This window comes from Sulfitobacter sp. TCYB15, assembly GCF_040435955.1.
GTDB classification, from domain to species: Bacteria; Pseudomonadota; Alphaproteobacteria; order Rhodobacterales; family Rhodobacteraceae; genus Sulfitobacter; species Sulfitobacter pontiacus.
Genome location: NZ_CP159193.1, coordinates 852,735 through 965,841, shown reverse-complemented (window position 1 = coordinate 965,841; position 113,107 = coordinate 852,735). Strand labels below are relative to the sequence as shown.

At 61.4% G+C, this 113,107-nt stretch carries 117 protein-coding genes and 2 tRNA genes (2 of these 119 only partly in view); 57 read left to right on the top strand and 62 right to left on the bottom strand.

Annotated elements, in window-relative coordinates; translation table 11 throughout:
- On the top strand, positions 1 to 37 hold the 3' end of the coding sequence (locus tag ABM428_RS04650; protein ID WP_132997096.1) for a DUF2190 family protein. Its footprint begins 290 nt before the window's first position; 37 of the gene's 327 nt are visible here — the last part of the coding sequence; its start codon lies beyond the left edge, outside the window; it ends in the stop codon at positions 35 to 37.
- 256 nt (positions 38 to 293) lie between these two features.
- A complete protein-coding gene (locus tag ABM428_RS04645) occupies positions 294 to 1,436 on the top strand; it encodes a tyrosine-type recombinase/integrase (RefSeq protein ID WP_132997098.1) in 1,143 nt (380 codons plus the stop codon).
- Here the strand turns inward: ABM428_RS04645 and ABM428_RS04640 are convergent.
- The 6 genes from ABM428_RS04640 to ABM428_RS04615 form a co-directional block, all read right to left on the bottom strand.
- Positions 1,437 to 1,511: transfer RNA gene (locus tag ABM428_RS04640), tRNA-Phe, on the bottom strand.
- Between the two features lie 102 nt (positions 1,512 to 1,613).
- Positions 1,614 to 1,805 carry a DNA gyrase inhibitor YacG gene (locus tag ABM428_RS04635; protein WP_037943388.1) on the bottom strand — a complete coding sequence of 64 codons (192 nt, stop codon included), beginning with the start codon at positions 1,803 to 1,805 and terminating at the stop codon, positions 1,614 to 1,616.
- Positions 1,802 to 2,824: a ribonuclease E/G gene (locus tag ABM428_RS04630; protein ID WP_132997099.1), complete on the bottom strand. Its 1,023-nt coding sequence runs from the start codon at positions 2,822 to 2,824 to the stop codon at positions 1,802 to 1,804. The genes ABM428_RS04635 and ABM428_RS04630 overlap by 4 nt, the downstream gene beginning before the upstream one ends.
- A complete protein-coding gene (locus ABM428_RS04625; protein WP_132997100.1) occupies positions 2,821 to 3,399 on the bottom strand; it encodes a nucleoside triphosphate pyrophosphatase in 579 nt (192 codons plus the stop codon). Before ABM428_RS04625 ends, ABM428_RS04630 begins: the two co-directional genes overlap by 4 nt.
- 54 nt (positions 3,400 to 3,453) lie before the next feature.
- Positions 3,454 to 3,672, bottom strand: coding sequence for a translation initiation factor IF-1 (gene infA / locus ABM428_RS04620; protein ID WP_005851736.1), 219 nt, complete (start codon positions 3,670 to 3,672; stop codon positions 3,454 to 3,456).
- An 81-nt stretch (positions 3,673 to 3,753) separates the two neighbouring features.
- Entirely contained in the window at positions 3,754 to 4,635 is an 882-nt protein-coding gene (locus ABM428_RS04615) for a carbon-nitrogen hydrolase family protein (RefSeq protein WP_009826158.1), read from the bottom strand.
- 180 nt (positions 4,636 to 4,815) lie between these two features.
- Between ABM428_RS04615 and ABM428_RS04610 the strand changes: the two genes are divergently transcribed.
- Positions 4,816 to 5,781 carry a LysR family transcriptional regulator gene (locus ABM428_RS04610; RefSeq protein WP_064216900.1) on the top strand — a complete coding sequence of 322 codons (966 nt, stop codon included), beginning with the start codon at positions 4,816 to 4,818 and terminating at the stop codon, positions 5,779 to 5,781.
- Positions 5,782 to 5,839: 58 nt separating this feature from the next.
- Positions 5,840 to 6,553 carry an NAD-dependent deacylase gene (locus tag ABM428_RS04605; protein WP_132997101.1) on the top strand — a complete coding sequence of 238 codons (714 nt, stop codon included), beginning with the start codon at positions 5,840 to 5,842 and terminating at the stop codon, positions 6,551 to 6,553.
- A 39-nt stretch (positions 6,554 to 6,592) separates the two neighbouring features.
- Here ABM428_RS04605 and ABM428_RS04600 read toward each other — a convergent pair whose 3' ends face one another.
- From ABM428_RS04600 to rpmB, 3 genes are all read right to left on the bottom strand, one after another.
- Positions 6,593 to 7,102, bottom strand: a complete 510-nt coding sequence (locus ABM428_RS04600; protein ID WP_353628205.1) for a copper chaperone PCu(A)C — start codon at positions 7,100 to 7,102, stop codon at positions 6,593 to 6,595.
- Between the two features lie 46 nt (positions 7,103 to 7,148).
- The gene (locus ABM428_RS04595) at positions 7,149 to 7,493 is read right to left on the bottom strand and encodes a hypothetical protein (RefSeq protein ID WP_132997102.1); all 345 of its coding nucleotides are present in this window, start codon (positions 7,491 to 7,493) and stop codon (positions 7,149 to 7,151) included.
- A gap of 99 nt (positions 7,494 to 7,592) precedes the next feature.
- Positions 7,593 to 7,892: a 50S ribosomal protein L28 gene (gene rpmB, locus ABM428_RS04590; RefSeq protein WP_005851725.1), complete on the bottom strand. Its 300-nt coding sequence runs from the start codon at positions 7,890 to 7,892 to the stop codon at positions 7,593 to 7,595.
- Positions 7,893 to 8,080: 188 nt separating this feature from the next.
- Here rpmB and ABM428_RS04585 point away from each other — a divergent pair, with 188 nt between their 5' ends.
- Positions 8,081 to 8,776, top strand: a complete 696-nt coding sequence (locus ABM428_RS04585; protein ID WP_074635803.1) for a phosphatidylcholine/phosphatidylserine synthase — start codon at positions 8,081 to 8,083, stop codon at positions 8,774 to 8,776.
- Between the two features lie 42 nt (positions 8,777 to 8,818).
- On the opposite strand, the gene ABM428_RS04580 is transcribed toward ABM428_RS04585, so the two are convergent.
- From ABM428_RS04580 to ABM428_RS04560, 5 genes are all read right to left on the bottom strand, one after another.
- Positions 8,819 to 9,277 (bottom strand): methylated-DNA--[protein]-cysteine S-methyltransferase, encoded by a 459-nt coding sequence (locus ABM428_RS04580; protein WP_074635804.1) that lies wholly within the window; start codon positions 9,275 to 9,277, stop codon positions 8,819 to 8,821.
- 33 nt (positions 9,278 to 9,310) lie between these two features.
- The gene (gene ileS / locus ABM428_RS04575) at positions 9,311 to 12,226 is read right to left on the bottom strand and encodes an isoleucine--tRNA ligase (RefSeq protein ID WP_132997104.1); all 2,916 of its coding nucleotides are present in this window, start codon (positions 12,224 to 12,226) and stop codon (positions 9,311 to 9,313) included.
- A gap of 196 nt (positions 12,227 to 12,422) precedes the next feature.
- Positions 12,423 to 13,424, bottom strand: coding sequence for a TIGR01620 family protein (locus tag ABM428_RS04570; protein ID WP_353628204.1), 1,002 nt, complete (start codon positions 13,422 to 13,424; stop codon positions 12,423 to 12,425).
- The gene (locus tag ABM428_RS04565) at positions 13,424 to 13,879 is read right to left on the bottom strand and encodes a GNAT family N-acetyltransferase (RefSeq protein WP_005851714.1); all 456 of its coding nucleotides are present in this window, start codon (positions 13,877 to 13,879) and stop codon (positions 13,424 to 13,426) included. Before ABM428_RS04565 ends, ABM428_RS04570 begins: the two co-directional genes overlap by 1 nt.
- Entirely contained in the window at positions 13,876 to 15,288 is a 1,413-nt protein-coding gene (locus tag ABM428_RS04560) for a YcjX family protein (protein WP_165934320.1), read from the bottom strand. The genes ABM428_RS04565 and ABM428_RS04560 overlap by 4 nt, the downstream gene beginning before the upstream one ends.
- Positions 15,289 to 15,380: 92 nt before the next feature.
- Here ABM428_RS04560 and truA point away from each other — a divergent pair, with 92 nt between their 5' ends.
- On the top strand, positions 15,381 to 16,169 hold the full coding sequence (gene truA, locus ABM428_RS04555; protein WP_132997106.1) for a tRNA pseudouridine(38-40) synthase TruA: 789 nt from the start codon (positions 15,381 to 15,383) through the stop codon (positions 16,167 to 16,169).
- Positions 16,170 to 16,178: 9 nt separating this feature from the next.
- On the opposite strand, the gene gndA is transcribed toward truA, so the two are convergent.
- Entirely contained in the window at positions 16,179 to 17,606 is a 1,428-nt protein-coding gene (gene gndA / locus ABM428_RS04550; RefSeq protein ID WP_353628203.1) for an NADP-dependent phosphogluconate dehydrogenase, read from the bottom strand.
- Between the two features lie 153 nt (positions 17,607 to 17,759).
- On the opposite strand from gndA, the gene ABM428_RS04545 reads away from it, so the two are divergent.
- Positions 17,760 to 18,218 (top strand): NUDIX hydrolase, encoded by a 459-nt coding sequence (locus ABM428_RS04545; protein WP_005851707.1) that lies wholly within the window; start codon positions 17,760 to 17,762, stop codon positions 18,216 to 18,218.
- 87 nt (positions 18,219 to 18,305) lie between these two features.
- Positions 18,306 to 19,787: an inorganic phosphate transporter gene (locus ABM428_RS04540; protein WP_132997108.1), complete on the top strand. Its 1,482-nt coding sequence runs from the start codon at positions 18,306 to 18,308 to the stop codon at positions 19,785 to 19,787.
- Positions 19,788 to 19,812: 25 nt separating this feature from the next.
- Here ABM428_RS04540 and ABM428_RS04535 read toward each other — a convergent pair whose 3' ends face one another.
- From ABM428_RS04535 to ABM428_RS04525, 3 genes are all read right to left on the bottom strand, one after another.
- A complete protein-coding gene (locus ABM428_RS04535; RefSeq protein ID WP_132997109.1) occupies positions 19,813 to 20,811 on the bottom strand; it encodes a 2-dehydropantoate 2-reductase in 999 nt (332 codons plus the stop codon).
- On the bottom strand, positions 20,808 to 21,713 hold the full coding sequence (gene argF / locus ABM428_RS04530) for an ornithine carbamoyltransferase (protein WP_009826142.1): 906 nt from the start codon (positions 21,711 to 21,713) through the stop codon (positions 20,808 to 20,810). Before argF ends, ABM428_RS04535 begins: the two co-directional genes overlap by 4 nt.
- 75 nt (positions 21,714 to 21,788) lie before the next feature.
- A complete protein-coding gene (locus ABM428_RS04525; protein ID WP_353628202.1) occupies positions 21,789 to 22,964 on the bottom strand; it encodes an aspartate aminotransferase family protein in 1,176 nt (391 codons plus the stop codon).
- Between the two features lie 432 nt (positions 22,965 to 23,396).
- On the opposite strand from ABM428_RS04525, the gene ABM428_RS04520 reads away from it, so the two are divergent.
- The gene (locus ABM428_RS04520) at positions 23,397 to 23,996 is read left to right on the top strand and encodes a GcrA family cell cycle regulator (RefSeq protein ID WP_353628201.1); all 600 of its coding nucleotides are present in this window, start codon (positions 23,397 to 23,399) and stop codon (positions 23,994 to 23,996) included.
- Between the two features lie 69 nt (positions 23,997 to 24,065).
- Here ABM428_RS04520 and ABM428_RS04515 read toward each other — a convergent pair whose 3' ends face one another.
- The 10 genes from ABM428_RS04515 to coxB form a co-directional block, all read right to left on the bottom strand.
- Positions 24,066 to 24,503: a VOC family protein gene (locus tag ABM428_RS04515; protein WP_278375968.1), complete on the bottom strand. Its 438-nt coding sequence runs from the start codon at positions 24,501 to 24,503 to the stop codon at positions 24,066 to 24,068.
- A 6-nt stretch (positions 24,504 to 24,509) separates the two neighbouring features.
- Entirely contained in the window at positions 24,510 to 25,094 is a 585-nt protein-coding gene (locus ABM428_RS04510) for a GNAT family N-acetyltransferase (protein ID WP_005851700.1), read from the bottom strand.
- Positions 25,094 to 26,356 (bottom strand): pitrilysin family protein, encoded by a 1,263-nt coding sequence (locus ABM428_RS04505; RefSeq protein WP_260004887.1) that lies wholly within the window; start codon positions 26,354 to 26,356, stop codon positions 25,094 to 25,096. Before ABM428_RS04505 ends, ABM428_RS04510 begins: the two co-directional genes overlap by 1 nt.
- Positions 26,353 to 27,741: a threonine synthase gene (gene thrC, locus ABM428_RS04500; RefSeq protein WP_132997113.1), complete on the bottom strand. Its 1,389-nt coding sequence runs from the start codon at positions 27,739 to 27,741 to the stop codon at positions 26,353 to 26,355. Before thrC ends, ABM428_RS04505 begins: the two co-directional genes overlap by 4 nt.
- A gap of 5 nt (positions 27,742 to 27,746) precedes the next feature.
- Positions 27,747 to 28,427, bottom strand: coding sequence for an SURF1 family protein (locus ABM428_RS04495; RefSeq protein WP_132997114.1), 681 nt, complete (start codon positions 28,425 to 28,427; stop codon positions 27,747 to 27,749).
- A gap of 120 nt (positions 28,428 to 28,547) precedes the next feature.
- Positions 28,548 to 29,351 (bottom strand): cytochrome c oxidase subunit 3, encoded by an 804-nt coding sequence (locus ABM428_RS04490; protein ID WP_005851694.1) that lies wholly within the window; start codon positions 29,349 to 29,351, stop codon positions 28,548 to 28,550.
- A 23-nt stretch (positions 29,352 to 29,374) separates the two neighbouring features.
- Positions 29,375 to 29,950 carry a cytochrome c oxidase assembly protein gene (locus tag ABM428_RS04485; RefSeq protein WP_005851692.1) on the bottom strand — a complete coding sequence of 192 codons (576 nt, stop codon included), beginning with the start codon at positions 29,948 to 29,950 and terminating at the stop codon, positions 29,375 to 29,377.
- Complete coding sequence (locus ABM428_RS04480) at positions 29,950 to 30,126, bottom strand: hypothetical protein (RefSeq protein WP_005851690.1); 177 nt, start codon at positions 30,124 to 30,126, stop codon at positions 29,950 to 29,952. The genes ABM428_RS04485 and ABM428_RS04480 overlap by 1 nt, the downstream gene beginning before the upstream one ends.
- A complete protein-coding gene (gene cyoE / locus ABM428_RS04475) occupies positions 30,126 to 31,061 on the bottom strand; it encodes a heme o synthase (RefSeq protein ID WP_005851689.1) in 936 nt (311 codons plus the stop codon). Before cyoE ends, ABM428_RS04480 begins: the two co-directional genes overlap by 1 nt.
- 63 nt (positions 31,062 to 31,124) lie before the next feature.
- Complete coding sequence (gene coxB / locus ABM428_RS04470; RefSeq protein WP_005851687.1) at positions 31,125 to 32,021, bottom strand: cytochrome c oxidase subunit II; 897 nt, start codon at positions 32,019 to 32,021, stop codon at positions 31,125 to 31,127.
- Between the two features lie 179 nt (positions 32,022 to 32,200).
- Here coxB and tldD point away from each other — a divergent pair, with 179 nt between their 5' ends.
- From tldD to ABM428_RS04440, 6 genes are all read left to right on the top strand, one after another.
- A complete protein-coding gene (tldD, locus tag ABM428_RS04465) occupies positions 32,201 to 33,625 on the top strand; it encodes a metalloprotease TldD (RefSeq protein ID WP_288959623.1) in 1,425 nt (474 codons plus the stop codon).
- 155 nt (positions 33,626 to 33,780) lie between these two features.
- Positions 33,781 to 34,920: a DNA-processing protein DprA gene (gene dprA, locus ABM428_RS04460; RefSeq protein WP_353628199.1), complete on the top strand. Its 1,140-nt coding sequence runs from the start codon at positions 33,781 to 33,783 to the stop codon at positions 34,918 to 34,920.
- 245 nt (positions 34,921 to 35,165) lie between these two features.
- A complete protein-coding gene (topA, locus tag ABM428_RS04455) occupies positions 35,166 to 37,832 on the top strand; it encodes a type I DNA topoisomerase (RefSeq protein ID WP_132997116.1) in 2,667 nt (888 codons plus the stop codon).
- Between the two features lie 102 nt (positions 37,833 to 37,934).
- On the top strand, positions 37,935 to 38,507 hold the full coding sequence (locus tag ABM428_RS04450; RefSeq protein ID WP_005851682.1) for a L,D-transpeptidase: 573 nt from the start codon (positions 37,935 to 37,937) through the stop codon (positions 38,505 to 38,507).
- A 203-nt stretch (positions 38,508 to 38,710) separates the two neighbouring features.
- Positions 38,711 to 39,406 carry a CoA transferase subunit A gene (locus ABM428_RS04445; RefSeq protein ID WP_005851680.1) on the top strand — a complete coding sequence of 232 codons (696 nt, stop codon included), beginning with the start codon at positions 38,711 to 38,713 and terminating at the stop codon, positions 39,404 to 39,406.
- Complete coding sequence (locus ABM428_RS04440) at positions 39,406 to 40,032, top strand: 3-oxoacid CoA-transferase subunit B (RefSeq protein ID WP_132997117.1); 627 nt, start codon at positions 39,406 to 39,408, stop codon at positions 40,030 to 40,032. The genes ABM428_RS04445 and ABM428_RS04440 overlap by 1 nt, the downstream gene beginning before the upstream one ends.
- Before the next feature lie 77 nt (positions 40,033 to 40,109).
- Here the strand turns inward: ABM428_RS04440 and ABM428_RS04435 are convergent, their stop codons facing one another.
- The gene (locus ABM428_RS04435; RefSeq protein WP_132997118.1) at positions 40,110 to 40,901 is read right to left on the bottom strand and encodes a lytic transglycosylase domain-containing protein; all 792 of its coding nucleotides are present in this window, start codon (positions 40,899 to 40,901) and stop codon (positions 40,110 to 40,112) included.
- Between the two features lie 375 nt (positions 40,902 to 41,276).
- Here ABM428_RS04435 and ABM428_RS04430 point away from each other — a divergent pair, with 375 nt between their 5' ends.
- The 15 genes from ABM428_RS04430 to ABM428_RS04360 all read left to right on the top strand — a co-directional run bounded on the left by ABM428_RS04430 (position 41,277) and on the right by ABM428_RS04360 (position 57,312).
- Complete coding sequence (locus ABM428_RS04430; RefSeq protein ID WP_037943339.1) at positions 41,277 to 41,468, top strand: Flp family type IVb pilin; 192 nt, start codon at positions 41,277 to 41,279, stop codon at positions 41,466 to 41,468.
- 397 nt (positions 41,469 to 41,865) lie between these two features.
- On the top strand, positions 41,866 to 42,729 hold the full coding sequence (gene cpaB, locus ABM428_RS04425; RefSeq protein ID WP_005851675.1) for a Flp pilus assembly protein CpaB: 864 nt from the start codon (positions 41,866 to 41,868) through the stop codon (positions 42,727 to 42,729).
- Between the two features lie 211 nt (positions 42,730 to 42,940).
- A complete protein-coding gene (locus tag ABM428_RS04420) occupies positions 42,941 to 44,380 on the top strand; it encodes a type II and III secretion system protein family protein (protein ID WP_037943338.1) in 1,440 nt (479 codons plus the stop codon).
- Positions 44,367 to 45,071 (top strand): OmpA family protein, encoded by a 705-nt coding sequence (locus ABM428_RS04415; protein ID WP_132997120.1) that lies wholly within the window; start codon positions 44,367 to 44,369, stop codon positions 45,069 to 45,071. Before ABM428_RS04420 ends, ABM428_RS04415 begins: the two co-directional genes overlap by 14 nt.
- Before the next feature lie 272 nt (positions 45,072 to 45,343).
- Entirely contained in the window at positions 45,344 to 46,582 is a 1,239-nt protein-coding gene (locus tag ABM428_RS04410; RefSeq protein WP_064216185.1) for an AAA family ATPase, read from the top strand.
- A 39-nt stretch (positions 46,583 to 46,621) separates the two neighbouring features.
- Positions 46,622 to 48,067, top strand: coding sequence for a CpaF family protein (locus ABM428_RS04405; RefSeq protein ID WP_037943335.1), 1,446 nt, complete (start codon positions 46,622 to 46,624; stop codon positions 48,065 to 48,067).
- A 12-nt stretch (positions 48,068 to 48,079) separates the two neighbouring features.
- The gene (locus ABM428_RS04400) at positions 48,080 to 49,042 is read left to right on the top strand and encodes a type II secretion system F family protein (protein ID WP_005851670.1); all 963 of its coding nucleotides are present in this window, start codon (positions 48,080 to 48,082) and stop codon (positions 49,040 to 49,042) included.
- A 12-nt stretch (positions 49,043 to 49,054) separates the two neighbouring features.
- Entirely contained in the window at positions 49,055 to 50,011 is a 957-nt protein-coding gene (locus tag ABM428_RS04395; RefSeq protein ID WP_373276849.1) for a type II secretion system F family protein, read from the top strand.
- 56 nt (positions 50,012 to 50,067) lie between these two features.
- Positions 50,068 to 50,622, top strand: coding sequence for a tetratricopeptide repeat protein (locus ABM428_RS04390; protein WP_005851668.1), 555 nt, complete (start codon positions 50,068 to 50,070; stop codon positions 50,620 to 50,622).
- 28 nt (positions 50,623 to 50,650) lie between these two features.
- Entirely contained in the window at positions 50,651 to 51,505 is an 855-nt protein-coding gene (locus tag ABM428_RS04385; protein WP_005851667.1) for a lipopolysaccharide assembly protein LapB, read from the top strand.
- Between the two features lie 3 nt (positions 51,506 to 51,508).
- On the top strand, positions 51,509 to 52,003 hold the full coding sequence (locus ABM428_RS04380; protein WP_037965056.1) for a prepilin peptidase: 495 nt from the start codon (positions 51,509 to 51,511) through the stop codon (positions 52,001 to 52,003).
- A 61-nt stretch (positions 52,004 to 52,064) separates the two neighbouring features.
- Positions 52,065 to 53,372 (top strand): hypothetical protein, encoded by a 1,308-nt coding sequence (locus tag ABM428_RS04375; RefSeq protein WP_005851665.1) that lies wholly within the window; start codon positions 52,065 to 52,067, stop codon positions 53,370 to 53,372.
- Positions 53,373 to 53,474: 102 nt separating this feature from the next.
- Positions 53,475 to 55,919: a ligase-associated DNA damage response DEXH box helicase gene (locus ABM428_RS04370; protein WP_353628198.1), complete on the top strand. Its 2,445-nt coding sequence runs from the start codon at positions 53,475 to 53,477 to the stop codon at positions 55,917 to 55,919.
- 257 nt (positions 55,920 to 56,176) lie between these two features.
- Positions 56,177 to 56,842: a ligase-associated DNA damage response endonuclease PdeM gene (gene pdeM, locus ABM428_RS04365; protein ID WP_132997122.1), complete on the top strand. Its 666-nt coding sequence runs from the start codon at positions 56,177 to 56,179 to the stop codon at positions 56,840 to 56,842.
- Between the two features lie 41 nt (positions 56,843 to 56,883).
- Positions 56,884 to 57,312, top strand: coding sequence for a PaaI family thioesterase (locus ABM428_RS04360; protein ID WP_132997123.1), 429 nt, complete (start codon positions 56,884 to 56,886; stop codon positions 57,310 to 57,312).
- On the opposite strand, the gene folD is transcribed toward ABM428_RS04360, so the two are convergent.
- The 16 genes from folD to ruvC all read right to left on the bottom strand — a co-directional run bounded on the left by folD (position 57,309) and on the right by ruvC (position 72,713).
- Positions 57,309 to 58,211 (bottom strand): bifunctional methylenetetrahydrofolate dehydrogenase/methenyltetrahydrofolate cyclohydrolase FolD, encoded by a 903-nt coding sequence (gene folD, locus ABM428_RS04355; RefSeq protein WP_037943327.1) that lies wholly within the window; start codon positions 58,209 to 58,211, stop codon positions 57,309 to 57,311. The two genes, ABM428_RS04360 and folD, sit on opposite strands and share 4 nt — an antisense overlap.
- A 94-nt stretch (positions 58,212 to 58,305) precedes the next feature.
- Positions 58,306 to 59,982, bottom strand: coding sequence for a formate--tetrahydrofolate ligase (locus ABM428_RS04350; protein WP_288961036.1), 1,677 nt, complete (start codon positions 59,980 to 59,982; stop codon positions 58,306 to 58,308).
- Positions 59,983 to 60,155: 173 nt separating this feature from the next.
- Positions 60,156 to 60,737 (bottom strand): MOSC domain-containing protein, encoded by a 582-nt coding sequence (locus ABM428_RS04345; RefSeq protein ID WP_132997125.1) that lies wholly within the window; start codon positions 60,735 to 60,737, stop codon positions 60,156 to 60,158.
- Between the two features lie 115 nt (positions 60,738 to 60,852).
- Positions 60,853 to 62,769 carry an ATP-dependent zinc metalloprotease FtsH gene (gene ftsH, locus ABM428_RS04340; RefSeq protein WP_005851657.1) on the bottom strand — a complete coding sequence of 639 codons (1,917 nt, stop codon included), beginning with the start codon at positions 62,767 to 62,769 and terminating at the stop codon, positions 60,853 to 60,855.
- A gap of 78 nt (positions 62,770 to 62,847) precedes the next feature.
- Entirely contained in the window at positions 62,848 to 64,107 is a 1,260-nt protein-coding gene (gene tilS / locus ABM428_RS04335) for a tRNA lysidine(34) synthetase TilS (RefSeq protein ID WP_132997210.1), read from the bottom strand.
- Between the two features lie 4 nt (positions 64,108 to 64,111).
- Positions 64,112 to 64,963: a tol-pal system protein YbgF gene (gene ybgF / locus ABM428_RS04330; RefSeq protein ID WP_074635862.1), complete on the bottom strand. Its 852-nt coding sequence runs from the start codon at positions 64,961 to 64,963 to the stop codon at positions 64,112 to 64,114.
- Between the two features lie 28 nt (positions 64,964 to 64,991).
- Positions 64,992 to 65,516, bottom strand: a complete 525-nt coding sequence (pal, locus tag ABM428_RS04325; RefSeq protein WP_005851654.1) for a peptidoglycan-associated lipoprotein Pal — start codon at positions 65,514 to 65,516, stop codon at positions 64,992 to 64,994.
- Between the two features lie 100 nt (positions 65,517 to 65,616).
- Entirely contained in the window at positions 65,617 to 66,939 is a 1,323-nt protein-coding gene (gene tolB, locus ABM428_RS04320; protein WP_005851653.1) for a Tol-Pal system beta propeller repeat protein TolB, read from the bottom strand.
- Complete coding sequence (locus ABM428_RS04315; RefSeq protein ID WP_132997126.1) at positions 66,936 to 68,105, bottom strand: energy transducer TonB; 1,170 nt, start codon at positions 68,103 to 68,105, stop codon at positions 66,936 to 66,938. The genes tolB and ABM428_RS04315 overlap by 4 nt, the downstream gene beginning before the upstream one ends.
- 2 nt (positions 68,106 to 68,107) lie before the next feature.
- The gene (tolR, locus tag ABM428_RS04310; RefSeq protein WP_005851648.1) at positions 68,108 to 68,587 is read right to left on the bottom strand and encodes a protein TolR; all 480 of its coding nucleotides are present in this window, start codon (positions 68,585 to 68,587) and stop codon (positions 68,108 to 68,110) included.
- Between the two features lie 3 nt (positions 68,588 to 68,590).
- Positions 68,591 to 69,286, bottom strand: a complete 696-nt coding sequence (gene tolQ, locus ABM428_RS04305; RefSeq protein WP_005851646.1) for a protein TolQ — start codon at positions 69,284 to 69,286, stop codon at positions 68,591 to 68,593.
- Positions 69,287 to 69,418: 132 nt separating this feature from the next.
- Positions 69,419 to 69,805 (bottom strand): tol-pal system-associated acyl-CoA thioesterase, encoded by a 387-nt coding sequence (gene ybgC, locus ABM428_RS04300; RefSeq protein ID WP_132997127.1) that lies wholly within the window; start codon positions 69,803 to 69,805, stop codon positions 69,419 to 69,421.
- Positions 69,802 to 70,425 (bottom strand): hypothetical protein, encoded by a 624-nt coding sequence (locus tag ABM428_RS04295; RefSeq protein ID WP_132997128.1) that lies wholly within the window; start codon positions 70,423 to 70,425, stop codon positions 69,802 to 69,804. The genes ybgC and ABM428_RS04295 overlap by 4 nt, the downstream gene beginning before the upstream one ends.
- Positions 70,426 to 70,472: 47 nt before the next feature.
- Entirely contained in the window at positions 70,473 to 71,492 is a 1,020-nt protein-coding gene (ruvB, locus tag ABM428_RS04290; protein ID WP_009826108.1) for a Holliday junction branch migration DNA helicase RuvB, read from the bottom strand.
- Positions 71,493 to 71,541: 49 nt separating this feature from the next.
- Complete coding sequence (gene ruvA / locus ABM428_RS04285; RefSeq protein ID WP_037943315.1) at positions 71,542 to 72,210, bottom strand: Holliday junction branch migration protein RuvA; 669 nt, start codon at positions 72,208 to 72,210, stop codon at positions 71,542 to 71,544.
- Positions 72,207 to 72,713 carry a crossover junction endodeoxyribonuclease RuvC gene (ruvC, locus tag ABM428_RS04280; RefSeq protein WP_132997129.1) on the bottom strand — a complete coding sequence of 169 codons (507 nt, stop codon included), beginning with the start codon at positions 72,711 to 72,713 and terminating at the stop codon, positions 72,207 to 72,209. The genes ruvA and ruvC overlap by 4 nt, the downstream gene beginning before the upstream one ends.
- A gap of 330 nt (positions 72,714 to 73,043) precedes the next feature.
- Between ruvC and ABM428_RS04275 the strand changes: the two genes are divergently transcribed.
- On the top strand, positions 73,044 to 73,262 hold the full coding sequence (locus ABM428_RS04275) for a DUF1127 domain-containing protein (protein ID WP_005851636.1): 219 nt from the start codon (positions 73,044 to 73,046) through the stop codon (positions 73,260 to 73,262).
- A 133-nt stretch (positions 73,263 to 73,395) separates the two neighbouring features.
- On the opposite strand, the gene ABM428_RS04270 is transcribed toward ABM428_RS04275, so the two are convergent.
- From ABM428_RS04270 to ABM428_RS04255, 4 genes are all read right to left on the bottom strand, one after another.
- Positions 73,396 to 73,743, bottom strand: coding sequence for a hypothetical protein (locus tag ABM428_RS04270; RefSeq protein WP_037943314.1), 348 nt, complete (start codon positions 73,741 to 73,743; stop codon positions 73,396 to 73,398).
- A 109-nt stretch (positions 73,744 to 73,852) separates the two neighbouring features.
- Positions 73,853 to 74,725 (bottom strand): 50S ribosomal protein L11 methyltransferase, encoded by an 873-nt coding sequence (locus tag ABM428_RS04265; RefSeq protein WP_353628197.1) that lies wholly within the window; start codon positions 74,723 to 74,725, stop codon positions 73,853 to 73,855.
- A 59-nt stretch (positions 74,726 to 74,784) separates the two neighbouring features.
- Positions 74,785 to 76,017, bottom strand: coding sequence for an MFS transporter (locus tag ABM428_RS04260; protein WP_037965038.1), 1,233 nt, complete (start codon positions 76,015 to 76,017; stop codon positions 74,785 to 74,787).
- A 143-nt stretch (positions 76,018 to 76,160) separates the two neighbouring features.
- Positions 76,161 to 78,356 (bottom strand): primosomal protein N', encoded by a 2,196-nt coding sequence (locus ABM428_RS04255; protein WP_353628196.1) that lies wholly within the window; start codon positions 78,354 to 78,356, stop codon positions 76,161 to 76,163.
- Positions 78,357 to 78,474: 118 nt separating this feature from the next.
- On the opposite strand from ABM428_RS04255, the gene fsa reads away from it, so the two are divergent.
- The 3 genes from fsa (at position 78,475) to ABM428_RS04240 (ending at position 81,028) form a co-directional block, all read left to right on the top strand.
- Complete coding sequence (gene fsa / locus ABM428_RS04250) at positions 78,475 to 79,128, top strand: fructose-6-phosphate aldolase (RefSeq protein WP_009826101.1); 654 nt, start codon at positions 78,475 to 78,477, stop codon at positions 79,126 to 79,128.
- Between the two features lie 248 nt (positions 79,129 to 79,376).
- Entirely contained in the window at positions 79,377 to 80,084 is a 708-nt protein-coding gene (locus tag ABM428_RS04245) for a DUF484 family protein (protein WP_005851624.1), read from the top strand.
- Positions 80,081 to 81,028, top strand: a complete 948-nt coding sequence (locus ABM428_RS04240) for a tyrosine recombinase XerC (protein WP_260004869.1) — start codon at positions 80,081 to 80,083, stop codon at positions 81,026 to 81,028. Before ABM428_RS04245 ends, ABM428_RS04240 begins: the two co-directional genes overlap by 4 nt.
- Here the strand turns inward: ABM428_RS04240 and meaB are convergent.
- Positions 81,025 to 81,996: a methylmalonyl Co-A mutase-associated GTPase MeaB gene (gene meaB, locus ABM428_RS04235; protein WP_005851619.1), complete on the bottom strand. Its 972-nt coding sequence runs from the start codon at positions 81,994 to 81,996 to the stop codon at positions 81,025 to 81,027. The two genes, ABM428_RS04240 and meaB, sit on opposite strands and share 4 nt — an antisense overlap.
- A 110-nt stretch (positions 81,997 to 82,106) precedes the next feature.
- Between meaB and hrpB the strand changes: the two genes are divergently transcribed.
- On the top strand, positions 82,107 to 84,521 hold the full coding sequence (gene hrpB / locus ABM428_RS04230; protein WP_132997132.1) for an ATP-dependent helicase HrpB: 2,415 nt from the start codon (positions 82,107 to 82,109) through the stop codon (positions 84,519 to 84,521).
- On the opposite strand, the gene ABM428_RS04225 is transcribed toward hrpB, so the two are convergent.
- The 4 genes from ABM428_RS04225 to ABM428_RS04210 form a co-directional block, all read right to left on the bottom strand.
- Entirely contained in the window at positions 84,495 to 84,884 is a 390-nt protein-coding gene (locus tag ABM428_RS04225) for a DoxX family protein (protein ID WP_132997133.1), read from the bottom strand. The two genes, hrpB and ABM428_RS04225, sit on opposite strands and share 27 nt — an antisense overlap.
- Positions 84,884 to 85,378 (bottom strand): peptide-methionine (R)-S-oxide reductase MsrB, encoded by a 495-nt coding sequence (msrB, locus tag ABM428_RS04220; protein ID WP_005851613.1) that lies wholly within the window; start codon positions 85,376 to 85,378, stop codon positions 84,884 to 84,886. The genes ABM428_RS04225 and msrB overlap by 1 nt, the downstream gene beginning before the upstream one ends.
- A gap of 404 nt (positions 85,379 to 85,782) precedes the next feature.
- Positions 85,783 to 86,478 carry an anti-sigma factor domain-containing protein gene (locus tag ABM428_RS04215; protein ID WP_132997134.1) on the bottom strand — a complete coding sequence of 232 codons (696 nt, stop codon included), beginning with the start codon at positions 86,476 to 86,478 and terminating at the stop codon, positions 85,783 to 85,785.
- Positions 86,475 to 87,017, bottom strand: coding sequence for a sigma-70 family RNA polymerase sigma factor (locus ABM428_RS04210; RefSeq protein WP_005851609.1), 543 nt, complete (start codon positions 87,015 to 87,017; stop codon positions 86,475 to 86,477). Before ABM428_RS04210 ends, ABM428_RS04215 begins: the two co-directional genes overlap by 4 nt.
- Before the next feature lie 304 nt (positions 87,018 to 87,321).
- Between ABM428_RS04210 and ABM428_RS04205 the strand changes: the two genes are divergently transcribed.
- Both ABM428_RS04205 and ABM428_RS04200 read left to right on the top strand, forming a co-directional pair.
- Positions 87,322 to 88,524, top strand: a complete 1,203-nt coding sequence (locus tag ABM428_RS04205; RefSeq protein WP_005851607.1) for an FAD-binding oxidoreductase — start codon at positions 87,322 to 87,324, stop codon at positions 88,522 to 88,524.
- A gap of 102 nt (positions 88,525 to 88,626) precedes the next feature.
- Positions 88,627 to 89,463, top strand: a complete 837-nt coding sequence (locus ABM428_RS04200) for an NAD(P)-dependent oxidoreductase (protein WP_206338398.1) — start codon at positions 88,627 to 88,629, stop codon at positions 89,461 to 89,463.
- 107 nt (positions 89,464 to 89,570) lie between these two features.
- Here the strand turns inward: ABM428_RS04200 and ABM428_RS04195 are convergent, their stop codons facing one another.
- The 4 genes from ABM428_RS04195 to ABM428_RS04180 all read right to left on the bottom strand — a co-directional run bounded on the left by ABM428_RS04195 (position 89,571) and on the right by ABM428_RS04180 (position 92,152).
- A complete protein-coding gene (locus tag ABM428_RS04195; RefSeq protein WP_132997136.1) occupies positions 89,571 to 90,278 on the bottom strand; it encodes an SDR family oxidoreductase in 708 nt (235 codons plus the stop codon).
- Between the two features lie 181 nt (positions 90,279 to 90,459).
- Positions 90,460 to 90,549, bottom strand: a tRNA-Ser gene (locus ABM428_RS04190).
- Between the two features lie 254 nt (positions 90,550 to 90,803).
- Positions 90,804 to 91,901, bottom strand: coding sequence for a redox-regulated ATPase YchF (gene ychF / locus ABM428_RS04185; protein WP_005851601.1), 1,098 nt, complete (start codon positions 91,899 to 91,901; stop codon positions 90,804 to 90,806).
- A gap of 59 nt (positions 91,902 to 91,960) precedes the next feature.
- Positions 91,961 to 92,152, bottom strand: a complete 192-nt coding sequence (locus ABM428_RS04180) for a hypothetical protein (RefSeq protein WP_132997137.1) — start codon at positions 92,150 to 92,152, stop codon at positions 91,961 to 91,963.
- A 177-nt stretch (positions 92,153 to 92,329) separates the two neighbouring features.
- Here ABM428_RS04180 and trpA point away from each other — a divergent pair, with 177 nt between their 5' ends.
- The 8 genes from trpA (at position 92,330) to ABM428_RS04140 (ending at position 99,393) form a co-directional block, all read left to right on the top strand.
- Entirely contained in the window at positions 92,330 to 93,121 is a 792-nt protein-coding gene (trpA, locus tag ABM428_RS04175) for a tryptophan synthase subunit alpha (protein ID WP_005851597.1), read from the top strand.
- Between the two features lie 97 nt (positions 93,122 to 93,218).
- The gene (locus tag ABM428_RS04170) at positions 93,219 to 94,385 is read left to right on the top strand and encodes an alpha-hydroxy acid oxidase (protein WP_132997138.1); all 1,167 of its coding nucleotides are present in this window, start codon (positions 93,219 to 93,221) and stop codon (positions 94,383 to 94,385) included.
- Positions 94,386 to 94,611: 226 nt separating this feature from the next.
- Entirely contained in the window at positions 94,612 to 95,259 is a 648-nt protein-coding gene (locus ABM428_RS04165) for a 50S ribosomal protein L25/general stress protein Ctc (RefSeq protein WP_005851594.1), read from the top strand.
- A 152-nt stretch (positions 95,260 to 95,411) separates the two neighbouring features.
- Entirely contained in the window at positions 95,412 to 96,143 is a 732-nt protein-coding gene (gene pth, locus ABM428_RS04160; RefSeq protein WP_132997139.1) for an aminoacyl-tRNA hydrolase, read from the top strand.
- Complete coding sequence (locus ABM428_RS04155) at positions 96,140 to 97,174, top strand: DUF2332 domain-containing protein (protein WP_132997140.1); 1,035 nt, start codon at positions 96,140 to 96,142, stop codon at positions 97,172 to 97,174. Before pth ends, ABM428_RS04155 begins: the two co-directional genes overlap by 4 nt.
- Before the next feature lie 67 nt (positions 97,175 to 97,241).
- The gene (locus ABM428_RS04150; RefSeq protein WP_132997141.1) at positions 97,242 to 98,414 is read left to right on the top strand and encodes a serine hydrolase; all 1,173 of its coding nucleotides are present in this window, start codon (positions 97,242 to 97,244) and stop codon (positions 98,412 to 98,414) included.
- Positions 98,411 to 98,800: a DUF2237 family protein gene (locus ABM428_RS04145; RefSeq protein ID WP_132997142.1), complete on the top strand. Its 390-nt coding sequence runs from the start codon at positions 98,411 to 98,413 to the stop codon at positions 98,798 to 98,800. The genes ABM428_RS04150 and ABM428_RS04145 overlap by 4 nt, the downstream gene beginning before the upstream one ends.
- Positions 98,800 to 99,393: a DUF4893 domain-containing protein gene (locus tag ABM428_RS04140; RefSeq protein ID WP_005851584.1), complete on the top strand. Its 594-nt coding sequence runs from the start codon at positions 98,800 to 98,802 to the stop codon at positions 99,391 to 99,393. Before ABM428_RS04145 ends, ABM428_RS04140 begins: the two co-directional genes overlap by 1 nt.
- A 75-nt stretch (positions 99,394 to 99,468) precedes the next feature.
- Here ABM428_RS04140 and trpB read toward each other — a convergent pair whose 3' ends face one another.
- Together trpB and ABM428_RS04130 are read right to left on the bottom strand one after the other, a co-directional pair.
- On the bottom strand, positions 99,469 to 100,695 hold the full coding sequence (gene trpB, locus ABM428_RS04135; protein WP_005851582.1) for a tryptophan synthase subunit beta: 1,227 nt from the start codon (positions 100,693 to 100,695) through the stop codon (positions 99,469 to 99,471).
- A 169-nt stretch (positions 100,696 to 100,864) separates the two neighbouring features.
- On the bottom strand, positions 100,865 to 102,808 hold the full coding sequence (locus tag ABM428_RS04130) for an AsmA family protein (protein WP_132997143.1): 1,944 nt from the start codon (positions 102,806 to 102,808) through the stop codon (positions 100,865 to 100,867).
- A gap of 64 nt (positions 102,809 to 102,872) precedes the next feature.
- Here ABM428_RS04130 and rimO point away from each other — a divergent pair, with 64 nt between their 5' ends.
- From rimO to ABM428_RS04115, 3 genes are all read left to right on the top strand, one after another.
- On the top strand, positions 102,873 to 104,243 hold the full coding sequence (rimO, locus tag ABM428_RS04125; RefSeq protein WP_306285490.1) for a 30S ribosomal protein S12 methylthiotransferase RimO: 1,371 nt from the start codon (positions 102,873 to 102,875) through the stop codon (positions 104,241 to 104,243).
- Between the two features lie 218 nt (positions 104,244 to 104,461).
- Positions 104,462 to 104,839, top strand: coding sequence for a hypothetical protein (locus ABM428_RS04120; protein ID WP_278425834.1), 378 nt, complete (start codon positions 104,462 to 104,464; stop codon positions 104,837 to 104,839).
- Between the two features lie 123 nt (positions 104,840 to 104,962).
- On the top strand, positions 104,963 to 105,583 hold the full coding sequence (locus ABM428_RS04115) for a hemolysin III family protein (RefSeq protein WP_005851572.1): 621 nt from the start codon (positions 104,963 to 104,965) through the stop codon (positions 105,581 to 105,583).
- A 7-nt stretch (positions 105,584 to 105,590) separates the two neighbouring features.
- Here the strand turns inward: ABM428_RS04115 and ABM428_RS04110 are convergent, their stop codons facing one another.
- Positions 105,591 to 105,941, bottom strand: a complete 351-nt coding sequence (locus ABM428_RS04110) for a YigZ family protein (RefSeq protein WP_005851570.1) — start codon at positions 105,939 to 105,941, stop codon at positions 105,591 to 105,593.
- A gap of 9 nt (positions 105,942 to 105,950) precedes the next feature.
- Entirely contained in the window at positions 105,951 to 106,658 is a 708-nt protein-coding gene (locus ABM428_RS04105) for a M48 family metallopeptidase (RefSeq protein WP_005851568.1), read from the bottom strand.
- A 124-nt stretch (positions 106,659 to 106,782) separates the two neighbouring features.
- Between ABM428_RS04105 and ABM428_RS04100 the strand changes: the two genes are divergently transcribed.
- The 9 genes from ABM428_RS04100 to ABM428_RS04060 form a co-directional block, all read left to right on the top strand.
- Positions 106,783 to 107,019: a hypothetical protein gene (locus ABM428_RS04100; protein WP_005851566.1), complete on the top strand. Its 237-nt coding sequence runs from the start codon at positions 106,783 to 106,785 to the stop codon at positions 107,017 to 107,019.
- A gap of 14 nt (positions 107,020 to 107,033) precedes the next feature.
- Positions 107,034 to 107,900, top strand: coding sequence for a branched-chain amino acid aminotransferase (locus ABM428_RS04095; protein WP_353628195.1), 867 nt, complete (start codon positions 107,034 to 107,036; stop codon positions 107,898 to 107,900).
- Positions 107,901 to 107,932: 32 nt separating this feature from the next.
- Entirely contained in the window at positions 107,933 to 108,391 is a 459-nt protein-coding gene (locus ABM428_RS04090) for a universal stress protein (protein WP_005851562.1), read from the top strand.
- 98 nt (positions 108,392 to 108,489) lie between these two features.
- The gene (locus ABM428_RS04085; RefSeq protein WP_005851560.1) at positions 108,490 to 109,050 is read left to right on the top strand and encodes a NifU family protein; all 561 of its coding nucleotides are present in this window, start codon (positions 108,490 to 108,492) and stop codon (positions 109,048 to 109,050) included.
- Positions 109,043 to 109,699: a tRNA (adenosine(37)-N6)-threonylcarbamoyltransferase complex dimerization subunit type 1 TsaB gene (gene tsaB / locus ABM428_RS04080; RefSeq protein WP_132997148.1), complete on the top strand. Its 657-nt coding sequence runs from the start codon at positions 109,043 to 109,045 to the stop codon at positions 109,697 to 109,699. The genes ABM428_RS04085 and tsaB overlap by 8 nt, the downstream gene beginning before the upstream one ends.
- 11 nt (positions 109,700 to 109,710) lie before the next feature.
- Complete coding sequence (gene rimI, locus ABM428_RS04075; protein WP_240790806.1) at positions 109,711 to 110,112, top strand: ribosomal protein S18-alanine N-acetyltransferase; 402 nt, start codon at positions 109,711 to 109,713, stop codon at positions 110,110 to 110,112.
- A 160-nt stretch (positions 110,113 to 110,272) separates the two neighbouring features.
- Positions 110,273 to 111,268, top strand: coding sequence for a BMP family protein (locus ABM428_RS04070; protein ID WP_005851554.1), 996 nt, complete (start codon positions 110,273 to 110,275; stop codon positions 111,266 to 111,268).
- 2 nt (positions 111,269 to 111,270) lie between these two features.
- On the top strand, positions 111,271 to 112,899 hold the full coding sequence (locus ABM428_RS04065) for an ABC transporter ATP-binding protein (protein ID WP_037965002.1): 1,629 nt from the start codon (positions 111,271 to 111,273) through the stop codon (positions 112,897 to 112,899).
- Position 112,900: 1 nt separating this feature from the next.
- Positions 112,901 to 113,107: the start of an ABC transporter permease gene (locus tag ABM428_RS04060; RefSeq protein WP_005851551.1), read on the top strand. 924 nt of this gene lie beyond the right edge of the window; 207 of the gene's 1,131 nt are visible here — the first part of the coding sequence; its start codon is at positions 112,901 to 112,903; its stop codon lies beyond the right edge, outside the window.

The following is a 113,107-nucleotide window of genomic DNA, read 5'->3' as shown; positions in this document are numbered from 1 at the left end:
TGGCACTGTTGCAACCCGCTTGAACGGCACGTTCTGATCCGATGACCCAACTCCGTCCGCCTCAACACGAGTTTTGCCCAGCGCCTGTTCGGCGCGGGTTGAGCCGTGCAGAGGCGGCGGAATACATCGGAATCGGGACTACGAAATTTGACGCACTTGTGGGGGACGGACGGATGCCCAAGCCCAAGCGTATAGACGGACGCACGATCTGGGACCGCATTGCCATTGACCGCGCATTTGACGAACTGGACGCCCCTGAGCAAGCTGACGCGAATCCGTGGGACTGACCTGATATGAAAATGCGCCTCAAATACATCGTGGAAGATACAGATAGGCACGGGAATGTCCGACTCTACTACCGCCGCCCCGGCGCGCCCAAAATTCGGTTGCGTGGCCCCAGCGGTTCCCCCGAATTTCTGATCGACTACAAGCGCGCCGCCGCCGGACCTGTCCCAGCCGAGGACCAGACCGAAAAGGTTGGCCGACTGGTCCACGGGTCTATCCGCGCGCTTTGCGTGGAATACTACAAATCCGCCATGTTCCGCGAACTTGACCCACGGACGCAGAAAGTCCGCAGAGGAATCCTTGAGAAATTTTGCCAGAACAAGGGTGACGGCGATAAACCCTACCGCATGTTATTGCCCCGACACATTCGTACCCGGCGCGACGAAATGATGGACAGACCGGAGGCCGCAAACAGCATGGTCAAGGCGCTGCGTCAGGTGTTCAAATATGCCCTGCGGTACGACCTGCACGACACCAACCCGGCAATCGGCGTGGAATACCTGTCTGGCAACGCAGACGGATTCCACTCGTGGACGCTGGACGAAATCGAAAAATTCGAGAACACCCATGAAATCGGCACGCCTGCCCGGCTTGCTTTGGCCCTTGCGCTATACACCGGGCAACGCCGTGCCGATCTGGTGCAATTTGGAAAACAGCACGTCCGCGACGGGTGGCTGTCCTTTACCCAGCACAAGAACCGCAACAGCAAACCCGTTCGGATGGAAATTCCGATCATACCCGAACTGCAACGGATTCTGGACGAAAGCCCCACGGGTGATCTGACGTTTCTAGTAACGGCGTTCAACCGCCCCTTCACGTCAAACGGTTTCGGCAATCGGTTCCGCAAGTGGTGCGATGACGCCGGGCTGAAAAACTGTTCCGTCCACGGGCTGCGCAAGGCCGCCGCCGCGCGTTTGGCCGAATTGGGCTGCACCGAACAAGAGATTATGGCGATCACGGGACACCGCACGTCAAAAGAGGTCACGCGCTACACCCGCGCGGCAAGTCAAAAGACCCGTGCCGAAAGCGCCTTGCGCCGCCTGTCGGATGGTCAAACCGGGAACAAAAGTGTCCCACTTTCCAAGTCCATGTTGGATGGTGGGACAAAACCAACCACCAAGCCATTGAAACGAAACGAAAATGGGAAATAATGGTGCCCAGGGGCGGAATCGAACCACCGACACGAGGATTTTCAATCCACTGCTCTACCCCTGAGCTACCCGGGCACCGGAGACCACCGTAGTGGTCGGGTGTGCGGGTTCTAGGAGTTTGCGGCGGGGGTGTCCAGAGGGTTTTGCCATGTTTGGCAAAGGTTTTTTCGGAAAATTCTAATGCGGCTTGTCGGGCGCGTTCAAAGCGGCCTCGGTGGCTTCAATTGCGGCCTCGATATCCTCGGGGTCGCGGCTGGGGGTCGCGTAGCTGCCGTTCAGCCACTTGGCCAGATCCACGTCAGCGCAGCGCCCGGAACAGAAGGGGCGATACTTGGGAGAGGTTTCACGGTCGCAGATCGGGCAGGTCACTTCAGAACCTCAGCCAAAGGCATACGGGCGCGTTTGCGTTGCAGTTCGTAGTGGCCCAAAGGGGTCCAGCCGACCAGCGTCGTTTCCACGTCATCGGCGCGGAAGGCCTGGCGCAACGCGGTCTCGAACGGGCGGCGATCTTTTTTGGGCATGGGCGCAAGATCAAGCGTGATCTGCCCGCCCAACCCGCGCAGACGCAGAGCACGGGGCAAGGCGCGGGCACAGGCCATATTCGCTTTGATCCCGGCAGCAAGGGACACGTCCGCACCGGTGTTCACATCAACGGCCACCAACGCACGGGTAGGTTCCACAAACATAAAGGCACCGCCGTCAAGCGCGACGCGCGGCTGCGAGAGGCTGTCGACAGTGTCCAACACGCCATGGGTTTCAAAACCACCGGGGTCGGTCACGACGTCGGCGGGCTCGACCCAGTCGCGCCAAGCCAGAATATGCGGACCATCGCCTTCGGACAGAACCTCCATGTCGGTGGATGGGTCGTCCAATACCTTGTCCGCCAGCGCCAGCATCGCGTCGATATCATCGGCGATGTCATCGGCATCCGCGCCAGCGCAAGAGGACCGCAGAATCAGGCCATGTGCGGCCCCGTCGGACGCTTCGTGCGCGATTTCGAGCAGCCGGTCGCGTTCTTCCTCGTCGCGGATACTGCGCGAGATATTGGTGCCGGGTGCGCCTGGCGTCACGATGGCATAGCGGCTTTTGAACAGCAGCTTCTGGGTGACGGGAACAGCCTTGCCGGGTTCAGCATAGCCGGATACCTGCGCGAGAATGGGTTGCCCCGGTGCGAGCCCCTTGATCTGGCGCAGAAACGCAGAGCCGTCGGGCGTTTTCAAGAACATCCCCCCCTGCCCCTTGACCGGACGATCCGCGATGGCGCGGTAGATCGTGCCGGGGCGCGGGCCGTCGCTGTCGATCAGAAGGTCATCCAGCTTGCCGTCCACGATCAGCGCGGCGGCTTCGATGTCGCCAAAATGGTCCAGAACGATCGTACGGCCCTTCATGAGGTCTCTCCTGCGAAAACATATCCTGCAGCACGCAGCAGGTTTGCGGTTTCGGCCAGTGGTAGGCCGACAATGCCGGTGAATGATCCGCTGATCCACGGGATAAGGGCTCCTGCCGGGCCCTGAATACCATAGCCGCCGGCTTTGCCCTGCCAATCACCGGTTGCCAGATAGGCCGTGATCTCGGCGTCTGACAGTCGTTTCATGCGGACGGTGCTGACCACATCGCGCTGCCACAGCTTGTCTCCGCGCTTGACCGCGACGGCCGTGATGACCTTGTGGCGACGCCCCGACATGAGGCGCAGGAAACGGATCGTCTCTGCTTCATCCGCGGGTTTGCCCAGGATTCGCCGCCCCACTGCGACGGTGGTATCGGCACACAGCACGATATCATCGGACCCCGCCTGCACCGCGGCAGCTTTTTCACGGGCCATACGCGCACAATAGGGGCGCGGCAGTTCGGCGGTATGGGGGGTTTCGTCGATATCGGGCGCGCGAATATCGTCAGGCACAACGCCGATTTGCGCCAGCAATTCCTTGCGGCGCGGACTTCCTGATCCGAGGATAAAACTCATATGCGATCCTAGATCGCTGCCCGAAAACCACTAGGTGATTCTCGGAAAAGCGTATTATTTAAAGCGGTAATTGATCCGGCCTTTGCTCAGATCATAGGGGGTCATTTCCACCTGTACCTTATCGCCAGCCAGAACACGGATGCGGTTCTTGCGCATCTTTCCTGCCGTATGTGCGATGATCTCATGGCCGTTTTCAAGCTCGACCCGGAACGTCGCGTTCGGCAGAAGTTCTTTCACGATACCGGGGAATTCGAGCGTGTCTTCCTTGGCCATGGTCTCTCCTTGAACACTTTGCCCTGCAATTTCAGGACGCAGGCTTAAATGGGCGCAATTTTCCCTTTTTTCAAGGGGTATTCACATCAAAGGCACGTTTATGGCCGTTGCGTCACGCCCGAACTGATCCTCCCAGTGGTTTCGGTTCAAAACCACCCCGTCTGCACGCACGCGGCTGATCTGGGCGATGTCGACCTCGGCGAAGGTCCAGCCGGGCACGTTGATCTCGGCGGCGGCAAGGACTCCGGTGGATGGAAAGCCCACATCCGGCGGGCAGAAGATGCCGCCCGCCCCGTAGGATGTGCCAAGCGCCTCTGACCAATCCGCAGGGCCGATGCAGGATGACATGGCCGTAACGCATTGATTTTCCAGTGCCCGCGCCATGGATCCGATGCGGACACGCCAATAGCCTGCCAGCGCCTCGGTCACGCTCGGCACGGCGATGATGTCACAATCGGCAAGTGCACGGCCCAGCAGGGGAAACTCGCTATCATAGCAGATGAGGATGCTGATCTTGCCCAATGTTGTCTCGAAGATACGCAGAGGCTCCCCGCCGACCACGCCCCAGACCTCGCGTTCGAATCGGGTCATGATCTGCTTGTCCTGCACCCCGACTTGACCTGAAGGGGTGATCAGACGTGCGCGGTTCACCGGACGGGCAGCGGCAGGCGTCACCGCGGGCCCCGATGCCGCAACGATATGCACGCCATATTCCGCCGCCAGTTTTTGATGCGCCGCATCCGCATCCGCCAACCGGTCAGAGACTGCAAAGAGCGACGCCTCAAGATTGCCTGCCACGTCAAGGCCAGCGAGCGTCGCAAGCTCCATCGCGCCATATTCGGGGAAAACCAACAGCTCTGCCCCGCTGGCGGCCGCCGTTGCGACCCAGCCTGCAAGCTTGTCTTCATATTGGGCCCAGCTGGTCAGGACATCCAGCGGGTATGCGGCGGTTGCGATTTTCATGAGGCCTCCGGTGCGTGATTTCCCTTATGGTGCGACGCGCGCAGCCAAGCTTCAAGTACCACCACCCCACCCCAGGGCACATTTCACTTCTGTGAAACTATGAGCGTATGATCCCCACCCACCTTGCCAATTTATCGGGCATGCTTCACAAAATTGGAAAGAACCAAGGGGTCTAGCACCATGATCAAAAAGGGTATCACCCTGCGCGGTATAGAGGTATTCGAGGCTTTGGCCAGCCGTGGATCGGTCGCACAGGCCGCCGCACTGACAGGGTTAAGCCAACCCGCCGTGAGCCAGCAGATCAGCAACCTCGAAGCCGCCATGGGCACCGCCCTGATCGACCACAGCACGCGCCCCATGCGCCTGACCGCGGCGGGCGAAAGCTTTCTGCGTCACAGCGGCGCGGCGCTGACCCATATCCGGCTGGCGCAATCCGAGCTGACGGTCATGGATCTTGCCAATCTCAGCGACCTGAGCCTTGGCGTGATTGACGACTTTGACAACGATGTCACCCCGCGTCTGGCGACCCTTCTGGCCGACAGTATGGCAGGCTGTCGCTTTCGCATGGTGACCGACGGCAGCAAGGGGCTGATCCAGTCGGTGCAGGACAAATCGCTTCATATCGCCATTGCGGCCACCAGTGGGGATGCAAAAAGCGGGCTGATCGAGATTCCGCTGGCACGCGATCCCTTTGTTATCGTCACCCCCGCCAGCTTTGACGGCGACAGCGCCGCGCTGATGACGGGGCGATCCGCCCTGCCCTTCGTTAAATACGCGGCAGACCAGTTGATCGCCGACCAGATCAACAACCACCTGACGCGCAGCAATATCACCCTGCCCTCGCAATTCGAGATCGGCAGCCATCTCGCCCTGATGGCGATGGTGGCACGGGGCATCGGCTGGGCCATCACGACGCCCTTCGGCTATTGCCGCGCAGAGCGGTTTCACCAGCAGCTTGCGGTGCACCCGCTCCCCACGCCCGGATTAACGCGACAGATCTCGCTGTTTGCGGGGTCAGACTGGACGGGGCCGGTGCCCCAGAATATTGCCGACACGATGCGGCAACTGCTTCGGTCCCACATGATCGCGCCAACGGTGGCGCAGTTGCCGTGGCTTTCTTCCAGCTTCGAGGCGTTAGAGGGCTGATCGCTTGCGCAAAAGCTGCGCGGCTGGTTCACTTGGCGCGTAAAACAAAGGGGCTGACATGAGCAAGATCGTCATTCTGACCGGCGCGGGCATTTCTGCGGAAAGCGGCATTGATACCTTCCGCGCCGAAGACGGGCTTTGGGCACAGCACCGGGTCGAGGACGTCGCCACCCCCGAAGGCTTTGCCCGCGACCCGCAACTGGTCGTCGATTTCTATAACGGTCGCCGCAAACAGGCGGCAGAGGTATCGCCGAACGCGGCGCATCAAGCGCTGGCCAGACTGCAGGCGAATTATGCCGGACAGGTGGTGATTGTGACGCAGAATGTCGATGATCTGCACGAACAGGGCGGCGCGCGGGTGATCCATATGCACGGCGCGCTGAATTCAGCGCTCTGCGCTGCCTGCGACCACCGTTGGCCCGCACCTATGGTCATGGCCGTCGGTGATCCCTGCCCCGCCTGCAATGCCCCAGCCGCGCGGCCCGACATCGTTTGGTTCGGCGAAATGCCCTATGACATGGACGAGATTTTTGACCATCTGGCCGAGGCCGATATCTTTGCAGCCATCGGCACCTCTGGCAACGTCTACCCCGCCGCCGGTTTCGTGGCAGAGGCGCGGCGCAATGGGGCCCATACGGTAGAGCTGAACCTCGAACGTTCTGCCGTGGGGAACCAGTTCGCCGAACACCGCACCGGTCCGGCGACACGTGTGGTCACAGATTGGGTGGAGCAACTCTTGAGCACCCCACCCCAGCAACGGCCCGCGCTTTAACACAGATCGGGCCGCTACCATTCATGGGGGCGAAAAGGCTCAGTCTTTCGGCATCTCGTGACCGGTGTGATCCATATCACCGTGGTCATGCTTCATCTTGCCATGGTTCGGCTTGCGGTCCTGATCGACCATCACCTCGATCTCGACCGCACCGGCCTTTTCGAGCTCAAGTGTGACGGGCACCATCGCGCCCTGCTCCAGCGGGCCTTTCAGGCCCATGAACATCAGGTGGTCGCCGCCGCGTTTGAAGGCGTGCATGTCATCCGCCGCAATGGCCACGCCGCCTTCGATCTCGCCCATCCGCATGACGCCATTGTCGTCAGAGGTGTGGGTATGCAATTCGACCTTGTCAGCCACGTCAGAGGACGCCCCGATCAAACGGTCATCCGCGCCAGAGTGGTTCATCACCACCATAAACGCCGCACCGGAGGTGGATTTCGCGGTCGAGCTGCGGATGTAGGCGTCATCCACCATGATGCCTTCGGCAGCGAGAGGAGCGGAAAAGAGAAACAATGCGCAGACAGCGCGGGTCAGCAAAGCAGGTGTCATTGGGATATCCTGTCGTCATATTCAAAATGTCTGTGAAGGGTGTGGGTCAGACAGCGACAGGCGGAGCCCTTGGGTCATGGCGCGTTTTACGTCGTGGCACATCGGCTGACAGAACATGCACCGCGGGCGCGACAAAAGTCACGATCCGCATCGGTGCGGCCGCCAGAACCACCGTGCCTGCCATTGCAACGTTAAGCGCCGAATCGGGGCAGATATGCGGGGCCGAGGTCGGCTTGCCCTGCGCATCCACATAAATCGCCACAGGGCCCGCACCGGTGCACAGCACCATCTGCCCCGTCGCCGCAGAGGCCCCACGCGCGACCGCCATGCTTTGACCCGTGAGGGCCAGCATCAACGCCAGAACCAAAGCTGAAAGGGAACGCAGGGTCATGGACCGCACCCTAGACGAAGCGCTTGAAAAAGCACCAGTCCAAAACGACGCAGCCCCGGCCAAGGGCCAGGGCTACAACATCGTAACGATTGGAAAGTCTTACGACAGCGCTTCGGCTGTGGCGCTGGACTTTGCAATTGCTTTCTTAACTTTCAACGCGTTGACGGACAGTTCAGTGTCCTTTGCCTTCGCCATGAACTTGTCCAAGCCACCGCGGTGGTCAACAGTGCGCAAAGCAGCTGCCGAGATGCGGAACTTGAAACCGCGGCCCAGTGCTTCGGACTGCAGGGTGACATCGTTCAGGTTTGGCAAGAACCGACGACGTGTACGGTTCTTGGCGTGGCTTACGTTGTTGCCCGTCATCGGGCCTTTTCCGGTCAATTCGCAAACGCGCGACATGGGTCTATCCTTTTGCTGCGGGGCATTTCCGGCGATCCGGTGCAATACCCATATGGGCCGCGCTACGGCAAACCCTGAAATTGGTTTGCTGGCTTTAGGCGGAATCGCGAGCGGGGTCAACCCAAGCCTGCGCGGCAACACACGCTTTTCCTTTTGCATCCGTCGAAAAGATTTGTCATCTGTCGCATATGAATATTCATTCCCGTGCCCTTCTTGTCCATCTGTTCACTGCGACGGGTGCGATTTTCGCCATGCTGGCCATGCTTGCGGCAGCCGACGAACGCTGGGATATGATGTTTCTCTGGCTGGTTGTCGCCTTCTTTGTCGACGGCATCGACGGGCCGCTGGCGCGTAAATACGACGTAAAGACCAACGCGCCCGAATTCGACGGCGTGCTGCTTGATCTGATCATCGATTATCTCACCTATGTGTTCATTCCGGCCTTCGCGCTATTCCATTCCGGCCTCATGGACGGGTGGAGCGGTTGGGTCATGATCATCATCGTCACCTTCGCCAGCGCCATGTATTTCTGCGACACACGCATGAAAACCAAGGATAACTCCTTCTGGGGCTTCCCCGGATGCTGGAACATGCTGGTACTGGTGCTCTTTGCCCTGTCGCCGCCATGGTGGGTGTCGCTGGTGCTTGTCACGGTCTTGGCCATTACCATGTTCGCCCCGCTGAAATTCGTGCACCCCGTCCGGACAGAGCGTTGGCGCATGGTCACCCTGCCCATGGCATTGGGCTGGACGTTCTTTGCCGGTTGGGCCGCGTGGGTCGATTTTCACCCGCAAAGCTGGGCCCATTGGGGCCTGATCATCACCAGCGTCTATCTGATGTTTGCCGGTGTCGCGCAGCAGTATCTTTACGACCGCGAGGCCTGATAGAGGCGCGCAGGGCCAAAGCAGCGGCACGAAACCTCTAAACTAGATCAGCAACCCTGCCGCCCCTTCGTGGCGTAGCAGGGCGACCTTGGTCTCTACCCCGCCAGCACCCGAGTATCCGGTCAACCCCTTGGCCCCCATCACACGGTGGCACGGCACGATGACAGGTACAGGGTTCTGCCCGCAGGCCTGCCCCACCACTTGCGCCGGGATCGCCAACTTGGTCGCGATGTCACCGTAGGTCACAGTATCGCCAAAGGGGATCGCCGACATCTCGGCGCAGACCGCTTGCAACGTGGCACTTCCGCCAATGCGCAGTGGCAAAGTGAACTGTGTCAGCCGCCCCGCATCATAGGCACGCAGCTGCGCCTCGGCCTCATCCAGCAGCGCGCTTTTGTCTTGGTGTAGGGTATCCTGCCCCCAATGCAGGTGGGTAATCGCGCCCGCATCCTCGGTCACGACCAAGGTGCCAAAGCGCGTGGGAATGCTGCGCCGCTTCACCCGAGTTTCCGGATCAAGCGGCGCGGCGTCATCTTAGGACACAGCCTCGTCACACCGGGCACAAACGCCCGCGTGATCATGGGTGCCGACATCCGGCAGTACTTTCCAGCAGCGTGCGCATTTCTCGCCCGAAGCTTTCTCGAACACCACGGCAACGCCGTCGGTCTCTGGCATACGGAACGCCTCTGCCGGGGCGTCATCGCCGGTGATGGCGATCTGCGAGGTGATGCAAACGTCTTCGAACGCAACGCTTTCAAGCGCCGCCCGCTGAGCGTCATCGGCAACAAACACCATAGGTGCGGCCTCAAGCGAGGCCCCGATGACCTTCTCGACCCGCTGCACTTCCAAAGCCGAGGTCACAACCCGCCGCGCGGCACGCACCTTGCCCCATTTCGCCGCCAGATCGGCATCCAGCCACGCCTTGGGCGTTTCAGGGATATCCGTCAGGTGAACCGAGCTTTCGTCGCCGGGGAACCGTTCAAGCCAGACTTCCTCCATGGTGAACACCAGCACAGGGGCCAGCCATGTCGTCAGACGGTGGAACAGGATATCCAGCACCGTGCGCGCAGCACGGCGGCGCAGCGTGTCGCCGTCGCAATACAGCGCATCCTTACGCACGTCGAAATAGAACGCGGACAGATCAACTGTGGCAAAGGTGAACACCGCCTGGAACACGCCTTGGAAGTCGTAGCGCGCATAGCCTTCGCGCACGATCTGATCCAGCTCTGCCACACGGTGCAGCACCCAGCGTTCAAGCTCTGGCATATCTGCAGGTTCGGTCCGGTCGGCATCGGTAAAGTCCGACAGCGCGCCCAGCATATAGCGCATGGTGTTGCGCAGACGGCGGTAGCTGTCGGCGGTGCCTTTCAGGATTTCCGGCCCGATCCGCTGGTCCGCAGTGTAATCGGTCTGCGCCACCCACAGACGCAGGATATCCGCGCCATATTGCTGCACGACCTTTTCGGGAACGATGGTGTTGCCGATGGATTTGGACATCTTCATGCCCTTCTCATCCAGCGTGAACCCATGCGTCACCACGTTACGATAAGGCGCGCGGCCTGTGGTGCCCACGGATTGCAGCAGCGACGAATGGAACCAACCGCGGTGCTGGTCCGTGCCTTCCATATAGACATCCGCGATACCGTCTTCCGAGCCATCCTCGCGGTCGCGCAGAACGAAGGCGTGGGTTGAACCGGAATCGAACCACACGTCCAGAATGTCGAATACTTGGGTATAGTCGTCGGGGTTCACGATGCCGCCAAGGAACCGCTCTTTCGCGCCATCTTCGTACCAGACATCCGCACCGTCAGCCTCGAACGCCTCAACGATGCGCTGGTTGACCTCTGGGTTACGCAGCAAGAAGTCTTCATCCGTTGGCAGCGCGCCATTCTTGGTAAAGCAGGTCAGCGGCACACCCCAGGCCCGTTGACGTGACAGCACCCAGTCGGGGCGTGCCTCCATCATCGAGTGCAGACGGTTGCGGCCCTTTTTGGGCACCCAGTTGACGTTGTCGATCTCGGTCAGGGCGCGTTCACGGATGGTCTTGCCGAATGTGTCCTGCCCGTCGCCAACGGGCCGGTCGATCGCGGCGAACCACTGCGGCGTGTTGCGGTAGATGACCGGAGCCTTGGAGCGCCAGGAATGCGGGTAGCTGTGCTTGATCTTGCCACGCGCCAGCAGCCCGCCGACCTCGACCAGCTTGTTGATCACGGCCGTGTTGGCGTCGCCTTCCTTGCCGTTGGGTTTGAGGATCTTCTTGCCGCCAAAGAACGGCAGATCGGCGCGGAAAGACCCGTCTTCGACCACGTTATACGTGATCACCTGATCCAGCATCCCCAGACCGCGGTAGAGTTCATATTCCTCAAGACCATGCGACGGCGCACAATGGACAAAGCCCGTGCCTTCGGTGTCGGTCACGAAATCAGCGGCACGGAAGTCGCGCAGATCGTCCCATTCGCCATTGCTGCCTTCGGCCCCCGCCAGCGGGTGCTGCAGCTTGATCTTTGCCAGTTCGTCCTGCGTCACATCCCGCAAACGGCGCACCATCGTGTCGTCCAGACGCGCACGCCCGAACACATCCATCGCCATGCTGTCCGACAGCAGATAGCGATCACCGATAGTGACCCAGGATTCCTCGGGGCGGCCGGTGACTTCGTACAGACCGTAAGAGATATCCTCGCCATAGACGACGGCCTTGTTGGACGGCATGGTCCAGGGCGTCGTGGTCCAGATCACGACGTGCGCGCCGTCAAGGGTGGCGTCATCCGTGCCAACAACCTTGAACTTCACCCAGATCGTAAAGCTTTCCTTGTCGTGGTATTCCACCTCGGCCTCGGCCAGCGCGGTCTTTTCAACCGGCGACCACATCACGGGTTTGGAGCCTTGATAGAGCGTGCCGTTCATCAGGAACTTCATGAATTCTTCGGCGATCACACGTTCCGCGTGGAAATCCATCGTCAGATAGGGGTCTGCCCAGTTGCCGGTGATGCCCAGACGTTTGAATTCGTCACGCTGCACATCGACCCAGCCCGCGGCGAACTTGCGGCATTCGGCGCGGAAATCGTTGATCGGCACATCGTCCTTGTCGCGGCCCTTCTGGCGGTACTGCTCTTCGATCTTCCATTCGATGGGCAGACCGTGGCAATCCCAACCGGGGATATAGCGCGCGTCAAAGCCCATCATCTGGTGCGACCGCACGATCATATCCTTGATCGTCTTGTTGAGCGCGTGGCCGATATGCAGGTTGCCATTCGCATAGGGCGGGCCGTCGTGCAGCGTAAAAGGCTTGCGCCCCTGCTTTTCGCGCAGGCGGTCATAGACGCCGATCTTTTCCCACCGCTCCAGCCATTCGGGTTCGCGTTTGGGCAGGCCCGCGCGCATCGGGAAATCGGTTTTCGGCAGGTTCAGCGTGGATTTATAATCAAGCGTTTCGGGGGTGTCGGCGCACATGGCGGGCGTCCTTTGGCAACGGTATTTCGGAATGGTGAATGTTCGGATGCGGTGCGAAAAACTCAAGCACCTCTGCCCGGCGTCTCGTCAATCAGAGCGCCGGGAAAATAATTCGAATAATGATCGCGGAGTTCCGGGTCATATGCAGCCTTATAGGCCGCAGCAGATCGACCGACAAGCCCCCTCGCCCCGGCATCTAGCTGCCTTTGGAAAACAGCCCCGACAGCGCGCGTTTGATGATGCTGCGCACCTTGGGGCGGCGGGGTTCAGAGAACGGCATGGGGCGGCAAACCTCCATCGCGGCGACGCCAACGCGGGCAGTCAACGCACCGTTCACCAGCCCTTCGCCAAAGCGGCGCGACAGTTTCGCCAGCATCGTTCCGCCAAGGATCGGCTCCAGCATGTCGTCGCCCACTGCCACGGCCCCTGTCGCCACCAGATGCGACAGCACCACCCGCGTCAGACGCCAAGAGCCAAAGAAGCCCGAGCGCCCTCCATAGATCTCGGCCACGCGGCGGATCATGCGCAGGTTGCTGGTCATCGCCGCGACCACATCGGCCAGCGCCAAGGGCACCAGCGCCGTCACCGTCGCGACCTGACGGGCCGCCGCCTCGACCTCGCGGCTGGCGGCGATGTCGAGAGGGCCCAACAGCTCTGCCTCAGTCAGGGCCAGCAAGGTCTGCGCATCCAACTGATCGCCGCGCAGCTCTGCCAGACGGTCGCGGCCCCAACGGGTATCCTCGCGGCCCTGATACAGGCCAACCAGCCGGTCCGTCACAGCCCGAGCCGCAGTCAGATCATTCTGCGCCAGCGCCTCGCCCACATCGTGATGCAAGCCGTCGAGCCGCGCCAGACGGCTAAACGCCGCCAATTCACGCAGACAGAGCAGTACCAGAACCAACAGCACCGCACCAATAAGCACGGTCATCGCCAGCCCCAGCAGCGGATAGCTCGCCAGCAGCCCCGTGATGAAGTTCCACGCGGCAATCGACACCAGCGCGCCGATCAGCGTGGTCAGCAGCCACCAGAACAGGCGTACCAGCTTTGACGGCTTGCGCGCGGCCAGCCGTGCCGCGATCTGCATCGCCTGCCCTTGCGGCGCGGGCGCACCTACGTCGGGCACCGGCGGCGCATCCGATACCGAAGGCCGCGCGGTTGTGTCTTCTTCAAGATCAAATAGCACCGGACCCTTGGCCATCACGCCGCCCCTTTCATCCACTCAAACCGCACATCGGGCAGCCCGAAATCATTGCCTGCCCCGTCGCTGCGCGCCACCTCTATAAAGCCCGCGGCACGGTAGAACCGCGACGCACGCAGGTTCGCCTCGAAACTCCACAGCGCGAGCCGATCGCTTTGTGCCTTGGCCCCGTTCAGCAAACGCTGCGCGATTCCTTTGCCTTGGGCCTTGGGGTGCAGATACAGCCCGTGAATCTCGGCCGCACGCCGTGCCAGAAAGCCCACAACATGCCCCTCGGTCCGCGCCACCTGCACCCAGCCCACGTCGATCATGTCGCCCAGGGTGCCGATCTCTTCTGCGCGGCTGTGGGCCTGAGGCAGCCAATCGTGATCTGCATTAGCGCAGGCCATCACCTCTGACAGGCGACCGGCATCGAGCACCCGCGCGGGTGCGATGGTCACATCATCACCGGTCACAGACGATCCCCGATCAGGAACTCCGCCGCGCGGTCCAGACGGATATGCGGCGGCCCGTCACCGGGGCGCAGGTTCAGCCGAGCAGGCGCAAAACGCATGATCTGATAATCCTGATCCAGCCATTTTTCCGCCCCCGCCCGCGCAGGGCTTAGAAGATGTGCCGGGTCTTTGGGCAGTTCACCGGGATAGAACGCGGCCTCTTTGCCGGTATCCAGCAGGCTGCCGCGCACGACCTCCAGAGTTTCGCCGTTGTGCGTCATCGTGGCTTCGGTCGTGGCACGCAAAGACGCCAATGACATAGCCGATGTCTGAGCCCCCGCAAAGCGCGCGCGGTCGCGGGCATCCCGTGTCAGCGCCTCCATGATCGCGGTGAGGCTGGCGTGCTGACTGTGGTGCAAATGGTCTGCCTTGGTCGCGGCAAAGAGGATTTTCTCGACCCGTTTGCCGCGCAAAAGCTGCGTCAGAAATCCGTTGCGGCCGGGTTTGAAGCTGCCAAGGATATCGCTCATGGCAGCGCGCAGATCCTCGACGGCACGGGGGCCCTGATTGATCGCGCCAAGCGCATCCACCAGCACGACCTGCCGGTCGATCCGCGCAAAGTGATCGCGAAAGAACGGTTTGACCACCTGCCGCTTATACGCCTCGAACCGCCGCGCCATCTCGCGTAGCAGTGACCCGCGCGACCCCTCACCACCCGGCAGGGGCGCAAAGGTCAGCACCGGCGATCCGGCCAGATCACCGGGCAGCAGGAACCGACCCGGTGTGCAGTCGGAATAGCCATTCGCACGTGCCGTTTGCAGATACTCGGCAAAGCTGGCGGCCAGCGCTTGGGCCACGGGTTCGTCCAATGCCGCCTCGGGGTCGGTCCCCTCCACCAGCGCGCGGTAGCCCGCGGCCTCTTGGCGGTTGGCAATCCGCGCCAGCACCTGCGCCGACCACGTGGCATAATCCACATCCATCAGCGCCAGGTCCAGCAGCCATTCGCCGGGGTAATCCACGATATCCAGATGCACCGTGCGCGGCCCCTGAAACCCCGCAAGCAAGCCGTTTGGCCGCACCCGCAAGGACAGGCGCAGTTCCGATATGGCGCGGGTGCTGTCGGGCCAATGCGGCGTGGGCCCCGTCAGCGCGGCAAGGTGGTTTTCATATTCGAACCGCGGCACAGTATCGTCGGGCTGCGGCTGCAAGAACGCCGCCTCGATCCGCCCTTCGGAAGCAGCAAGCAGCCCCGGCATCCGCCCGCGATCCAGCAGGTTCGCCACAAGCGAGGTGATAAAGACGGTCTTGCCGGAGCGCGCCAAACCGGTCACGCCCAGACGGATCACAGGCTCGAAAAACGTCTCGGACACCCCGTCCTGCACATTTTCCACCTGCCGCCAAATGCCATCGGCAATTCTTGAGAGTACCAAAGCCCGTGCCCGCCTTCACCTGTCGTTACGCTCTAACATAGGCACGCGGGTCAGGGATTGCCAGATGGGCACCCTCAGGGTAAACGCCCGCCATGCAACGCTATGCCCTGAAAATCGAATACCACGGTGCCCCTTTTGTCGGCTGGCAACGCCAGATCGACCTTGCGTCGGTCCAAGGCGCGATAGAGGCCGCTTTGGCCAAGATCGAACCGCGCGCCCATAACATCGCCGCCGCAGGGCGCACCGACGCCGGTGTCCACGCGCTGGCGCAGGTCGCCCATTGCGATATGGAACGTGACTGGACCCCGTTCCGCCTGTCCGAGGCGATCAACTATCATCTGAAACCACTGCCCATTGCGATCGTCGATTGCGTCGCGGTGGATGATGATTTTCACGCCCGTTTTTCCGCGCTCGAACGCCGGTATCTGTTTCGTGTGCTGGTACGTCGCCCTCCGGCGACACATCAGGCGGGGCTGGTCTGGCAGGTCAAGAAGCCGCTGGACATCGACCGCATGCGCGAGGCCGCGACCCATCTGATCGGCGAGCATGATTTCACCACCTTCCGCTCGACCATCTGTCAGGCGCAAACGCCGGTCAAAACGCTGGACCGCGTGGATATGACAGAGCATCCCGTCGGCGGCGGTGTCGAGGTGCAGTTCGACGTGCGCGCGCGGTCGTTTCTGCACAATCAGGTGCGCAGCATCGTGGGCACGCTTGAACGCGTCGGGGCCGGATCATTCGCGCCCGACGATGTGAAACAGATGCTCGCCGCGCGGGACCGTCAAGCCTGCGGCCCCGTCGCCCCGCCGCAGGGTCTGTATCTGTCGCATGTCACCTACGAGACAGACCCTTTCGCGCAATCGCCCCTGCGCCGCGGCTAGACCAGCGCCCTAGTCGCGCCGGATCGCGTTCCACGTCCCGTGGTGAGCGCCCGCGATATCGCCGCGTTCAAACCCATGCGCACCGAAAAAGTCGCGCTGCGCCTGGATCAAATTCGCGGAGCCGCGTGCGGTTCGGATGCTGTCATACCACGCCAGTGACGCGCTTAGCGCGGGCATGGGCACGCCCAGGCTCACCCCGGCAGCGACGGTCTTGCGCAGGCCAGCAAGGTGATCGCCCAGCATATCGCGGATGGCCGGGGCGAGGATCAAGGCCCCCTCGGGCAATCCTGCGTGGAACGCATCGGCCAGATCGTCCAGCAAGGCTGACCGGATGATACAGCCCGCGCGCCAGATCTCTGCAATGCGGGCCATATCCAGCTGCCAGCCAAATTCGTCAGAGGCGGCGGACAACACGCGGAACCCCTGCGCGTGACCCAGAATGCGCGCGGCCAGCAGGGCCGATTTCATCTCATCCTCGGTTGGCAGCGTGCCGCCGGTCACCGCATCCGGCAAGAGCGGCGCCGCCGCGACCCGCAAGTCTTTCTCGCTGGACCAGCCACGGGCACCGACTGCCGCTTCGATCGAGCTGGCCGACTGGCCAAGCTTCAGCGCCTCGATCAGGGTCCAGCGGCCCGTGCCTTTCTGACCCGCCTTATCAAGGATCAGATCCACCATTGGCGCCCCGCTCTCGGCATCCACGGTTTGCAGCGCGGCGGCAGACACCTCGATCAGGTAAGAGCTGAGCGGCCCTTTCTGCCAGCTTTCAAACAGCGCCCCGATCTGCGGTGCCGTTTGCCCACCGGCGTCGCGCAGCAGCCCGTAGACTTCGGCGATCATCTGCATGTCGGCATATTCGATCCCGTTGTGCACGGTCTTGACGAAATGCCCCGCCCCGTCCGGCCCCAGATGATCGACGCAAGGCGCGCCCTGAAACTTGGCCGCAATCTCGCTGAGCATGGGGCGCAGCTGGGTCCAGCTGTGATCGGTACCACCCACCATCATCGACGGGCCGTGGCGCGCGCCCTCTTCACCGCCCGACACGCCCATGCCGACAAAATGCCGCCCCGTACCGTCAAAGGCGGCGGCGCGGCGTCGGGTGTCGTGGAAATCGGCGTTGCCGCCATCAATGATGGTGTCGCCCTCATCCAGCAGCGGCATCACCGCGTCAATCATCGCATCCATCGGAGCACCCGACGGGATCATGAACAAGATGCTGCGCGGCTGCGCGATACTGTCGACAAAATCCTCAAGCGTCGCGTGGCCCGAGAGCTGACCCGCCAGCGGTCCGGTCTCCTCCAGAAAGGGCGCGATCCAATCGGCTTCGCGGTTGCTAACCGCCACACGGAACCCCTGCTCGGCCAGATTAAGCGCCAGTGCACTGCCCATCGTCCCCAGACCATAAACGCCAATATCTGCGGTCTTTAAATCTGCGGCCATCGCGCTAAATCTCCTATAAGGTCCATCAAACAGTGGGATGCACACCGCCGCTGCACAAGGGTTTGCGGGGGTGAAATTGATTCTCGTCTCTTTTTCAGCTACGATGACCGGATAAAAGCAAGAACAACGAAGTTACAGGTTAACGTTTTAATTATGATACATGAACTCAAACGCGCGTGGGAGGGTATGATCCTCCCCATCTGGCGCCGCCCCAAACGTATTCAGGTCGCCGCATTGTGCTACCGTGAAACCCCCGAAGGTAAAGAAGTCCTGATGATCACCAGCCGTGACACCGGCCGATGGATCGTGCCAAAAGGCTGGCCGATTGACGGGTTGGACGGGGCCGGTGCCGCCCTGCGCGAAGCATGGGAAGAGGCAGGCGTGTCCAAGGCCGATATCGAGAGCGAGCCGATCGGGTATTATGACTATGACAAGGGCCTGTCCGAAGGGATGACCACGCCCGTCATCGCACAGGTCTACCTGACCCGCGTCCGTCACATCGAGGATGAATACCCCGAGGTTGACATGCGCACCCGCCGCTGGATGCCCCCAAAGGAAGCCGCCGAACTGGTGGCGGAGCCTGATTTGCGCGAAATCCTTCTGAACCTCTAGTCGCCACGCCCCGATAGCCCCCCGTGCGGCCTTGCGAAACCGTTTTCACTGTGCCACGAGCGCATGGTTTTAGAGAATGAGGCAGCAATGACCGACGGACCCAAAGGCCAACAGTGGAAAACACTGGATTCTGACCTGAACCGCATCTCGCGGGTGGAACAGGCCGCGACCTATGTGGCGCGGCCTATGGTCGGATTTGGCATTGCCCTTGCCTTCATCGTATTGGCCGCGCTGGTCGCAGGCCTGTTCTTTGGCGCGCAGCCGTCCAACTATGTGGTGATCGCCGCCGCGGCCTTCGGGGCCTATATGGCGGTGAACATCGGGGCCAATGACGTTGCCAACAATATGGGCCCCGCCGTCGGGGCCAAGGCGCTGAGCATGGGCGGTGCGATCATCATTGCTGCCATTTGCGAAAGTGCCGGTGCCCTTCTGGCTGGCGGCGACGTGGTATCGACCATCTCGAAAGGGATCATCGACCCCGCGTCGGTCGCGGATTCCCAAGTGTTCATCTGGGCCATGATGGCCGCGCTGATCTCGTCGGCACTATGGGTCAATCTGGCCACATGGGTGGGCGCACCGGTATCGACCACACACTCGGTCGTGGGCGGCGTCATGGGGGCCGGCATCGCGGCTGCGGGGATGGCGGCGGTGAACTGGCCTTCGATGAGTATGATCGCCCTCAGCTGGATCATCTCGCCCGTCTTGGGCGGCGCTGTCGCAGCGATGTTCCTGGCGCTGATCAAGTCGCAAATCCTCTATCAGGAGGACAAGATCGCTGCCTCGCGTCGCTGGGTGCCGATCCTGATTGGCGTCATGTCCGGTGTCTTTGCCACCTATCTGGCGCTCAAGGGGCTCAAGAAGATCGTCGAGATCAACATGGGCTCTGCCCTGCTGATCGGTTTGGCCTGTGGCGCTTTGGCCTATGCCATTTCCTACCCCGTCATCCGCCGCGCGTCGGTCGGGATGGAAAACCGCAACAAATCCGTCAAAGTGTTGTTCGGCCTGCCGCTGGTCTTTTCCGCAGCGCTGCTCAGCTTTGCCCATGGGGCCAACGATGTCGCCAACGCGGTTGGGCCCCTTGCCGCGATCGTCCACGCCTCGGAGTTCGGCGGGTTCGAGGCCAAAGTCTCTATCCCTATGTGGGTGATGGTGATCGGGGCCTTCGGCATTTCCTTCGGGCTGTTCCTTTTCGGGCCGAAACTGATCCGCATGGTGGGCAGCCAGATCACCAAGCTGAACCCGATGCGCGCCTATTGCGTCGCCCTCTCTGCGGCGATCACCGTGATCATCGCCTCGTGGCTGGGCCTGCCCGTCAGCTCTACCCATATCGCTGTGGGGGGCGTTTTTGGCGTTGGCTTCTACCGCGAATGGCATATGGAGCGCCGCCTGCGTCGCCCCGGTGCCAAAGCCGGTCAGGTCAAACGCATCGCGGTAGAGGAACGCCGCCGCCGAAAACTCGTGCGCCGGTCGCACTTCATGACCATCGTCGCGGCATGGGTCATCACTGTCCCTGCGGCAGCAACCATGTCAGCGATGATCTTTCTGGGGTTGAACGCGCTGGTCAACTAAGCGCTGTGGCGCATGGCCTTGCCGCCTAGCGAAGGTCCGAGGGGTCCATATCGGGCAACCCCGGACCGCGCGCCTGCGCCTCTTTCACCAGATCAGAGACCCGCTGACACAGCGGCGTGGCGACGCCTTCCTGCGTCCCCATCGCGATGATCCGCCCCTGAAGCGCGTCGATCTCGGTCGGTTTACCCGCTTCCAGGTCATAGGACATCGAGGTCCGCGCCATCGGGTCAATCGTCAGCATCTTGGCCGCGACACGTGAGAACAGCGGCGTCGGCAGGCGCAGCACCCAAGGGATCAGCTGTGCGGGCAATGGCGTAGAGGATGCAGGGTGGATACCATGAGCCTTCAGCACGGCAAGCGCCTCGGCCATCTGGGCGGCCATCACGCGCCGCCAGCGCCGGTCAAGCAGTTGTTGCTGCAAGGTCAGCCCTGACAGGGCGTTCAGCGCGTTGTTCAGGTTCAGCAACAGCTTGCCCCATTGAACGCCGATGATCGCCCCCGTCCCCGTAACCTGCAATCCCGGCACCGACAGATAGCCCGCCAGTGGCATCCGGCCCGTTTCGACGAAGATATCCCCGCTGGTCGCGCGGTGATACCGCCCGTCGCCATGGGGGACGACATTGAAAGGCACCATGCCCCCGCGTACATCATGCAGCGGCAAGGCCTCGCGCAGGATCTCGGCCGCGTCGAGGCCGTTTTGCAGGCTGACAATGGTCGACAGCGCCGGCGTGTGCTGCGCCACCAGCCGTGCGATTTCGGCGGTGTCGTCGGTCTTGACCGTGACCAGCACGATCCCCGCCTCGGCAAGACAGGCAGGGTCCTGAGAGAGGGTCAGGCTTGCGGCAGGCACCTGTTGGTCGAGCCCGTCAAAACCCGTCAGCCGCAAACCATGCTTGCGGATCTGCTCTGCCACGCGGGGACGTACCAACAGCGTGACATCGCGACCGTGGGCGGCAAGCATGCCACCCACAAAGCAGCCGATCGCCCCCGCACCCGCGACAACGATGGGCCGCCGATCGCTCATTTCCCCAAGCACCAGCGCATGACCGACTTTTGCGCGTGCAGCCGGTTTTCAGCCTCGTCAAAAATGACCGAGCTCGGGCCGTCCATAACAGAGCTTGTCACCTCGTCATCGCGGTGTGCGGGCAAACAGTGCATAAACAGCGCGTCAGGCTTTGCCTTGGCCATCAGCGCGTCATTCACCTGATAGCCGCGCAGCTGGTTGTGCCGACGTTCGCGCGCCGATTGCGGATCATGCATCGACACCCATGTGTCTGTCACGACCAGATCCGCGCCCTCTACCGCTTTGTTCGGGTCACGCTCGGTTGTGTAAAGGCCATTCAGCGCGGCCTCGGGGTCCAGTGTCTGCGGGCCGGTAAACACAAGTTCGAAATCAAAGGCTTTGGCCGCATGCGCGAAGCTCGCAAAAACGTTGTTACCGTCACCTGACCAGACCACCTTTTTGCCCTTGATTGGGCCGCTATGCTCTTCAAAGGTCATGATATCGGCCATGATCTGGCAGGGGTGGGTGCGGTTGGTCAGCCCGTTGATCACCGGGACAGAGGCATATTCCGCCATCTCCAGCAGGGTCGCCTCTTCGAAGGTGCGGATCATGATCAGATCGACATAGCGGCTGAGCACCCGTGCCGTGTCGGCGATGGTCTCGCCGTGGCCGAGTTGCATATCTGCGCCAGACAGCACCATCGTCTGCCCGCCCATCTGACGCACGCCCACGTCAAAGCTGACCCGCGTCCGTGTCGAGGGCTTTTCAAAGATCAGCGCGACCATGTGATCCTTGAGCGGCTGTTCATCATCCGGCGCACCACGGGGGCGGCCCAGACGGGACGATTTCATCGTGGCGGCATTGTCGATGATGCTGCGCAGGTCAGCCGGATCGGTTTGGTGAATGTCGAGAAAATGTTTCATGGGATATTCTTTTAATTTTAGGGAGTTGGGGGGCCAGCCCCCCGGCCCCCCGGAGTTTATAGGGCAAAATGAAGGTCAGCTGGCAGCAAGACTGCTGGCCGCTTGATCAAGGCGGGAGACGGCCTCGGCGATGTCTTCATCGGTGATATTGAGAGGGGGCAGCAGGCGGATTACGTTATCCGCCGCCGGTACTGTGATGACCTCGTGACGGTACCCTGCGGCGACGACATCGCTGTTGGTGGCTTTGCATTTCAGCCCCAGCATCAGCCCGCTGCCGCGCACGCTTTCGAACACGTCAGGGTGGCTGGCGACCAACCCTTCGAGCTTTTGGCGCATCAGGCCGGCCTTGCGGTTCACATCGTCAAGAAAGGCGTCTGTGCCGATAATATTGACCACAGCATTGCCCACGGCACAGCCCAGCGGGTTGCCGCCATAGGTCGACCCGTGGGTGCCCGCCGTCATGCCAGAAGCCGCGTTCTCTGTAGCCAGCACGGCGCCCAGGGGGAAACCGCCGCCGATGCCTTTGGCGACCATCATGATGTCGGGGGTGACGCCGGCCCATTCATGGGCGAACATCTTGCCGGTGCGGCCCACGCCGCATTGCACCTCGTCAAAGATCAGCAGCAGCCCGTGTGTGTCGCACAGCGCGCGCATCTGTTTGAGGTCCGCATCCGGCACGGGACGGATGCCGCCTTCGCCCTGCACCGGTTCGATCATGATGGCGGCTGTGGTATCGGTGATCGCCGCGCCAAGCGCCTCCATATCGCCAAATTCGATATGTTTGAAACCGGGGAGCAGCGGGCCGAAGCCTTTGGTCATTTTCTCGGATCCTGCCGCCGCGATCCCGGCAGATGACCGCCCGTGGAACGAGCCCGAGAAGGTGATGATCTCGGTCCGGTCGGGCTGGCCCTTGTCGTAGAAATACTTGCGCGCCATCTTGACCGCCAGTTCGCATGCCTCGGTGCCGGAGTTGGTGAAAAACACCGTATCGGCAAAGCTGAGCGCGACCAGTCGGTCGGCCAGTTCCTGTTGCTGGGGGATCTCGTAGAGGTTCGAGGTATGCCAAAGCTGCCGCGCCTGTTCGGTCAGCGCCGCCACCAGCGCGGGGTGCGCATGGCCAAGCGCGTTCACCGCAATGCCTGCGCCCAGATCCAGAAATCGGCGGCCGTCCTGTTCAATCAACCAGGACCCTTCGCCTTTGACAAAGCTCAGGGGGGCGCGTGAATAGGTCGGCAGAACAGATGGGATCATCAGGATCATCCTTATGGTTTGGCCGCATCAAAGACACAAAAGGCCATGTGTGACGGAGAGGGTCAATAAGATTTGAAGGGGTGCGACGCAATTTATGTCGCAAAAGATCAATGCCGTGCCCCCCGTGTCAGGGGCCGGTGTCGCCAATTAGCCTTGGCGTCGTCGCAATGAGGATGTCGAACGGTTGATCATGCTGTTTGCATAAGCAGCTTTTCGCGGCTTGCAAAGCAAAAATTGGCGCGCGATCGCCGCAATCTGTGCCACGAACGGTGCCGGGGATGCTTTGCTGTGGTTTTAAGGGAGCGTTTGCCCCCGCTGCCGCCCCAATCGCCCGTTCGCGCCTTGCACCCAAGCTGTCAGTGATTAGTATAGGGGCTTGAGATTTTTCCACGGCGGTCCTGAGAAGGGCCGCTTGTTAGCTAAGGACGCCAAATGTCTTGGACCGATGACCGCGTAGAGATCCTGAAGAAAATGTGGGGCGAGGGCCAATCCGCAAGCCAGATTGCAAAGGAGTTGGGCGGTGTGACCCGCAATGCCGTGATCGGCAAGGTGCATCGTCTGGGGCTGTCCAACCGGACCGCAACCGCAGCGCCCGCCGCCGCCCCTGCTGCGGCGGCCAAACCGGAAGCCAAGGCCAAGCCTGCCGCGAAACCCGCCGCAGCCGCCAAGCCCAAGGCTGACCCCGCCCCCGAAGCCGCAGAGCCGGAACCGGCAGAGGCCGCGCCAGCGCCCCGCCCCAACCTGCCCGCGCGCGCCAAGATCATTCCCGCCGGTCAGCCGCTGCCGCCGCAGCCCTCCGCGAACGAGATCAGCCCGGAAGCGCTTGCCAAGGTGAGCGAGGTCGAGAAAAAATCGAAGAAGATCGGCCTGATGGACCTGACAGAGCGGACCTGCAAATGGCCCGTCGGTGACCCTGCAACGGATGATTTCTGGTTCTGCGGTCTGCCCGTACAGCAGGGCAAGCCCTATTGTGAGGCACACGTCGGCGTCGCCTTCCAACCGATGAGCGCGCGGCGCGACCGCCGCCGCTAAGCTGCCAGTCAGCCACTGCGGACATCAGAGTAACGAAAGGCCAGACAGCGATGTCTGGCCTTTTTCGCATCAACGCGTCGGCGCATTGGGTGGATCATCCCTGCCCGGCTCTGCCGGATTATCGCAGAACAACGCGATCTTGTTGCCTTGGGGGTCACGCAGGTAGCTGACGTAGAAGCGCGGGCCATAGGTGGCGCGAAACCCCGGCTGGCCCTCATCGCTGCCGCCCGCGGCCAGCGCTGCGGCGTGTAACACGCGCACCTGTGCCTGGCTGGTTGCTTCGAACGCGATCATCGACCCGTTGCCAGCAGAAGCCGGCGCGCCATCAAAGGTCGGTTTGACGTAGAAATCTGGCATGGCCGCGGGCTGCCCCGAAGCCTGTGGCAACACAAAGCTCAAGCCCTCGGGACCTTCGGTCAACGCATAGCCCAAGGCTGGCAGGAAAGCGGTATAGAAGCGTTTGGCACGTGCAAGGTCGTCTGCCCCGACGGTGACATAGGCGATCATAGCCCCCTACCCCGCTGCGGTCTTGCCCCGACGGTCCCCGCGCAGCTGCGCATACAGCACATGGGTCCGCCAGCGCCCGTCGATTTGCAGATAGCTTTGCGCGACGCCTTCGTACTTGAAACCGGTCTTTTCCAGCAACCCGCGCGAGGCGATGTTCTCGGGCAGGCAAGCGGCCTCGACGCGGCTGATGTCCAGACGGGTGAAGGCGTGGTGCACCGTCGCCTCGATCGCTTCGCGCATATAGCCGCGGCGGGCGAATTGTTCGCCGGTCCAATACCCCAAGGTGCCCGCCTGTGCTGGGCCGCGGCGGATATTATCCAGCGTGATCGCCCCGATCAGCATGTTATCCTTGCGGCGGATCAGGAACAGCGGCAGCGCCGTCCCCGCAGAGACCGACCGGTTGGCCCAGTAGACCCGATTGGTAAACGCTTTGCGCGACAGGTGGTCCGGTGCCCAGGACGGCTCCCACGGGGTGAGGTAGGTGATGCTGTCCGACCGCAGGGTGGCCCAGGGGCGGAAGTCAGCATGCACCGGTGGCCGCAACGTCAGCCTTTCGGTTTCAATGGCAAGCTTTCGTTTCAGCAGTTGCATCAGGCAGCGCGACGCTCCTGAAGTTCTTCCAATGTGGGGGCGCCGTCTACCGGACCATAAAGTGCCAATGCCGCAGGGGCGCTGGAGGCGATATTCTGGGCAAAGTCGCGCACGTCGCCTGTAGTGACCGCGTCGATCTGCGCGATGGTCTCTTCCAGCGGGGGGACGCGGTCCCAGATCTGAATGAGACGCGCCAGACGTTCCGCGCGGTTCGACGGGCTTTCCAGCCCCATCAGCAGCCCAGCCTTCATCTGCGCCCGTGCTCGCGCGACCTCTGCCGGGGACATGTCGGCGGCGGCGCGCTTCATCTCGTCAATCGTGATGCCCGCCAGTTCGGGCAGCTGTTCCCCGCTGGTGCCAGCATAGATCGTCATCATGCCCGTATCGGCATAGGCCCCTGCCTGCGCGAAGATCGTATAGCACAGGCCGCGGTTCTCGCGGACCTCCTGGAACAGGCGGCTCGACATGCCGCCCCCCAGGGCAGAGGCATAGATCTGCGCGACATAAATATCATCGGCGCGGTAGCCGGGCGCTTCGAACCCGAGCGCGAAATGCGCTTGCTCAAGCGGTTTCAACTGGCGCACTTCACCGCCGCTGAATTTGGCAGCATCCACGTCGAAGAGAGGCTTGGGGGGCATGTCGCCGAACAGCTGTTCAGCAAGGCGCACGATTTCGTCATGGTCCACCGCCCCAGCGGCGGCGAGGATCATCTGGTCGGGGCCGTAATGCTGGCTGATAAAGCCCGACAGGTCTTCGCGGCTGAAATTCGACACGCGTTCGGACGGGCCCAGAATGGTGCGCCCGATGGGTTGGTTGGGGTATGCCTTTTCCTGCAACCAATCAAAGATCACATCATCCGGCGTATCCAGCGCCTGACCGATCTCTTGCAGGATCACGCCGCGCTCCACCTCGATCTCGCCATTATCAAGGACGGGATTGCGCAAGATATCCGCGATCACATCCAGCCCCAGCGACACGTCATTTTCCAACACGCGCACGTAATAGGCCGTTACCTCGCGCGAGGTATAGGCGTTGATATAGCCGCCCACATCCTCGATCGCTTCGGCGATTTGCAACGAGGTGCGCTTGGCCGTGCCCTTGAACGCCATATGCTCAAGGAAATGCGCGATACCGTTTTGCGTGGCCGTCTCATGCCGCGCGCCCGCCGAAACCCAGACCCCGATAGAGGCCGATGCAAGCCCCGGCATATGTTCGGTTACGATACGAAAGCCGTTGGACAGGCGGTGTTGTTGCAAGCTCACTGAGCGATGCCCCCTTTAATGATATCCTTGAGCGCCTCAAGGTCGTTCGGCACGCGGGTCACGCGTTCTTCGCGGTCGAAAAGATCGGCCATGTGGTCAGGCAGCGGCGGGCGCTGGCCTGTGGCGGCTTCGACCGCATCGGGGAACTTGGCCGGATGCGCGGTGGCCAGCGTGATCATCGGCGTCGCCGGATCACGCAAGGCCGCCCCCACGCGCACCCCGATGGCAGAATGCGGGCACAGAAGCTCATTTGTGTCGGCGTAGAAGGTCTTGATCGTCTCGCTGGTTTCCTCTTCGGATACGCGGCCCGATTTATAGGTGTTTTGCAGATCGCGCAGGGCATTGTCGCCCACATCGAACCCGCCCTTCGCCAGATCGCCCATCAGCGCATTGATCGCGTCGCTGTCTTGGCCGTAGGCGAAATACAAGGCGCGTTCAAAGTTGGAGCTGACCTGAATATCCATCGATGGGCTGATAGAGGCATGAACCTCGCCCTTGTGGTAGCCGCCTGTGGTCAGGCAGCGGTGCAGGATGTCATTCTGGTTCGTCGCAACCACCAGATCGGCAATCGGCAGGCCCATTTCCCGCGCGATATAGCCCGCGAAGATATCGCCGAAGTTGCCCGTGGGCACGGTAAAGCTGACCTTGCGGTCCAGCGCGCCCATAGCGAGCCCTGCGGTGAAGTAATAGACCACCTGCGCCAGCACGCGGCCCCAGTTGATGCTATTGACCCCTGCCAGTTGCACCCCGTCACGGAAATCGTGGTCGTTGAACATGTCTTTCAGGCGGGCCTGACAGTCGTCGAAATCACCGTCCAGCGCCAGCGCGTGCACGTTGCTTTCCGATGGTGTGGTCATCTGTCGGCGCTGCACTTCGGACACGCGGCCGTGGGGGAAGAGGATGAAAACGTCAACGTTATCCAGCCCGCGGAAGGCTTCGATCGCGGCCGATCCGGTATCGCCCGAGGTCGCACCGACGATGGTCACCCGTTCCCCCTTGCGCGACAGAACGGCCTGGAACATGTGGCCGATCAACTGCATGGCAAAATCTTTGAACGCCAGCGTGGGACCGTGGAACAGTTCAAGCAGGAAGTGCCCCTGTTCAAGCTGCACCAGCGGCGCGCGCACCTTGTGGTTGAAGCCCGCATAGGCCTTGGCGATCAGTGCCTTGAATTCATCGTCGCTGAATGTGTCGCCGACAAAGGGTTTCATCACACGAAAGGCGACATCCTCGTAGGACATCGTGGCCATCTCGCGCAGCTCATCGGTGCCAAGCGTCGGGATCGTTTCGGGCACATACAGGCCGCCGTCACGGGCGAGGCCGGTCAGCAGCGCCTCTTCGAACGACAAAACGGGGGCGGAACCACGGGTGGAGACATAACGCATAAGGGTCAGCTTTCGGTTTTGGGCGCGCGGCGGCGGCGCAAGAAGAACAGGCTCATCCCAAGCCAGATCGCGGCAAGAGAGAACCAAGTGATGGCATATTGCAAGTGGTCGTTGGGAATACGGGCGGTATCGACGGGCAACGGGCTGATCCCCGCTGGCTGAGGCGTGCTGCTGCGCGCAACCAGAAGAACGGGTTCGGTGCCAAGCGTTTGCGCCATATCCGGCACATCGCGGGCGAACCAGATGTTGCCCTTCAGGTCGGCCTCTGGGGTGAAGCTATCGGTTTCGCGCGGCCATTGCAGATTGCCCGTCACCGTCGCGGGGCCCAATGCGCGGGGGGCGTCCTTGTCCGTCGTCAGGACAAAGCCGCGGTCGACCATGATGCGGCGGCCATCCTCTAGCGTGAAAGGCGCGATGACGCGGTAGCCTGCGCCGACGTCTTTCTGGGACACAAGCACATGCACCTCGCCTGCGTCGAAGGAGCCGGTCACCGCGACGGGCAGATAGGCGTCATCCTCGGCGTTGACGGTAGGGGGCAGGTCAACGGGGGCGGCGGCGATGCGGGTGTTGATGTCGGCGATGATCGCCTCTTTCCACGCCAGCCGCTGGATCTGCCAAACGCCCAGCCAGATCAGGATAGCAGCCCCGCCAAGGCCGACAATCAGCAGGAATAGCGTACGACGCATAAAGCTCTCTTGAGGTTGGCACCCGTGGACGGGTGGCGGCAATGCAAAGGCGCGCAAGGTCCCCCTCGCGCGCCTGTTGCTTTTAGTGATTGCGGCCCGGTTTGCAAGCCGACTGCGGGCTTAGATGCCCCACATGTAGACGGCGAAGAAGAGGAACAGCCAGACCACATCAACAAAGTGCCAGTACCAGGCAGCGGCTTCGAAGCCTACGTGCTGCTCTTGGGTAAAGTGGCCTTTCATCGCGCGGAACAGGCAGACCGCAAGGAAGATCGTGCCGATCACAACGTGGAAACCGTGGAAGCCTGTCGCCATGAAGAAGCTGGAGAAGAACAGGTCGCCGCCGAAGGTCCAGTCGTCATGGGCCAGCAGTTCATAATATTCATAGGCCTGGAACGCGGTGAACAGCATGCCCAGAACGATCGCGATGGACAGGCCGGCGATCAGGTCTTTGCGGTTGTTTTCATGTACCAGCGCGTGATGTGCCCATGTGACAGCGCAGCCCGACAGCAGCAGGATCAGCGTGTTGATCAGTGGCAGGTGGAAGGCGTCAACAGGGATGATATCCGGCTGCACATATGTGGAGCCCGGGAATTCATCCATCGGGTACAGGGCTTCTTTGAAGAAGGTCCAGAACCACGCCACAAAGAACATCACTTCGGACATGATGAACAGGATGAAGCCATAGCGCAGACCGATGCGCACGACGTTGGTGTGATCGCCGACGTGGCTTTCAGCAACAACCTCGGACCACCATCCGAACATGCAGTACAGAACGGCAACCAGACCACCCAAGAAGACGAAGGGGGTTACATCGTGCATCCAGAAGACACCACCAACCAGCATGACACAGCCGGCGATGGAGCTGAGCAATGGCCATGTGGACGGCGGCAGAATGTGATAGTCATGGTTCTTTTCATGGGCCATTGGTTCAGTCCCTCACCTTTTTCTTAATTCAGGTTTGTCTCGCTGTCCTGATCGGGGGCTTCATAGTCCTCGGGCAGGTCAATTTCATAGAACGTATAAGACAGTGTGATCGTATGTACATACTTGCCATCACGGTCTTCGACGATTTCGGGGTCAACAAAGAAGCTGACGGGCATTTGAACACGCTCACCGGGGGCGAGCACCTGTTCAGTAAAGCAGAAACATTCGATCTTTTCAAAGAAGGCCCCGGCGGCATAGGGCGTCACGTTGTAGGACGCCTGCCCCGCGACGGGGTGATCGGTTGGGTTATAGGCCTCGTAGAACGCCAGCCCGGTCTCGCCGATGCGCAGTTCCATCTCGTTGACGACGGGTTTGAATTCCCACGGCATGTCTTCGTTCAAGCTGCCGTCGAAACGCACCTTGATCGTCTGATCCAGCACCTCGCCCTCGGCTCCGGCGACCTGTCCCGGCGTCCCGCCAAAGCCGGTGACGCGGCAGAACCAGTCGTAGAACGGTACCGATGCCCAGGCCAGCCCCCCCATCAGGATGACGACAGAGACGGTTTGCACCACAGTCTTCGCGGGTCCGGACAGGGCCATCAGTTGCTCTCCTGTGTTTGAAGCTCACCACCGGGCAGATCGTTGAAATCGATGTTGGTGATTTTGACAAAGGTCAGCGCCATGACCAGCACGACGAAGGCGGCCAGCAGCAGACCGACGCCAAGGTTGCGCCCGCGGCGGCGTGTGTGAATCTCGTGTTCGGCGCGAATGCCCATTACCAGCCTCCCAAACCGTAGCCCCGCAGGGTGGCCTCAAGCAGAATGGCACCGAAGTGCAAGAAGAGATACCATAGCGACAGGCGGAAGAACTTGCGTTCTACGCGGAAATCATCGGCTTCGCTGTCATCTTCATCACGCTGCCAGATGCGGAAGGCCCCGATCAGGAACAACAGGTTCAGCACGCCCGCGGTCGCCAGATAGATTGGCCCGCCGATCGAGGTGAAGCCGGTGCCGACCGCCAGAATGACCAGCAAAACAGTATAGGCCAGAATATGACGACGGGTGGAGCGGCGGCCGTGGGTCACGGTCAGCATCGGCACCTTCGCGTCGTCATAGTCATTGCGCATGAACAGCGCCAAGGCCCAGAAGTGCGGCGGGGTCCACATGAAGATCAGCGCGAACATCAGCCATGCCTCGACCGAGAAGCTGCCGGTGGCGATGATCCAGCCGATCACGGGCGGGAACGCCCCCGCAGCACCGCCGATGACGATGTTCTGCGGCGTCGCACGCTTAAGCCACATGGAATAGAAAACGGCGTAGAAGAGGATCGTGAACAGCAGCATACCCGCGGCCAGCAGGTTGGCCGCCAGCCCCAGCATGACGACAGACATACCCGACAGCGCCACACCGATCGCCAGCGCTTCGCCCGGCTGGACGCGCCCCGACGGGATCGGGCGGCCTTGGGTCCGGCGCATGATCGCGTCGATGTCTGCGTCCCACCACATGTTCAGCGCCCCCGAGGCCCCTGCCCCGATGGCGACAAACAGGATCGAGGCAAAGCCGATCACGGGGTGCACAGACTCGGGCGCGGCGAGCATGCCAACAAGTGCGGTAAATACCACCAACTGCATGACGCGCGGCTTCATCAGGGCGAAATAATCGCCGAACTGCGCCTCATACTCGCCCGCAGGTGTCGTGCTGGTATCTGTCATGCGATCTCTCATACAAAAGGAACCCGGGGCGCGCCTCGCGCACCCCGCATCAGCAATTGTGCCTTACTTGGACGCAACGGTCAGAGTCTGCGGGATGCCCGCATACTCTTCTTTCGCGTTGCCAAGCCACTCGGCATAGGCCTCTTCCGAGACGACTTTCACAGTGATCGGCATATAGGCGTGGGCGTTGCCGCACAGCTCGGAACACTGACCGAAGTACACGCCTTCTTTCTCGGCGGTGAACCATGTTTCCGCCAGACGGCCGGGCACGGCGTCCTGTTTCACACCGAAGGCGGGCATCGCCCAGGAGTGGATCACGTCGGAACCGGTGACCTGAACAACGATGGTCTGACCGACAGGGATCACAACGGCGGTATCGGTCGCCAGCAGGAACTGCTGCTCGGTATAGCCGGCTGCTTCAAGCTGCGCGATCACTTCAGGTGTTTTACGGTTTTCGCCGCCAACAGCCGGTGCACCGATCATGTAGCTGTCAAAGCCAAAGCCCTCGTCGACATATTCATAGGACCAGTACCACTGGTTGCCGGTCGCTTTGATGGTCAGGTCGGCCTGCGGGATTTCCTGCTGACGGAACAGGATCGGCAGCGAATAGGCCCCGATCAGCACCAGAATCACGATCGGTGCGACGGTCCAGAGGATTTCAACCGGCGTGTGGTGTGTGAAGGATGCGGCAACGGGGTTGCGTTTGCGGTTATAGCGGATCGCCACCCAAAGGATCAGACCGGTCACGAAGATGGTGATCAAGGTGATGATGATCAGGATCAGGTGGTCCAGATCGTGGATGTCTTGCGCGACGCGGGTCACGGCTGGCTGAAAGCCCATCTTGCCGTCTACCGGCTCACCAATGATTTCCAGCCCGTCGATGCGAAGGTTTTCCTGCGCCATTGCTGGCACGGCGGAAAAAGCGGCCATGAGACCCGAAAAAGAGAGAAGATGTTTCATATGTCGTCCTGATCTTGTGACCATTGATAAGCGAATCCCAGCAGCACCCCGCAATTGGAGGCAGCTGTCCCGTTGTAATCTGTACGCTTACAATCATATTCTAACTTCAAGATAAAGACTTCTGCTTGCGTCAAACGGACGCGAAGCGATTTTTATGACACGATTCAGGGAACATTTTTATGAGCCAGCCGCCTTTTAACCCCTTTGAGGCGCAGCTTGACCGTGACGCCGCGCTGTCCATCCTGCGCGACGCTGTGGCAGGTGCCGACGACGGGGAACTGTTTTTCGAACGCCGGCGGTCTGAAGGGTTGGTGTTTGACGACGGGCGGCTGAAAACGGCCAGCTACGATGCCTCCGAAGGCTTTGGCTTGCGGGCGGTGCGGGGCGATGTCTCTGGCTATGCCCACTCGACCGAGATCACCGAAGCCGCCCTGCGCCGCGCAAGCGAGACAGCACGGCTGGCCGTGGGTGCGGGGGGCGGCACATGGGCGGATGCGCCAGCCGCGACCAATCAAAAGCTCTATACTGACGAAGATCCGATCGCGGGCGCGGCCTTTCCCGTCAAGGTCGACACCCTGCGCGAGATCGACGATTTCGCCCGCAGCCTTGATGCGCGTGTCGTGCAGGTTTCTGCCTCTATCTCTGCCTCTATCCAGGAGGTCGAGATTCTGCGCCCCGAAGGGGCATCCGTCCGCGATGTGCGCCCGATGACGCGGGTGAACGTATCGGTCATTGTCGAACAGGATGGCCGCCGCGAAAGCGGGACCGCCGGTGGCGGCGGGCGTGTCAGGCTGGACGGGCTGCTGGACCCTGCCGACTGGCAGGCCAAAACGCGCGAAGCCCTGCGCATCGCCTGCGTCAACCTGCGTGCCGTGCCCGCGCCTGCGGGCGTCATGGATGTTGTGCTTGGCCCCGGCTGGCCCGGAATCTTGCTGCACGAGGCCATCGGTCATGGATTGGAAGGAGATTTCAACCGCAAGGGCTCAAGCGCCTTTGCCGGCCTCATGGGCCAACGCATCGCCGCCAAAGGCGTGACGGTGCTGGATGATGGCACCCTGCCCGACCGGCGCGGGTCTATCTCTGTTGATGACGAGGGCACGCCCTCGGCCAAGAATGTGCTGATCGAGGACGGTGTGCTGGTAGGCTATATGCAGGACCGGCAGAACGCCCGGCTGATGGGCGTGGCCCCAACCGGCAATGGCCGCCGCGAATCCTATGCCCACACCCCGATGCCGCGCATGACCAACACCTATATGCTGGGCGGCGACGTGGCCCCCGGTGATATCGTCGCGGACCTCAAGGACGGCATCTATGCGGTCGGTTTTGGCGGCGGGCAGGTGGATATCACCAACGGCAAATTCGTTTTCTCCTGCACCGAAGCTTACCGTGTGCGCAATGGCGTGGTCGGGGACCCCGTCAAAGGGGCCACGCTGATCGGCGACGGGGCCACGGCGCTGCAACAGATCCGCGCCATCGGCAATGATCCCGCGCTGGATCCGGGCATGGGCAACTGCGGCAAGGCGGGCCAATGGGTGCCCGTGGGCGTTGGACAGCCGACATTGATGATCGGCGGCCTGACCGTTGGCGGTGCCGCTGCCGCCTGAGCACACCGGATTACCGGAGTGCACCCAGGTGCTTCGGTGATCCGATACCCGATCGCACACCGAAGAAGATTAGTAGTTCGGATTATACCTTCGCCGTTCACGTTTCGTTAAGCAGCTTTGCCTAAAGCTGGTGATGCAACGGACGGAGACGCGGGATGACTGACAGGAACAACACTCCTTCCTCTTCCACGCCCCCCTTGGTCCCACCCACCCTGGAAGACGACAGCTTTGCGCGGCTTCGTCTGTTGCGCTCGCGCCGTGTCGGCGTTGTCACCTATTACCGCATGCTGCGCGAATACGGCACCGCATGCGCCGCGCTTGAGGCGTTGCACGACGTCGCCCGCGCCGCAGGTGTGAAAGACTATCGCATCTGCCCCGAGGATGTCGTGCACGCAGAGCTGCGCGCGGCAAAGGCCGCGAACGCGCGCTTGATTGCCCATGATTGCGCAGCCTACCCCCCTCATCTGGCAGAGCTTGACGACGCCCCCCCGTTTCTATGGGCAATCGGAGATATCGAGCTGCTGCACCGCCCCTTGGTGTCGATTGTGGGCCCGCGAAACGCCTCATCGCTCGGGACGCGCATGGCCCGCGCCTTGGCATCCGGCTTGGGTGTGGCGGGGTTTACGGTCGTCTCGGGATTGGCGCGGGGGATTGATGCCGCGGCGCATCTGGCGACGCTCGAATCCGGCACAATCGCGGTGCAAGCGGGGGGCGTCGATGTGATCTATCCGGTAGAGAATACGACGCTTGCCCAAGATATCGCGGCCCAAGGGCTGCGCATTTCGGAACAACCGATGGGGCTGCAACCGATGGCGCGGCATTTCCCCAGCCGCAACAGGATCATCGCAGGGCTAAGCCGCGCCACGGTCGTGGTCGAAGCGGCGGCGAAATCCGGCAGCCTGATTACCGCCCGTGACGCGCTGGATCAGGGGCGAGAGGTGCTTGCCGTGCCCGGCCACCCCTTCGATGCCCGTGCCGCGGGCTGCAACATGCTGATCCGTGACGGGGCGGCGCTGGTGCGCAATGCCGCAGATGTGATGGATCAACTGGGGCCGGCAAAGACTCCCGCCACCTACCCGCCCATTTCAACAGCAGCCGCCCCCGCGCCCCAGCGCGACATTGCAGCGCTGCACACCGATATATTGTCACGCCTTGGCCCCAGCCCCGTTGCCGAAGACCAGCTGTTGCGCGATCTGGCGGTCGCACCGGGGATCGCCACACCTGTTCTGGTCGAGCTTGAGCTGAACGGGCATATCCTGCGCCATGCAGGCGGGCTGGTATCCCGCGCGGACTGAGCGTGACGCGGCCGCAGATCGGGGGCCAGCCCCCGCTTTGGAGAACCTCCAAAGCGCCCCCGGGATTTAGACCATCTGGAAGCCGGAACCGCGGCCGGATTGCACCGTGAAACACCCCCGAAAAGGCGCTTTATAACCCGTGTATCAAAGGGCGCGCGCTGTTCTGCGGATTGACAAACTTCGCTTCACGCCACATGTCACAGCATAAGCCACGCGAATTAATTTGATCCAAGGTGCCGAATTTTATGCCAGTTGTCGTCGTCGAATCACCTGCCAAAGCTAAAACGATCAACTCGTATCTCGGCAGTGATTACACCGTGCTTGCGTCCTACGGCCACGTCCGCGATCTGCCGCCCAAAGACGGATCGGTCGACCCGGAAAACGGGTTCGACATGACTTGGGAAGTCGCCGCAGCAAGCAAGAAACACGTCAAAGCCATCGCTGATGCGCTGAAAGACGACAACGCATTGATCCTCGCGACTGACCCTGATCGCGAAGGCGAAGCGATCAGCTGGCACCTGCAAGAGGCGCTGACCAAGCGCAAGTCGATCAAGAAGGACACGCCGGTCAGCCGCGTGGTGTTCAACCAGATCACCAAAAAGGCCGTGACCGAAGCGATGGCGAACCCGCGTCAGGTCGATATGCCGCTGGTAGAGGCCTATCTGGCCCGGCGCGCGCTGGATTATCTGGTGGGCTTCAACCTGTCGCCCGTCCTGTGGCGCAAATTGCCCGGTGCAAAGTCGGCGGGGCGGGTACAGTCGGTCACCCTGCGGCTGATCGTCGAGCGCGAGATGGAGATCGAGGCCTTCCGCAACCGCGAATACTGGAGCGTCAAGGCATTGGTCGCCACGCCGCGCGGGCAAGAGTTCGAGGCCCGTCTGGTCACGCTTGCCGGTAAGAAGCTGGACCGCTTTGATCTTGGCAATGAAACCCAGGCCGAGATGGCCGTACAGGCGATCACCAGCCGCGATCTGACGGTTACCAGCGTCGAGGCAAAACCCGCGAGCCGCAACCCCTCGGCCCCGTTCATGACCTCGACCCTGCAGCAGGAAGCCAGCCGAAAGTTCGGCATGGGCGCACGCCAGACCATGAGCACAGCACAGCGTCTTTATGAAGCCGGTCACATCACCTATATGCGGACCGACGGCATCGACATGGCCCCCGAGGCGATCACGATGGCACGGGACGCTATCTCGGACCGGTTCGGGGCGGAGTATGTCCCGTCCGAGCCGCGTATCTACAAGAACAAGGCCAAGAACGCGCAAGAGGCGCACGAATGTGTGCGCCCCACCGACATGACCAAAGATGCCGACGCGCTGAAACTGACCGAACCGGATCAACGCAAGCTGTACGACTTGATCTGGAAGCGCACGCTGGCCTGCCAGATGGAAAGTGCGCGTCTGGAACGCACCACGGTAGAGATCGGCAGCAAGGACGAACAGGTCGGGCTGCGCGCCACCGGCCAGGTGGTGAAATTCGACGGCTTCCTGCGCGTCTACGAAGAAGGCCGCGACGATGTCGTGGACGAGGATGACAAGCGCCTTCCGCAGATCACCCAAGGCGACAAGATGGACAAACGCGCCGTCACGCCAGAGCAGCACTTTACCCAGCCGCCCCCCCGCTACACTGAAGCGACATTGGTCAAGCGCATGGAAGAGCTGGGAATCGGGCGCCCGTCGACCTACGCCAGCGTTGTCACCACCATTCAGGACCGCGAATACGTTCGCAAGGAAGGCAACCGTCTGTTCCCCGAGGACAAGGGCCGTTTGGTGACGGCCTTCCTCGAGAATTACTTCCGCAAATATGTGGGCTATGACTTCACCGCCGATCTGGAAAACCAGCTTGATAAGGTGAGCGCGGCGGATGCCGACTATAAGGATGTGCTGGGCCGGTTCTGGCAGGATTTCTCGGCTGCGATTGCCGAAACAGCCGATTTGCGCATCACCGAGGTGTTGGAGAAGATCAACGAGGTACTCGAGCCGCATCTCTTCCCGCCCAATGAGGATGGCAGCGACCCGCGCCTGTGCCCCAACTGCGAGATCGGGCGTTTGTCCATGCGCACGGCACGGTCCGGCGGCGCATTCATCGGCTGTTCGAACTACCCTGAATGCCGCTATACCCGCCCCTTCGGCCCGCCCGACCCCGAGGCAGAAGCCTCGGCTATTCCGCCCGATGGCAAACTGCTGGGCGAGGATATGGGTGACGAGATTCGCGTGTTCAAAGGGCGCTTCGGCCCCTATGTGCAGCGCGGCCCCGTCACCGAAGAGAACAAAAAACCGCCGCGTCAATCGGTGCCCAAGGACTGGCCCGCCGAAGAGCTGGAGCTGGAACGCGCTGTCATGCTGCTGTCGTTGCCGCGTGAGATCGGCCCGCACCCGGAAGATGGGGTGATGGTCTGGGCAAATATCGGGCGCTACGGCCCCTATATCAAACACGCCGACAGCACGTCGAACCGTGGCGGGACCAATGCCAACCTCGAAACACTGGACGAGGTGTTCACCGTTGGCATGAACCGCGCCGTGCAGTTGCTGGCCGAGAAAGTCGCCAGCCGTGGCGGGCGTGGCAAAGCGGCAAAACCGATCCGCGAGATGGGCGAACACCCTGATCTGGGCGGCGAGGTCAACATCATGGAAGGCAAATACGGGCCTTATGTGAAGTGGGAGAAAGTCAACGCCACCATCCCCAAAGAGGTCGAGCCTGCCGATCTGACCATGGAACGTGCGGTTGAGCTGATCGAGGAAAAGCTGGCGAAATCCCCTGCCAAGCGCAAAGCCGCAACCAAGAAGCCCGCAGCAAAGAAAACCGCTGCGAAAAAGGCTCCGGCCAAGAAAACGGCTGCCAAGAAGGCTCCCGCAAAGAAACCAGCGGCCCAAAAGGCACCCGCAAAATCGGCCGCTGCACCGGAAGAGTGAGAGCGCAACTCACATATTCATGAAATGACATATATGTGAGTTGCCCCGCCCTGCCCTTGCTGCTTTTACCTGTGACAATCGCCACGGTAGAAGGACATAAAGATGGCAGAGCAGACATTCTCAAGACGCGGGTTGATCCTGACAGCGGGCGCGGCGCTTTTCACGCCGGCCCTATTGCGCGCACAGACGCCGGTGCCAGAGATCGCGGCACCGGTACGTCATAACACCAATGGATTTTCCAGCCAGAACTGGCAGGACCACTTTGATACATTGGGCAAAGCCGCGATCGTGGCTGATACCTCTTCCCGCGCGCTGCACTATTGGGGCGGCGATGGCGAGACCTACAAGATTTACCCGACCTCCGTGCCCCGCAGCGACGAGCTGACCAAACGCGGCTACACCCGCATTGTGCGCAAACGTGTCGGGCCCGACTGGACACCGACCCCCAGCATGATCGAACGCGACCCCGATCTGAAGTATATGCCGCCCGGTCCGGACAACCCGCTTGGCACCCATGCGATGTACCTCAGCTGGCCCGCCTATCTGATCCACGGCACCCATGACACGCGCAAGATCGGGCGGCAAAGCTCTGACGGGTGCATCGGGCTTTACAACCACATGATCGAGGCGCTGTACCAGATTGCCCCCATCGGCACGCAGGTACGCATCGTCTGACCTCGCAGCGGGCTGCACTGACCCCGCGACGACAGCTGCTCACCCGATGCAGGGTGGGCGCGCATTCCCCCGAATTTTCCGGCAAGCTCCACTGGTACCGCTGACATTAGCGTCGGCGGTTTGACACGTTCGTTACGCCGCGTCATAGAAGTCGTATAACGATAATACGACAGGGCCGTGAGCCTCTCTTGAAAGGAGCCGGAATGAAGAAAATCTATGGAAGCGCTGCCGAGGCGCTGGAAGGCGTGCTGCACGATGGCATGCTGATCGCAGCGGGGGGCTTTGGCCTTTGCGGTATTCCCGAACTGCTGCTGAACGCGATCCGGGACGCGGGCACCAAGGATTTGACCTTTGCCTCGAACAATGCGGGCGTAGATGATTTCGGCATCGGTATCTTGTTGCAGACCAAGCAGGTTAAGAAAATGATCAGCTCTTACGTCGGCGAGAACAAGGAATTCATGCGCCAGTATCTCGGCGGCGAGCTTGAGCTGGAATTCAACCCGCAAGGCACCTTGGCCGAACGTATGCGTGCGGGCGGCGCGGGCATCCCCGGTTTCTATACCAAAACCGGCGTTGGCACCGTGATCGCCGAAGGCAAAGAGCACAAGGATTTCGACGGCGAGACCTATATCCTTGAGCGCGGCATCGTTGCGGATCTGGCGATTGTCAAAGCGTGGAAAGCGGATGACACTGGCAACCTCGTGTTCCGCAAGACTGCGCGCAACTTCAACCCGCCAGCGGCCATGTGTGGCAAGATCTGCATCGCCGAGGTCGAAGAGATCGTTCCCCGTGGCAGCCTTGGCGGCGACGCGATCCACCTGCCCGGCATCTATGTGCACCGCATCATTCAGGGTGATCACGAGAAACGCATCGAACAGCGCACAGTGAGGACGGCATAATGGCTTGGGATCGCAATCAAATGGCGGCACGCGCCGCGCAGGAACTGCAAGACGGTTGGTATGTGAACCTTGGCATCGGGATTCCGACGCTGGTATCCAACTACATCCCCGAGGGGATGGATGTGACCTTGCAGTCGGAAAACGGCATGTTGGGCATGGGGGCTTTCCCCATCGACGGCGAGGAAGACGCCGACCTGATCAACGCGGGCAAGCAGACCATCACCGAGCTGGACCGCACCTCGTATTTCGACAGCTCGACCTCCTTCGGCATGATCCGCGGCGGCAAGATCGCCATGGCCATTCTGGGCGCGATGGAAGTGGCTGAAAACGGCGACCTCGCCAACTGGATGATCCCCGGAAAGCTGGTCAAAGGCATGGGCGGCGCGATGGATCTGGTCGCGGGCGTGGGCCGCGTTGTGGTGGTCATGGACCACGCCAGCAAGCATGGCGACAGCAAGGTGCTGAAAGAATGCACCCTGCCGCTGACCGGCAAGAACGTTGTCGACCGGATCATCACCAATCTGGGTGTGCTGGATGTCGTTGAAGGCGGGCTGAAGATCGTTGAATGCGCGGATGGCGTCACGGAAGACGAACTGCGCGCCGCGACCGAAGCGACAATCGTCTAATCTGCTGACACGATGCACAACAAGGGGCGCAGCCAGCAATGGCCGCGCCCCTTTTAACATCCGGCCCCGAACTGGTGTCAGTTCATCGCCGCAAATACACATCCGTCCGAGATCAGCTCGGGCGGGGTCTGGCACAGGCCCTTGGCGACCTGAAAAGCGGCCAGCACCTTGGGCACATAGTCACGGGTTTCGGCAAAAGGCGGCACGCCCGCGTGCTTGTGCACGGACCCTTCGCCCGCGTTATAGCCGGCCAGCACCAAGATCGGATCGCGGTCAAATTCGCCCATCAGCCAATCAAGATATTTTACGCCGCCCGCGATATTCTGCGTCGGGACCATACTATCGGTTACCCCAAAGCGCGTCGCTGTATCAGGCATCAGCTGCATCAACCCCTGCGCCCCCGCCCCGCTGATGGCATCGGGCCGCCCTGAGGATTCAACCGTGATCACCGCGAGCACAAGCGCAGGTGACACCTGTGTCCCGATCGTAGAGCGGAGGATGTCGATCCCGTTGGCCTTGGCGATCTCTTGCATCTGTTGCATGCGTGGTGCAGGGATTTTGCTGCTGGCCGTTGCCAGCGTGACCATCGCGGCCTCCAGCCGGCCCGGGCCAGATTTCTCGACCGCCGGAGAGACACGATCCCAGAACCAATCATACTGCCCCGGTGACGCTGGCACGATGGCACCGGAGTCGGTTGCGACAACCTCGGGTACGTCGTCGGCCTTGGGTTCGATAAAGACATTGATCCGATTGGTACTGCCCGGCTTGGGCGGCTTCACACGTTTTGCCTCGAACTTCGGAAACGGCTTGGGCGCGTCTGCCCAGACAGCCGAGGCCGCCAGCATCCCCACCATCAAAGATACGGTCATTCGTCGAAACATCGCTGCCTGCACTGATTATTTAATGCTCTTTTCCAGCAATCTCGCACGGAAACCCTCGCCAAACCAACCAAACATGGCAGGGAACATGGCGATTTCGCCATAATTGATGCAATCCTGCCCCGCTTCACATCAAGGATAACAAAAAATGAAGACGGAAAATCTTTTCGTATCAGCGGGCTACAATAATTCTGCCAAAAACCGGCTCTGAAAAACGAAATGTCACAATTGCCGCCAAATTCGTGCCCCATTCACAAGGCTATATAGGCTCATACCAAGTCAGCCAGATGCGGAATTGAGAGAGAAGCATCGAAACGGACGACAGGGTTGAGATTGAAAACTTTATGATCCTTGGAGGGACATACCATGATGAACTTTATCAAGAACTTCAAAAACGACGAATCCGGCGCTGTAACTGTTGACTGGGTCGTTCTGACCGCCGCCGTTGTTGGCCTGGCCGTCGCAGCTTACTCCTCGATCGAAACAGGCGCTTCCAACCTGACATCGAAAACCAACTCCTACATGGGGACACAAAACCCTGGCAGCATCGGCGGCTAAGCGTTCGTCACACCACGAAATTTCGCTGGCCGCATTCTGCTCGACAGAATGCGGCCAGTTTTTTTAGACCTTCATCACGCAAGGCAAAACAATGCTCTCGAAGCTTATCAAATTCTGGCGAAGCCCAAGCGGTGCGGTCACAGTTGACTGGGTTGTTTTATGCGCAGCGGTGGTATCTCTGGCGGTTCTCATGGTCGTCAGCATGACTACCGGAACTGTGGATCTAGCAGACAGGGTGATGACCCAGACGCCGGGCGACATCTAACCCAATCCACCACTTTAATGACCCAGCTTGGCCGCGGATTATCCATAGTCTGAACACAATCACCGCCTATCCATTGGTATAAGTTTCGCGCCGCGTCTTGGGACCGGCACACACTCAAGAGAGGTAAGTAACATGCGGATGGTTTTTGGACTGGTCCTGCTCGCCGGTATCGCCTTGGCAGGTGGTGCTGTGTATCTGGCAAAGGGCCGCATCAGTGAATATCAACGCGCCAACCAACAGGCCCAAGAGGCTTTGGCACAGATTGTGCCGACGGTTGGTGTATATGTGGCCAACGGGCCGCTGAAATACGGTCAGCGACTGACCCGCGAAGATGTGCGGCAGGTGAACTGGCCTGAAAATGCGATCCCCGAAGGCACATTTATCGAAGAAGCAGCGCTTTTCCCCGAAAACAGCGATGACCTGCGTGTCGTGCTGCGTGCGATGGAAAAAGACGAAGCCATTATGGCGGTGAAGGTGACCGAACCCGGTGCCGATACCGGCCTCACCTCGCAGCTGGAACGGGGCAGCCGTGCTTTCGCGATCCGCGTCGATGTATCAAGCGGCGTCTCGGGCTTCCTGCGCCCCGGTGACCGTGTCGATGTCTACTGGACCGGCCGCATCAACCGAGGTGGCAACGACCGCGCCGATACCGGAGACGTGACCAAGCTGATCGAGGCAGGCGTCAAGATCATCGCGATCGATCAAAGCGCCGGCGGCGAACGCAGCGAAGCGGCCATTGCGAATACTGTGACTGTTGCCGTTCAGCCCTATCAAGTTGCCGCATTGGCACAGGCCCAATCGACGGGTGACCTATCCCTCTCGCTCGTCGGGGCAGAGGATGACACCGTCGCCGGCGAGATCGAAGTCGACCAGCGCCGACTGCTCGGCCTGACAGAAGAAACGGTCAAAGTCGAAACAACTACAGAAAAAGTCTGCACCATCCGGACCCGTCGTGGTGCCGAAGTGGTCGAAATCCCGATCCCCTGCACCAACTGATCTGCTTATCAGGCAGGGCAAATACGGACCTCAGCAACGCCGCGCATCACTTTGCGCGGCGTTTTGCCATTTCGGATATGTTGCTGTTAATCCACATATACCCGCCACCCCCTGTCATTGATTCTTGCAAAAAAACGCAAAGGACCGCACAGTGTCGCAAACGGCGGGCGCAAAGACCCTATTTTGAGGCGTGATCACAAAGGCAGGTCACATGAAAATCGATAAGTTTATTAAAGCAGCCCTATTGGGACTGACCATTGGCGCGATGCCATTTGCATTGACGGCTCCGATCGACGCGCAGGCCAACACGCTCCGCGTGGTCAAGAAGGGCACCAACCGTGTGTTGGAAGTCCCGATGAACCGCGCGGTTGTGGTTGAAAGCGATATCCCCTTTGCCGAGCTTAGCATCGCCAATCCGGGGATCGCAGATATCTCATCCCTCTCCGATCGCACCATCTATGTGCTGGGCAAATCCCCTGGCCTGACCACGCTGACCCTGCTGGATGCGGCCGGTCAGTTGATCACCAACGTGGATGTGCGCGTCGCGGCGGATGTCTCTGAATTCAAGGAACGCCTGCGGCAGATCCTGCCCGGCGAAAAGATCGAAGTGCGCACAGCCAACGACGGTATCGTTCTGTCGGGCATCGTGTCGTCGACCCAACGCCTGCAGCGCGCCCTTGATCTGGCCGAACGCTACGCGCCAGAACGCGTCTCCAACCTGATGAGCGTCGGCGGCATCCAGCAGGTGATGATGAAAGTCCGCTTTGCCGAGATGAGCCGATCTGTCTCCAAATCCCTAAGCGCGTCGCTCGCGTTGAACGGGCTGGTGGGCAATGATCTTGCGATCAACGGCGGGACCAATACGACAAATACGTCCGGCGCGATTGCGAACTCTCTTGGCGGCACGACACCTGCGTCCAACAGCAACGCAGGCGCGGTACTGTTCGGCTTTAACGCAGGGTCCACCCAAGTCGGCCTGCTGCTTGAAGCCCTGGAGCAGAAGGGCGCCGTACGCTTCCTTGCCGAACCGAACCTCGTCGCGCTGTCCGGGCAAGAGGCGACGTTCCTTGCCGGTGGCGAATACCCCGTGCCTGTCGCCCAGACCGGCGACCAGATTTCGGTGCAGTACAAACCCTTCGGCGTAGAGATGAGCTTTATCCCCCGTGTCGTGGATAAAGACCTGATTAACCTCGAACTCAAAGCTGCTGTGTCGGCGATTGATGCCAGCAACAGCGTGTCCTTGGGCAATGGTTTCGACATCTCGGCCTTCACCCGCCGCGAAACCTCGACCACGGTTGAAATGCGCGACGGCGAAAGTTTTGCGATCGCGGGTCTGCTGACCGACGATTTCACCGATAACTCCAGCCAGCTACCCTGGATCGGCGATGTGCCTGTATTGGGCGCGTTGTTCCGCAGCGCGAACTATCAGCGCAGCCAGTCCGAACTGGTGATCATTATCACGGCCCATCTTGTGACCCCCACCCGAGGCGAGGCTTTGGCCCTGCCCACCGACCGGATCAAACCGCCCACGGAAAGCGAATTGTTCCTGTCAGGTCGCACGTCCAAAGGCAGCACAGCGCCCACCAAAGGGGCGGCCGGCGAGGTTGCCAAACAGGACTTTAGCGGGTCATATGGCTATGTATTGGATTGATCAGATGACTTCAGCGATCCCTTCGACAGGCAAAATCACCGGGTTATGCGCCGCTTTGGCGATGACCGTAGCAGGCTGTGTCAGCAGCCCTGATCCGGTCTATACCCAGTTCCACCGCGAAGCAGGATCCCTGACCGATCTGGGCACCTTTGGAAACGCCACGCTGAACAACCGTTTGGTGATGACAGGCGAACGCCAGTACACCTTCGATCTGGCCAACCGCTTTGCCGGCGAAGTCGAATCCACGGTGACCTTTGCCTTTAACTCGGCCCAGCTGGACGGGGCCGCGCAGGCTGTGCTGCGGCGCCAAGCGGGATGGATCCGCCAGTTCCCCGAAGTCCGCTTCCGCGTGTATGGCCATACCGATGCCGTCGGCTCGAACAGCTACAACAAGGCGTTGGGCCTGCGCCGAGCACAATCCGTTGTTGCGTTTCTGTCAACGCAAGGCATCAGCCGCAGCCGTCTTGAGGCCGTTGTTTCCTTTGGCGAAACACAGCCGTTGATCGTGACACAGGGCCGCGAACGGGCGAACCGTCGCACAGTTACCGAAGTCAGCGGCTTTGTCGGGCGACATCCCACCGTACTGGACGGCAAATACGCGCAGATCATCTATCGCGATTACGTTGCCAGCGCCGTGCCACCGACTCAGCTCTCGGGTGGTGCGACATCGACGGGTACCGCGACGGAATAACCGGAAAAAAGATACCTCGAGAAGGGCCTGATCGTCGCTGACGGTCGGGCCTTTTGCGTTTCAATCCGGCAAATCACTGCGGATCGTTTCAAAAGACCAAACAATAGAAACTATTTAGCCCCAATCTTGCCCAACTTGGCAGGGATATTCACTGCAATAGGACAGTTGCGCCTGGCCACCGTGGTCTGACGCAGGGGACTGCAAGGCAAAGAACAGGGCGACGCCCGATTAGCCCTTGCCGCGCCCCAAAGAGAAGAAGGGGAAGTTTAGGTATGAGCAGCAGTATGCCACAGATTGACGCACCACAGATCATCGCCTGCACTGTCAGCCGTGATGTACAGAACTTTGACCTGCTGATCGAGGATATGGAATCAGCTTTGGGCGAAGCCTGGGGTGATCTCGGCTTTTCTGAAAGCCTCGCTTTTTTCAGCCAGCCCGAAGCGGCGACGCTCGAACTGATTGCACTGGCGCTTGATTCCGAGGACGAAGAGAACCTGCCGATGATGTCCGAAATCATCTCGCAGGCGAAATCGCGTCATATCAAGGTGATCCTGATCGCCGAAGACATGTCGCCGGCCTCGCTCCATTCCCTGTTGCGTCAAGGTGCGGATGAATTCGTTCCCTACCCGCTGCCCGAAGGCGAATTGGCGGCGACCATCGAACGTCTGCGCGCAGGCCCCGAGCCCACAGCCGAACACATCGAGGCAGGCCCCAAGCTGAAACCCGGTGCCGATAAAGACGGCGCTGTGATCGTGGTACATGGTTTGGCCGGTGGCACCGGTGCGACGAGCATGGCCGTTAATCTGGCGTGGGAACTGGCGACCTCCGACAAAAAGAACCCGCCAAAGGTCTGCCTGCTGGATTTCGATCTGCAGTTCGGGGCCGTGGCGACCTATCTGGACCTGCCGCGCCGTGAAGTCGTCTATGACATGCTGATCGAGACAGACGAGATGGACGAGGAAAGCTTTGGTCAGGCTCTGCTGACCTATGAAGACACGCTTCAGGTGCTGACCGCCCCCGCCGATATGCTGCCGCTTGATCTGATCACCTCGGAAGATGTGACGCGGATTCTGGATATGGCGCGCAACCAGTTCGACTACGTTGTTGTCGATATGCCGTCGACGCTGGTGCAATGGACCGAAACCGTGCTGAGCAATGCGCATGTCTATTTTGCCATGCTCGAACTGGATATGCGCTGCGCCCAAAACGCCTTGCGTTTCAAACGCGCGCTGCAATCCGAAGAGCTGCCGGTCGAAAAGCTACGCTATGTCATGAACCGCGCGCCGAAATTTACCGACCTCAACGCCAAAGCGCGGGTCAAACGGATGGCAGAAAGCCTTGGTATTTCCATCGACGTGCAGCTGCCTGATGGCGGCAAGCAGGTGACGCAGGCCAACGACCACGGTCTGCCGCTCGCCAATACCGCCGCCAAGAACCCGCTACGTCGCGAGATCGCAAAGCTCGCGTCTTCTATCCACGACCTCAAGGCTGACGAAGCCAAAGCCGCCTGATCCGGCCCAAGCGCCAGATAATTTAGAAAGAGTATTCAGATGTTCTCGAAGTATAAAAAGCCAGGTGACGTTGCCGTAGCCACACCCGCCCCAAAGGCGAAGGCTCCCGCGCCACAGCAACAGCCAGAGGAAGCGGTCGCGCCCAAACCCGCCAGCATGCGCCGCGTGGCCCAAGCCGCAACCGTCGCCCCGCAGGATCGCGACGTGAAGCGCAAGCAACGCATGAGCGACATCAAGCTCGAACTGCACCGTGCCCTGCTTGAGAACCTGAACCTCGCCGCCCTTGAACATGCCTCGGAGCAGGATCTGCGCAGCGAGATCAACGAAATCTCGACCGAGATTCTGGCCGAGAAATCCATCGTGTTGAACCGCGAGGACCGCGTTCAACTGAACTCCGAACTGTATGACGAGGTGACCGGCCTTGGTCCGCTGGAAACGCTGCTGAAAGACGACAGCGTCAACGATATTCTGGTCAACGGCCCGCAACAGATCTTTGTGGAACGCGCGGGTAAACTGCAGCTGACCGACGTGACCTTCAAAGACGAAAAGCACCTGCTGCGGATCATCGACAAGATCGTTTCCGCCGTTGGCCGTCGCGTTGATGAAAGCAACCCTTATGTCGATGCGCGCTTGAAAGACGGCTCGCGTTTCAACGCTATGGTCCCGCCGATTGCCGTGGACGGCAGCCTTGTCTCCATTCGTAAGTTTAAGAAAGACAAACTGGGCATTGATGATCTGGTAAGCTTTGGGGCCTTCTCGGAAGAGATGGCAGCCTATCTGCAAGCCGCCGTCGCCACCCGTCTGAATATCATCGTCTCGGGCGGTACAGGTTCTGGTAAAACCACCACGCTGAACGCGCTGTCATCGTTTATTGCCAACGATGAACGGATCCTGACCATCGAAGACACCGCCGAACTGCAACTGCAACAGACCCACGTGGGCCGCATGGAAAGCCGCCCGCCCAACGTTGAAGGCAAGGGCGAGGTATCCCCGCGCGACTGTCTGAAAAACGCCCTGCGGATGCGTCCTGACCGGATCATCGTCGGCGAGACGCGCGGCGAGGAAGTGATCGACATGCTGCAGGCCATGAACACCGGCCACGACGGGTCGATGACCACGATCCACGCCAACTCTGCCCGCGATGGTGTCAGCCGTCTGGAAAACATGATCGCCATGGCCGGTATCGAAATGCCGCTGAAAGCGGTCCGCAGCCAGATCTCGTCGGCTGTGAACCTGATCGTACAAGCGTCGCGCTTGCAGGACGGGTCGCGCCGCATGACCTCGATTACCGAAATCACCGGCATGGAGGGCGACGTGATCTCTATGCAGGAAATCTTCCGCTTTCAGCGCGTCGGCCTGACGCCCGAAAACAAGATCATCGGCCACTTCACCGGCACCGGCGTGCGCAGCCACTTCTCTGAACGTTTCAAGATGTGGGGCTATGACCTGCCATCGTCGATCTATGAACCCGTTGTGGTCAAGTAAGGATTATCAATCATGAGTGCAGAACCCATTATCTATGGCCTGATCTTCGTCGGTGTCCTTGTGCTGGTCGAAGGGCTGTATCTGGTCGCTTTCGGTAAATCCATCAGCCTCAACAGCAAAGTCAACCGCCGGCTTGAAATGCTGGAAAAAGGGGCCCGCCGCGAAGAGGTTCTGGACAAGCTGCGCAAGGAAATGCAGCAGCACATGGATAATAAATCCATTCCGGTCTATTCCCTGCTCGCCGAGAAAGCACAAAAGGCCGCGATCGCCTTTGCGCCGAAACAGCTGATCATGATCATGGCCGGCCTGTCGGTCGTCGCCTTTCTGGGGCTGACCATCGGCACCAATACCGAAGTGCCCGTGCGCATCCTGATCTCTGTCGGGATCGGTGTCGGTGCCGTATTCTTCTGGATCTCGTCCAAAGCGAAGAAGCGCATGGACATGATCGAAGAGCAGCTGCCTGACGCTGTGGAACTGATGGTGCGGTCGTTGCGCGTGGGCCACCCTTTCACCAGCGCGATCTCTATCGTGTCCAAGGAAATCCAGGACCCGCTGGCGTCGGAATTCGGCGTGATCGCCGATGAAACCGCCTATGGCCGCGACATTGGCGAGGCGCTCAAGGATATGGCCGAACGACTTGATATGCAGGATTTGCGCTTCCTAGCGGTGGCTGTGACCATCCAGCAGCAATCAGGGGGTAACCTTGCTGAAATCCTTGCGGGGTTGGCCAAGGTCATCCGCGCCCGCTTCCGCCTGTTCCGCCGCGTGCGCGCCATCACCGCCGAGGCGAAATGGTCCGGCAAGTTCCTGTCCGCCTTCCCGATCCTCGCGCTCATCGTGATCAAACTCGGTGACCCGCATTACTATGACGAAGTCATGACCCACCCGCTGTTCATCCCCGGCTGTATCGCGGTTGTCCTGTTCCTGTCGCTTAACCTCATCGTCATGCGCAAGCTGACCGATATCAAAGTCTAAGGGGGCCTCACTGTGAATTTCCTCAACTCACTCGACACCGCACTTGGTCCCATGGGCTGGATCGCCATTCTGGGTGCATTGGGCCTGACCATGGTGGGCGCAACGCTTGTCATGATCCTGCGCCAGCCCGAAGACCCTTTGGCCAAGCTCAAACGTAGCCAGACCGAGGCTGCCGATGCAGGCAAGCAACAGCGCCTGCGCCAGTCGGACCGCAACGAGAAGCTGCAAAAGTTCGCCAAGTTCCTTGAACCCGAAGACGTGGAAGAGCTAAGCGCCAAGGCGCTGCTGCTGCGTCAGGCGGGCTATAGCTCGCGCGATGCGGTACGGTTCTTTCACTTTGCACAGATGGCGCTTGGTATTGCCGGGCTGGTGATCGGCACCGTCTACATCAACTTCCTTGGCGGCGGCGAAGGCATGACTACCAACAAGATGATGCTGTATACCGTGGGCCCCGGCGGTATCGGATATTTCCTGCCGCGCTATTGGGTGACCCGCCGCGTCGCCGAGCGGAAAGAGGAAATCACACGTGGTTTTCCCGATGCGCTGGACATGATGCTCGTCTGCGTCGAAGCCGGCCAGTCGCTTGATCAATGTATTGTCCGCGTGGCCCGCGAATTGCGCGCCTCCTACCCTGCGCTGGCGGAAGAGTTCGAAATCGTCGCCTATGAGATGAAAGCCGGTAAAGACAAGGTCAGCGTGCTGAACGCCATGGGCGAACGCTGCGGTGTGCAAGATGTGTCGTCCTTTGTGACGGTGCTGGTACAATCCGCCGCCTTCGGCACATCCATCGCCGACGCGCTGCGGGTCTATGCCGCCGAGATGCGCGACAAACGCGTGATGCGCGCCGAAGAGGCCGCAAACAAGTTGCCAACCAAGATGACACTTGCCACAATGATGCTGACCGTTCCTCCGCTGCTGATCATTCTGGTCGCGCCATCGGTGATGAACATTACCAAACTAGGTCAGTAAGGCTCTGCATGATCCACATTCCCAAGCGCGCGTTACCCTTCAGGCTCGCGCTTTGTATGACCCTGATCGCCGGATTGGCCGCTTGCTCTGCAGGCGGTCTTTCCGCGTTTGGGGGCAAGCGCGCCAGCCCTGACAACCCCTTTGCCCCCGGTGTCAACACCCGCAAGGACGCCGAAGACGGGGTAGAGGTCGCCCACCGTCTGATGCGCGCGGGCGAATATGAACTGGCCATCCGCGCCTTCAACCGCGCCGCGCTCGCCTCCCAGTTGGACGCCGAAATCCTGTCGGGACTGGGCAGCGCCAACCTTGGGCTGGGGCGATTGGGTCAGGCGGAAAAGCTGCTGCGCGACGCTGTAGAAAAGGACGAAACCCACCCCGAGGTCTGGAATAATCTCGGCGTTGTGTTGATGGAACGCGGCAAACTCGCCGAAGCCCAGCTGACCTTTCGCAAGGCCTATGCGCTCGATAATGGCGAAAGTGACGCAATCCGTGACAATTTGCGCTTAGCACTCGCAAAATCGGAAAACTCTGTTACGATCCCGGATCAAGAAGACAGTTATAAATTGGTGCGGCGCGGCTCGGGCGACTATCTGGTTCGGCCAGCATCATAACGAGGCAGAGCAGTAAAAGGACGCAAAAATGCGCCACCCTATCCTATTGGCCGCCTGCATTGCAGGCGTCGTCGCAGTAGCAGGCTGCGGCAAGAAATCCGGCGAGGATACCGTCACCCGCGCCTTCCAGGACGTGAACGTCGTGGATGAAAGCAACCTCAACGATGTGATGTTGACAGTGGCCGACCCGAACGAGGCGGTCAGCTATTTCACCCGCACCGCGCAGGAAAACCCCGACCGCATCGACATCCAGCGCAGCTTGGGCAAGTCCCTGATCCGCGCCAAACGCAACCAAGAGGCCGCATCCGTCTGGGGCAAAGTTGCCGCTTCCAAGGATGCCACCCCCGACGACAAGGTTGACTACGCCGATGCGCTGATCCGCGCAGGCGATTGGGCCAAGGCGGAAAAGACGCTGGATTCCGTCCCGCCCACCCATGAAACCTACAACCGTTACCGGCTTGAGGCGATCGTCGCTGACAGCAAGCAGGAATGGGACAAGGCCGACAGTTTTTACGAGATCGCCATTGGTCTGACCACCAAGCCCGGTTCGGTCATGAACAACTGGGGCTACTCCAAACTGACGCGCGGCGACTATCAGGCTGCCGAACGCCTTTTCGGCGAGGCTGTGAAACAGGATTCAACGCTGTTTACCGCCAAGAACAACCTGATCCTCGCCCGTGGCGCGCAACGTGAATACAGCCTCCCCCCGATCGAGATGGACCAGACCGAGCGCGCGCAACTGTTGCACACCCTCGCCCTCTCCGCGATCAAGAAGGGCGACGTTGAAACCGGCAAAGGGCTGCTGCGCGACGCCATCAGCACCCACCCGCAGCACTTCGAGGCCGCCGTCCGGTCGCTGCGCGCGCTGGAAAACGCAGGCTAACGCGTGGAGATCACCAGCTACGCAGCGCTGTGGTTCCTGCCCTTCGCGCTGCCCCTTTGTGCCTATACGATCTACACCGATCTGGCCTTTATGCGGATCACCAATGTCACGGTGATCGCATTGGCCGCCGTATTTGTGCTGATCGGCCCGATTGCCCTGCCCTTTGACAGCTACCTCTGGCACCTGCTGGCGATGGTGGTAGCCCTTGTTGTGGGCATCTTCATGAACGCAGGCGGGCTGATGGGCGCGGGGGATGCGAAATTCATCGCCGCCGCCACGCCCTTTATCGCGCTCGGGGATGTGCGCTTTGTCATGGCGCTATTCATGGCGACGCTGGTTGCCGCCTATATCATTCACCGCGCCGCCAAATATTCCCCCTTGCGCAAGCTTGCCCCGCAATGGGTCAGCTGGCACGAAGCCAAGAAATTCCCAATGGGCCTCGCCCTTGGAACTGTGCTTGCCGCATATTTAATGCTCGGTGCCTACTTCGGGGCCTGATTTCGCCATATTCAACCGCTACGCCTTGGGGCACGCCCGTGTCCCCATGAAAGAAGCCTTCATGAATATGCAAACCAGCGCCGTCATGGCCCCCCCTCCGCCGCGCACCATCCAAGAGATGAAGCTGCCCGTGGTGATGATGCGCGACATCATGATCAAGACGATGTTCCGCAAGAATGTCACCATGGTCAGCGAGCTCGCAGCGGCGATCTGCCTGCCGCTTCAGGTCACGCAGGAACTGGTGGATCTGTCGCGCGAACAACGCCTTCTCGAAGCGACGGGCACGCTTAACGCGAATAACGGCAATGAAATGGGCTACCAGCTGACCGATCTGGGCAAGGCCCGCGCGCTGGATGCCTTGGCGCAATCGGAATACTTCGGCCCGATGCCCGTGCCGCTTGATGTCTACCGCGAACAGATCAAACGCCAGTCCGTGCGCAACATGCAAATCACCCGCGCAAAGCTCGAAGCGGCGATGGGCCATCTGGTGCTCCCGTCCGAGCTGATCGGCAACCTTGGCCCAGCCGTGACGGCCGGTCGCTCCATCCTGATGTACGGCCCCCCCGGCAATGGTAAATCAAGCATCTCCAACGGGATTCGCGACGCGCTTGGTGACCGGATCTATGTCCCCCGTGCGATTGAATACGCCGGTCAGGTGATCACGGTCTATGACCCCATCGTGCACACCGCCATTTCCGAGGAAAAACAAGACCCGAAATCCCTGCGCCGCGTGACGCGCTTTGACACCCGCTATGTCAAATGCGAACGCCCCACGGTGATCACCGGGGGCGAACTGACGCTCGATATGCTTGATCTGGTCTACAACCCCACCGCACGGACCTATCAGGCCCCGCTGCAGCTGAAATCCACCGGCGGCATCTTCATCGTCGACGACCTTGGCCGACAGGCAGAATCGCCACAGGCGCTGGTCAACCGCTGGATCGTGCCACTGGAAGAAAACAAAGACATCCTCGCCCTGCAATCCGGCGAGAAGTTCGAAGTTCCCTTTGACACGCTGGTTGTCTTCTCCACCAACTTCCACCCCAATGAGATCTTCGACCAGGCCGCCCTGCGCCGGATCTTTTTCAAGATCAAAATCGACGGGCCCAATCAGGAAAACTTCCTCAAGATCTTCGCCATGGTCGCAAAGAAACGAAACATCAAACTGGACGAGGCGACGCTGATCCATTTGCTGAAAACGAAATACCCTACGATCAACAATGTTTTCGCCAACTATCAGCCGATCTTCCTGATCGACCAGATGATTTCCATCTGCGATTTCGAAGGTATCCCGCACCAGATGCGCCCTGATCTGATTGACCGTGCTTGGGCCAATATGTTCGTCGAGGATGAAACCATCGTCAGGTAGCACCGCGCTCGAAACGGGCGCGGGCATCCGCTTCATTTTGCCAGATAAACTCCGGGGGTGCGGGGGCTGGCCCCCGCGTGCAAACAGCCTATCTTGCTCCCCATGCAGACCCTGCCCCCGAAATTCTCCGACTGGTTCGCCACCAAAGGCTGGTCCATCCACCCCCACCAGCAAGACATGCTGGACCGCGCCGACGCGCCCGCGCTGCTGTTGATCGCGCCGACGGGGGGCGGCAAGACGCTGTCGGGTTTTCTGCCCACGCTGGTCGATCTGGCCGAGGGCGATCACGACGGCATGCACACGCTCTATATCTCGCCGCTCAAGGCGCTGGCCGCGGATATCAAGCGCAACCTCACCACCCCGGTGACCGAAATGAGCCTCCCCATCCGGATCGAGGACCGCACCGGCGACACCTCGCAAACGCGCAAACGCCGGCAACGCGCCGACCCGCCCCATATCCTGCTGACCACCCCCGAAAGCCTTGCGCTGCTGACCTCCTACGAGGATGCACCGCGCATGTTCAAAGGGCTCAAACGTGTCGTGATCGACGAGATCCACGCGCTGGCCGACAGCAAGCGGGGCGACCAACTGATGCTGGCACTGGCGCGGCTGCAACGCCTGTGCCCGGGGCTGAAACGGGTGGGCCTGTCCGCCACCGTCGAAGATCCCGCCGCCATCGCGCATTTTATGGCGCGTCACCCTGACCCCTGCCCGATCCTGCTGGCCGATCCCGGCCCGCCGCCCGACATCCGGATGCTGCGCACGGACGCGGCCCCGCCGTGGTCCGGCAATGGGGCGGCCTATGCGATTCCGGCGGTGCTCGACCAGATACGCCAGCATAAAACCACCCTGATCTTCCACAATACCCGCGCTCAGGCCGAGATTTTCTTTCACAATCTCTGGCTCGCCAACGAAGATAGCCTGCCCATTGGCATCCACCACGGGTCGCTCGATCGGCAGCAACGCGAACGGGTCGAAGCCGCGATGGTGCGCGGTGATCTGCGCGCGATTGTCTGTACCGGCAGCCTCGATCTGGGGATCGACTGGGGCGATGTCGATCTCGTGATCCAGATCGGTGCGCCGAAGAATGTCAAACGGCTGGTCCAGCGCATCGGGCGGGCCAACCACCGCTATAACGCGCCCTCCAAAGCGCTGCTGGTGCCTGCAAACCGGTTCGAGGTGGTCGAATGTGTCGCCGCCCTCGACGCCGTATTGGCAGGCGATCTTGACGGCGACCCGCGCGGCCCCGGCCCTCGCGATGTGTTATGCCAGCATATCCTGATCACCGCCTGCGCTGGCCCCTTCGACGCCGATGCGCTCTATGCCGAGGTGACCTCCGCCGGGGCCTATGCCAGCCTCAGCCGCGCCGCCTTTGACGCCTGCCTCGATTTCTGTGCCACAGGCGGCTACGCCCTGCGCGCCTACGACAGATGGCAACGTCTGATGTGCACAAACGGCAAATGGCACCTGCGCGACCCCCGCAGCAGCCAGCGTATCCGTATGAACATCGGTACCATTCAGGGCACGGACACGCTGAAGGTCCGCATGAAACGCAACCGCGGCGGTGCCCCTTTGGGCGAAATCGAGGAAGGTTTCGCCGCCTCGCTCAGCGCGGGCGACACCTTCCTGATCGGCGGCCAGATCGTCAAATACGAAGGGCTGCGGGAAATGACCGTAGAGGTCAGCCGCTCCGCCGCCAAGAAACCACGCGTCGCCACGTTCATGGGCACTAAATTCGCCACCTCGACCCAGCTCTCCGCCCGCGTGCAACGCATGTTCACCCAAGACAGCTGGCCCGAGCTGCCGCGCCACACGGCCGAATGGCTGACCCTGCAACGCGAGGTCAGCCAACTGCCGCAACCGGGCCGCCTGCTGATCGAAAGCTTCCCCCATGAGGGCCGCGCCCAAACGGTCTTCTACGGCTTTGCCGGTCGCAACGCGCAGCAAACGCTCGGGCTGCTGCTGACAAAACGGATGGAGGAACTGGGCCTGAACCCCCTGGGCTTCGTCGCCACCGATTATGCCACGCTGATCTGGGGGCTGGATCCAGTCGACGACCCCGCCCCGCTGGTTGAGGCCACGGCCCTGCATGACGGGTTGGACCATTGGCTGGCCGGCAATGCGGTGATGAAACGCACGTTCCGCGCCGCCGCCACCATCGCGGGGCTGATCGAACGGAACACCCCCCAAGCCCGTAAGTCTGGCCGGCAGGCGACCTTCAGCTCTGATATCCTGTATGACACCTTGCAGAAATACGAACCCGATCACCTCCTGCTCGACATCACCCGCGAAGAGGCCCTGCGCGGGCTGGTCGACTTTGGCCGGATCGAGGAAATGCTGCATCGGATCAAGGGCCGGATCGACCACCGTATCCTCGACCGTGTCAGCCCGCTGTCCGCACCGCTGTTTTTGGAAATGGGCCGCGTGCCGGTCAAGGGGCAGGCAGAAGAGCGTCTGCTGGCCGAGGAATCCGCGCGGTTGATGGAAGCCTCCGGCCTCGCACAGATCACACCCGCGCCGGATAACATCCCTCTCAAACGGCGCTAGACATGGCAATCGCTGCGCAGCTGAGTATTTTTGAAAGGGTGAATTAACCTTCGCTTAGGTATTTTGCCCCATGATCACCCCGCGGTACAGGCTGGAGAGCCGATGACCGCAAAGGGTGAAGACGCCCCCACGCCCCTCGGGATCAGCGGGGGCGTCTTCCGCTTCACCCTTTTTCAAATACTCCTGCGCCCCGCCATAGGCGCGTCCATCGGCCAGCGCCCCTTGCGCCCGCGGGCAAACTTGGTGATGAACGCAGCATGAACATCGGGTATGAATTCGACTTTTGCGGCGCGCGGCTGACGGCGCTTGGCTCTGGCGCTTTGTGGTGGGCAGATCACGGGTTGCTCTGCGTGTCCGACCTGCATCTTGGCAAAGCCGAACGGATTGCGCGGCGCGGCGGCACGGCGCTTCCCCCTTACGAGACGATGGACACGTTGACCCGGCTTGCGGCGGCGCTTGACCGTGTGCCCGCGCGCGTTGTGATGTGTCTGGGCGACAGTTTCGACGATCTGCACGCGGCCCGCGCCCTGCCCGAACCGGCACGGCTGACGTTGGCGCGGCTGCAGGCGGGCCGGCAGTGGCTGTGGGTAGAGGGCAACCACGACCCCGGCCCCGTCGAACTGGGGGGGGAGCATCTGGCCGAGCTTGTGATCGGCCCCTTGCAGTTCCGGCATATCGCGCAGGAAAGCGCGCAGGCCGAGGTTTCGGGGCATTATCACCCCAAGGCAGGGCTGCGGCTGCGCGGGCGGTCGGTGACGCGTCCGGCCTTCCTGTATGACGACCGACGGCTGATCATGCCCGCCTTTGGCACCTATACCGGTGGCTTGTACAGTGACGCGCCGGTGCTACAGGCATTGATGGGTCCGCAGGCCTGCGCCATACTTACCGGACCGCAGCCCACCGCGATCCCCATGCCGCGCTAAGCGCAGCCACGGGGCCGGCTATCCATGTTGAAAGAGCCCCTATGACCCCTCAAGAAATCGCCCGCATCCGCGACAGCTTTGCCGCGCAATCGATGATGCAGACCCTCGGCGCTGAACTCAGCGATGTGTCGCAGGGGCTCATCCGGATCGAGGCACCGATCCTGCCCGGCACGCGCCAGCAGCAGGGGTTTGGCCACGCCGGGCTGACTTTCTCTATCGGGGACAGCGCTGCGGGCTATGCCGCGCTGACGACACTGCCCTTGGAGTCCGAGGTCGTCACCGCAGAGATCAAGATCAATCTGCTGGCCCCCGCCCGCGGAGACCGGCTGATCGCGATTGGCAAGGTGGTGAAACCGGGCAAGCGGCTTTGTGTGGTCACGGCCGAGGTCTTTGCCCAAACCGGCGTCCAGCAGGTGCTGATCGCCTTGCTTCAGGGCACGATGGTGCCGGTTCCGGCAACCGCCGCTTAGGCGGTCAGCCCTTCGGGTTCGGGCAGGTCATGGGCACGGCAGCAGGCCGTGACCGTATTGGCCAGCAGGCAGGCGATCGTCATCGGGCCCACGCCCCCCGGCACAGGGGTAATCGCACCGGCCACCTTGGCGCAGCTGTCAAAATCCACATCCCCGACCAGACGGGTCTTGCCCTCACCCCGCTCTGGCGCGTCGAGACGGTTGATGCCCACGTCGATGATTGTGGCCCCCGGTTTGATCCAGTCGCCCGGCACCATCTCGGGGCGGCCCACGGCGGCGATCACGATATCAGCGCGGCGCACAACAGCGGCAAGGTCTTTGGTCCGCGAATGGGCGATTGTCACGGTGCAGCTGTCGTTGAGCAGAAGCTGGGCCATCGGTTTGCCAACGATATTGCTGCGCCCGATCACGACGGCATCCATCCCCGACAGGGTGCCGTGGTGGTCGCGCAGCATCATCAGACAGCCAAGCGGCGTGCAGGGCACCATGGATTTCTGCCCCGTGCCCAACAGACCGACGTTCGAGATATGAAACCCGTCGACATCCTTGGCCGGATCAATCGCGCTGATCACAAGGTCTTCGTTCAGGTGATCGGGCAAGGGGAGCTGTACGAGGATACCGTGGATCGTATCATCGTTGTTCAGCGTGTCGATCAGGGTCAGAAGCTCCGCCTCTGATGTGGTGTCTGCCAGCCGGTGTTCGACCGATTTCATGCCCACTTCCTTGGTCATCTTGCCCTTGGATTTGACATAGACCTCGGAGGCAGGATCGGCCCCGACAAGCACCACAGCCAGCCCCGGCGTGATCCCGTGATCGTCCTTCAGCCGCGTGACATGCTGGGCGACCTGCCCCCGCACCTGTGCTGCAAATGCCTTGCCGTCAATGATCGTCGCTGTCATGGGGACCGTCCTTTGTCTGTTGTGGCGCTGCTATCACCTGCCACAGCAGGCGAAGGCGCGAAGGGGCGACCCTCCGCGCCCTGTTCATACGCGCTTAGAACAGACCTTCAACATCGCCGATGTCATTGAGACGAATATTTTCGGCAGAAGGCACCCGCGGCAGGCCCGGCATGGTCATGATCTCACCGCAGATGGCCACGACAAAGCCCGCGCCGGCAGACAGGCGCACCTCGCGCACGGGGATGGTAAAGCCGGTTGGCGCGCCGCGGGCTTCGGGATCGGTGGTAAAGCTGTATTGCGTTTTGGCCATACAGACCGGCAGATCGCCATATCCCTGCTCTTCCCAGTCTTTCAACTGGTTGAGGATCTTCTGATCCATCACCGCCCCATCCGCGCGGTAGATCTTTGTTGCGATGGTGTTGATCTTATCGGCCAGCGGCATCGCGTCGGGGTAGAGCGTGGCGAAATCCGCCTGACCCTTATCAATCGTCTCGACCACTTTCTCGGCAAGTTCGGCAGAGCCAGCGCTGCCCAATTCCCAGTGGCGGGACAGCACGGCCTCGGCCCCTTGCGAGGCGACATAGTCTTTGACCGCTTGCACCTCTGCGTCGGTGTCGGTGACGAAATGGTTGATCGCGACGACGACGGGCACGCCAAAGGATTTCAGGTTCTCGATGTGGCGGCCAAGGTTGGGGCAACCGGCCTGCACGGCGTCGACGTTTTCAGCGCCCAGATCGGCCTTGGCCACGCCGCCGTTCATCTTCATCGCGCGCACGGTAGCCACAACGACCACGCAAGACGGCGCAAGCCCCGCCTTGCGGCATTTGATGTTCAGGAACTTTTCTGCCCCCAGATCGGCACCAAAGCCCGCTTCGGTCACGACGTAGTCGGCCAGCTTCAGCGCGGTGGTGGTCGCGATGACAGAGTTACAGCCATGCGCGATATTGGCGAAAGGCCCGCCGTGGACGAAAGCGGGGTTGTTTTCCAGCGTCTGCACAAGGTTCGGCTGCATCGCGTCTTTCAACAGCACGGTCATCGCACCATCCGCTTTGATATCGCGCGCATAGATCGGTTTCCGCTCGCGGGTATAGGCGACGATCATGTCGCCAAGGCGCTTTTGTAGGTCGTTCAGGTCTTTGGCCAAACACAGGATCGCCATGACTTCGGACGCGACGGTGATGTCGAACCCGGCCTCGCGGGGGAAACCGTTCGACACACCGCCCAAGGACGCCGTGATCTGGCGCAGGGCACGGTCGTTCATGTCGACGACGCGCCGCCAGACGACGCGTCGCAGATCAATCTCCAGCGCGTTGCCCCAATAGATGTGGTTGTCGATCATCGCGCTGAGCAGATTGTGCGCCGAGGTGATGGCGTGGAAGTCACCGGTGAAATGCAGGTTCATCTCTTCCATCGGGACGATTTGCGCATAGCCGCCCCCCGCGGCCCCACCCTTCATGCCGAAGTTCGGACCAAGAGACGCCTCGCGGATACAGACGGCTGCGTTTTTGCCGATGCGGTTCAACCCGTCGCCCAGACCGACGGTGGTCGTGGTTTTCCCCTCGCCCGCGGGTGTGGGGTTGATCGCGGTGACGAGGATCAGCTTGCCATCGGGACGGTCCTGCACCGAGTTGATGAACTTTTGCGACACCTTCGCCTTGTCATGGCCGTAGGGCAGCAGATCATCGCTGCTGATGCCCAGCTTTTGCCCGATCTCCTGAATGGGGCGTTTGCTGGCTTCGCGTGCGATTTGGATGTCGGATTTAAAGGTCATATGTCCTCCCTGATGCGCCGTCGGCGTTCTATGTTTCTTATGTCCTCAATACGCCTGTGAGGGCATGGGCAGAGGGGGCAATTCCGACATATCCGGCGCTTGATGCGGCGATCCGGCGGATGTGTCGCTGATTTGAGCATGGCGGGTCGCTGTGACCCCGCGCCCCATTGGGTCTAGCCGTGCTGCCAGGCTGGCTGGTCGGGGATGAACAGGCGCAGCGTATCCCCGACGCGCAATAGCCCCTCGCGTTCGATCCAGGCGGTCACGCCGCGACGGTTCTCGGCGGCGGATTTGAACTTGGGACCGTGGCCGGGGCTGTCTTGTTCGATCTCGCGACCGGGCAATACGCAAGGACGGTTTTCGGTATCAATCGTGATCGTCGCACCCGAGGCAGCCTGCAGCCGCGCATTGGGCGGCACATGGGTGAAATCAGGGATGCCCTTGATCACCATCGACGTGCCAAGGTGCACGGGGTCCAGTGTCTCCATCCCCATGTCGGCCGCGATCAGGGCCATTTCTTCCGCGGACAGGATCGACAGCTGGCGCACGTTCCGGATCTCGGTACCCTTGGGATAGAGGTTCGTGACCCGCACACAGGACGCGCGGGTCAGCCCCGCGTGCACGTCATCCTCGAAACCGGCGTAGCTGGCGAAAGCTTCGCTCCGGGGTTCGGCGCGGATGCCCTTGGCCAGCTTGAGCACTACACCAAGCCATGTGATCGTTGCGGTAAACTCGGTTTCTTTCATCGTCGGCATGACCGGCATCCTTTCGCGCTGCGTTGTCCGTAACCTGCGCAAAGCCGCGACAAAAGAAAAGGCCCTGCGGGTGCAGGGCCTTTGCTTTCGTATTCTGGTGATCAATGCCTAGGCGTCAGACGCTTGGCTCTGGCTCCATCCCGCTTGGCGGAGGCGTCTTCTTGCCTTTGGCCTTGGGGATCGCGGTCAGGCTTGGTTTGTCCATGCCGCTGGTGTCGTCGCCGTCCGGGTCTTGGGGCGGTTTGCCTTCCATGACGCGCTTGATCTCCTCACCGGTGAGGGTCTCGTATTCCAGCAGACCTTGGGCCAGACGTTCGAACTCTTCCTCGTGATCGGTGATCATTTTATAGGCGCGGTCGTAGCCTTCGTCGATGATGCGCTTCACTTCGGATTCGATCAGCTCTTTCGTGGCCGCAGACACGCTGAACCCGCCCGCGCCGCCGTTGGCTTGGTAACCCGCCGCCGCTTCCGAATAGTCGATGTTCCCGACCTTGTCGGACATGCCCATGCGCATCACCATGCCACGCGCCAACTGGCTCGCCTGCATGATATCGCCCATCGGGCCCGACGACACGGTTTCAGCGCCATATTTGAAGATCTCAGCCGCTTTGCCCGCCATCGTCATGGCGATCTTTTGCTCGGCTTCGTCCTTGAACATTTGCAGTTTGTCCATTTCGGGCAGGCTCATCACCATACCCAAGGCACCGCCGCGCGGAATGATTGTGGCTTTATAGACAGGGTCACATTTCGGCAGCTTGATCCCGACGATGGCGTGACCGGCTTCGTGGTAGGCGGTCTTTTCCTTCTGGTCCTGCGTCAACACCATCGACCGGCGCTCGGCACCCATCATGATCTTGTCTTTCGCGGCCTCGAAATCCATCATCGCGACAAAGCGACGGCCCACGCGTGCGGCGGTCAGCGCGGCCTCGTTCACGAGGTTCGCCAGATCCGCACCCGAGAAACCGGGCGTACCGCGCGCGATAATGCGCAGGTCTACGTCAGGGCCAAGCGGCGTCTTGCGCGCATGCACCCCAAGGATTTTCTCGCGGCCCTTGATGTCGGGATTGCCCACGGTGACCTGACGGTCAAAGCGGCCCGGACGCAGCAAGGCAGGGTCCAGCACGTCTTTGCGGTTGGTCGCGGCGATGATGATCACGCCTTCGTTCGCCTCAAAGCCGTCCATCTCGACCAGCAGCTGGTTCAAGGTCTGTTCACGCTCGTCGTTGCCACCACCGTAGCCCGCCCCACGGGACCGGCCCACGGCGTCGATCTCATCGATGAAGACGATGCAGGGCGCATTTTTCTTGGCCTGTTCGAACATGTCGCGCACGCGGCTGGCACCCACGCCAACGAACATCTCGACGAAGTCAGAGCCCGAGATCGTGAAGAACGGCACACCCGCTTCGCCGGCAATCGCCCGCGCCAGCAGCGTCTTACCGGTACCGGGAGGGCCCTCAAGCAGTGCGCCTTTGGGGATCTTGCCGCCCAAACGGCTGAACTTTTGCGGGTTGCGCAGGAATTCGACGATCTCTTCCAGCTCTTCCTTCGCCTCGTCGATGCCCGCCACGTCGTCAAACGTCACACGACCGTGTTTTTCGGTCAGCATCTTGGCCTTGGACTTGCCGAACCCCATCGCCCCGCCTTTGCCACCGCCCTGCATGCGGTTCATGAAATAGATCCACACACCGATCAGCAGAAGGATGGGCAACAGCGACATCAGGAAGGTCTGGAAACCGGATTGCTGCTGGGGTTCAGCGCGCACAGGGATGTCCTTGGACATCAGCAGGCTGGTGACCTCGGCGTCTTCGGGCCGGATCGTGACATAGTCACTGCCATCGGCACGACGGAAACGAACCTGTTCACCATCAAGCGTGACGTTGCGCACGTCCCCTGCTTCGACAGCGGTCACAAATTCGGAATAGCTGATTTCACGGCTTTGCAGCCCGCCAGTCGAGCCGCTGAACAGATTGAACAGCGCCAAAACCAAAAGCATCAATACAACCCAAAAGGCGAGATTGCGCATATTACCCAAAGGAAAGTCTCCTACATCCGGGGGACGGCACCAAACACAGCGCCCAATGCGTGTAAGATAGACACGATCGGCGCATGTTCAATGCGTCATATGTGCGGCAAAAAAGGCATCTTCGCCGCGTTCGAGCACTGCTTGCCAGTTTTGCGACCGACCGACAAGGGGGGCAGCGACCAGTTCCGCGCCCTGCCACACCGCCGGAGAGGCCAGCAAGACACGGCGCGGCACACCCAAATCGCGCCAATCCGCAAAGCTGCGCAGCCCCTCAGCGCCCAAGGCACGGATCGTGGTTTGCGTGTCGGGCGCGGGCGCATCGCCGCAAGGTTCCAGACGCCAGCGGCCGTCCCAAAGTGCGCCCACGGGCGCATCAACCGCCCGCACCGCCTGCAACTCTCTGTAAATCCACAGTTTATCGCGCTTCAACCGCAGCTCGCACCCCTGCACGGTCGCGGCACCGGCATCATCAAGCGCCGTCAGCACCTCTGCCACGGCACTGCTGCGTGGGGCGTAGGTGGCCCCGTTGATCCAGGCGATCGTATGGGTCAGCAATCGGCGGCGTGCCTCTGTCGGGAGGTCACACAGCGCCTGCCAATCCATCGCCACGGCACCGCATTGAACGTGAGCATGGGCGCGTGCGGCGGCAAACATCTGCGCGTCAAGCGCTGTACGGGCATCGGCAAGGTGGCGCGAGACATCGGCAAGTGCGGCAGAATCAACGCCCAGATCGGTCAGCACCGCCAGCGCCTTGCGGATGCGCACCCGCGCAAAGCTGTCATCCTCGTTGCTGGGGTCATCGACCCAAGTCACCCCGCGACGCGTCAGATGCGCGCGCAGGTCGGCGCGTCGGGCGTTGAGCAAGGGCCTGTGCCAACGCATGCCATGTCGGTCGAAAACCGCAGGCATGGCGGATAGCCCGTCGACCCCTGCCCGGCGCCCCAAACGCATCACGAAAGTCTCTGCCAGATCGTCGGCGGTATGCCCGATGCAGACAGCGCCAATGCCCTGCCCCCGTGCCCAATCCGCCAACAAACGGTAACGTGCCTTGCGGGCCTCGTTCTGCAAATTGCCGCTGTGGTCCCAGCCCGTCCACCTCAACGTGTCATGCGGAACGCCAAGCGCGCGACACTGGGCGGCGACCATCGCGGCTTCGCGGGCGGCCTCGGGTCGCAGGCCGTGATCGACGGTCGCTGCGTGCAGCGCGATCCCGCGGCTGCGGGCATAGCCATTCAGAAGATGTAAAAGCGCGACAGAGTCGCCGCCCCCCGACACCGCCACACCCAATACGGGCGGCGGCGCGGGGTCAAAGCTGGCGGCGATGCTCTGCGCCAGCGGGTCGGTCATCGGATCACTGGCAGGCAAGCACGCTGCGTTCGGATTGGGCTTGCGCGACGAAGGGGCTTGTGGGGAAGCGCGATGCGACTTCGCCCAAGGTCACGCAGGCTTCTTGGGTTTGGCCCAAGGCCCCCAAAGAGCTGCCAAGCTGGTACAGTGCTTCTGCCGCGACAGGCCCCGCGGGATCGGCGCTAAAGCTTGCCAAATAGGCGCGTGCCGCTTCGCGGGTATCCCCCAGACCGTCCAGCGCGTCGCCGCGCCGCAGATCGGCTTCGGGGCCTAGCGGTCCGCCCGGGTAGGTCTGATTGAAGGTCGCAAACTGGTCTGCGGCGCTGCGAAAGTCACCGTCAGCGAGCGCCGCCTTCGCCCGCTCGAAGTCTGTTTTTTCACCCACTGCAAGCTCTGCGGTATTGGTGGGGGTAGAAGTATTGGCCAACGGGTCCGCTGGTGCGGGCACGGGCGTGGCGGGTGCCATGGTCGCGGGCATCTCGCCCCCGCCAAGGGTAGAAGTCTGGCCGAGGCTGCCCACATCGCCGCCTTCAAGCTCGACCAGCCGGAATTCCAGATCACCGATCCGGTTGGTCCCATCGGTGACCACGCGGTTGATCCGGTTTTCCAGCTCTTCGGTTTTAGAGGTCAGGCGCTGCAGTTCGCTTTCCATTGCATTGACGCGCTCAAGCACCGACCCACCGGTCACGGCAACGCTCGCGCCGCCCGTGGTGGACAGTTCCCGGCGCAGCTTTTGCACCTCGACGTTCAGTACCGTCAGTTCCTGACGCACATCCGCCAAAGTCTGCGCATCCTGCGCCTGCGCTGTGACCGGCCCGAAGGCCAGTCCAAGCGCTACAATCAAAGCAAACCGCATATTAAAATCCTAACCTATCGTAGACGACTTAGCTGGTCAGACCGCCCGCAAGTACGGTCACGGCCCGACGGTTCTTGGCATAGCATGCCTCGCTCGAACAGACTTCGATCGGGCGTTCCTTACCATAGCTTACAACGCGAAGACGGCTGGCGGCGATCCCGCGCGAGATCAAATATTCGCGCGCGGCATTGGCACGGCGTGCGCCAAGCGCAAGGTTGTATTCCCGTGTGCCCTGCTCGTCCGCGTGACCTTCGATCACGGCTTGGTAATCGGTGTTGGTGTTCAACCAGGCTGCCTGACCGTCCAGCGTCGCTTGGCCTTCGGGTGTCAGATTGGATTGGTCGACCAGGAACAGCACGCGGTCCCCGACAGCTTGCTGGAAATATGCCGTAGAAGCCGGGTCGTTCGCGCTGCCGGGGATAATGCCCCCGTTCAGGCCTGCGCCATTCGCGGCACCGTTATTCATGCCGTCCGCGCCAAAGCGGTCAGGGTTGGTACAAGCCGATACGGCCAGGGCTGCGATCAATAGAGTTGCGGTGAGAATGCGGTTCATGGACTGTGCCTTTTTGACGATAGCATTTTAATGTGTCTGTTGTGACGGTGTTACCATAGTGCCTTGGTATTGGGAAACACCAAGGCACTATGGCTGTTGTTTACTTCTGAAGCGGCGACCAAGACGGATCCGATCCGCCCTCTTGGGTGCGCACAGGCTTGAGGTTCCGGCCCGAGATATCGACCGAATAAAGCGACGACGCCCCGCCTGCCCCTTGGGTTTCCCGCGCGAACATAATGACGCGGCCGTTGGGGGCCCATGTGGGGCCTTCATCTAGGAACGACGCGGTCAGCAGACGTTCTTCCGACCCGTCCAGCCGCATCACGCCGATGTGGAACCGGCCCTTGTTCTGCTTGGTAAAGGCCACCAGATCGCCGCGCGGCGACCAGACCGGCGTGCCATAGCGCCCTTCGCCAAACGAGATCCGCGTAGCCTCGCCGCCTGTTGCTGGCATGATATAGAGCTGCTGCGACCCCGAACGGTCGCTTTCGAAAACGATCCGGCTGCCGTCCGGCGAATAGCTGGGCGCGGTTTCAATTGCAGGCGTGTTGGTCAGCCGTGTCGACTGGCCGGTGTTGATATCCATCGTGTAGATATCCGTATTCCCGCCTTGGGTCAGCGAATAGACAACCGTATTGCCGGACGGAGAGAACCGCGGCGCAAAGCTCATGGTGCCTTCGGCGCTTTCCAGCACGCGACGCTGCACCGACCCGATGTCGAGCACATAGATCCGCGGGAAGCCGCTTTCGTAGCTGGTGTAGAGAATACGATCCCCCGAGGGCGAGAACCGCGGTGCCAGCACGATGGACGAGCTGTCGGTCAGATAGCGCACATTGGCCCCATCGTAATCCATCACAGCCAGCCGTTTCGCGCGATCGTCCTTGGGCCCCGTCTCGGAGACATAGACGACGCGGCTGTCGAAATAGCCCCCTTCGCCCGTGATACGCGAATAGACGGCATCGGCCACCTTATGCGCCATGCGACGCCAGCCATCGACCGTGCCCGAAAACTGCAAGCCCGACCCCAGTTCAGCGCCCGAAAATACGTCATACAGACGGAACTTCACATTCAACGTATTGCCCGAGACACTGACGGCACCAGTGATCAGCGCCTGCGCGTTGATCGCCTTCCAGTCAGCATATTGGATCGGCGCGTTGAAATCGCTGACGGTCGAGATATAGGCGCTTGCCGGTACTTCGCGGAACAGACCAGAACCGACAAGATCTTCGGACACGACCCGCGCCAGATCAACGGCCATCTGCCCCGCGTCCCCGCTTTCGGGCTGAAAGCTGGGCACGGCAAATGGCAAGGGTTCAATCACACCTTCGGTAATCTCGATCCGCAATGGTCCATCCTGCGCCTGCGCGACCGAGGCAACACCGCCGATAAGCGCGAGACAGAGGCTCAGAATTCGTACAATCATTTGATGCGCATCCTTTCAGGATTAAAGGTCATCTCAATATTCTGCCATTGACCGAATTTTTCTACAGGAAGCTGATACCCGCGCGCGCCGCAGCGGATAATTGCCCGCCGTGCGGCCTCGAACGCCTGATTGGCAGCCCCCTGTGATCCGCCCGAACTGCTAGTCATCTTGATCGAATTGGTCTGTGGCGTGCCATCTTGGTTCATTGCGACACTCACCACTACAGTAGTGCGCAATGCCTCGGAGGAAAGGGACCCCACGTTCCAGCACGACGATACCGCCACGCGCAGCGATTCTTTCTCGCCAGCCGACAATGGCGGGCCAGAGGGTGCCGCCGGCGTTGCAGGCGCGTCGGTCTCTCCCATGGCTTCGGCGAGGGCGGCTGCCACGGCGTCCTTATCCGTTGTCGGTTCGGGCGTCGGCTTGGGAGCCTCTGGCTTGGGTGTTTCCGGCTTGGGTGTGGCGGGCTTTGGCGTTTCGGGTTTCGGCGTCTCGGCGGGTGCCTCTGCCACCTGCGGCGCAGGAGGTGTGGGTCGGCGGGCCGGAGGACGTGCGGATTGGGTCGGCGACGCTTTGGGCGCTTCCGTTGCTTCGGTCACAATCTGCGTCGTCGCCTCTTCGGGGGCGGTGGCTTCCTGTGCGTCTTCCACGACCTTCTCTGCCGGCGCATCCGGTGTCGCGGCCTCGCGCAGCACATCATCGGTGCGCGCCTCGGGATCCGGGGCCTCTACGGGTTCGGGGGCCACACGCTCTACAGGGCGCGGCACGGCGACGGGTGCTTCCTCTGGCGTCAGAACGGCGACATCGGCAGGTGGCTCGGGCAGCTCGGGGGCCTGATCGCTCACGTCCTCCGAGGGGGGCGGTGCGATGGGTTCAGGCTCTGGTACAGGCTCCGGTTCCGGGGCGGGCTCGGGCTCCGGCGCAGGCTCAGGGGTCGGCTCTGGTTCGGGGGCAGGTTCCGGTTCAGGGGCAGGCTCGGGCTGCGCTGCGGCCTCCGCCTGCGCGGATTGCGCTGCGGCGACCATCTCGTCATATTGCGCGGCAGAGATGACCGACACCTCCTGCATCTCTACAGGGTCGCTGTGCGAGGTGAAGATATTCCCCAGCAATAACCAGCCGATGAGCCCCAAGTGACCCGCGCCAGAGATGTAATGCCCCTTGTGCATGGTTACCCGCCTGACGCGCCTGTGCCGTCCAACTTCGGCCCGCCGGTTTCAGTCACCAGACCAATGTTGCTAAAGCCACCTGCGTTCAGCGCCCCCATGACTTCCATGATCGAGGCATAGGGCACAGCCCCATCCGCACGCAGGAACACACGGTCGCTCGCACGCTCCGCCGAAATGGCACGCAGCTTGGCAACCAGATCATCACGCCCGGTTTCTGTCTTCTGGATCTGCACGGACCCGTCCGCCAGAACGGTCACGGTCAACGGCTCCTCCTGCTCGGACGGCAGGGCGGTGGCCGCTGTTTTGGGCAGCTCGACCGGGACGCCAACGGTCAGCAAAGGTGCCGCGACCATAAAGATGATCAAGAGCACCAGCATCACGTCAACGAACGGCGTGATGTTGATCTCTGCCATCGGCTGCGCACGGCCGCGACGGCGGCCACGGCCACCCCCGCCCTGCTTTTTCATCACCCCACCTGCCATGGCTCAGCTATCCAGCTGACGGCTGAGGATGGTGGCGAATTCATCAGCAAAGGCTTCGTAGCCGCCCAAAATACGGTCTGAGTCCGCGCTCAGCTTGTTATAGAAGATAACCGCGGGAATAGCCGCCAGAAGGCCGATGCCTGTGGCCAGAAGCGCTTCGGCAATACCGGGGGCGACGACGACGAGGCTGGTGTTTTGCTGGGCCGCGATCTCGATGAAAGAGTTCATGATCCCGAATACGGTCCCGAACAGACCGATAAATGGTGCGGTGGACCCGGTGGTCGCCAGCACGGGCAAGCCCTTTTGCAGACGCTCTGCCTCTTTGGCAATCGCCACATCCATGCTGCGGTCGATCCGCGCGGTGGCACCGGGGATCAGCCCGCCATCCTCGCGATGCGACCGACGCCATTCGGTCATACCGGCGGCGAAAATCTTTTCTGCGGCCCCATCCGGATCCGGCCCGATCGTGTCATACAACCCGTCCAACGGCTCGCCCGACCAGAATGCTTGGTCAAACCGCTCTGCCTCGGCTTTGGCATGGCGGTACTGGATCATCTTCTGAATGATGATCGACCACGACCAGAAGGACGCGACGATCAGCATGATCATCACGAGTTTTACGGTAATCGTTGCGCGGAGAAATAGACCCAAGAGCGAGAAATCAATCTCGCTTGCCGCCGCCAGCGTTTCTGCTTCCATCGGTTCTGCTCTTTTTGTTGCGCCCAAAAGGGGCTTCATCTGCCTCAACGGCCCTGTTTTCCAAGGCGCTATTTGGCACAAGCTTAGCCGAGTGCAATATCTATTGCTAGGATTATGGGGCCAATCCGCCTGCTAGACGGGGATTGAGCGAAGTTTCGCTGGCAATCGGCAGGGTTTGCCTGACGCCGCGATACAAACAATCGTGACCGCCGCCCGGAACAGGACCGTATCGCCGCGTTTGACCTCTTGCTCCATCACCATGCGGGCCGGCGTGATCGACGTGGCCCATGTCTCTACATCAAGCATATCGTCGAAGACCGCAGGCTGAATGTAATCCGCCTCTACCCGCCGCACGGCAAAGACCACGCCTTCGGCCTTCATGGCCAACTGGTCAATTCCCATCTCGCGCACCCAGTCACTGCGCGCCCGTTCGATATAGCGCAGGTAATTCGCGTAATAGACGATCCCCGCCATATCGGTGTCTTCATAGTAAACGCGGATCGGCAGATGGTGGGTCATTGCGCCGCCCCCACCCGCGCGAACAAGCGCAGTGCATGAGACGGGTCCTGCGCTGCCACGGGCATCACGGGGTCATAGGCCGCACGCAACAGTGCCGCCACCTCAGGCTTCAGGATCGTCGCCCCCTCGTGCAGTGCTAGTGGCGACACCTCGCGGAACGCAGTATCAGACCACAGCAAGAAAGACTGCACGATCTGCCCCAGTGCCAAGGCCTGCGCGGGCATCGCGCTCAGCTGCTCGTCCATGCGCAGAAAGACGAAACATGCCTTGATGGCGCCTGTCTCGTCAAAGCGGAACAGACGATACTGATTGGCCCCCGCCGCATCCAACTTTTCCACCAACGGGGCAAGATCAGGCACCAGACGGTCCAGATCGGGCACCTCCAACAGCTCTGCCCAATCCTTGAAAAAGAACATCATCAGATTGCTGCCAAGCTCGGGGTCGGTCTCTGACATGCTGTGCCCCGCCAACTGACAGACCGCCTCGATCGCGCTTTTGACCACGGTCAGCGTCGCATCATCCACGCCAAAAACCACAGGTGCCAACGGGCGACCCCAACGGGCAAAGGCATAGCTGTCGTCGCTTCGGGTAAACAGCGCTTCGATCTCTTGTGGTGTCATCTCAACTTCCAAATGGTCTTAAATCCTCGCCGAAGGCTTCCCCGCCCTCAGCCAAACAAATCGCTTTGGGGTTTGGGCGGTGCCATCCCCAGATGCGTCCAGGCTTTCTGCGCCAGCATCCGTCCCCGCGGCGTGCGCTGGATCAGCCCTTGTTGCAGCAGGTACGGCTCGATCACCTCTTCCAGCGCATCACGGGATTCAGACAGCGCCGCCGACATGGTTTCGATCCCGACCGGGCCGCCCTGATAATTCTCGGCGATCAGACGCAGATAGCGGCGGTCGGCCCCGTCCAGCCCCAGCTTGTCGACGCCAAGACGGGTCAGCGCCATATCCGCCAACGCGCGGGTCACGCGGCCGTCGCCTTCGACCACGGCGAAATCCACAACGCGCCGCAGCAGACGGCCCGCGATACGCGGGGTGCCACGGGCGCGCTTGGCGATCTCGCGTGCGCCCCCTTCATCGGCGGGAGCCCCCAGCTTGCGGGCATTGCGATCGACGATGATGAACAACTCATCCTCGGTATAGAACTGCAAACGCGTCGGGATGCCGAAACGGTCGCGCAGCGGCGTGGTCAACAGCCCCATGCGCGTTGTCGCGCCAACCAGCGTGAAGGGCTGCAATTCGATGCGCACGGTGCGCGCGGCGGGCCCTTCGCCGATCACGAGGTCCAGTTCAAAGTCTTCCAACGCGGGATACAGCACCTCTTCCACGGCTGGGTTCAGACGGTGGATTTCATCGATGAACAACACATCGCGGGCTTCGAGGTTGGTCAGGATGGCCGCCAGATCGCCCGCCTTTGCCAGCACAGGGCCAGAGGTCATGCGGAACCCGACCCCCAGCTCGCGCGCCATGATCTGCGCCAGCGTGGTCTTCCCCAATCCGGGCGGGCCATGGAACAGCGTGTGGTCCATCGCCTCGCCCCGCTGCTTGGCGGATTGGATGAACACCTTGAGGTTGGCCCGCGCCTCGGCCTGACCGACGAATTCGTCCAGCATCTGCGGGCGCAGGGCGCGGTCTATATCACCGGGCTGCGGGTCCGGCCGCAAAGTTGGGTCACTGTCGATCATCAAATATCCAAGCAAGGTTCATACGGACGGCCACGCGGCTATGCGCATCCTATCCTTTGGGGGCAAGCAGTTTCAACGCCGCGCGGATCAACTGCGGCGTATCGGCCTCTGGCATCTCTCCGGCGGCTTGCGCCACGGCCCCTGCCGCATCGCCCGGACCATAGCCGAGGTTGCCAAGCGCCGACAGCGCCTCTGCCTGCGCGGACTGGTTCGGCGGGGCCACGGGGCGGCGTTTGGGGGCAGCGGTTTCGATCACCTCTGCTGCTGCCTCGACCTCGCCATGCGCCTCGGCCAGCGAACCGGTCATCGCCATCACCCCCGGTGCCTTATCCTTGAGATCCAGCACCACGCGCTGCGCGATCTTGGGGCCGACGCCCTTGGCCACTTTGACCGCGTTCCAGTCGCCAAGCGCGATGGCGCGGCTGACACCATCTGGCCCAAGCGCGCCCAGAATGGCCAGCGATGCCTTGGCCCCCACCCCCTGAACAGAGGTCAGCAGCCGGTGCCATTCCTTCTCCGCCAATGTCTGAAAGCCGAAAAGCTGCATCAGGTCTTCGCGCACCACCAGATCGGTGAAAAGCGCCACCACCTCGCCCACGCCGGGCAGCGCGGCCATCGTCCGGTCAGAGCAATAGACCAGATAACCAACACCACGCACGTCGATCAGCAGATGATCCGGCGCGCGATAATCAATACGTCCTGTGATCTTGCCAATCATGCGCTTGCCCTTGCGACGACCTGCGCCAAGGTCGAGGCCCCCCCGTGATGCGCATGACAGATCGCGATCGCCAAGGCATCCGCGGCATCGGGGCCGGCAATCTCTGCCCCCGGCAATTGCATGCGTACCATATGAAGCACCTGCCCCTTATCCGCGTGGCCGACGCCAACGACCGTTTTCTTTACCGTATTGGGCGCATATTCACCGACCGCCAGCCCCGCCTGCGCAGGCACCAGCATCGCGATCCCCCGCGCCTGCCCCAGCTTGAGCGTCCCGGCACCATCCTTGTTCACAAAAGTCTGTTCCACAGCCGCGGCATCGGGTCGATAGGTCACCATGATGCGCGTCAACTGCGCATGGAGCGACAAAAGACGCGTGGCAAGATCGGCCCCCTCGGACTGACAAATGCCGTTCGCCACATGCGTGATGCGGCTGCCGGCCACGTCGATGACGCCCCAGCCCATATTGCGCAAGCCCGGATCAATGCCGATTACCCGTATCATATGCCCATTATCCTCAAGAATTTTCTTTTTCCAAGGCAGTAGCACGAAACGCGAACATCCACCAAGGTTTTTGCACCGCGCCACATAAAAGTCACAATTCGACCTGGAAGCTGAATTTCGAGGCGGGTTGCGACGCTCAAGCCACTGAAAACGACCCCCGCGTCAGTGGCGGCAAACCCCTTATGAATAGGCGCTAAACCGCCAAATGCTGCTATGCAGCAAACGCAGAACACACATGCGCCGGTGGGTGTTGTGAAGTGTTTTCATTCTGCCTAATTGCACAGCGCACCGCCGGATTATCCGGCTTTTCTTCATTCAAGGATGGCTCCAATGGCTGTTTACTATAATACCCCAACCACCTACGGCACCGCCGCAGCTGTTAACCGCTTTTTCGCGCATCTTGGCGACGTTGTCGGCAGCATCATCAAATGGAACGACGCACGTGTCACACGCAACGCCCTGTCCGCGCTGTCCGACCGTGAACTCGACGATATCGGTCTGGTACGTGGCGACATCGAACGCGTCGCAATGAACCACTTCATCCGCTAAGGGTCGATGTTTCATAGCGCCCAAGGGGCTGCCAACCCAAAGCACAAGCCACGCACATCTGAATGATCTGCGTGGCTTCATTTATTCTACGACAGTGAAATATGACGGTGCAGGCCACCGTCCCGCAGCGTCCCTATCCGCGAAAGACCGGCCCCAGCTTACGGGCAAGCGTTTGCGTCACCGGATCGACCTGCAAAACCCAAGCCCCCGCCTGTTCGATCACGGTGCCCTGCGCCAAACTGTCCAGCCTGCTGTCATAGGCCGTGGGGCCGATCGCCGCCAGAACGAACCCTTTGAAGCAGACGAACAGGGCCACCAGCGCGACCAGTAATTTGGTCGGCACCCGCAGGCCGCGCCGCGCCGGCCGCGCGACAACCAGCCCGTCGGCACGGATGGTGGTGTAATAGCCCCGCGCGAGCTTGACGTTCTTACTCTCTAAACTCTTTACGCGTGTCCCAAATTGTTGACGAGCATCAACCATGGCAGCCTCTAGTTGCTAAAGGCCCCCACCTCTCGCAAGATCATAATAAAGCAAGAATGTGGCAAATTCTCTGCATTTCGACCTTGTTCGTGGCGAAAAGTGACAAAGATTATGGCATTTTCTGGACAGTCAACGTGGTCCAGTCACCAATCACCTCTCGGTTGACAAGATTGATGCCGGATTGCGCATAAACCTCGATCACGTCATCCGCCTGTTCGTTTAAAATGCCAGATAGAATCGCATAGCCCTCGGGGGCCAGCGCCTCGGCCATGTCGGGGGCAAGTGCGACCAACGGCCCTTTCAGGATGTTGGCGAATACCAGATCGAAGGGCGCGCGCGATGCCAGTTCGGGATGGTCAAACCCCGCTGCCTCGACGCAGATCAAACGGTCGGCCAGATTATTCGCGGCCGCATTGGCGCGGGCCACGTCGACGGCAACCTCGTCGATGTCGCTGGCCAACACGGGGTTCGGCCAGATACGCGCCGCCGCCATCGCCAGCACCGCTGTACCGCAGCCGATATCTGCCACGTTCTGCCCGACCATGCCGCCGCTCGCCAACCGGTCCAACGCGCGCAAGCAGCCCAATGTGGTGCCGTGGTGCCCGGTGCCAAAGGCCATCGCCGCCTCGATCAACAGCGGCTCACAGTCTTCGGGCACCTTGTCCGCGTCATGGCTGCCGTAAACAAAGAACCGCCCTGCCTCGACCGGCGACAGTTCGCGGCGCACATGGGCGACCCAATCGGTTTCCGGCAGCTCTGACACGACAAATTCCTTCGCCCCCATAGAGGCCGCCAGCACCGCCAGCGCTGTCTCATCCGGGCTTTCCTCGAAATAGCCGCCGACTTCCCACAGGCCCGAGCCGTCTTCCATCTCGAAAACGCCGACACCGGTGGGTTCGGGCATCAGCCGCTCCATCGCCTCGCCCAAAGCATAGGCGGGCTTGCGTCCTTCAAGGGTCGTCAAAGCTGTGAATGTTGGCATGGGAAACTCCGTCAGGATCGCCGATATCGCCGCGCGACATCCGGCTATGTCAGGGGGTGCTACTCGGCCGGGGCCGGCAGCGGATTGGAAAAGATCGTCTCGTGGCCCGGCACGGGATGGCGCGGGATCATCAGCGACAGCAACAGCGACACCAGCGCCATCCCCGCCGCAAGGAAAAACACCGCCGCGGGCGAGATCAGCCACAGCAGCCCCAGCCCCACAGGCAGGAACACCGCCGCGATGTGATTGATGGTAAAGGCCACCGCCGCTGTCGGCGCAATGTCGGCGGGGTCGGCGATCTTCTGGAAATAGGTCTTGAGCGCGAGCGCCAGCGCAAAGAACATGTGATCCAGCACATAAAGCGTCGCGGCCACCACCACGCCCCAGCCCAGATAGTAGACGCCGCCATAGGCCAGAAACACGATGATCAGCCCGATGTATTCAAAGCTCAGCGTGCGGCGTTCGCCAAAGAAGCCGACTGCACGGCCCATCAGCGGGGCAAAGATCATATTGGCGATCAGGTTGATCAGATAGAGCAGGGTGATTTCATGCACATCAAACCCAAAGCGTTCGACCATCATGAAGCCCGCAAAAACGACAAATATCTGCCGCCGCGCGCCTGACATGAATTGCAGCGCATAATACAGCCAGTACCGCTTGCGCAGCACCATCTTCTTGACCTGCGGTGTCGGGGCCTCGAACTGCGGATAGGCCAGCAGCGCCACCAGCGCGATCACCGCCGTCACCCCGCCGCCAATCAGATAGACGATGTTATAGGACAGCGACAAGGTATCCCACAGCGCCATGATCGCCAGATAGGCCACCAGCGTCGCCGCCGACCCCGCTGCCATCAGCCAGCCAATCATGCGCGGCGCGTCCTCGATCTTGAGCCACTGCAGCTGCAGCGACTGGTTCACCGTCTCGTAATAGTGAAACCCGATAGAGCTGAGCATTGTGATCGTCAGGATACCGCCCATCGACGGGAACCACGCGGTCAGCGCCGTCGCCACCCCCAGCAGCACCAGCGACACCAACCCCAATACCTGTTCGCGCACGAACAGGATAATCGCGATCACACCGACCGCCAGAAAACCCGGTATCTCGCGCACCGTATGCAGCAACCCGATGTCCGACCCGTCGAACCCGGCGACCTCGATCACAAAGTTATTCAGCAGCGCCGACCATGTGTTGAAGGCAATGGGCATCGCCAGCGCCATCAGGAACAGCAGCGCCACGGGGCGGCGCCAGAACGGTTGATGCTTGGCATCTTCAAGGGTCACATATTGGGTCATGGGCAATTCCTTACCCCCGTTCCCGCCCCTTGACGAGATCAAATCACCCGCTTCACGCGCATGGTCCGTGCAACCGCAGCTTCCAAATGGCCGAAAATCCTCGCCGAAGGCCCTTGCCCCGCAGGGGCAAGCGCGTCGCACCGCTAATAAAAACTCTGCGGGTCAATATCGACGGCGATGCGCACATCATTCTTCAACCGCAGCTGTGCGACCCATTTCGCCAATGCCTCTTGCAAGGGGGCGGCCTTTTCGGCCTTGACCAACAGCCGCACCCGATGGCGCCCGCGCACCCGTGCGATTGGCGCGGGCGCGGGCCCATAGACCTGCGCGCCGACGGCCCGCAGGGGCGCATCCTGCCGCGCCAGCTGGTTGCCCGCATCAAACAGCGCGGCCACATCGGGGCCGCTCAGGATGATGCCCGCCATCCGGCCATAGGGCGGCACGCCGGCGTGGCGGCGCTCTCCGGCTTCGGCTTTCCAGAACCCCTCCTCATCCCCTGCCAGAATGGCTCGGATCACCGGGTGATCCGGCTGAAAGGTCTGCAACAGCGCGGTGCCCGGAGCCTCTGCCCGACCGGCGCGCCCCGCCACCTGCCGCATCAACTGATAGGTTCGCTCTGCCGCGCGCAGGTCCGATCCCATCAGCCCCAGGTCCGCGTCGATGACCCCCACCAGCGTGAGGTTGGGAAAGTTGTGCCCCTTCGCAACCAGCTGCGTACCGATGATGATATCCGCCGCCCCGTCGGCGATCCCTGCAATCTCGGCCTTAAGCGCGCGGGCCGAACCGTACATGTCCGAGCTTAGCGTCGCGACCCGCGCCTCGGGCCAAAGGGCGGCGGCTTCTTCGCCCAGACGTTCCACCCCCGGCCCTACGGCGGCCAGCTTGCCTTCGACCTCGCACGAGGGGCAGACCTCAGGCATGGGCTTGCTTTCGCCGCATTGGTGGCAGACCAGCCGTTTGAGGTAGCGGTGTTCGACCATCCGCGCATCGCAATGATCGCAGCCGATCTGATGCCCGCAGGCGCGGCATAGGGTCACCGGCGCATAGCCGCGGCGGTTGATGAACAGCATCGCCTGCTCGCCCCGTTCCAGCCGCTTGTCGACCTCGACCTTCAACGTGGGTGACACCCATTTATCGCTCGGCAGGCCTTCGCTGCGCATGTCGATCGCGCCCATCGTCGGCATCACCGCCGGCCCAAAGCGCGATGTCAGCTCGACCCGCGTATATTTGCCCGCCTCGGCGTTGGCCCAGCTTTCCAACGACGGTGTGGCAGAGGCCAGAACCACCTGCGCCCCGCAGATGGACGCCCGCAGCACGGCCATGTCACGGGCGTTATACAGCACGCCTTCTTCCTGCTTGTAGGAGGTGTCATGTTCCTCGTCGACGACGATCAGACCAAGGTTCTGGAACGGCAGAAACAGCGCCGACCGCGCACCGATCACCACCTGAGCCTGTCCCTGCCCGACCATTTTCCAGATGCGACGCCGCTCTGTCATCGTGGCACCCGAGTGCCATTCCGCAGGCTTTGCGCCAAACCGCGCCTGCACACGGTGCAAGAACTGTTCCGTCAGCGCGATTTCCGGCAGCAGCACCAAAGCCTGCCTGCCGGATTTCAGCGCAGCGGCCACGGCCTCCAGATAGACTTCGGTCTTGCCCGATCCGGTCACGCCCCGCAGCAAGGTGGTGCCATATGTACCCGAGGCCACCCCCGCCGCCAGCAGCGCCGAGGCCGAGGCCTGATCATCCGTCAGCTCTTTGCTGGGCAAGCTCGGGTCCATGCGCATGAACGGCAAATCGCGCGGGCTGTCCTGTTCCAGCACTGCGCCCTGGGCCACCAACCCCTTGATCACCGACGCCGTCACCCCCGACATCTCGGCCAGTTCCTTGAGCGTGAACGAAAGGTCGCCATACTCCGCCAGAGTTTCCAACACGCGACGGCGCGCGTCGGTCATCCGGTCAGGCTCCCCCTCCCCGCGCCGGTAAATCTTGCGCATCGACGGCGGGTCTCCCAACCCCGGCGCACGCGTCGCCAGCCGCAGCATCGCGGGCATCGGCGTCAGCGTATAGGCGGCGGCACGGGTCAGAAAACTGCGCAGTTCTTCGCGCATGGGGGCCGCATCGAGCACGCGGATCACCGACCGTATCTTGGACAGCTCGTAATCCCCCTGCCCAGCGCCCCAGACAACACCGATCACTTTGCGCGGACCCAAAGGCACCTCGACGAAGGCACCCATATGGCAGCCGCCTTCGGGCGCTTTGTAATCCAGCGCACGGCCCAGCGGCTGGGTGGTCATCACGGCCACCAGCTCATTTGCATGAAAAAATTCTGGCGGTTTCACCAATCGCTCCGGAACGGGGTTACGGGAATTAGGGTTCCAGCTTGGCGGATGATGCGCTAAAGCCCTAGGCGACAGACATAGCCATTCCTGCTGCCTATTCCAACCTGAAGGACGTAACATGAAATTCTTCGTAGATACCGCCGAAATCGATGCCATCGCCGAGCTGAACGATCTGGGCATGGTAGACGGGGTAACAACAAACCCGTCGCTGATCCTGAAATCCGGCCGCAACATTCTGGAAGTCACGAAAGAGATCTGTGATCTGGTCGACGGCCCTGTCTCTGCCGAAGTTGTCGCGACCAAAGCGGACGACATGATCGCCGAAGGCCGCAAACTAGCCGAGATCGCGGAAAACATCACCGTGAAGCTGCCCCTGACATGGGACGGTCTGAAAGCCTGTAAAGTGCTGTCGGACGAAGGCAAGATGGTCAACGTCACGCTCTGCTTCTCGGCGAACCAGGCATTGATCGCCGCCAAGGCCGGTGCCACGTTCATCTCGCCATTCATCGGGCGTCTGGATGATATCAACCTTGACGGTATGGACCTGATCCAGGACATCCGCACGATCTATGACAACTACGGGTTCGAGACTGAAATCCTCGCCGCGTCGATCCGTACCGTGAACCACGTGCTGGATGCCGCGCGTATCGGTGCTGATGTCATGACCGCCCCGCCAGAAGTGATCAAGAAGCTGGCCGCGCACCCGCTGACCGACAAGGGGCTCGAGACCTTCATGGCCGATTGGGCAAAGACAGGTCAGAACATCCTCTGATCTCGCCTTAAGGCGACGACAAAGGGGCACGCGCGTCGCAGGCTGCGCGTGCCCACCACGATCTGCATGTGCCCTTCGCTGGCCCGTGCCCTCGCAGAAAACCGCACCAGCCTCGCCCTGCCTCTGACCCGTCCATGCGCGGCGAGCGGGCGGTTTGACGCCGAAAAAGCAGCCATACGCCAAAAGAAAAAAGCAGATTTAGCCTGACGCGCATGCTATGTCAGTGCCAAATACAAAAAGAGACCCGCATGAGCAGTAACCACAAGATCGAAGATTCCCTTCGGGAAGCGATTATTTCACAGCCCGACGTCATTCTTGACGACAACGACGTGATGCAGGCCCTGATCGCCGCGAATGAACGCGCGATGGGGGGCAATATTGTCGATCTGCGCGGCATCGCCATGGACCGGCTGGAAACACGTCTGGACCGGCTTGAGGACACGCACCGCAACGTGATCGCCGCGGCTTATGAAAACCTTGCGGGGACCAACCAGATCCACCGCGCGATCCTGCGCATGCTTGACCCTGTAGACTTCGAACCCTTCCTCAAGGATCTCGGGGGCGAGGTTGCCGATATCCTGCGGGTCGACGCTGTGCGGCTGGTGCTGGAATCTGCCGAGAATGACGACGATCCCGCGATCAAGCGCTTGGGCGATGTGCTGAACGTCGCCGAACCGGGTTTTATTGACGACTACCTGTCGCACGGGCGCGGCGGTACGGTGCGTCAGGTGACCCTGCGCGGTGTGCAGCACAGCCCCGAACATATCTACGGCGGCGCGGCGGATTGGATCCGGTCGGAAGCCTGCCTGAAACTGAACTTTGGCGCGGGGCGTTTGCCGGGCCTGCTGATCCTTGGCTCCGAAGACCCGCATATGTTCAGCCCGCAACAGGGCACCGATCTGCTGGGCTTCTTCGCTGGCGTGTTCGAGCGGACGATGCGCCGCTGGCTGTCTTGAGCGGGGCAAACGCGCTTTTGATCAGCCCCGCCGCGCGGGACGCCCTGCAAAGCTGGCTGGACCATCAACGCGCCCTGAAAGGGGCTGCCGAGAACACGATCACCGCCTATCAGGGGGATCTGGTCGATTTCCTTGCGTTTATGACGCTGCACAAGGGCGACAGCCAAGGCTTGGGCGCGCTGTCAAAGATCACCATCTCGGACATGCGCGCCTGGATGGCGCAGACCCGCAGCGGGGATGTCGGGCCACGGTCGATGGCGCGCAAGCTGTCGGCGGTCAAGGCGTTCTATCGCTGGCTGGCAGAGCGCGAGGGGTTCGAGCCTACCGCCGTGCTGTCGACCAGATCGCCGAAGTTTCCCAAAAAGCTGCCCCGCCCCTTGGCGATTGATGCCGCTCAGGCGATGATCGACAGCGTGGAAATGCAGTCGCGTCACGCCTGGGTCGCCGCGCGGGATGTGGCGGTTCTGACCCTGCTGTGGGGGTGCGGGCTGCGGATATCCGAAGCGCTTGGCCTCAAGGGAGCCGACGCGCCCCTGCCCGAGGTGCTGCGTATCATCGGCAAGGGCGGTAAGGAACGGGTGGTGCCCGTGCTCCCTGCGGCGCGCGATGCCGTGGATGCCTATCTGCGCGTCTGCCCCTTTGGGAAGGAACGGGATGCGCCGCTGTTTCGCGCAATGCGCGGCGGGCCTTTGGCGGCGCGGGCGATATCGCAGGTGATGGCGGATGCACGGATGCAGCTTGGCCTGCCTGCCAGCGCCACACCCCACGCACTGCGCCACAGCTTTGCCACGCATCTGCTGGATGCGGGGGGCGATCTGCGTGCGATCCAAGAGCTTTTGGGCCATGCCTCGCTCTCGACCACGCAGGCCTATACGGCTGTCGATACCGCGCGTCTGATGGATGTCTATAACCGCGCCCACCCCAAGGCGGGCGGCGGCAGTTAACGGTCCAGCTGGGTGACGAAATCCTGCGCGGCTTTGGTGGGGTCCGCCAGCCCCTGTGCCACACGATCGCTAAGCTCGGTCAACGCGGCCTTGGCCTTGGGCTTTTCCAACTGCGCAAGCAACGCCTGCTTCACCGCCTGTTCAAACCAATAGCGGGCTTGTGCGGCACGGGCATGTTGCCAGAACCCTTCGGCGCGGCGCCATTCGGTCAGCGCCTCTACCTCTGCCCATGCCTCGTCCAGCCCGTTTTCCTCCAGCGCTGACACCATCATCGCCTTGGGAAACCCCTTGGGGTCTTGTGGCCGTTTGCGCAGCAACCGCAGGGCACCGGCGTAATCGGCACAGGTCCGCGACGCGGCGGGTTTCAGATCCCCATCGGCTTTGTTGATCACGATGATATCCGCCATTTCCATAATGCCGCGCTTGACGCCTTGCAGCTCGTCCCCGCCCGCAGGTGCCAGCAACAGCATGAAAACATCGGACATCTCTGCCACCACCGTCTCTGACTGGCCGACGCCGACCGTCTCGATCAGCACCACGTCAAAACCTGCGGCCTCGCACAGGGTCACAGCCTCGCGGGTGCGGCGGGCCACGCCGCCCAGATGTGTCTGGCTGGGCGACGGGCGGATGAAAGCATCGCGTTCGCGCGACAAGAGGTCCATCCGCGTCTTATCCCCCAAGATCGACCCGCCCGAACGCGAAGAGGACGGATCAATCGCCAGCACCGCGACCTTGAGCCCGCGCCCGATCAGCATCATGCCGAAGCTTTCGATAAAGGTGGATTTCCCCACACCCGGCGTCCCCGACAACCCGATCCGCAGCGCCTCGCGCCCCTTGGGCAGCGCGGCAAGCAGCTCTGTCGCCTGCGCACGGTGATCCTCGCGACCGGATTCGATCAAGGTGATCCCCCGCGCCAGCGCGCGGCGCTCCCCTGCTGCGATACCCTTTGCCAGATCGTCGATGTTCATAGGTCCTGCCCCTCACGCCCTTTGGCCCATGTTTCGATCCCGGCGGCGCAAATGTCCAGACCGCAGGCCGGGTCTTGGCCCCGCGCCGGGTTTCGCCCATAACCACGCGTATGGCTTTTACCCTTCCCATTGATGACGTGATGCCGCAGGTGATCGACGCGCTGCGCGACCAGGGCCGTGTTGTGCTGCAAGCGCCCCCCGGTGCGGGCAAGACCACGCGCGTGCCGCTGGCGATGTTGGACGCGGGGCTGACCAACGGCCGCATCCTGATGCTGGAACCGCGCCGCCTTGCCGCGCGTGCGGCCGCCGAACGCATGGCTGCGACCTTGGGCGAAGAACCGGGGCACACCGTGGGCTTTCGCGTCCGCGGTGCCAGCGCCGTCAGCAAATCCACCCGTATCGAGGTCGTGACCGAGGGCATTCTGACCCGCATGCTGCAAGACGACCCCGACCTGCCCGGTGTCGGCGCGGTGATCTTTGACGAATTCCACGAAAGATCCCTGAACGCGGATCTGGGCCTCGCGCTTTGCCTGGAGGTGGCCGAAGCGCTGCGCGATGACCTGTTGATCGTCGCCATGTCCGCCACGCTGGACGCCGCCCCCGTCGCCGCACTGATGCAGGCACCGGTGGTCACCTCCGAAGGGCGCAGCTTTCCGGTGACACCCCATTGGCTGGACCGGCCCGTAGGCAAACAACGGTTCGAGCAGGCAGTCGCTGATCTGGTGTTACACGCGCTGGATACCGCCCCCGGATCGGCGCTGGTGTTCCTGCCCGGCGAAGGTGAAATCCGACGGGTCGAAAGCGCGCTGGCGGGACGGCTGCCCGCCGATTGCACGCTCGCCCCGCTGTTCGGAGCGATGGACTTCAAAGCGCAGCGCGCTGCGATTGCACCGGCCAAAACAGGCCGCAAGGTCGTGCTCGCGACTTCTATCGCGGAAACCTCGCTAACCATCGAAGGGGTGCAGATCGTGGTGGACGGGGGCCGCGCGCGACGGGCGCAGTTCGATCCGTCCTCTGGCATGTCGCGGCTGATCACCGACCGCGTAACCCGCGCCGAAGCGACGCAGCGCGCGGGCCGTGCCGGGCGTGTGTCGGAAGGGGCCGCGTTCAAACTCTGGACCCGCGGCGAGGAAGGCGCTCTGGCCGCCTACCCCCCCGCCGAGATCGAGGCCGGCGATCTATGCGCCTTCGCGTTAGAGCTGGCAGTCTGGGGGGCACAGGCCGATGACCTGAAGTTCGTGACCCCGCCTCATGCAGGCCGTCTGGCAGAAGCGCAGGCCGTGCTGCACATGCTGGGGGCGCTGGATTCGACGGGTCGGATCACAGAGCATGGCCGCAGCTTGGCGAAGATGCCGCTGCATCCCCGTCTGGCGCATATGGTCGCCAAAGGCGGGCGCAACGCCCCGACGCTGGCCGCGATCCTGTCGGAGCGTGACCCCTTGCGCGGCGGCTCTGTCGATTTGGCGCTGCGGCTTGATGCGGTCGCGGGCAAGAGCGTCCCTGCCGAGGTCAACCACGCTGCCCTTTCACGCATCAAGCAAGACGCCAAACGGCTGGCCAGAGGGCAAACCGGTGACTGCCCCGATACGCTGGGGGTGCTGGCGGCCCTTGCCTACCCCGACAGGGTGGCGCTGAGGCGCAAGGGCGACGCGCCGCGATACGTTATGTCGGGCGGCAAAGGCGCGATCCTGTCCGAGAGCGATCCGCTGGCGGGGGAACGTTTGCTGGTGGCGACCGATCTTGACGGTGACCCGCGAGAAGCACGCATTCGCCAAGCTGTGCGCCTCTCCGACAGCGACCTGCGGGGAAGCTTCGCGGATCAGATCGGATGGCATAAACTCTGCGTCTGGTCCCGCCGCGAGGGCCGCGTGCTGGCGCGGCAGCAGGAACGTTTTGGTGCATTAGTGCTGGACGACAGGGCGTGGTCCGACGCCCCTGCCGAAGACATCGCGCAGGCCATGCTCGACGGGGTGCGGCAGCTGGGACTGATGCCCGGCAAAGCGGCGGCGCTGTTTCTGGCGCGGGCGCGGCTGATGGGCGATGATTTCCCCGATTTCAGCGAGGATCACCTGCTTGAGACCTTGGAGGATTGGTTGCCCGGTCATCTGGCAGGTGTCCGCAGCACCGCCGACTGGAAGGCGTTTGACCTGCTGCCTGCCCTGACCGCGCGGCTTAGCTGGGACGATCAGCAAGCGCTTGATCGTGCCGCGCCTGCGCAATTCACCACGCCGCTGGGGCGCAAGATCGCAATTGATTATAGCGAAACGCAGCCCCAGATCGCCCTGCGTCTGCAAGAGCTCTTTGGCACCACCCGTCACCCCATGATCGCAGGGCAGCCCTTGCAGATCACGCTGCTGTCCCCCGCGCAGCGACCCGTGCAGGTGACCACCGATCTGCCGGGGTTCTGGGCCGGATCCTATGCCGATGTGCGCAAGGACATGCGCGCCCGCTATCCGCGCCACCCTTGGCCCGAAGACCCGACGCAGGCCGATCCGACGCTACGGGCCAAACCCCGCGGCACCTGAAGCCCCGCGATGTCGCGCAGCGTGCCCTGCGAGTACCAGTAATCCGCCCGCAATCGCCCAGTTCTTGACAAAGATCGACATTTGCCACGGGTCATCAGGTATGAAGTGAAAAATGCTCGTTGCCATGCAATAAAGCGCGAGTGCTGCGCTCATGGGGGCGAGCCAGAGACCGAAGATCAGGCTGATCGCCGCCACGCCGTTGAACAGCATCGCGGGCCAGACGAGGAACACGGGCAATCCGCGATCCGACAGCAAACCCTGCGCCGCTGCAGGATCGACCAGCTTTTGTACAAATCCCGCGACGAAAAGGGCCGCCAAAAGCAGGCGGCCCGTGTAAATCGCAACTCTCTCAACCCGCTGCATCAGGCGGCGGCGGGCGTAAAGGTCATCGCCAACCCGTTAATACAGTGGCGTTTGCCCGTGGGTGCAGGACCATCATCGAACACATGGCCCAGATGGCCGCCGCAGCGGTCGCAATGCACCTCGGTCCGCGTGGTAAAGAACCCCTTGTCCGGCATGGTTTCGACAGCATCGTCCAGCGGGGCGAAGAAGCTTGGCCAGCCGGTGCCGCTTTTGAACTTGGTCTCGGAGCTATAAAGCGCCTGATCACAACCCTTGCAATGAAACACGCCTTTGCGGACCTCATCGTTCAGCGGGCTGGTAAATGCGCGTTCGGTATCCCCCTCGCGCAGGACGGCATATGCGTCATCGCCCAGTTGCGCGCGCCATTCGGCAGGGGTGCGGCTGACTTCAAAGTCGCCCTGTGCCACGGTCCCGGCCTGCGCCGCCGCGCCTACGCCAAACGGCAAGGCCGCCATCGTCATCGTTGTGCATTTCAGGAAATTCCGGCGTTTCATAATGCCCCCTTAAGGTTGCGGTACTTCGGATAGATTGGATGTCTGTTGAAAGGGCCGCCGGACGTCGCGCGTGGCGCTGACATCCGGCGGTACTCGTTACAAGGCACGCGAGGTGCCGATACTGGATAAACCCGTTGGCGGAATGCATGGTTCCACTCCAACAAACTCGTTACCAAACCGCGCCAAAAACACGGCACGGTCCCTCAGCGACATGGGCTTGCAACCAGTGTCGGCCTGAGTTGTGGAAATACACGGAAGTAGAAAACGAGAAGTTTCACCGAAAACGCAAAAAACCGCAGTTTTTATTAAACTTTCTCAAATACCATTAAGAAACAAAGACTTCGCCCACATGAAAGCGGGCGAAGCATTTGCGTAAAAAGTCAGCGAACCCGATAAAACCCGGATTACAGTTCAGACATAGCCCCTGCGGCCAGGACATCGCCCGTAGGCGCCCCCGTGGGCGAGCCGCCGACGGGTTCATCCGAAATCGCCAGCGTGATCTGTGCCGCCTGGCTGCGCAGCTCTGCCGGAACAAGAATCCGCGTCGTCTCGCTGTCGGGCAGAACGCCCAAGGAAACCGGAGCCTGATCGGGCAGGATCGCCCAAAGTTCTAGCACACGCCCCTCGTTCGCCGAGCCCGAAACGCGGCGCAGCGCGATCTCGTGCTTGATCGGTTCGACCACGGCCAACACTTGCAACGGGCTGGTGTCGCTGACCAGCTGTGCGGCCAGAACGGTCGGTTGATCGCCGCCCGGACGTGTGTTGATCTCAAGCAGTTGCACACCAAGGTAGCCCGCAAACAGCAGCGATGCCATCGCCACCCCCTGCCAGAGCCACAAACGTTGCAGGATCGAAACCCGCTGCTTGGGGAAGACCTGCGCCATCAGCTTTTTCTTCACGCGCGCGGGCGGCGAGACGGGATCGATCCCGTCGGTCATGGCGGTCAGGCGTTCCTGCCAGAACACAACGCGGTCCGCGAAATCACGTTCAGTCGCGACACGGCGACGCGCTGCGATCATATCGTCGTCAGACGACAGGCCCAGCACCATTTCGGCGGCCAGAAGATCATCATCATGGGGTGTTTCGGGCGTTTGGGTCATTGGCTCATACACTCCCGCAGGGCGATCAGGCCACGGCGCAGCCAGGTTCGCATCGTATTCAGCGGCACGCCAAAGCGTTCAGCCAGATCGGAATAGGTCTCGCCATCCAGATAGGCACCCCGAATGGCTTTGCCACGGTCTTCTTCCAGCGTATCAAGACAGCCCGACAGGCGCGACGCCTCTGACGAGGCAACGGCGTATTGTTCGGGCGTGGGTCCGGGGGAGACAAGTTCAAAACCGGGCGTATTCACGTCCTGATGGCCTTTTTTGCGGGCCCGCAGACGGTCGATAGAGGTATTTCGCGCAATGGTGATCAGCCACGTCATCGGGCTTAGGCCATTGGCATTATACTTATCGGCATTGTTCCAGATTTTGACGAAACTGTCTTGCATGGCGTCCTCTGCTGCGGCGCGTTTGTTCAACACACGCAGACAAACCCCGAAAAGTTTCGCAGAAACACGATCATAGAGCTGGTCAAACGCCGCGCGGTCTTTCAACGCGACACGGGCAATCAAGTTTTCGATTTCTTGTCGGTCCATTTGCACGGGCCTTTTCTCCACCTGAACGGGTTTCCAGCGTTACACCGAAACCTACGGCACTCACTACATTTGTCCAGCAAAGCGTTGTCATTGGACAACTTTGTGTAACCCAGGCGCATCGCGTTGGCCAATGGGTAATATATCGGGCGGCAAGCGGGCGCGGAAATGGCCCCCGCGTTCACAAGCTATGGACGGGGGCCGGTGTTGCGCGTTTAGTCGTGGCAGGGCTGCCCTGTTGTACACCGCTGCACGGCATCCCGTCTGTCAGGCCCCTATGTGGCCCATATGTGGAAGGAGTATCGCGATGCCGCAGCCCAATCACAGCACCTATGACGTTGTCATTATCGGTGGCGCGATCTTTGGATCGTCGGTCGCATGGTGGCTAACCCAGATGGCCGGTTTTGACGGCAAGGTTCTGGTGGTCGAACGTGACCCCACCTATGAATACGCCGCCACCAGCCATACCAACAGTTGCATCCGCCAGCAGTTCAGCTCGGCCATCAACGTGAAGGTGTCGCAGTTCGGGGCCGAGTTTATCAAGAACTTCCGCCGGTTTATGGGCGATGATCCAGAGGTGCCGCATCTGGCGTTGCAGAGTTTTGGCTATCTCTACCTCGCGGACACGCCAGAGTTTGCGCAGACGCTGCAACAGAACCAGCAGATACAGGTGGCACTGGGGGCGGGCACGCAGCACATGACCGCCGCCGAGGTCGCCGCCGCTTACCCGTTCTATCAGCTTGATGACATCATTGCCGCCAACCACAACCGTGTGGATGAAGGATATTTCGACGGCGGCACCATGTTTGACTGGTTCAAGCGCATGGCCCGCCGCAACGGAGTGGAATACCTGCACGACGAAGTGACCGCGATGACCAAAGCCGCCGATGGCACATCCGTCACCCATGTCACGCTGAAATCCGGCGCAACGGTGGCCTGCGGGACGGTGGTCAACGCCTCTGGCCCGCGGGCGGCCGCGACGGCGGGCATGGCCGGCATCACCCTCCCGGTCGAGCCGCGCAAACGCTATACCTTTGTGTTCGATGCCGCCAAACCGCTGGACCGCGACCTGCCGCTGACAATCGACCCGTCCGGCGTGCATTTCAGGACCGAAGGGAAATACTACATGGCGGGCTGCCCCCCGCGCGAAGATCCTGCGGTCGCCTATGATGACTTTGCCTTTGACCACAGCCTTTGGGAAGACAAGGTGTGGCCCGCCATCGCCACCCGCGTCCCGCAGTTCGATCAGGTCAAGGTGATCAACGAATGGGTCGGGCACTACGATTACAACACGCTGGACCAGAACGCGATTGTCGGGCCGCACAGTGTGGTCGAGAATTTTCTGTGCCTGAACGGGTTTTCCGGTCACGGGCTGCAACAGGCACCCGCCCTTGGCCGTGGCATCGCTGAATGGATCGCCTATGGCGCATACCGCACGTTGGACCTAAGCCCCTACGCCTACCGCCGGATCGAGGAAAACCAATCGCTGATTGAAAAGGCGGTGATTTGATCCCCCTGCCCCGATGACATACCCATGCCAGGCAACACCCCTTTGTGCGGGCGCGCAGCCTTGCTTGGCCTCGCAAAACGATAGTGGAAGGAAAACGACATGATGAAGAAACTGGTTCTGACGGGGGCCGCAGGGCGGCTTGGGTCCTACCTGCGTGAACCCCTGTCCCAAATGTGCCAAGAACTGGTCAGCACCGACATCGTCGATGACATCGGCAAGCTCTATGAAGGCGAAAGCTACGCCAAGGCCGATGTCGCCGTCTATGACCAGATCGCGCCGCTGCTGGAGGGTGCCGATATGGTTGTCCACTTCGGCGCCATCGTCGACGAAAAACCCTTCGAGGAACTGCTGGGGCCGAATTTCGTCGGATCCTACAACGTGTGGGAAGCCGCCTATCAGCACGGGCTTCAACGGGTCGTCTATGCGTCCTCCATCCACGCCGTGGGCATGCACAAGAAATCCGACTTCATCGGCATCGACGCGCCCCACAAGCCCGATACATTCTACGGCCTCGCCAAATGCTTTAGCGAAGACCTTGCGTCCATGTATTGGGACAAACGCGGGCTAGAGGCCGTGTGCCTGCGCATCCTCAGCTGCGCGCAGGTCAACAACACCCGCGCCTTGGGATCGTGGCTGTCCTATGACGATCTGATCCAGCTGGTCACCCGCGCCATCGATACGCCATCGGTCGGCTTCAGCGTGGTCTACGGCGTGTCCAACAACGACCGCGCGCCGGTGGACAATGCCAAAGCGTCCTTCCTCGGCTATCGCCCGAAAGACAACGCAGAGCAGTTCGCCGAGAAGATCCTTGCCGAAGCACCACCGGTCGATCTGAAAGACCCCGGCCAAATGCACCACGGTGGCCCCTTTGCCGCGGTCGACCTCGGCGAGAGCGGCGTGGCGTCGATGAACATCGTCAACGACAAGAAAACCAACTGATGCCTTGAGGGCGGGGCGGGGCTTTACCCCCGCCCCCATGTTTCACGTGACGCGATGTTTGGGACGGCACCCGTCTTGCCAGCAGGCGCGACAGGCGCGCCCGCGGCTCACAATTCGATGCGGATATCGTGGATCCACAGTTTTGGCGGCCGCGAGAGCACAAAGACTACCACATCCGCCAGATCGTCGGGCTCGGTAAAGATATGGTTGGGCACATCCTCCCCCGCCTTCGAGAACATCCCCGTGTTCGTCCCCGACTGGTAAACTCCGCCCACGCGCACGCCGGTGTTTTCCTCGTCCGCCTTCAGCACCTCGGTAAAGCCACGCACCCCGTATTTCGTGGCGGTATAGACAGATTGCCCGGCCTGCGCGACGACGCCGGACTTGGAGACGACATTCAGAATGATCCCTTCCTCATTCGCCCGCAGCGCCGGAATGGCGGCTTGCGTGATCTGCATCAAGCCCGTCAGGTTGGTCTGCACGGTCGCCTGCAAAAGCTGCGGCGGGATCTCATCCAGCGGACCGGTTTTGTGCCAGATGCCCGCATTGTTGATCAGAATATCCAGCCCGCCAAATGCGGCTGTCACCTGCTCCACCGCCCCGCTGATCGCATCCGGGTTCTGGATATCACACGCAATGCCGATCGCTTCGCTGGCTCCAGCGGCGATACATTCAGCCTCTACCGCAGCCAGCCGGTCAGCATCGCGCCCCAGAATGGCCAGACGCGTCCCTACCGCCGCGAGTTTAAGGCAAATATGCCGCCCAATACCATCACTGCCACCAGTGACGATGATACGCTTGTTCTTTAATTCCATGATCCGCTCCTGAGTATTACACCCCCTCTACCCCACCTCCTTTCCTCGCGAAAGCATGGGCGCAAGGTTTGCAAAAGGCGGGTGGCGGCGAAACTGTCGGAGGGGAAAGCCAAGCGCAACGTCGCGCCCCATCTCGGGCCGCGCAACACCTGATCAAGTATGTAGAAAATGTCGAGGTGTATGGCGGAGACGAAGGGATTCGAACCCTCGAGACCCTTCCGGGCCTACTCCCTTAGCAGGGGAGCGCCTTCGACCACTCGGCCACGTCTCCGTCGACGCGTATATCCAAGAAAACGCATGGGGCACAAGCGGTAATCTCAGAAAATACCGGGAATGTCGGGATCGCGGGGATAGCGGAGGATATCGGGGGCGGGATACGGCTTGCGGCGCTATGCGCGCGGCGCTGGCCGGGGGCATCCGTGGGCCGAGGGGGGAGGCGGGCAGAGAAGTGGCGCGATGGCAGCGGGAGGTGCCGCTCACGCGCCAGATCGGCGGGCCGCCTGGAAAGCGGCCCGCCGGATTGGATCAGGTGTTGAACAGGAAGTGCAGCACGTCGCCGTCTTTAACGGTGTAGCTTTTGCCCTCGGCGCGCATCTTGCCAGCTTCCTTGGCGGGGCCTTCACCGCCCAAGGCCACGAAATCGTCATAGGCGATGGTTTCGGCGCGGATGAAGCCTTTTTCAAAATCACCGTGGATTACGCCAGCGGCTTTCGGCGCAGAGGTGCCAGCCTTGATCGTCCAGGCGCGGGCCTCTTTCGGGCCGACGGTGAAGTATGTCTCAAGGTGCAGCAGCTCGTAGCCCGCGCGGATCAACCGATCAAGCCCGGCTTCCTCTAGCCCCATCTCGTCCAGGAACATGCTGGCCTCTTCGGGCTCCAGCTGGCTGATTTCTTCCTCGATCTGGGCAGAGATCACGACATGGCTATTGCCCTGCGCCGCGGCCATTTCCGCGACTTTGGCAGAAAGGGCATTGCCCTCGGCCGCTTCGGATTCACCGACGTTGCAGACATAAAGCACGGGCTTGGTCGTCAGCAATTGCAACATGCGCCAGGCTTTTGCGTCATCCGCGTCAACCTCGACGGTGCGCGCGGGTTTGCCGTTTTCGATGGCTTCTTGCGCGGCGGCCAACAGGCGGTCTTGCTGCGCTGCGTCCTTATCGTTGCCCTTGATCTTGCGGACCAGACCGGCGCGCCGTTTTTCGATGCTTTCCAGATCGGCAAGCATCAGTTCTGTATCGATGGTCTCGGCGTCGGCCACGGGGTCCACGCGCCCTTCAACGTGGGTCACATCGCCGTCCTCAAAGCAGCGCAGCACATGGGCGATCGCGTCCGTCTCGCGGATATTGGCCAGGAACTGGTTGCCGAGGCCTTCGCCTTTGGATGCGCCTTTGACCAAGCCTGCGATATCCACAAAGGTCATCCGCGTCGGGATAATCTGCTTGGAGCCCGCAATCGCGGCGAGTTTATCAAGGCGCGAATCCGGCACCGCGACTTCACCGACGTTCGGTTCGATTGTGCAGAACGGAAAATTGGCCGCCTGCGCTGCCGCTGTTTTGGTCAGCGCGTTGAAGAGGGTCGACTTGCCGACATTCGGCAGACCCACGATTCCCATCTTAAAGCCCATGACAAGCATCCTTTATAAGTTGGCGTTGTCCTAGGGTTTTGGCCGCCTTTGCGCAAGTCTTAGCGCAGGCGTCGCTCCTCGTGCGTCTGGTAAATCAGGATCCATGCGAGCACGATGAACATCGGATGGGTCAACCCGCCCGAAAAGATCACGGCCGGAATCCAGATCAGGAAGACGATAATCGCCGTGAAGATCCGTCCTGTCAGCAGGATGGAAAGCGGCGGCAACAGCAGGGCGAGTACATAATTCATGCGATAAATGTAGGCACCGGCGGCGGGATTTAAAGGACTATGTGATGCACACCTGCATAAATCCAACGCCCTTGGCACCTGTTTTTCGGAAAATCGCCCAAGCCCACCGGCGGAGTTGGATTGATTTCCCGTGATATATTCGGCATTGCAGCAGGGTAACGTAAAAAGGCCGCCCTCATGACACGTATCGACGCCAAATTCGCTGACCTCAAATCCCAAGGCAAGAAAGCCTTTGTCGCCTATGTGATGGCAGGCGATCCCGACTTTGACACGTCGCTCGAGGTGGTGCGCGGCCTGCCTGGCGCGGGCGTCGATATTATCGAACTGGGGCTGCCGTTTACCGATCCGATGGCCGATGGCTCTGCCATTCAGCTAGCGGGACAGCGCGCGCTTGAAGGCGGGATGACGCTGGACAAGACGCTGGCGCTTGCCGCGGCGTTCCGCGAACAGGATGACACGACCCCGATCGTGCTGATGGGCTATTACAACCCGATCTATTCCAAAGGCGTGGATACATTCCTTGAGGCCGCCAAGAAGGCCGGCGTGGACGGGCTGATCGTCGTGGACCTGCCACCGGAAGAAGACGCCGAGCTGTGCCTGCCCGCGCAAGCCGCCGGTATGAACTTTATCCGCCTTGCGACCCCTACGACCGATGACAAACGCCTGCCGCGGGTCGTGCAGAACACCTCGGGCTTTGTGTATTACGTGTCGATCACCGGCATCACCGGCTCTGCCGAAGCGGATGCGGGCGATGTCGCCCCCGAGGTTGAGCGCATCCAGAACGCCAGCGGCCTGCCCGTGATTGTGGGGTTCGGTGTGAACACCCCCGCCAAGGCCGAAGCCATTGCAAGCGTTGCTGATGGGGTTGTTGTCGGCTCTGCCATCGTGTCGAAAATCGCGGATGGGCTGCCTGTCGAAGACGTGCTGAGCTTTGTCAAAACCCTATCGGATGGTGCGCATCGGGCCTAAGCGCCCCGCCCGACGTCCGATGTCGTGGCGTAAAGCAATTGATTTCAACGGGCCGTATTGGTTAGATCATCTGACCAATACATAGGAACTTGCCACCATGCCCGTGATCACCACCATCGACGACCTCAAGCGCCTGCATGAACGCCGCGTGCCGCGGATGTTCTATGACTACGCGGAATCGGGCAGCTGGACAGAGCAGACCTTTCGCGAGAACACGACCGATTTTGAACAGATCCGCCTGCGCCAGCGCGTCGCCGTGGATATGAGCGGGCGCAGCACCAAAACGCAGATGATCGGGCAGGATGTGGCGATGCCTGTGGCGCTTGCCCCAGTCGGCCTGACCGGCATGCAGCACGCTGACGGAGAGATCAAAGCCGCTCGCGCCGCCGAAGCCTTTGGCGTGCCCTTCACCCTGTCGACCATGTCCATCAATTCGATCGAGGATGTGGCAGAGGCGACGACGAAACCCTTCTGGTTCCAGCTTTATACCATGCGCGACGAAGACTATGTCGCGCGGCTGATCCAGCGCGCCAAGGATGCAAAATGCTCGGCCCTTGTCATCACGCTTGATCTGCAAATCCTTGGCCAGCGCCACAAGGATCTGAAGAACGGCCTGTCTGCCCCACCCAAGCTGACCGCCAAAACGCTCGCCAATCTGGCAACCAAATGGAGCTGGGGCATCGGCATGATGGGGGCCAAGCGGCGCAGCTTTGGCAATATCGTGGGCCATGTGCACGGCGTCGACGACACAGCCAACCTCGGCGCATGGACGGCAGAGCAATTCGACCCCACCCTCGACTGGAGCAAGATCGCCAAGCTGAAAGAGCAATGGGGCGGCAAGGTCATCCTCAAGGGTATTCTTGACGCTGACGATGCGCGGATGGCGCTGAAAGTCGGGGCGGATGCGATCATCGTCAGCAACCACGGCGGGCGCCAGCTGGACGGGGCGATCAGCTCTATCCGGGCACTGCCGTCGATCCTGGAGGCCGTGGGCGACCAGATCGAAGTCCATCTGGACAGTGGAATCAGGTCCGGTCAGGACGTGCTCAAGGCGATGGCGATGGGGGCCAAAGGCACCTATATCGGGCGCGCCTTCATCTACGGGCTTGGCGCGATGGGTCAGGCCGGGGTTACCTCGGCGCTTGAGGTCATCCACAAGGAGCTCGACCTGTCCATGGCGCTTTGTGGTGAAACCTCTGTCGCGGGTTTGGGCAAGCATAACCTGCTTATTCCAAAAGGTTTTGAAGGCGACTGGCAGCCCTGAGGCTGCGCCTTCTTCGCATGATACGCCCGCCTTGGCTGATATGTCAGGGCGGGCGAAAACCCTGCGCGCAGCCCCTGCCCCGCCCCGCATAGGTCGCAAACCAAAGCCAACTTGCGCAAAAGCGGCGTTTTAGTCTTTCCCAAACGCCCAAACCCGTCTATACGCGCGGCTTCACGCGGACATACAGCCTTGGAGGATGTCCGCCCTAAACATATTGGAGATTACAATGGCTGGAGAGATTCCTGATCTTGAAGCTTTCGAACGCACGGGGACAGGCAAGGGCGCCGCTCGTCAGGCACGCCGCGATGGCATGGTTCCTGGTATCGTATTCGGTGGTGACCTTGATCCGCTGCCGATCAACCTGGACTTTAACAAGCTGCTGACCAAACTGCGCGCAGGCCGCTTCAAGGCGACCCTGTTCAACCTCAAGGTTGAAGGCCAAGAAGACGTCCGCGTCATCTGCCGCGACGTTCAGCGTCACGTTGTTAAAGACCTGCCAACGCACGTCGACCTGATGCGTTTGAAGCGCACCACCAAAATCAACCTCTTCATCCAGGTTGAAGTCGAAGGCGAAGAAGTCAGCCCCGGCCTGAAAAAAGGTGGCGTTCTGACGCTGGTACGTCCCGAAGTTGAACTGGTTGTGACCGCAGGCGATATCCCTGATCACATCACAATCGACGTTTCCGAGCTGGAAATCGGCGACAGCCTGACCATCTCGAGCGTGAAGCTGCCAAACGGCACCAAGCCGGTCATCGACCGTGACTTCGTGATCGCGCAGATTTCCGCGCCTTCCGGTCTGGCCAGCCAGGACGATGATGAAGACGAAGATGTTGCAGCAGACGAAGTGCCCGCAACAGAAGTCAAAGAAGACTGATACTGATATATCCGTCGCGCCTGCGGGCGCGGATGGGTCGAGACGGGGTCGCCATGGGCGGCCCCGTTTTTCGTTGGGGCGTTATTTCGTTTGGCCCCGCGGTCTGCTATCCTTGGCCAAACAAACGTTTTTATCCATTCAAAGGGGTCCGCATGAAACTGATCGTAGGGCTTGGCAATCCGGGTGCCAAATACGCGGGCAACCGGCATAACATCGGCTTTATGGCGCTGGACCGCATCGCGCAGGACCACGGCTTTGCCGGATGGAAGACCAAGCACAACGGGCGAACGGTCGAAGGGCGTTTTGGCGCGGACCGCGTGGTCTTGCTCAAGCCCGAGACATTCATGAACAACTCTGGTCAGTCGGTGCAATCGGCCATGCGGTTTCACAAGCTTGAACCGGCAGATGTGATCGTTCTGCACGACGAAATCGACCTCGCCCCCGGCAAGGTAAAATGCAAGACCGGCGGCGGGCATGCGGGGCACAATGGCTTGCGGTCGATCCATGCGCATATCGGTCCCGACTATGACCGTGTGCGCCTTGGCGTAGGCCATCCGGGGCATAAGGACGCCGTACCGGGCTATGTCCTGCGCGATTTTGCCAAGGCAGAGCAAGACTGGCTGGACGACGTATTGCACGGGATCAGCGACGGTGCTGCGGACCTGGCGCGCGGCGATACGGCCAAGTTCATGAACGCCGTGGCCTTGCGTGTTGCCCCGCCACGATCCGGCACGGGCACCAAGAAACCCGCGGGCACTGCGGCCAAAGCTCAAGCCCCTGCGCCAAAGCCCGCGCAGCCGGCCCCAACGCAGCCCAAGGCAGAGCCTGCCCCCCAGACCGACGACCGTAGCGCCATGCAAAAGCTGCTGGACCGGTTCAAGTGACACTGCAAGCCGCCTTTGAAGAGCAAGCCGGGCATTGCATCGCACTCGGGTCTCCCTTCATGGGGCAGTTGATGGGCGTGCTGTCACGAGACTGGCCTGCCGACACAGCCCTTGGCCGTAAATTTGCAGCGCTCGAAGGGGATATCGGCCCGTCGGGCGCGTCCCTTCCCCTGCGCATCGCGGGCGGGCTGCATGCGCTGGTGTTGAAACGCAAAGCGCCTGCGCTGATGGCCGTTTACCCCCCGCACAAGGCGAGCGACCAAGCCCTGTCAGAGGCCGTGCGCGACGCGATCACCACGCATGAAGCCTTCTTGCTTGATTGGACCGACAGCGCGCCGCAAACGAACGAGGTCCGCCGCTCTGCCGCGTTGATCGCCGGGGCCCGCGTCGCGGCGCAGCATTTCAATCTGCCGATCCGCCTGTCCGAACTTGGGGCCAGCGGCGGGCTCAACCTGATGTGGGACCACTTCGTGCTCGAGATCGAGGGGCATCGCTTCGGGTCGAACATGTCCACAATCCTGCTGTCGCCTGACTGGACCGGCAAACTGCCACCGGCGATCAACCCGCAGGTCGAAAAACGTCGCGGCGTTGATCTGAACCCGCTGGACCCGACGCGGCCCGACCACCTGTTGCGGCTGATGTCCTATATCTGGGCGGACCAACCCGAACGCCTGACACTGACGCGGACCGCGGCCTCTGTCATGACGGCGCAGGTGCAACGCGGCGATGCGATTGACTGGCTGGCGCGCACCCTGCCTCAATCCCCCGAAGGGTGCCTGCACCTGATCCAGCACACCGTCGCGTGGCAGTATTTCCCCAAAGCGGCACAGGCCCGTGGCAAGGCGTTGATCGAGGCTGCTGGCAAACGCGCCACGCGCAACCGCCCGCTGGCATGGCTGTCGATGGAGCAGGACGGATCGGGCCTAAAGGGGGCCGCGCTGACGCTCAGGCTCTGGCCCGGTGACATCACCCTGCCCTTGGCGCGGGTCGATTTCCACGGTCGCTGGATCGATTGGACCTACACCGGCTGACGCCAAGTTTATCTGGCACCACCGCAGCCTTCGTGCTTGGGTATCCCCGCATATCAGGGAGGATTTCATGCGCACATTCGGGAAATGGCTGGGCCGTATTTTACTGGCTCTAGTGGTGGCTGTGGTCGTTGTCGGCCTGTGGAAGCGCGAAGAGATCACGCGGCTGCTGGCGGTGAACTCGCTCTTTGCCGAAGACAAGATCGTGCATAACTTCAGCCATATGGACGACGCCTTCCTGTCCAAACCCCTGTCGCGCGGTGATGGCCCCACGGCAGAGCTGTCTTATGGAGCCGAATACGCCCCCTCGGCCCCGGTCAACGACTGGATCAAAGCGCGGGATGTGACCGCCTTGGTGGTGCTGAAAGACGGTCAGATTGTCTATGAGAACTACTTTAAAGGCACCCAGCCCGATGATCTGCGGATCAGCTGGTCTGTCGCCAAAAGCTACCTTTCCGCCCTTGTGGGTATCCTGCTGGACGAAGGGGCGATTGCATCGCTTGACGACCCCGTCACGACCTATGCGCCCAAGCTGAAAGGCACCGCCTATGACGGGGCGACACTGCGCAACGTGCTTAACATGGCCAGCGGGGTTACCTTCGACGAAGATTACCTCGACCCGGATTCCGACATCAACAAGATGGGCCGCGCCCTCGCCCTTGGCGGAGAGCTGGATGATTTCACCGCAAGCCTGAAAGATACGTTCACCACGCCCGGCAGCCAGTGGCAGTATGTGTCGATCGATACCCATGTCATCGGCATGGTCGTTCGGGGGGCAACAGGCCGGTCCGTCACCGATCTTTTGTCGGAAAAGATCATCACCCCCATGGGGCTGGAGCACGCGCCCTATTACGTGACTGACGGCGCGGGTGTCGCCTTTGTCTTGGGCGGGTTGAACCTGACGACCCGCGATTACGCCCGCATGGGGCAGATGTTCCTGCAAAACGGTCGCTACAACGGTCAGCAGATTGTACCGGCAGACTGGGTCGCCGCCTCTACCGCGCCATCGGCCCCGACGGCAGAGGGGCAGATCGGCTATGGCTATCAGTGGTGGATTCCCCAAGGTGCGACAGAGGGTGAATTCATGGCCCGCGGTGTGTATGGTCAGTATATCTACATCAACCGCGCTGACGGGGTGGTGATCGCGACCAATGCCGCCGACCGCAAGTTCCGCGAGGCCGGGGTCAGCGATCAGAACATCGCCATCTTCCGCCAGATCAGCGCAGCCTTGGGGGGCACATGACACCTGACGAAAGCATCAATATTCTGGGCGGCCCGCTGGCCGTCTGTGGCAGCGATCCCGTCACGGGCTTTTTCCGCGACGGGTCGTGCAACACCTGTGCCGCCGATCAGGGCAGCCACACGGTCTGCGCGATCATGACAGCCGAGTTTCTGGCCTATTCCAAATATGTCGGCAACGACCTCAGCACACCGCGCCCCGAATTCGGCTTTGCCGGACTGTCGGCGGGCGATCCGTGGTGTCTTTGTGCGGGGCGTTTCTTGCAAGCGGCGGACGAGGGCTGCGCGCCAAAGGTGCATCTTGAGGCAACCCATCAGCGCGCGTTGGATATCGTGCCGCTGAACATCCTGCAGGCCCATGCCCTGCGCGCTAACGGCGGGGCAGACTGATGCTGCGCCTGACTGCTGCCCTGACTACTGCCTTGACCGCAGTGCTCTGCGCCGCCCCAGCCATCGCCCAAGACGCCCTGCGCCCGCAAGAGCAGCTTCGCCTCGACCGGTTCGAGGCAACGGCGGGCGATGCCCTACTGCAAGCGTTCCAAAGCGGCAGCGCGGATGATCTGGCCGCCCTGTCGCGCGCCTTGTCCGGCACGCCGCAAGTTGCCTTTGACGAGGGGCTGGCAGGCGATTGGTCCTGCCGCACGATGAAACTGGGCGGCCTGCCCGCGCTGGTGGTCTATAGCCCGTTCAAATGCCGCCTGACCTTTCAGGGTAACGGGTATCTGTTTGAAAAGCTCAGCGGGTCGCAGCGCACCACGGGGGTCATCACGCTGCGAGACGGGCGTGCGGTCTATGCTGGCGTTGGCTATGTCGCGGGAGAGGTGCCGCCCGCTTACGACGCCCTGCCACCCGGTTTTGCCGGAGATGGCACCCTGCAACCCGATGTCGCGGTGTTCGAACGTGTCAGCAACCAGCGGGCGCGGCTGATGTTTCCCGCGCCGGTGGTCGAAAGCGACTTTGATATCCTAGAGCTGACCCGATAGGGCCAGCGCCAAAAGAAAAGGGGGCGATGCGCCGCCCCCTTCGTGATCGTCAGTGTCTAAGCTTTCGTCTGATCCTCAGACCTTCATGTCAAAACCAAGCGCCTTGGCGACGGTGAAAATGTCTTTGTCGCCGCGCCCACACATGTTCATGCAGATGATGTGATCCTTGGGCAGCTCTGGTGCGATCTTCATCACATGCGCCAGCGCGTGGCTGGGTTCGAGCGCGGGAATGATCCCTTCAAGCGCGCAGCTCAGCTGGAACGCCTCAAGCGCCTCTTTATCGGTGATCGACACATATTGTGCGCGGCCAATGTCGTGCAGCCAGGAATGTTCAGGCCCGATACCGGGGTAATCCAGACCGGCCGAGATAGAGAACCCTTCGAGGATCTGACCGTCGTCGTCCTGCAACAGGTAGGTACGGTTACCGTGCAGCACGCCGGGGCGGCCACCGGTCAATGACGCGCAATGCTCCATCTTTTCGTTCACGCCCTTGCCGCCAGCTTCGACGCCGATGATATTGACGTCCTTGTCATCAAGGAACGGATAGAACAGCCCCATCGCGTTCGACCCGCCACCGATCGCGGCAACCAGCGTGTCGGGCAGACGGCCTTCGGCGGCGTCCATCTGTTCGCGCACTTCCTTGCCGATGATCGCCTGAAAGTCGCGGACCATCGCCGGATAGGGGTGCGGCCCTGCGACCGTGCCGATGCAATAGAAGGTGTCGCGCACATTGGTGACCCAATCGCGCAACGCGTCGTTCATCGCATCTTTCAGCGTCCCACGGCCCGAGGTGACGGGGATCACTTCGGCCCCCAGCAGACGCATGCGGAAGACGTTGGGGGCCTGACGTTCAACATCATGCGCGCCCATATAGACAACGCATTGCAGACCGAACTTGGCACAAACGGTGGCCGTCGCCACACCGTGCTGGCCCGCACCGGTTTCCGCGATGATCCGTTTCTTGCCCATGCGCCGCGCCAGAATGATCTGGCCCAACACGTTGTTGATCTTATGCGCGCCGGTGTGGTTCAGCTCGTCGCGCTTCATGTAAACCTTGGCACCGCCCAGATGTTCGGTCAGACGCTCTGCGAAATACAGCGGGCTGGGGCGACCGACATAGTGGGTCCACAGGTCGTCCATCTCAGCCCAAAAGCTGTCATCCGTCTTGGCCTTTTCATATTCCGCTTCCAGTTCGAGGATCAGCGGCATCAGTGTTTCCGACACAAACCGCCCCCCAAAATCGCCAAAGCGGCCATTCTCGTCAGGTCCGGTCATGAAAGAGTTGAAAAGATCATTGTCCATGGAGGTGCTCCTTGCGCTTGGCGACCAGCCTTAACGCCCCCGCCGCGACAGGTAAAGACGGGGTGGAGGCGGCGAAGGGCCCGTACCGCCCCTCGCCCGTAAAACGCCACGGAAAATTGCAATTTTCCAAACTGAGGTTTTAGAAATACACCGCCCGCGTGGCGCGCAGCTAGTCAAAGAGCTTGAACAGCCCGCGCCGCAGCTCGTCCTCTACCTTTTGTTTCACCGCATCCTCGACCGATTGCCCGTCGTGCCGCGATACGCCCAGTTCCTCCTCCAGCTTTTCGTTCAGCTTTTGGCGGGCCTGTTCCTTTTCCTTGGCAAAGTTCATGTCCAGCGCCGCCTGCAAATCCGGCTTGATCTGCGGTGCGGCCCACGGCCCGAAGATGCGCACCGGAATGGCCAGCCCCCGATCGCCGTTCACCCGCAGTGCCTTGGGCGTGACGGTATAATCAAGCGTTTGCGCCCCCAGCCCCACCTGCCCTGTGCCCGTGGCGGTAAAGTTCGGCAGCTGCATCAGCAGGTCGTCGTTGCGCAGCACGCCTTGATCCATGTCGAATGTCGCGGCAAGGGAATCGAAGACCGTCGTGCCACCCTCGACGTCGAAATTGCCCATCAGCGCATCAAGGTCGATCCCCTCGATATGCCCACGCCCGACATTCACCGCGCCCGATCCGCTAAGCGACCGCATGATCGCGTCCAGCGATGCGCCGGACCCGAGGAAAGATACCTCTGCATCGCCCGTACCATGGAACCGGCCCAGCCCTGCGGTCTGTTGCAGCAAAGGCTGCATGGCGATGGAGGTCGCGTTCAGCGCCCCGCCCACCGACAGGCCGTTGCGGTTGTTGACCACGAACTCGCCACTGATCACACCGGCATAGGCCCTGATCTCGCGCAGTTCGGCGACCAGACGCGACCGGTCGTTGCGCAGCAATACGCGCGTCGCGCCCAAGCTCAGCGTGCCCAGATCAATGCTATCTGCCCGCAGTGCGACCTCGCCGTTGAAGGCGGATAGCGCGGACGCATCAATCGGTGCTTTCGACCACCCTGTCGGGGACGCAGGCGCGGGGCTGCTGGACGCGGGCGCGGTGCCATTGGGGGCGCTGCCTGCAAAGCCGGTCAGGTCCAGCGCGCCGACGTTGATCTGCGCGTTCACATTGGGCGTGCCGTTCAGCGTGATATCCGCCGCGCCGGTCAGGGCGTTCCCGCCCAGATCGGCCACCACCTCGCGCAGGGCCAAGCGCCGGTCGGGCGTCAGGGTCAGATCAAGGTTGATATCCGCCGTCTTTCCCAAGCCCTGCGGCAATGCGATGTCCCCCACCCCGAGCGCTGCCAGAAAACGCCCCGTGTCCGACGTCTTGAGCCAGAGATCCCCCGCGACAGCGCCAGCCAGCCCCGCCCGTCCGGTCAGCGAGACGCCGCCGCCTTTGGTGTCCACACGGGCACGCAGCGGGCGGATATCGCCGTTCAGGAATTGGTCAAACCGGTTGATCGTCGCCTCGATCGACACGCGATCGGCCGCGGGGCGCAGGGCGGCCTTGATCACCGCATCGCCCGCCCGTTCGGGCCAGTCGAGCGACAGGTCCACACCGTCAAATCGCACCAGATCGCTGCCCTCGGCATCATAGATCAACGTGGCGTCGGTGATATTGAGCCGCTGAATCGTCAGCGGGCGCGGGCTGCGCGCAGGCGCGGTCGGAGCGGTCTCGATGGCTGCCTCGCCGCCGCCGTCGCTGAACTGCCAGCTGGCGCGCCCGTCGCGGCGTTGCTCCAGCCGGATGGTGGGGCTTTGGGCTTCAATGTTGGTGATCTTGATCTCGCCCCGGATCAGCGCCATCGCATCAACCCCGATGGCGGCATTGGCGGCCGAGAGCATCGCCCCATCCTTGGCCCAATCGGCATTCCCGACCTCGAGCCCGCCTGCGGTCACCCCCAGCACCGGCCAGAAGGTCAGCCCCACATCGCCCGTGATCGTGACCTCGCGCCCTGTCAGGTTGCGCAGCTGGTCCGCCGCGATTCGCGCAATACGGTCGGCGGGCAGCAAGAACAGCGACCCCACCGCGACCACCAAAATCAGCAGCAGTATGCCAATTGCCCGAATAATCCACTTCATCGCCCGTCTCCTTGCCTGATGCGGGGCCTTTCCCAGACCCTTTGCATGGCTTATAGCGCAGTTCATGAGCACAAACCCACCAAATCTACGCCCCGATCTTGCGCCAAAGGCCCAGATCAGCAATCCGTCCCGCCCCGGCCAGCCGACCATCGGCATGGTATCGCTGGGCTGCCCCAAGGCGCTGGTCGACAGCGAACGGATTTTGACGCGCCTGCGCGCCGAAGGCTACGGCGTGTCGCCGGATTACGCCGGGGCGGATGCGGTGATTGTGAACACCTGCGGGTTCCTTGATTCCGCCAAGGCCGAAAGCCTTGACGCGATTGGCGAGGCGCTGAACGAAAATGGCAAAGTGATCGTGACCGGCTGCCTCGGGGCCGAGCCGGATTATATCCGCGAACATCACCCGCGTATTCTGGCCGTCACCGGCCCGCACCAATATGAACAGGTGCTGGACGCGGTGCATGGGGCCGTGCCGCCTTCGCCCGATCCGTTTATCGATCTGCTGCCTGCGCAGGCCGTCAGCCTGACGCCGCGCCACTACAGCTATCTGAAGATCTCGGAAGGCTGTAACCACAAGTGCAAGTTCTGCATCATCCCCGACATGCGCGGCCGCCTGCAATCGCGCCCTGCCCATGCGATTCTGCGCGAGGCTGAAAAGCTGGTGCAGAACGGCGTGAACGAACTGCTGGTGATCTCTCAGGATACCTCGGCCTACGGCGTCGATATCAAACATGCCGAAGACCGCGGCCACCGCGCGCATATCACCGATCTGGCGCGTGATCTGGGGTCGCTCGGGGCGTGGGTACGGCTGCATTACGTCTACCCCTACCCCCATGTGCGCAACCTGATCCCGCTGATGGCTGAAGGTCTGGTACTGCCCTATCTGGATATTCCCTTCCAGCACGCGCATCCCGACGTGCTGAAACGCATGGCCCGCCCTGCGGCAGCGGCTAAGACGCTGGATGAAATTGCCGCGTGGCGTGACACCTGCCCCGACATCACCCTGCGGTCGACATTCATCGTTGGCTACCCCGGAGAGACAGAGGCAGAGTTCCAGACCCTGCTGGATTGGCTCGACGAGGCGCAGCTGGACCGGGTGGGCTGTTTTCAGTACGAAAACGTTGACGGGGCGCGGTCAAATGCGCTCCCCGATCACGTGCCGGACGAGGTCAAGCAGGACCGCTGGAACCGCTTTATGGAGAAGGCGCAAGCCATCTCGGCCGCCAAGCTGGAAGCCAAAGTCGGTCGCCGCATGGATGTGATCGTCGACGAGATCGACGACGAGGCCGCCACCTGCCGCACGAAGGCAGACGCGCCAGAGATCGACGGCAACCTGTTCATCGACGAAGGCTTCGAAAACCTGAGCGTTGGGCAGATCGTGACCGTCGAAGTCGAAGAAGCCGGCGAATACGATCTTTGGGGTCGCGTGGTCTAGGCCACCGCCCTCCCCCCTTCTCAACCGTGGAACAATCCGAGCGCCCTGGCGTTCCTATTCGCGCAGGCAGGCCCGATTGCAGGCACAGCCCATGTTGTGGAAATAGCAAACCCCGCACCCTACATATAGACATATGATGGCGTATCAGAGGTGAAACCCTTGAAAATGCACACGCGATGTTCTATATATGTTCTAACCAGAACAAGGGGGCCTACACAATGTCCTACCAACCGCAGTTTCCCGGCATGTTCGATCCCGACAACGGGGCCGTACCTGCCCGTGCAGAAGATTCAGCCCGCGACGCGCGCGCCGCTTTGCCGCCGACAGAGAAGCAGATGCACTATGCTACCTCGCTTAGCCTCAAGACCGGCGCGCCTGTGCCAAAACGGGCATTGACCGACCGCGCCGCGCTGTCTGAATGGATCGACGCCCATAAGCCCAAGCCGGTGGACGGGCCGTTTTCGCAGTATCCTTCGTCAAAGCAGGTCGCTTTTGCCGAACGCATCGCCCGTCTGAAGCGCCGCGATATCCCGCAGGAGTGTTTCCGCGACAAGACGATGATGTCGCGCTGGATCGACGGCAATAAACCCCGTTGATCCGGACGCGCGCCACGCGTCGGCATAACCACCTATACGAATGGATAGGCCGAGATACCAAAGCGCCATGCATTAGACGAAATCTGACATGGGAATGTTGCAAACGGGTGCTAGATTTGACCTATGGCTTATCCGCACCCAACCGCTGACACTCTCGCCGATGGCACGATCCACGTGTTGGGTCTGGGATTTGCGATACCGGCAACAATCCTGCTGACAACCTATGCTGCAAGCCAGGGGGAGCAGCTTACACCGACGCTGGTTTATGCGGCCTGCTTCGTTCTGTCGCTTCTGGCGTCGGCGATTTACCACCTTTTGCCGTTTGATCGTACCCGTGCCCTGCTGGGGCGGATTGACCATGCGGCGATCTACTTCAAGATCGCGGGCACCTACACACCGTTTGTTGTGCTCATCGGAACGGGGTTCGCCTATGGCATCCTCGCCGTGGTCTGGGCGCTGGCCATTATCGGAGCGGTCGCCAAACTGTCATTCTGGAGCACGGAGTCCAAAGCGTCGCTTTATCTGTATCTTGGCATGGGGTGGCTGTCTGTGCTGCTGGTCTGGCCGATGTGGCAAAACCTGCCGACCACGGCGCTGACGCTGATTGGCATCGGCGGGTTGATCTATACGCTGGGGACGATCGTCTTTGCACACCCCGGCATGCGCTTTCAGAATGCGATATGGCACAGCTTTGTGCTTGCTGCCTCTATCTGCTTTTTCGCCGCCATCTCTATCAGCTTGTAAGCCCGTGTCAGGCCGCGTCCAGATAGGCGCGCACGCAAGATTGCACGTGGCGGAACCGGTCGCCGCCCAGATGTTTCCCGCCATACCAGCGCGTGACCACGATCAAGTGATCCTCCAGCCCCTCACGCTCTAGCATGCGGATGATCACCATCCCCGCACCGGATTCCCCATCATCGCCTTTCAGCGGGCCGCCGTCTGACAGCAGCACCGCCCAGGTGTTGTGGGTTGCCTTGGCATAAGATTTATCGCGCTTGAGCTCTTTCAGCGCAGCATCCACGGCGGCGCGATCGGACGCGGGGCAGCCTGACACGGCATATTTCGACCCGCGGTCCGTCAGTATCTGGCCAAGCTGCTTCATGCGGTGCCGTTACAGCCCCGCCGCGGTCCGCCGTACGGTATCCAGACGCGATGCATTGGGCGGGTGCGTGCCCAGGAAACGGTCACCGGGGTCAGGAATCCGGGTAAAGAATTCGGCCCCCCGCAGCGGGTTATACCCTGCGCGTGCGGTGATAATGGTGCCCAAGGCGTCTGCCTCAAGCTCGAAGTCCTTTGAATAGGTCCGCGCGCCCACCTGCGCCCCAAGACGCTGTGCCGATTCGACCGCTGTGGCATCGCCCCCGCTCAGCGTGGCGAGACCGGCAAAGATCACCGCACCGGCGACCGCGTTCTGCTGTTGGCGTGCGATATGCCCTTCGATGTGGTGGGCAGCCTCGTGCCCCATGACAAAGGCAAGCTCGTCCTCGTTACGCGCATCCGCGATCAGGGCGAGGGTGAAGGCGATGACCGGACGCCCGGCCTTATCCTCGGTTTGGTAGGCATTGGCGGGCTGGCCCGGGCGGTCGTCGACCACGATGTTGAAATCGCAATTCACCTGCGAGGTCCGCACGCGACATTCCCGTTCGGCGACAGGTTCGACCGTTTGCAACACGCGGATAAAGCTGCGGGCGGATTCATTGGCGGAAAAACTAGCGGGTTGCCCTTGCTCGGGTTGGGTGGAAACAGGCCCCGACATCGTCGTCGGTTCGCAGGCAGCCATAAATGCCGCAGCGGCCAGAGCAAGACAGTATCTCAACATCACGTAACGCATCCTCAAAAGGGCAACGAATAGATCTGGCACCGTTTTAACGCGGCGGCGCGGATTTGAACAGACGGCGCAGTGCTGCTCTTGCATTGGACCACCGAAAGAATACTGTGCCTTCATGTTTACGATTGAACACGAATTCGATGCCAGTGTGATCACTCTGATCGACGAAGGCAAAGCACCCTTGCGTGAAGATGTGACGGTGCAGGCCTTTGCCAGCGTTATCACATTCGAGCAATGGGACCCGCGCACCAACTCTGTCTGCAAGATCAGCCTCTCGCCCGAGCAGCTGCACGATCTGACAGCTGCGCTGAACCTGCCCGAGGGCATCTACCGCACCGCGCCCAAGCGGTAACCAAAGGACACGCAATGGCCACTGGCACAGATATCAAGACATTTTACGAAGGCAGTTGGCACGAGGGTGACATCTCTGTCATCAAGGCCGCGGACCACGGTGCATGGCTGGGCACGACCGTATTTGACGGGGCGCGGCTGTTCGACGGTCTCAGCCCCGATCTGGAGGCGCATTGCGCACGGATCAACCGGTCGGCCAAGGCACTGATGATCACCCCCACGGTCGAGACCGCCGATATGGTCGAGATGGTACGCGAGGGTCTGAAAAGCTACCCCACGGACGCCGCCGTCTATATCCGCCCGATGTATTGGGCGCTGGCGGGCGACGAGCTGGGGATCGTGCCGTTAAAGGACGCGACCGGCTTTGCCATCAGCCTAGAACAGATCCCTATGGCGGCACCCGATGCGGCCACGACGCTGACACGGACCCGTTTCCGGCGTCCCGTGCTCGAAGACAATGTCGTCAACGCCAAGGCGGGCTGCCTTTATCCCAACAACGCCCGCATGATGGTTGAAGCCCGCGCCAAGGGCTTTGGCAACGCTCTGGTCGCCGATGCCATGGGCAATGTCGCCGAATCGGCTTCTGCCAATGTGTTCATGGTCAAGGATGGCGAGGTGTTCACCCCGATCCCCAATGGCACGTTTCTGGCCGGTATCACCCGCGCGCGGCATATGTCGAACATGCGCGCCGACGGGATCAAGGTGCACGAAACAGTGCTCAGCTTTGATGACTTCCATGCCGCGGACGAGGTCTTTTTGTCCGGCAACATGATGAAGGTCACGCCTGTCAAAGCGTTTGACGACACGCAGTACCAGATCGGCCCCATGACCCGCCGCGTGCGCGAGATGTATTGGGATTGGGCGGCCTCTGACCGTGGCTGACCCCGCCCCCCGCCGTTCAACAGGAGGATGCTATGCGTAAATTTATGGTTGTGCTGGATGACAGCCGCGAATGCCTGAACGCCATGCGATTTGCCGCGATGCGGGCGTCCAACTCTGGCGGCGGGGTGGTGGTGCTGTCGGTCATCCCGCCTGACGAATTCAATCACTGGATCGGTGTGGCCGAGGTCATGCGCGAGGAAGCCCGCGAAAGGATCGAGGTGCATTTCGAGGTCTTCGCCAAATGGATGCGCGACCGGCTGAACGTGGAGCCCGCGCTGGTTATTCGCGAAGGTGTGATCGTGGACGAGATCATCAACCAGCTGGCCGATGACCCCGAAGTCGGCGTGCTGGTGCTTGGCGCGGGCACCGACAAGAAATCTGGCCCCGGCCCCTTGGTGACCCAGCTTTCCCGCAACGCAGGCTCGCTGCCGGTGCCGATTACCATCGTTCCCGGTGACATGAGCAAAGAACGGCTCGAGATGATCACCTGAGGCGGCACCGCAGGCCGTCGCAAACTTAGAATCGTTCCAAACCTTGACTTGCGCGCGTTCAGGTCGCATATCTGCATCAACCCTTTCAGGAGCATGTGATGTTTATTCAGACCGAATCCACGCCCAACCCCGCAACGTTGAAATTCCTGCCCGGTCAGACCGTGCTAGAGATGGGCACCGCCGATTTCCCCGCCCCCGAAGCCGCCAGCGCCTCGCCTTTGGCCACGCGTCTGTTCGCTGTCGAAGGCGTGACCGGCGTGTTCTTCGGCACCGATTTCGTGACCATCACCAAAGCTGACGGGATCGAATGGGACCACCTGAAACCCGCCCTGCTTGGCGCGATTATGGAGCATTTTCAATCCGGCCAGCCGGTGATGGAAACCGGCCATGACCACGCGTCGGGCCATGCGGAGCATACGGGCGAAGACGGTGCGATCGTCGGCCAGATCAAGGAATTGCTGGACAGCCGCGTGCGCCCTGCCGTGGCACAGGACGGTGGCGACATCACCTTCCACGGGTTCGAGCGCGGCGTTGTCTATCTGCACATGCAAGGGGCCTGCGCGGGCTGCCCATCGTCCACATTGACGTTGAAAATGGGCATCGAGAACCTGCTGCGCCACTACATCCCCGAAGTAACCGAGGTACGCCCGGTTGCCTAAGACGCCTCTTCTCCTGGCGTTTGATACATCGGCCGCACATTGTGCGGCCGCTTTGCTGTCGGGCGACCAGATCATCGCCAGCGTCGAGGAACCGATGAACAAGGGTCAGGGCGAACGGCTGCTTGGCCTATGTGCCGAGGTGCTGGCCAGCGCAGATGTGGCCTATAGCGATCTGACAGCGATTGGCGTCGGCATCGGGCCGGGGAACTTCACTGGGATCCGCATCGCGGTCTCGGCCGCGCGCGGGCTCGCGCTTGGCCTTGGGGTGCCGGCGATAGGTGTGTCGCATCTTCAGGCGCTGGCCTTCGGGCATGATGGCGTTGTCATCAGCAGCATCGATGCGCGGCAGGACAAGCTGTTCGTGCAGGTGTTCGGCACAATGGATGACCGCGACCCTGTGATGTGTGGGCTGGATGATCTGCCTTCAGTGCCCTCGCGCGCTGATCCCGTCTGTGTGGGTCATCAGGCCGATATGATCGCAGCACTTTGTAACGGCACCGCCTTGCCCCCTCGTATGCCCGTGGCAGAGGCAACGGCACGCATTGCCGCGACGAAGCTTGGCAAGCGGACCCCGCGCCCTGCCCCGCTGTATCTGCGCCCCGCCGATGCCGCCCCGGCCCGCGACACCCCGCCCGCGATCTTTTCATGACGCCGCAGGATATGGCGCGGATTCACGCCGCCGCTTTTGTGCAAGACCGTGCGTGGACGGCGCAAGAGATCGCCGATCTGCTGGCCTCGCGGTTTGTGACGTATCTGGCGGAACCGCAGGGCTTTGCCCTGACCCGCCTCATCGCGGGAGAGGCAGAGCTGCTGACCCTCGCTGTTGATCCCGCAGCCCAACGTCAGGGTATTGGCCGCCGTTTGCTGCAACGCTGGATGGACGGGCTTGAAGCGCAGGCCGACACCGCCTTTCTGGAGGTCGCCGCCGACAATACCGCTGCCATCGCACTTTACACTTCCGCAGGGTTTCGCCAGACGGCCACACGTCGCGGGTATTATCAGCGTAAAGATGCGCCATCCGTTGATGCATTGATCCTTTCGCGTCAGTTTACGCACGGTTAATAGGCAATATCATCCCCAAGCGCTTGAGAATCCGGTTGACCCTACCCATGGGCTACGCAGTATCGTACATCTGATCGACGGAACCGGGCGCAAGCGCGGAACTGCGACCGGGCAAAGGCTTCGCGCTTGCGCCCCAACACAATAAACCGGGAGACACTCCATGACCCTTATGACCAAATTCCTCGGCGCTGCTGCGGCCACGGCTCTTAGTGCCGGTGCGGCTCTGGCCGAACCCGCCCTAATCTTCGACCTTGGCGGCAAATTCGACAAATCCTTCAACGAAGCCGCCTTTGCTGGCGCGCAACGCTGGGCCGAAGAGACCGGTGAAAGCTTCCGCGAGATCGAACTGCAGTCCGAAGCACAGCGTGAACAGGCGCTGCGCCGTTTCGCCGAAGCGGGCTCCAACCCTATCGTGATGACCGGCTTTGCCTTTGGTGATGCGCTTGGTCAGGTTGCGGGCGATTACCCTGATACCGATTTTGTCATCATCGACATGGTTGTCGACGCGCCCAACGTCCGTTCCGTTGTCTTTAACGAACACGAAGGGTCCTATCTGGTCGGCATGATGGCGGCGATGGCCTCCGAATCCAACACTGTCGGCTTTATCGGCGGCATGGACATCCCCCTGATCCGTAAGTTCGCCTGCGGCTACGCCCAAGGCGTTCTGGCCGTGAACCCCGACGCGACCGTGATTTCGAACATGACCGGTTCGACCCCTGCCGCATGGAACGACCCCGTGAAAGGGTCCGAGCTGACCAAAGCGCAGATCAGCCAGGGTGCTGATGTTGTCTATGCAGCCGCGGGCGGCACAGGCGTTGGCGTTCTGCAAACCGCAGCGGACGAAGACATTCTGTCGATCGGCGTGGACAGCAACCAGAACCACCTGCACCCGGGCAAGGTCCTGACCTCGATGATCAAACGCGTGGACAATGCTGTGTTTGACGCGATGTCCGATGGTCCCGGCATGGAAAAAGGCTTTAACGTCATGGGCGTTGGCAACGAAGGCGTGGGCGTCGCGATTGACGAACACAACAAGGCACTGGTTACCGCTGAAATGCAGGCCGCTGTGGATGAAGCAGCAGCCAAGATCGCAGACGGGTCGCTCGAGGTACATGACTACATGTCCGACGACAGCTGCCCGAGCCTGAGCTTCTAAGCGTGAGCACTGCAACACATACGGAGCGGCAGGAAACTGCCGCTCCGGCGATCGAGCTGAAAGGCATCTCCAAGGCCTTTGGTCCGGTACAGGCCAATAAAGACATCTCTATCCGCGTTATGCCCGGCACGATCCATGGGATCATCGGGGAAAACGGCGCGGGCAAATCGACGCTGATGTCGATCCTTTACGGATTCTACAAAGCCGATAAAGGCGACATCTTTATCGCCGGTAAAAAGACAGACATCCCTGACAGCCAGGCCGCGATTGCCGCAGGCATCGGGATGGTGTTCCAGCACTTCAAACTGGTTGAAAATTTCACGGTCCTGGAAAACATCATTCTGGGTGCCGAAGACGGGCGGCTGTTGAAGCCATCACTGGCCAAGGCGCGCAAATCGCTGATGAAGCTGGCCGATGACTACGGCCTGAAGGTGGACCCCGACGCGCTGGTGCAAGACATCGGCGTCGGCATGCAGCAACGGGTGGAAATCCTCAAGGCGCTGTATCGTCAGGCCGATATCCTCATTCTGGATGAGCCCACCGGCGTACTGACCCCAGCCGAGGCCGACCAGCTTTTCCGCATCCTCGGGCGTCTGCGCTCCGAGGGGAAGACGATCATCCTGATCACCCACAAGCTGCGCGAGATCATGGAGACGACGGACACCGTATCGGTAATGCGCCGCGGCGAGATGACCGCCACCGTCAAGACCGCCGAAACCTCGCCCGCCGAACTGGCGGAGCTGATGGTCGGCCGCAAGGTTCTGCTGCGTGTCGACAAGAAACCCGCGGCCCCCGGCCCGGTCATTCTGGATGTCGAAGGGCTGCGCGTCGTTGATGACAAGGGCGTCGAGCGTCTGCGCGGCATCGATCTGCAAGTCCGCGCGGGCGAAATCCTTGGCGTTGCGGGGGTGGCCGGCAATGGCCAGTCCGAACTGCTTGAGGTTCTGGGCGGATACCAGACCGGCAAGGGCAGCGTGCGCGTCAATGGCACGGCACTGGACCTGACCGGCAATAAATCCGACGGCCAATCCCGCCGCAACCACGGCATCGCCCATGTCCCCGAAGACCGCCAGCGCGAAGGTCTGATCATGGACTATCAGGCGTGGGAAAACACCGCCTTCGGCTATCACAAAGATCCTGCCTACCGCAGCGGCATGTTGATGGATAACGCCGCGATCAAGGCCGACACCGTTGAAAAGATGGAACGTTTCGACGTGCGTCCGCCAAACCCCAAACTGGCGGCCAAGAACTTTTCCGGCGGGAACCAGCAAAAGATCGTTCTGGCACGCGAGATCGAACGCAACCCCGACCTGCTGCTGATCGGCCAGCCGACCCGTGGCGTGGATATCGGCGCGATCGAATTCATCCACGAACAGATCGTCGCCCTGCGCGATCAGGGCAAGGCGATCCTGCTGGTCTCGGTCGAGCTGGAAGAGATTCTCGCACTCAGCGACCGGGTGGCTGTCATGTTCGACGGTCAGGTCATGGGCATCCGCGACGCCAGCCAGACCGATGAAAAGGAACTGGGCTTGCTGATGGCGGGCATCACCGATACCGATGCGCCCCATTCCATCGAAGAGATCGAAGACAATCTGGCCCATGCGGGCGGCGATCCGCATAAGGAAGTGTAACATGGACGTAATGCCAAAATGGGCCGAGGTCGTCCTCGTGCCTTTGATTTCGCTATTGCTGGCAGCGATCCTGTCGGCGCTGGTCATTCTGGGCATCGGGGAAGACCCTGTTGCGGCCGTCAAACTGATGGTGTCCGGCGCTTTGGGCAGCACCTATGGCTGGGGCTATACGCTGTATTACGCCACGAACTTCATGTTCACCGGCCTT

Coding starts and splice junctions, on each gene's coding strand:
- ABM428_RS04445 (WP_005851680.1), top strand. CDS start 38,711: ATGAAGAAAATCTATGGAAGCGCTGCCGAGGCGCTGGAAGGCGTGCTG.
- ABM428_RS04430 (WP_037943339.1), top strand. CDS start 41,277: ATGATGAACTTTATCAAGAACTTCAAAAACGACGAATCCGGCGCTGTA.
- ABM428_RS04165 (WP_005851594.1), top strand. CDS start 94,612: ATGGCTGGAGAGATTCCTGATCTTGAAGCTTTCGAACGCACGGGGACA.
- hrpB (WP_132997132.1), top strand. CDS start 82,107: ATGGCTTTTACCCTTCCCATTGATGACGTGATGCCGCAGGTGATCGAC.
- ABM428_RS04405 (WP_037943335.1), top strand. CDS start 46,622: ATGTTCTCGAAGTATAAAAAGCCAGGTGACGTTGCCGTAGCCACACCC.
- pdeM (WP_132997122.1), top strand. CDS start 56,177: ATGAACATCGGGTATGAATTCGACTTTTGCGGCGCGCGGCTGACGGCG.
- infA (WP_005851736.1), bottom strand. CDS start 3,672: ATGGCCAAGGAAGACACGCTCGAATTCCCCGGTATCGTGAAAGAACTT.
- tilS (WP_132997210.1), bottom strand. CDS start 64,107: ATGACCGACCCGCTGGCGCAGAGCATCGCCGCCAGCTTTGACCCCGCG.
- ABM428_RS04525 (WP_353628202.1), bottom strand. CDS start 22,964: ATGATCCCATCTGTTCTGCCGACCTATTCACGCGCCCCCCTGAGCTTT.
- ABM428_RS04480 (WP_005851690.1), bottom strand. CDS start 30,126: ATGGGCATTCGCGCCGAACACGAGATTCACACACGCCGCCGCGGGCGC.
- ABM428_RS04630 (WP_132997099.1), bottom strand. CDS start 2,824: ATGAAGGGCCGTACGATCGTTCTGGACCATTTTGGCGACATCGAAGCC.
- ybgC (WP_132997127.1), bottom strand. CDS start 69,805: ATGACCCACCATCTGCCGATCCGCGTTTACTATGAAGACACCGATATG.
- topA (WP_132997116.1), top strand. CDS start 35,166: ATGCCAGTTGTCGTCGTCGAATCACCTGCCAAAGCTAAAACGATCAAC.
- ABM428_RS04585 (WP_074635803.1), top strand. CDS start 8,081: ATGAATATTCATTCCCGTGCCCTTCTTGTCCATCTGTTCACTGCGACG.
- ABM428_RS04110 (WP_005851570.1), bottom strand. CDS start 105,941: ATGAAGCAGCTTGGCCAGATACTGACGGACCGCGGGTCGAAATATGCC.
- ABM428_RS04570 (WP_353628204.1), bottom strand. CDS start 13,424: ATGGCCAAGGGTCCGGTGCTATTTGATCTTGAAGAAGACACAACCGCG.
- trpA (WP_005851597.1), top strand. CDS start 92,330: ATGACACGTATCGACGCCAAATTCGCTGACCTCAAATCCCAAGGCAAG.
- ABM428_RS04485 (WP_005851692.1), bottom strand. CDS start 29,950: ATGGCCCTGTCCGGACCCGCGAAGACTGTGGTGCAAACCGTCTCTGTC.
- ABM428_RS04490 (WP_005851694.1), bottom strand. CDS start 29,351: ATGGCCCATGAAAAGAACCATGACTATCACATTCTGCCGCCGTCCACA.
- rimI (WP_240790806.1), top strand. CDS start 109,711: ATGGCGCGGATTCACGCCGCCGCTTTTGTGCAAGACCGTGCGTGGACG.
- ABM428_RS04265 (WP_353628197.1), bottom strand. CDS start 74,725: ATGCCAACATTCACAGCTTTGACGACCCTTGAAGGACGCAAGCCCGCC.
- ABM428_RS04225 (WP_132997133.1), bottom strand. CDS start 84,884: ATGCAGCGGGTTGAGAGAGTTGCGATTTACACGGGCCGCCTGCTTTTG.
- rimO (WP_306285490.1), top strand. CDS start 102,873: ATGAGCACAAACCCACCAAATCTACGCCCCGATCTTGCGCCAAAGGCC.
- ruvA (WP_037943315.1), bottom strand. CDS start 72,210: ATGATTGGCAAGATCACAGGACGTATTGATTATCGCGCGCCGGATCAT.
- ABM428_RS04215 (WP_132997134.1), bottom strand. CDS start 86,478: ATGACCCAAACGCCCGAAACACCCCATGATGATGATCTTCTGGCCGCC.
- truA (WP_132997106.1), top strand. CDS start 15,381: ATGCAACGCTATGCCCTGAAAATCGAATACCACGGTGCCCCTTTTGTC.
- ABM428_RS04605 (WP_132997101.1), top strand. CDS start 5,840: ATGAGCAAGATCGTCATTCTGACCGGCGCGGGCATTTCTGCGGAAAGC.
- ABM428_RS04145 (WP_132997142.1), top strand. CDS start 98,411: ATGACACCTGACGAAAGCATCAATATTCTGGGCGGCCCGCTGGCCGTC.
- ABM428_RS04260 (WP_037965038.1), bottom strand. CDS start 76,017: ATGACCCAATATGTGACCCTTGAAGATGCCAAGCATCAACCGTTCTGG.
- ABM428_RS04510 (WP_005851700.1), bottom strand. CDS start 25,094: ATGCAACTGCTGAAACGAAAGCTTGCCATTGAAACCGAAAGGCTGACG.
- ABM428_RS04200 (WP_206338398.1), top strand. CDS start 88,627: ATGAAGAAACTGGTTCTGACGGGGGCCGCAGGGCGGCTTGGGTCCTAC.
- ABM428_RS04295 (WP_132997128.1), bottom strand. CDS start 70,425: ATGACACCACAAGAGATCGAAGCGCTGTTTACCCGAAGCGACGACAGC.
- ABM428_RS04625 (WP_132997100.1), bottom strand. CDS start 3,399: ATGAGTTTTATCCTCGGATCAGGAAGTCCGCGCCGCAAGGAATTGCTG.
- ABM428_RS04520 (WP_353628201.1), top strand. CDS start 23,397: ATGTCTTGGACCGATGACCGCGTAGAGATCCTGAAGAAAATGTGGGGC.
- ABM428_RS04085 (WP_005851560.1), top strand. CDS start 108,490: ATGTTTATTCAGACCGAATCCACGCCCAACCCCGCAACGTTGAAATTC.
- ABM428_RS04245 (WP_005851624.1), top strand. CDS start 79,377: ATGAGCAGTAACCACAAGATCGAAGATTCCCTTCGGGAAGCGATTATT.
- msrB (WP_005851613.1), bottom strand. CDS start 85,378: ATGAAACGCCGGAATTTCCTGAAATGCACAACGATGACGATGGCGGCC.
- argF (WP_009826142.1), bottom strand. CDS start 21,713: ATGAAACATTTTCTCGACATTCACCAAACCGATCCGGCTGACCTGCGC.
- ABM428_RS04610 (WP_064216900.1), top strand. CDS start 4,816: ATGATCAAAAAGGGTATCACCCTGCGCGGTATAGAGGTATTCGAGGCT.
- ABM428_RS04420 (WP_037943338.1), top strand. CDS start 42,941: ATGAAAATCGATAAGTTTATTAAAGCAGCCCTATTGGGACTGACCATT.
- cyoE (WP_005851689.1), bottom strand. CDS start 31,061: ATGACAGATACCAGCACGACACCTGCGGGCGAGTATGAGGCGCAGTTC.
- ABM428_RS04105 (WP_005851568.1), bottom strand. CDS start 106,658: ATGTTGAGATACTGTCTTGCTCTGGCCGCTGCGGCATTTATGGCTGCC.
- dprA (WP_353628199.1), top strand. CDS start 33,781: ATGACTGACAGGAACAACACTCCTTCCTCTTCCACGCCCCCCTTGGTC.
- ABM428_RS04595 (WP_132997102.1), bottom strand. CDS start 7,493: ATGACCCTGCGTTCCCTTTCAGCTTTGGTTCTGGCGTTGATGCTGGCC.
- ABM428_RS04540 (WP_132997108.1), top strand. CDS start 18,306: ATGACCGACGGACCCAAAGGCCAACAGTGGAAAACACTGGATTCTGAC.
- ruvC (WP_132997129.1), bottom strand. CDS start 72,713: ATGATACGGGTAATCGGCATTGATCCGGGCTTGCGCAATATGGGCTGG.
- fsa (WP_009826101.1), top strand. CDS start 78,475: ATGAAATTCTTCGTAGATACCGCCGAAATCGATGCCATCGCCGAGCTG.
- ABM428_RS04130 (WP_132997143.1), bottom strand. CDS start 102,808: ATGAAGTGGATTATTCGGGCAATTGGCATACTGCTGCTGATTTTGGTG.
- ABM428_RS04615 (WP_009826158.1), bottom strand. CDS start 4,635: ATGAAAATCGCAACCGCCGCATACCCGCTGGATGTCCTGACCAGCTGG.
- ABM428_RS04345 (WP_132997125.1), bottom strand. CDS start 60,737: ATGCCGACGATGAAAGAAACCGAGTTTACCGCAACGATCACATGGCTT.
- ABM428_RS04645 (WP_132997098.1), top strand. CDS start 294: ATGAAAATGCGCCTCAAATACATCGTGGAAGATACAGATAGGCACGGG.
- ABM428_RS04515 (WP_278375968.1), bottom strand. CDS start 24,503: ATGATCGCCTATGTCACCGTCGGGGCAGACGACCTTGCACGTGCCAAA.
- thrC (WP_132997113.1), bottom strand. CDS start 27,741: ATGCGTTATGTCTCCACCCGTGGTTCCGCCCCCGTTTTGTCGTTCGAA.
- ABM428_RS04195 (WP_132997136.1), bottom strand. CDS start 90,278: ATGGAATTAAAGAACAAGCGTATCATCGTCACTGGTGGCAGTGATGGT.
- ABM428_RS04210 (WP_005851609.1), bottom strand. CDS start 87,017: ATGGACCGACAAGAAATCGAAAACTTGATTGCCCGTGTCGCGTTGAAA.
- meaB (WP_005851619.1), bottom strand. CDS start 81,996: ATGAACATCGACGATCTGGCAAAGGGTATCGCAGCAGGGGAGCGCCGC.
- ABM428_RS04095 (WP_353628195.1), top strand. CDS start 107,034: ATGGCCACTGGCACAGATATCAAGACATTTTACGAAGGCAGTTGGCAC.
- ABM428_RS04360 (WP_132997123.1), top strand. CDS start 56,884: ATGACCCCTCAAGAAATCGCCCGCATCCGCGACAGCTTTGCCGCGCAA.
- ileS (WP_132997104.1), bottom strand. CDS start 12,226: ATGTGCGCCGACACCCCCGAAACGCTTGATTATAAATCCACGCTGAAC.
- ABM428_RS04415 (WP_132997120.1), top strand. CDS start 44,367: ATGTATTGGATTGATCAGATGACTTCAGCGATCCCTTCGACAGGCAAA.
- tolR (WP_005851648.1), bottom strand. CDS start 68,587: ATGGCAGGTGGGGTGATGAAAAAGCAGGGCGGGGGTGGCCGTGGCCGC.
- tolQ (WP_005851646.1), bottom strand. CDS start 69,286: ATGGAAGCAGAAACGCTGGCGGCGGCAAGCGAGATTGATTTCTCGCTC.
- ABM428_RS04070 (WP_005851554.1), top strand. CDS start 110,273: ATGACCCTTATGACCAAATTCCTCGGCGCTGCTGCGGCCACGGCTCTT.
- ABM428_RS04385 (WP_005851667.1), top strand. CDS start 50,651: ATGCGCCACCCTATCCTATTGGCCGCCTGCATTGCAGGCGTCGTCGCA.
- ABM428_RS04205 (WP_005851607.1), top strand. CDS start 87,322: ATGCCGCAGCCCAATCACAGCACCTATGACGTTGTCATTATCGGTGGC.
- ABM428_RS04440 (WP_132997117.1), top strand. CDS start 39,406: ATGGCTTGGGATCGCAATCAAATGGCGGCACGCGCCGCGCAGGAACTG.
- ybgF (WP_074635862.1), bottom strand. CDS start 64,963: ATGCGGTTTGCTTTGATTGTAGCGCTTGGACTGGCCTTCGGGCCGGTC.
- folD (WP_037943327.1), bottom strand. CDS start 58,211: ATGACAGCGACGATCATTGACGGCAAGGCATTTGCAGCACAGGTGCGG.
- ABM428_RS04170 (WP_132997138.1), top strand. CDS start 93,219: ATGCCCGTGATCACCACCATCGACGACCTCAAGCGCCTGCATGAACGC.
- ABM428_RS04410 (WP_064216185.1), top strand. CDS start 45,344: ATGAGCAGCAGTATGCCACAGATTGACGCACCACAGATCATCGCCTGC.
- ABM428_RS04435 (WP_132997118.1), bottom strand. CDS start 40,901: ATGACCGTATCTTTGATGGTGGGGATGCTGGCGGCCTCGGCTGTCTGG.
- coxB (WP_005851687.1), bottom strand. CDS start 32,021: ATGAAACATCTTCTCTCTTTTTCGGGTCTCATGGCCGCTTTTTCCGCC.
- ABM428_RS04370 (WP_353628198.1), top strand. CDS start 53,475: ATGCAGACCCTGCCCCCGAAATTCTCCGACTGGTTCGCCACCAAAGGC.
- ABM428_RS04270 (WP_037943314.1), bottom strand. CDS start 73,743: ATGGTTGATGCTCGTCAACAATTTGGGACACGCGTAAAGAGTTTAGAG.
- cpaB (WP_005851675.1), top strand. CDS start 41,866: ATGCGGATGGTTTTTGGACTGGTCCTGCTCGCCGGTATCGCCTTGGCA.
- ABM428_RS04390 (WP_005851668.1), top strand. CDS start 50,068: ATGACCCTGATCGCCGGATTGGCCGCTTGCTCTGCAGGCGGTCTTTCC.
- ABM428_RS04180 (WP_132997137.1), bottom strand. CDS start 92,152: ATGAATTATGTACTCGCCCTGCTGTTGCCGCCGCTTTCCATCCTGCTG.
- rpmB (WP_005851725.1), bottom strand. CDS start 7,892: ATGTCGCGCGTTTGCGAATTGACCGGAAAAGGCCCGATGACGGGCAAC.
- trpB (WP_005851582.1), bottom strand. CDS start 100,695: ATGGACAATGATCTTTTCAACTCTTTCATGACCGGACCTGACGAGAAT.
- ABM428_RS04450 (WP_005851682.1), top strand. CDS start 37,935: ATGGCAGAGCAGACATTCTCAAGACGCGGGTTGATCCTGACAGCGGGC.
- ychF (WP_005851601.1), bottom strand. CDS start 91,901: ATGGGCTTTAAGATGGGAATCGTGGGTCTGCCGAATGTCGGCAAGTCG.
- ABM428_RS04400 (WP_005851670.1), top strand. CDS start 48,080: ATGAGTGCAGAACCCATTATCTATGGCCTGATCTTCGTCGGTGTCCTT.
- ABM428_RS04600 (WP_353628205.1), bottom strand. CDS start 7,102: ATGACACCTGCTTTGCTGACCCGCGCTGTCTGCGCATTGTTTCTCTTT.
- ABM428_RS04495 (WP_132997114.1), bottom strand. CDS start 28,427: ATGCGTCGTACGCTATTCCTGCTGATTGTCGGCCTTGGCGGGGCTGCT.
- ABM428_RS04375 (WP_005851665.1), top strand. CDS start 52,065: ATGAATATGCAAACCAGCGCCGTCATGGCCCCCCCTCCGCCGCGCACC.
- ruvB (WP_009826108.1), bottom strand. CDS start 71,492: ATGATCGACAGTGACCCAACTTTGCGGCCGGACCCGCAGCCCGGTGAT.
- pal (WP_005851654.1), bottom strand. CDS start 65,516: ATGAACCGCATTCTCACCGCAACTCTATTGATCGCAGCCCTGGCCGTA.
- ABM428_RS04090 (WP_005851562.1), top strand. CDS start 107,933: ATGCGTAAATTTATGGTTGTGCTGGATGACAGCCGCGAATGCCTGAAC.
- tldD (WP_288959623.1), top strand. CDS start 32,201: ATGAGCCAGCCGCCTTTTAACCCCTTTGAGGCGCAGCTTGACCGTGAC.
- ABM428_RS04545 (WP_005851707.1), top strand. CDS start 17,760: ATGATACATGAACTCAAACGCGCGTGGGAGGGTATGATCCTCCCCATC.
- ABM428_RS04115 (WP_005851572.1), top strand. CDS start 104,963: ATGGCTTATCCGCACCCAACCGCTGACACTCTCGCCGATGGCACGATC.
- ABM428_RS04535 (WP_132997109.1), bottom strand. CDS start 20,811: ATGAGCGATCGGCGGCCCATCGTTGTCGCGGGTGCGGGGGCGATCGGC.
- ABM428_RS04350 (WP_288961036.1), bottom strand. CDS start 59,982: ATGACCTTTAAATCCGACATCCAAATCGCACGCGAAGCCAGCAAACGC.
- ABM428_RS04140 (WP_005851584.1), top strand. CDS start 98,800: ATGCTGCGCCTGACTGCTGCCCTGACTACTGCCTTGACCGCAGTGCTC.
- ABM428_RS04120 (WP_278425834.1), top strand. CDS start 104,462: ATGTCCTACCAACCGCAGTTTCCCGGCATGTTCGATCCCGACAACGGG.
- ABM428_RS04150 (WP_132997141.1), top strand. CDS start 97,242: ATGCGCACATTCGGGAAATGGCTGGGCCGTATTTTACTGGCTCTAGTG.
- ABM428_RS04100 (WP_005851566.1), top strand. CDS start 106,783: ATGTTTACGATTGAACACGAATTCGATGCCAGTGTGATCACTCTGATC.
- pth (WP_132997139.1), top strand. CDS start 95,412: ATGAAACTGATCGTAGGGCTTGGCAATCCGGGTGCCAAATACGCGGGC.
- ABM428_RS04315 (WP_132997126.1), bottom strand. CDS start 68,105: ATGCACAAGGGGCATTACATCTCTGGCGCGGGTCACTTGGGGCTCATC.
- ABM428_RS04275 (WP_005851636.1), top strand. CDS start 73,044: ATGGCTGTTTACTATAATACCCCAACCACCTACGGCACCGCCGCAGCT.
- gndA (WP_353628203.1), bottom strand. CDS start 17,606: ATGGCCGCAGATTTAAAGACCGCAGATATTGGCGTTTATGGTCTGGGG.
- tolB (WP_005851653.1), bottom strand. CDS start 66,939: ATGATTGTACGAATTCTGAGCCTCTGTCTCGCGCTTATCGGCGGTGTT.